Here is a 115,343-nt window from a genome sequence, read left to right on the forward strand (position 1 = left end):
CCACATAAAATTTCCATTGATTCAAATTGTCTTTCCGTAATCAACAAGGTCCGAATAGATCCTTCTTTAGGCAATGCATGTAATATTCTCATCCGATGTTTATTAGCTGCTTCTATACCGTTGCACAGGCGCACATAGACGGAAAATTGCATCATATAATATCCGTCTTTTAAAAGAAATTGCCGAAACTGCGTCGCTGCCCGTCGTTCTGCCTTTGTTCGAACAGGCAAATCAAACATGACGATTAAACGCATAAACCTACTCATACGCATGAATCTGCAAAGGCAGCAGTTCCGGCAGCAGCAAGCATTTTTCTTTTTCTGTATAGGTACGGATCAGGCTTTGCACCGTCCGTTCTATGGCGTAATGAACGGCATGAACTTCATTTCCGGAGAAGACATTACAACTTAATAATTGGACTAGCTCTCGACGTACTGCAGCACTCATCTCCTTTTCTTCCGTTCCAACATGCCGATACGCATATATGTCGACAATAGGCCGAAACGGTTCAATTAAGTCATCAGCTAAATTAAATGAATTTAACTCGCTATGATGAAATATTCCCAAGCTAGGTTCGAATCCGTATAAGGCCAGATACCGGGCAATGGAACCGCGAAGCACCGCATAGCCGTAATCCAGGATACTGTTTAATACATCACCGCTATGGCGAATAAATTCGTCTCCATATAAGGCTTTAAAATACACTGCCGCCGCAGTTCCCTCAGTGTTCGTGCTGTCGCCGGATTTAACCTTATCTATAAACTTTTTGACTACATTTTCTTTTCCGCACAGTTCCAGACACCGTCCCTGATTATAAATCTTTTGTTGTATAATCTGCTTCCAAAGCTGCTTTTTCCGCGGCCTTGTCTGCCCTATCTGCAGATTTATCATCTTCAATCGCCGGGAATTAGCCGCAAAAGGCAACATAACGACGCTGGGCAAGTGTTTCTCGTTGCACAATATGACGACAGCGCCGTTTTTTACTATCGTTTCCAAACAATACCCTGTAATTGCAATACGGCGATTATCTAACAGCAGCGTAGCGATATCTTCTATGGGAATATGATGAACCTGTTCAGCTTCTATAAAAAGCTGGCTGTTTTTCTGATATACCTTTACACCACTTTCTATGACGATATGTTGATACATTCTGCATCACGCCTTTATTTAAATCCTAATCTTTTTTCTTTCTGCACATAGTGTATATTGCCTAAAACATCTACTGTACATTTCTGTAATTTGGCAATCGTTTTGATGCCCATACTTTCTTTTACATAGGTATTATCGTGATTCAACACAGTAATACTGGCCGTGGAAATATTTGCTTTCCTATAATAAAGAAACATTTTCTTCCTCTCTATTTTCGGAGGCAAAGTACACCCTTTTACAGTATGAAAAGATACTGGGGTGGGGGATTCTACATAAATTAAATCATTGGGATACAGCGAAAACAAGAAATCTTCATCTCTCATAAATTTCCAATCATTGTATGATTTATTGGGAACTACAGCTTTATTCGGCAGCGTTTCTCTTACTGTATCTGCCACATATATAGGTACAAAATAATATGCATTTTTCCCTCTTTCTTCTACGCCAAACACGTCAATGCGGATCATACTTCCATTATCCGCTATACCTTTGCCTTGGTTCACCGTTACGTTCAAGCTCGATTTAGTCATAATTTTTACTTTTTTGACTTCTGGTCCAGGCGTCCCGTCAGATTTCGGTTTGTAAAAAGGATCTTTAAAAGCTTTGTTACCATCGCCGCCAAATTGCTCTAGTCGTCGTTTCAATGCATCATATAGTATTTTGTCGCTGCTAGGATTATAGTACCCTTCAATTTCACCATCTTTCAATTTCAAATTGGTCAAATCTGTCTTGACCATCGTATACCCATCCTGCTGCATTTTAGCGCTGCGTATCGTTTCCATATGAGCCGGCCCATGAACCTTGCGGTTAGGCATACGTGAGACAAAAAGCGCGGAAATAGTGACAATGCCTTCATATGTCGGCAGTTCCAGCGCTGCAATCGCTTCTTCCGGATTGTCGCTGACCCGAGCTTCCAATTCCTGACGGAATTTCGGCCATGGTTCAGGGAAGGGATCGGTTTTGCGCGGATTGGCAGTCTGCAGTACTTCTCCTGTTTCTTTGTCAACAATCGTACCGTCTGCCGTCATGAACTGCCGCAGCTCTTTTATTTTGCTGTAGCGGGAAATCTTATTGACTACGCCTTGAGTGACGCAGGCAATAATAACGGCATCAACGGCATGATGCAGGTCTCCGTTTTCGCGAATTTTAGAAATACCTAGCCGTTTGCGGACATATGCTGTCACAGCACCGTTTACGGGAATAATGCGTCGTTTTCTGTCTGTATATCCTTCTTTTAATGGGACATGCTGTCTCAAATAATTATACAAGTACCGGCTGATATACTGCGTATCCTGCAGATGTCTATCTTTCCATTCTTTTTCAGCGTCAGCAGAATAATTGACGCGCAGTAAATTATTTCGCTTTTTCCCATCAGAAATCGTACGCTTTACCCATCTGACAAACGCTTCTTTCCGTTCCGGCTTATCTTGAAAATACTCCATAGGCGTCCGATTGCCCTTGTCCCGGTTTTCTTTCGTCAACACTAATACCTTGTTGCGGTATGTATCATTAAAAGAACGGCTATACGGAATAATGTGATCTACTTCTGCATAGGTGGGATCATGAAGAAGACGGTTCACATCGAACTTTTTCTGAGAATAAGCGCAGTCGCCCTGTTGCTGTTCGTATAACTTATACTTGACAATATCCAACCCCGTCGGCTGCATGACGTCTAACTCATGGAGCTTAGCTTTGATTTTTTCATTGCGGGATTGATTGTCCTTCATAGCCTTTTCTAATTCGGTCCGCTCTTTTGCGCTTTTAGCCAGCTCGCGGGCTAATTCAATATGAATTTCCACAGGGGGGCATCCATATTGCCGGATAATCGCCTTAATAACTTTCAAAGCCTGACTCAACGCCCGTTTTACTACTGGATTCGGGATATCACTGATATTTCCCTGACTGCTTTTCTGCGGATCGTATCCAGCGATTTCACAGGCTTTTGTATATACATGGCCCTGCTTCAAGGGTTTCAGCAGCTTGTAGCAGGCCTTGACAGACAAGTGGCCGAATTTACTGAATCCCGATATATTTTCTAATAAAGCTTCGGCGTCGGCCAGCTCAATAGCATGTTCCAGTAAATAGTTTTTAATGGCTTCATCATTTTTGTAGACTGTAAACGCATAAGCAATGGCATCTATCTGCTCATGGCTTAATTCTGAAATACGATTTTTCTTCACCTTATCCAAAGCTTTGCGAATCGCATGATATTCTTTGACCCAGCTAAATTTTGCCTTCTTTTCTGCTTCTTCTGCCGTTTTATATTTATCTAAATTATAATTTACATCTAAAAAGCGAACTGTATCATCCAGTCCAAGCTTATTGCGAATATCTTTAAAAGTGATATTTTCTTTTTTCCAAGCGAATGCGGCCAACGTTTCTTTTTCCGCCTGTGACAAAAAACGATATGTCCCTTCACAGGTTACGCGAAGATGATTAATTTTCTGCCATATATTAAAAGCCATAAAGGCATAGCTGGCTTTAGGCGCTCGTTTTTCACCGTCTTCAAAGGTGCAACAGCCGATCATTTTTTCAATTTGGTTTCCGCTATATGGGCTGTTCATACCGGGACCTTCATCAAAATTGCGCTGCGCCGAAAACAGTTCCATATATTCTTCTTTTAATTTTTCCGATGCATATGCTTGCCCCAGATTCCGCTGTACGTCAAACAGAGTATGAATTTCATCAGTCAGCATAGCCCTGCTGACAGTAAACGTATAAGAGCCGCCTTTATTTCGTTTACAGGCTTTAAATTTTTCGTTTTTATACAGCATTTCACCAACTGTGCGATAATTTTTCAGGAGTTCTTGATTTTCCGTAATAGCATTCAGCATCTGGCCTTCATCGCCGCTGTCGCTGATATGTTTCCGATTGGATTTGAAACCACGGTGCTTAGCAAAGAAAATCAGCAGTCTGGCCCAATCTGAATTGGAAACAGGCTGGCTTAACGCCTGATACCGCAGTTCGTAAATATCTGTTTTTCCTGCCGCATCAGCATACAACACTGCGACTTGCTGTTCATCTAGTATATCATTCCGAATCAAATACCGCCTCACGCGATGAAGCCGAAACCGACGCCGTCTTGTTAGCCGACGAGCGCTGCGCGCCATCCGCCGCGGCGCAGCTAAGGCTTCCCCCGTCTTCGGCACTTCTGCTTTTTCAAAAATCCGGGAGTTTAAATCAACAATACGTATGGGCTCATCGTGTGTATCTAATTCCAATACAGCCCACCCCACAGATGCAATCCCAATATCTAAGCCTAGTACATAATTCATATTATCACTCCCTGTCTTTAAAATAAGTCTATATAAAAAGATAACGGTATGCCAAAAGGCATACCGTTAGAGCTTTGCGGTACCAACTACGTTGGACCTTATTGTAATAACCTAATATCTCTCGCTAAGATATAATTACTACATTTGTAGTATATAATAAATAAGCCCTAACGTCAATGCCATCAAAAGCCGCTTATATTTTATTCAATTTATTAGTTAATTAAATTTTAATATATGCAAAAAGAATAGTCAATACTATACGGGAAAATTCAAAGATTTCAATTTATTTGTTATAATAAGATAGCCATTATGCTGAAGCATAATTGTGGATTGAAATAATTTATTAGTGATGCATTCACTGCTCAAAAGCTCCGTTGGCAGATATATTCTGCTGCGGAGCTTTTGAGCTGCAATGCATTAAAAAAAATAGGACTGTCACACGAAGAGGCTAATGATTCTTCATGCGACAGTCCCTTTCCTTGACACCTATTCTACTGCAAGTTAACCCATTCAGGAATACGTACTATTCTCTGTAAAAATATTTATTTTTCCAAGGTCTTGACGAAGCCGTTTTCCTTCAGCCAGTCTGTATTCTTTTCTGTCAGGGCCTTCTGGAGATCTTTAAGGCTCAGGTTTTCTACTTCAATAATTTGCTGCGTCTGGGTGACGTATTTCGTTTCTTCATAAACGTAATCGCTTAATTCTTCTTCATCGACCAGATCCTTAATGGCAAAGCGGATATCTTCCGAATCCTGCAAGGTGACGAGAAGCTTGCGCCAGTATTCAAATTCTTCCTCAGTCATCGTAAATGCGCCGAAGTCGTCCGTATCCAGACGGTCCTGGGCACAGATGACGTTTTTGGCGTAATCTACGCCGGCAATTTTGTCGTACACATGCAAATTCCGTTCTTCTCCGTTTACATATATGCGCATACTGTTTCCTCCTAAATAATTCAGTTATTGCGTGTCATAACAGATTCAGAATACAAAAAAATCCCGCAGCCATGCTGCAGGATTTTTTATACTCATACTTAAGCTTCAGCTTCAACCGGGTATACGCTTACCTTACGGTTGTACTTGCCGGAGCGTTCGAAAGCGACTTTGCCGGCAGCCGTAGCAAATAACGTATCGTCTTTACCGATACCTACGTTAGTGCCCGGATGGAAATGCGTGCCGCGCTGACGAACGATAATGTTGCCGGCTTTTACGAGAACGCCGTCATGGCATTTTACGCCAAGGCGTTTGGATTCGCTGTCACGACCGTTACGCGTGGAGCCGGTACCTTTTTTGTGAGCGAACAGCTGCAAATTAAAATTGAACATCCCGTCCACCTCCTGACGTCTATGAATGGAGTATTACATACTCGCTGTATTGCTTGCTTATTTCTGTTAATCCTAATTCCATCGCGCGCAGGATGGCCTGCGGCGCGACGCCGTCTTTCATCACATGAACGGATAAAGAGCCTTCTCCTACGTCGTACTGCACATGCTGAGCATCGTAGTCAAGCAGACCCAATAATGCCGACTGTGCCAGTGCCGATACGGCTGCACATACGATATCGCTTCCGGCTTCACCGTACCCGGCATGACCGGATATATCGAACCCCGTAATGCGCTTCTCCTTATCACGCTGCAATGTAATCGTAATCATTAGCCTTCGATTTTTTCAATCGTAACCTTTGTGTAAGGCTGACGATGACCCATACGGCGACGGTAGTTGGATTTAGCTTTGTATTTGAAAATACGGATTTTCTTCTGTTTGCCCTGTTCCAATACTTTCGCAGTAACTTTAGCGCCTTCAACTACAGGAGCGCCTACTTTAACGTCTCCGTCGTTTACGACTGCCAAAACCTGGTCGAATACTACTTCGGAATCAACATCAGCAGCCAGTTTTTCGACAAAAATGCTGTCGCCTTCCTGAACGCGATACTGTTTTCCGCCCGTTTTAATAATAGCGTACATGAGTGACACCTCCTCATACATATACTCGCTGAATACGGCGCCCTTTGCAGGGACTTATGAGCCTCTCCATGCGGCTTATCCTAGCCACTTATGCTACGACTTTTCCAGTATACATGACAGCCGGTAAACTGTCAATAGAATTTTTCAAGATTTACAGCTATTTTTTCCAGACCTCTTTATCTGCCGTTATGGTTGAAATAATCGGCCAGCCCTTTGACGATGCTTTCGGCAAAATTCTGCTGCTGTTTTTCCGAATTGAGGGCCCGTTCTTCCGTCGGGTTGGAAATGAAGCCCAATTCCAAAAGGACGGCCGGCATATTCGTATGGAGCAGCACGTAGAAATTAGCCGTCCGCGTGCCTCTGTCGGGGAACTCCGTCGCCTGCATGTTCTGGTTGTGGATGTACTTGGCCAGGCTGTAATCATGAGGCGTCTTGCTGTTGTAATACGCCGTCACGCCGCGGGCGTCGGCCGAAGAGAAGGAGTCGATGTGAACCGATACGAAGGCGTCGGCCTTTGCCGCATTGGCGATATTGCAGCGGGCCTGCAGCTCTTCTGCTGCGGCATCGTACGGAGCATATACGTCGACGTCGGTCGTGCGGGTCATGATGACCTTCGCGCCGGCATCGTTCAGCAAATCGGCGATCTTCTTGGAAATCGCCAGGGTAATATTCTTTTCCTGAGAAATCTTGCCGATTGCGCCGACATCGGTACCGCCGTGGCCCGGATCGATGCAGATGACCTTATCCTTTAAGCCCTTGGTCAGCTTGTACGAACGGCTGCTGCTGTACGACGGCACCTTGACGGAATAGGTCGAGCTGAGGGACGTATTGTCAATGCCGATCTTAGCGTCGTTCCAGTGCATCCACTGCTTGACCTTGCCCGATTTGTCGTTGACGTCGATGACGACGCGGCATTCCTTTTTAGCCTTGTCCGTTCCCGGCAGGGTAAAGACGTTGACGTCGCTCTTGGTCACGGCCCGGGGGACCTTGATGTTGACATCTGTACCGGACGAACGCTGAGACAAGCTGATGCGGGACACGACGTTGCGGTCCGCATTGTACTTCTTTTCTACGTTTTTAGCAATCTTGGCGTTCGGCAGCGTCACGGTGACATATTTCCCGTCCTTATCGATAAAAAGGCGCGGCGTGACCTTGCTGTCCAATTCCAATACGGTTCGTACAAAAGGAACGTTGGCGTCGTTGCGGGTCGCCGTGCGGACGCTGGTGATTTCCGCCTTAGAAGCAGCCTGCGCCGGCAGCATGGGAATCAGGCACAGGAGCATCAGGAGCGGAAGTATAAAAAGTTTCTTCATCACGTATATCTCTCCTTTGAAAAAATTGACCTGTTTATTATATCACATGTCGCTGCCGGATAATATCTTTTTGTGGCAAAATTCCTATTCGTATTTTCGCTAATCCTTCAAGGCCTTCCGCAGCGCCGCGATTTCATCGCGCAGCCGCCGTTCTTCCGCGCCGTTGCGCTCGATGGTGATCGTATAGGCCATGCCCTCTGCTGCGCCGTCCGGCAGCAGCTCCGCCGGAATCTGCAGGACATGCTCATCGTCGTTCAGTATGATATAGGCCGTCGTCCCGGTAATGCGGTCGACGCTGCCGATAAGCGTCTTCATATTATCGCTCCTTTGTTATGGTATATCCCTGGCCGTCGCTGACGACGGATATCGTGCCGTCCCGGTCCGTCCGGTATACGTCTGCCCTTTGCTTTTTGAGCGCTGTCAGAACGGCGGCATGGGGAAATCCATAGGAATTGCCGGCGCCGCAGGAAATGACGGCGGCTTCCGGCCTCACAGCCTCGAGAAACGCCGGGCTGGAAGAGGTCTTACTGCCATGATGGCCGGCCTTGAGTATTGTCGCCTTCAAATCGTTTCGCCGGGCATGACGGAGAATCTGTTCCTCTGCTTCCCGCTGCGCGTCCCCCGTAAATAAGACGGAAAAGCTGCCGAAGGCTATCTTGCAGACAACGGACTGGTTATTAGTCCGGCCGCTTTCCGCCGCAGTCATCGCTGCCGCTCCTTCTGCCGACGGCCAAAGGACATGGCACACGACGTCGTCGGCAAAGGTAACCCTATCTCCCCTCTTTAAGGCTTTATAGGAAATCTTCTTACGCACGATGTTTTTTACGTAATTTTTATACATAGCCGTTCGGGACTCTTGCCCGTTATCGTATATTTGTTTTATGTGAAACTGATCGAACAAGGCGGCCATGCCGCCCAGGTGATCGCCGTGCGGATGGCTTATCAGCACGACGTCCAGCGTATGAACGCCCTTTTCCTTGAGCCTCTGTATCAAAGCCGGCCTGCCGTCTACGTCTCCCGTATCGACGAGCATATGCTGTCCCTTGTACTGCAGCAAGGCCGCGTCGGCCTGGCCGACGTCGAGGAAATGGACTTGCAGCTGCTCCGCCTCTGCGCCCGCTCCCCGCCCGCAGCCTGCCGCAAAGAGAAGGCACGCCGCCAACAGGATAATACAACAACCGGCAAGAGCCGTCCGCAGCGCTGCCGCGCGCCCTTTCATCTTAATCCAAGATCATCGGCGCCTGCAGCAGCGGCACTGCCATTTCTTCTTCCATGCGCCGGATCACGCCGGGCACGGCGTCGGCCACTTCCATCGGCGTAAAGCCGTACGAGCCGATCTGACGGCGGCAGGCGTCGCCGGCAGCGCCGTGGAGGTACACGCCGGCACAGGCGGCACTGCAAATATCGGGGCGGCTTTCCCTGGCCGATATAGCGGCAATCATGCCCGTCAGGATGTCGCCCATGCCGCCGCAGGCCATGCCGGCGTTGCCCGTCGGATTGACGTATACGTTGCCGGTCTTAGCCGATACGACAAGCGTCGGCGCGCCTTTCAAGACTAACGTGACGCGCCATTCCTTGACGAACTGCACGGCCGCCGCAAAGGGATCTTCCTGAATTTCGGCGACCGACAGGCCGCTGAGACGGCTGAATTCAGCCAAGTGTGGCGTCATAATGACCTGCCGGTCCAAGGAAGAGACGAAGTCTTTTTCTCCTGCCAGCAAATTCAAGGCGTCGGCATCCAATACGACAGGGCATTCGCCATGAGCTAATATCGCCTTGACAAAAGCCTTTGTTTCCTCATGTCTTCCCATACCGGGACCCATCGCGATGACCGACCAGGCGGCGCATTCATCCAGGACAGACACCGCGTCTGCCTCCGTAAAGTATTCGCCCTGGCCTACGCCGCGAACCATGATTTCCGGCTGCCGGCCGATGCAGTACGGCGCCGTCTGCGCCGGCACGCGCAGGAATACCTTGCCGGCGCCGCTGCGCACCGCGCCGTGCGCCGCCATCAGGGCCGCTCCGGCCATGTCGCTGCATCCCGTCACGATGCCGATTGTACCGTGGCTTCCCTTATGGCTGTCGGGGCTGCGCGGCACGAGGACTTCGGCAATATCCGACTCCTGCAGCAAATATGCCGGTTTCTCCTCAGGCTGTACCAGCAGCGGAGCCGGCATACCGATAGCGTCCAGCTCTACATGGCCGGCGCAGGTACGGCCGGGATACAAGACCAGCCCCCGCTTCAGAGCGCCGAAGGTAACGGTCATATCAGCAAACAAGGGGCCGTTCTCTTCTTCATCGCTGCCGCTGACAGCTCCCGTATCGGAATTGACGCCAGTCGGCACGTCGACGGCAATAACCGTCAGCGTGCCGGCCGCGGCGATTTCATTAATCAGGCCGACGATGGACGAAACAGGCTCTCTGAGATTGCCGTGAAATCCCGTTCCCAGCATAGCGTCGACGACGACCTGGCAGCTCTGCAGCCGCTGCCGCAGTACGCGCCACTCCCGTTCCGTGCCGCCGAAATAGGTCAGCAGGCACGATTCGTCGTCTTCCATAGCCTGCAGCGTGCTTAAATGCTGCTGCGATTCATCGCTGTATTCTTCGGCTTGTCCCAGGATGTACACGTAAGCCCGGGCTCCGGCCGCTGCGATATGGCGGGCAATGACGAAGCCGTCGCCGCCGTTATTGCCCTTCCCGCAGACGACGACTACGTCCTTGCCGGCCCAGCCGTGAATATATTCGTCGGCCCGTTCCGCAACGGCATGGCCGGCATTTTCCATGAGTACAGCCGGCTGAATGCCGTACTTGCCGTGCATGGCCGTATAATCCATCTGACGCATCTGCGCCGCCGTATTTAACTTCTGCATAGTGATTCCTCCTCGTATGTCTATCCTTCCATGACGACCTGCGCAATGGCATACGCTCCATCATGACTAATGGACAATGCCGGCAGTTCCCGGCTTATCGCCGCAGCCGCTTCCTTATACCAGCCGTGCAGGACAAATACAGGCGCTCCCAGCTCCGTATGGCTGACTTCCACGTCCGTCCATTTTCCCTGCCGGAACCCTGTGCCCAAGGCCTTAAAAAGAGCCTCCTTTGCCGCAAATATGCCGGCCAGCGAAGCATACTGCTGTTGCTGCCGCCGGCGGCAGTACGCCAGCTCGGCTTCCGTAAAAAATTTTCCCAGGGATCGTTCGTGGCGGCAGGCCATGTCCTCTATGCGGCTAATCTGCACGATATCGATTCCGCACCTCATCATACACCTCCAAAAAAATGCCGCAATCCCCCCAACAGGAACTGCGGCATAGTATGTTTACCATTTCTGCGTTCGGATACAAACGGCCAGGCCTTCCAGCAGCGCCCGGAACGTCGCGAAGGACATTTCCATGTCGTCATACACGGAGCTTGCAACCTTATAAGACAACGTAACCTGCTGCTTCTGATAATCGTAAATCAGGCCGTGCAGGTTCGACTCAAAGGTATACTTCGGCGCCGGCACTTTAAATTGAGGCGGCTTTTCTATCATCAGCCCCCGTATCATGCGGTCGATGAGCACCCGCTTCGGAACCTCTGGCTGCAGCATTTCATCTACAAAACTATCCAATACAGACATTATCCACCTCAGTGTTCGTCAAAGAAATGGGCGTGGATCGCCTTGACGGCCGTATCGACGCTTTCTTCGCCAATCAGGCAGGTAATGCTGATTTCAGACGTGGAAATGATTTCGATGTTGATATGGTTGTCCCCCAATACGCCGAACATGCCGGCAGCAATGCCCGGATGACCAGCCATGCCGGCGCCGACGATGGAAACCTTGGCCATCTTGTCGTCGACGAGGATATCTTCGACAGGCATTTCTTCGCGCAGGTGGTTCAGAATATCCTTCGCAGCCGGCAATTCCGTGCGGGCAATCGTAAAGGTAATATCCGTAACGCCTTCCTTAGCGACGCGGACGCTCTGCACGATCATATCGACGTCGACATGATGGTCGGCCAGCGTCGAGAAAATCTTGTAAGCGTATCCCGGCTGATTGGGAATGCCTAATACCGTAATCTTAGCTACATTTTTATCCGAAGCGACGCCGCGAATCAAATACTGTTTAATTTCCATTGAGCAAACCTCCTGAATCATAGTGCCTTCATCTTCCGAAAACGTAGAGCGTACGTGGATGGGAACGCTGAAGCGGCTTCCCATTTCAACGGCCCGGGGCTGCATGACGCCGGCGCCGAGCTTAGCCATTTCCAGCATTTCGCCATACGTGATTTCCTTCATCTTCTTCGCATCGGAAACGACGCGGGGGTCCGACGTATATACGCCGTCTACGTCCGTATAAATTTCGCACACGTCGGCGTTGATCGCGCCGGCAATGGCGACAGCCGTCGTATCCGAGCCGCCGCGGCCCAAGGTCGTAATATCGCCGTGGCCCGTAATGCCCTGGAACCCTGCGACGACGACGACGTTGCCTTCGTCCAGCGCTTCCATAATGCGGTTCGGTTCTAAATCCAAAATACGGCCCTTATTAAAGGCGTCGCTCGTCTTGATGCCTGCCTGGGCGCCCGTAAAGGAAATCGCCTTCTGGCCGGCTTCCTGGAACGCCATAGCCATCAAGGCAATCGATACCTGTTCGCCCGTCGAAAGGAGCATATCCATTTCACGTCCATATGCTTTTGACGTTATCTGTTTTGCCAACGAAACCAATTCGTCTGTCGTATCCCCCATAGCCGACACGACGATGACGATTTTGTCCCCCTCTTGTTTGCCCTTCAAGACACGCTGTACAATAGTGCGCATTTTGTCCGGCGTCGCAACAGAACTGCCGCCAAACTTCTTTACGATTAAAGCCAACTCAAATCCCTCGCTTTATTAAAATGTATGTGTCATGGAGTATAATTTTTTGACCATATAATTGAATAATATCATGTCGTCATAAAATTGTAAAGCAAAAAAAGGCTCTCTGCCGCAACAGAGAGCCTCCTATAGACCATGAGACGAGTAATCAGTAAGCCGAGTTTTGTTCTGCCGATGGCAGCGACAATCATCTATCTAGACATACCATTGCTGGCATGTTCAAGCGACACAACCCGGAAGATCAGCGGGCCGCTTCATCCCTCCCCTATTCGGTCTTGCTCCAGATGGGGTTTACCTAGCCAGTAAGTTACCTTACTGCTGGTGCGCTCTTACCGCACCGTTCCACCCTTACCGCTTGCGCGGCGGTACACATTTCTGTGGCACTATCCCTAAAGTCACCTTCGCCGGACGTTATCCGGCATCTTGCCCTGCGGAGCTCGGACTTTCCTCTAATGCAAGCACTAGCGATTGTCTTTCATACTCGTCATTTAAAAATCCTACACTAATTCGGCCCATAAGTCAATACATAACCTGAGACTCTTCTGCTTATTCTGCCGGCAGCTATATATACATCTATTTTAATGAATCCTGTTTCTTCGCCCGCCGGGCTGCTGCACAGCCGGCCACAGGCAGTCGGCTCGCACCTTGGCCTTGAGCTTATCTACGGCCTGCCCGACGATGTTGCAGGCCTGCGGCTTCGACAAGCCGTGAAGCGCGCCGATCGTCTCATAGGTATAATCCTTTACGTACCGCAAATACAAGAAATGACGTTCCTCCTCGGTCAGACACTGCTCTATACGCTGTACAGCCGTATCAAATGCGCAGACCGAATGACGGAAAAGGGCGAACTCTGCCCTCTCCTCCTGCGGGAACAGCATCCGTTCGACAGCCTGCCAATAGGCCTTGAAATGCCGGCTTTCCCGCCGAAACGCCGTCTGCACGGCTCGCCGCAACGCCGCCGGCCCTTCGTCCTTTCCGTCCAGATCAAACGAATAAATACATTCCAGTACGGCCAGATGGCCGTCGAAAGGGCCTCGTCCAGCGAATCGTAGCAATAGCGGTATTTCCGGGCATATTTGTACAGCAAGGGCCGGAAAACCTGCAGAATAGCCAACACAGCCTCTCCGTCGCCTGCCTGCGCCTGCCGTATCCACTGCCGAATGATGTTGTTCATGAGTGTCGCCTCCTTGATAAATATACTCTGCTATAAAACATAACGAGCCGAAGGACATCCCCCTCGACTCGTTATGTTTATCAAAAAATAATCATGCAATATTTTAGAATTAGAAATGATATGTTACGTTGACCTGACCGCCAAAACCGTCCCGCTGACCTGCAAAGCCAAACAGCGTGCTGTCTATCGTCCATTTTTCATTCGGATTGTAGACGTAACCGGCTTCTCCAATAACCGTTCCACCTTTCAGTGAGCTGGAGCGGATATCAAGCCCCTGCGCCTTGCCGGTGCTTTCGCCATCAAACTCATAGTCATAGGCTGCGCCGTAGTACCACGTGCTCTTGTCCGTCTTGTAGTCGTTGAACCGCACGCCAGCACGGATACGGCTGCTCGTTACTTCGTCTACTTCAAATTGATCCGCACCAATCTTAAACGAATCATCGCCAATGTGGCTGTAAAAATACTTGGCATATACATCAAACGTATCCTTGTCATTTTGCCTGAAGATACGGCCTATACCGACGTGAGCCGCCCAATAGCTGCTGTCTGTATCGTAATCATACAATTTTTCATTGCTGTCCATAAGGCCGTTTTTCAGCTCATTAGACAGCGTTCCGGCATGGAAGGATGCTTCGGCGTAGATTCCATTATTCCAGTCGTACCGGCCCATGAGGCCGCCGCCGTTATATTCAAGATCACCGTCGCCGCGCACATCCCCTCCCAACACATCAGTTTGCGTGGCATAGCTACCGTTCCCATGTTCGTAGAAGACAGCCCAAGCAAAATCGCCGTTGCTATGCTTACTCTTATTGCCGACACCGAGCACTTCCGTCCAGCCGTAAATCTTCAAATCGTTATTCGTGTCGTAGCGGCTCTTGCTCCCCGACGAAACAGCAAATACCTCCGTACCATATGTATTCCCCCAATGGAGATTACTTGCCAAATCCATTCCTTGATTTAATAACGCCATGCCGCCAGTACTACCGCTAGTAATAACTTTCGTCTGCTCTTGAGCTTTTACCTCCGTAATTTTCAAATTTACATTCTTATTATCTTCTGTCATATAATAGTTCATTGACAACTGCTGTGCTAATCCTGCAGTTGCAGTAACATCTCCAGCAACCTCTTCTCCACTATTTTTCAATAAACCTGTAATCTCATCACTACTAGAAATCAAATGCATTTCTTCTCCAGCTTTAAAGTTCTGTCCTCCGGCAAAACTATTTACTTTAACCGTCGTACCGCCACTTGATTCTGATAAAAATGAGATGTCATCAGAAGAAAGAATTGTTTTTCCATTATTCCAACTTAAAATTTCAAATTCAACTTCGTTAAAATTAGCAATCTGCTTAGCGGAACCTTCCCATCCATTTATGATTAGCTTATTTCCTGTATTTTCTTTACCTTCAGAAGGAACACCTTTAAGAATCACATTATCCAAATTAACATTATTTTGAACTTCAATACTATTATTTTTTGCATCACCTCTTATTCCTCCGTCACCAGCAACAACCTCTCCACTTATTATTCCTCCTTTGATAATAATCTGATTGTTTTCTACGCTACTAGAAACCATGCCCACTATTTGCCCGCCGTATATCTCGACATTATTCAAAATACCTTCAGTAATGATAACACTATTATTGTAAGAGTTTCCCATTTCCCCACCATATCCGCCAACAATAGCTGTCCTCTCTAAATTTCCGCCATTAATTTCGACCTGATTATTATAAACGTCTGTATCACCAAATCCTCCGGCCACATAGCTTTCTATCGTTCCTCCATTTATGGTTACCTTATTATTATGAATGGTACCACCACTCTGAATATACCCACCATATACATTGCGAGCACTACCTCCATTCATAATAAAGTGTCCACCAACTGCAACCGTCGCAAAATCAGATCCAACAGCCGTAGCCTTATTAGTAACTGTACCGCCATTCATAGTAACAGTTGTACCTTTCGAAATTTGATCTCTATTACCAGAAACAAACACATAAGAATTTTCTCTATCATCAATCTCCGTCATATATTCCCAATCAGAGGCAGCCTGCACAGATGAGCCACTAAATCCACCATTGGCCAAAGCTAATATACCTGCTGTTATCAGTAAATATTGAGTTCTTTTCATAAAACTTCTCCTCTCGTTATATCCTATTAATTATGTGCTATTGCGACGCTTTTCATTTACGGTCAAATCCTTCGCTGTAAAAAATTTCGTTTTCCTTACAACAACAAGACCAAAAGTTGGGCAAAACTCCTCCACAAGCAAAGGTCTTTAAAACAGTTTCAACACAGCATAAATCCCCCATCACGTCGATTCATTCATAACACTGCAGCACGTATCGCACGCCGCGCCATGGACGATAGGGCCTGAAAAAAGCGCGCAAAAAAGACAGCCTACATCGTTCGCCTGTATGCTGTCTTCCATATATGTCTATAACAGGATATACGAGTCCCTGTATTTGTATCTTTAAGGATATATTACGCTTTAATCCATACCCCCCCCCCGGTATGTAATTTGTTCGCGGCGCCGTTCCATGCCGATACTACGTCGTTTCGCTTCCACTTCGTGCTCATCCAATTCACCTCCTCTCATCGATTTTTGAATTTTAGTGTAACAAATATATGGACTATTTGCAACCTATATGCAGGATTGGAAACAATCAAAACCACTAGTAGAACTGGTGGTTTGATCGGGCCCTATAAGGGCCTACTTCCTGTAGTTGCACTCTAAAGAGGGCACTGAATACATCCAGCAATCACATCCCTGCCACGGGCTACCCCCTATTCGGGTCCTTCATTTCTTTAAAATCTAACGTGTCCATCATCATATCTTCCTGTAGTTAGGTGCGTATGTATTATTGACAGGAACCTCCCATTCTATATGGGGATGTGGTTGCCAGACCATTTTCATTGCATCATAGAAGGTTCTTTCTTTTTTTATGAGGAATATATATCTACCCCTAGTGCAACTAGGGGTTTTATCATGCCTATTCGGCGACAAAAATCAGCCTGTTCCTCTGCCTGCGCAATACACGGCATATATACAGAGGAACGGGCTGTATGGGAAGTCTTTATCTTAGTATTATCAGGTAGTTACGCCTTCAACGCATTGCGCAGCTCCTGCACGGCTGCCGTCATGTCTTCTTTTCCGACAATGGCCGATATCATGGCAAAGGAACGGAAGCCTTCCTTATATAATGAGCCGATATTCTCCAGGCTGATGCCGCCGATGGTTACGACAGGAAGGGAAAAATGCAGGGCAAAGCGCTTCGCTTCGTCCGACACGACTTCATGGGCGTCCTTTTTCGACGCCGTCGGGAACATGGGGCCAAAGCCGACGTAGTCGGCCCCGTCGGCCAGGGCCTGCTTCATTTCGTCAATTCGATTCGTCGACACGCCGATCACCACGTCGGGGCCGGCCAGCTGACGCACGACCGTCGCCGGCGCGTCGTCCTGGCCGACGTGAATGCCGTCGGCGCCGCAGGCAATCGCCAGATCGACGGAGTCGTTCATGATGAACGTCACCTTATGGTCATGGCACAATGCAGCAATGGCCGTCGCTTCGGCGTATTTTTCCCGCCACGTCTTATGCTTTTCCCGGTACTGGATAATCGTAACGCCGGCCTCTATGAGCTGCCGCGCCGCGTCGATATTGCTCCGTCCCAGGGATAACTCAGCGTTGCCCATAATCGCATAGATGGGGTCGCTCATCAGTTGTCGTATATGTTCTTCTTTTGTCATGTCCTATCGCCTCGTTTACTTTATATAGTGGAACATATCGCGGCTCGTCGGGTCGCTGATACATTCGACAGCCCATTTTCTTTCCCGTCCGGCTGCCCGCAGCCGTTCCTGCAAATCGCTGACGACGGGGTATTCCGTACCGAAATGGCCGCCGTCGGCAGCGACGATGCCCAGCTTCACCGCTTCCTGGGCGTCGTGGTAGCGGATATCGCCGGTCAGATAGAGCTGCGCGCCCGCTTCCTTGGCCAGTTTCATAAATCCGGCTCCGGCGCCGCCGAGGAGGGCCACCTTGGTAACCATCGTATCGGCGTCGCCGGCAAAGGGCAGGACGTCGCGCTTCAGCACCCGTTTTATCTTCTGCAGGACGATGCCTGCCGGTTCCGGCGTCGGCCAGAGCCCGACTCGTCCCATGGCATACTGATGGCCTTCATTAGCCAGGGGATATACGTCGTACGCCGGTTCCTCATAGGGATGGACTTGTAAGACCGCCGACAACAATGCCGGCAGCTTCGGCTGCGGTACGATCGTCTCGATCCGTTCTTCCCGTACCGTTTCCACCGTGCCGACGGAGCCGATAAAGGGGTTAGCGCCGGCGCGGGGCTTAAACCGCCCGTCGCCCTTCACCGTAAAGGAGCAGTCGCTGTAATTTCCCGTATATCCCGCGCCGGCTGCCGCCATAGCCTGCCGGACGGCTTCGCTGTGGCTTTCAGGTACATAGACGGCCACCTTGTACAACGGCTCCTTCACTCCCGGCACGAGGCCCGTGACCTCCCGCAGTCCCAGCCGCCGGGCCAGCACGTCGTTCACTCCGCCGTCGGCGCTGTCCAGGTTGGTATGGGCGCTGTACACGGAAATATGATGGGCCAGCAGCTTCTGATACATTTCTCCGTCGTACGTATCGCTGCGCAGGGCCTTAATGCCGCTGAAAATAATGGGATGGTGGCTGACTATGAGATTGACGCCGTGCGATACGGCATAGTCGACGCTGTCCCTCATGACGTCCAGCGTGACCATGATCTTCTGCACCGGTTCGTCGGGACTGCCTACGAGCAGCCCCGGATTATCCCAGGACTCCTTCAGCGAGACCGGAGCCCATTCCGTCAATACCTTTACTACCTCTCCGACTGTAACTGCCATATGATTTCCCTCCAATGCCTGATTTCCTCATCCAGCGCCTGAATCCGCGCCGACATATCGCTGCGGCTCTTTGTCAATCCGATGCGAATGTGTTCGTTTTTGTCGATGAGCGACGTTATCTTTCGTACCAGCAGGGGATGCTTCCGCTGCCAGTTGACCGGGCCTATCTCACAGAGCCAGGGTTCGGGTACTGCTTCCCTGCCCGGCACGGCCCGCATCAGCTCGTACAGCCGCCCGTCTTCGACGAGCATCTCTTCGTCTTCTATATGCCAGCCCGATTCGTACAGGTACTGCCGGACCGCGCCGCTGTCGCTCTGGGGCTGCAGGACAAGAAAATCCATTTCCTGCCACACGCTGGGCGACGCCTGCAGTATACGGACCATCAGCGGGCCGCCCATACCGCAGATGACCGCTCCGTCCGCCTCGCCGGGCCGGATGCACGTCAGGCCGTCGCCCAGGCGGCAGTCGATGCGGTCGGCCAGCCCCGACTGCCGGACATGGACAGCCGCAGCCTGCAGCGGCCCCGGCACGATATCGGCGGCAATGGCCTTGGGACAAAGCCCTTCCTGACACATGTAAACGGGAATATATCCATGGTCAGTGCCGATGTCGGCAATGACCGTATGCTTTGGAATCAAAGACGCCGCGGCGGCAAGCCGTCCGCTCAGTTTCATAGCAACACTTCCTTTAGTATCCATTTAAGTCTTTACAATATACTGTATTTATTATAGCATAAATTATAGCACAGAATAGCAATAGGTTCCTTCACGTACGCCCTATGATAAAAAAGATGAGCTGATCATGATCTGGAACATGGAACGGCATCCTGCGCCTGTGTATAGGAATACTTCTTTTTTATGTGCTGCTGACGCCTATCCCCTATCCGTATCCGGATACGCTCGTCGTGACCGATGCTTCCGTATCTGACGAAGACATCGTCCGCCGCATCATGGAGCAGCAACTGACGTATTATACACGCATGGGCCTGCTGTATCCCGACCGCATATTCGCTTACGAAATCGTCCGCATTATCCCCGCGACAGACGCGACAAAGCCCAAGGAGCCCTTATACAGCGTCGTCTACTCCGTTAAAAACTATTGGCAATCCCCTGCCTGGACTGCCGGGAACGGCCGTATCGGCGAAGACCATTGGATTCGCAACAAATCGATGATATATCGACTGGTCAAAGACAGCAGCACGTACCGCCTCGCCGCTGTCGGAACGGGGCTGTAATCTTACCTATCATAATTATAAAGGAGAAGCTCATGAAACTCCCCTTTACCATTACCTGCAAAAGCATTGTCATATTGGTTATCGTCTGTATCTGCGGCGTCGTGCATTATGAAACGACACCGCCCCGCCAGCTGTATCCTGATACGCTGAATCTGATCGAAGCCGGCGGCCTTAACGACTCTACTATCGTCTACCGCATCGTCGAGCAGGAATTGGCCTTTCACAAGAGCAAGCGGCTCCTCGTAGAAGGGAAGATTTTCGATTATAAAAACATCTTCGTCATTCCCGAAGAAAATCCCGAAGACCCGGAGGAAAAGCGGTTCCGCGTCACCTATTCCGTCCAAACGAAGGACGATTACTGGAAATCGGACAACGGCGAACCATGGGAAGACGACTGGATTTTAAATAAATACACCTACGTCCGCCTGGAAAAGGACATTACGAGATACCGCCTCGTCAATCTCGGCCCCAGGCCATAGAAAAAACCTGCCCTCATGCGAGAGCAGGTTCTTTTCATATACCCATGATGTTATCAGAAGCCGCCGAAGCGATAGGAAATACCTGTCACAAAGCCCTTATAGGTGACGCTGGGGTCATTGCCATGACGGCCTTCCGTATCGATATACCGATAGCCGGCATTGATGTCCAGATCCGGCGTGACGCCGTAAGAAAGGCCGGCTTCCCATGTCGTCGTGTTCTTTGTGCCTACACCGACCTTGCCGTAGACGTCGAGGTTATCTGCCAGCGGAGCCTTGCCGATGAGGCCGACCTGCATGACGTTGTTCGTCGTGCTGCTGCCGTGTTCCCATTCGTTTTCAATGCGGTTGTAGCCGGCATAGGCCGCTACGTTGTCGTTGAGGGAATACAAGAGGTTGACCTCCTGCTGATTGCCCGTCGTAATGTCATGTCCGTTGACATCGGTCTTTAATCCTGCGTACTGGTACTGGATAGCCACGTCGTCAGTCAAGCCGTACGTAACGCCGCCCTGGAAGTTCCAGTTCGAGTCGGAACTGCCGCCAGATTCAACTTTCGGATTCCATGCGCCTACATCTACCTGTACAGCTCCTTCCTGGAAGGTAGTCTGCGGAGCTGCGAACGCAGCGCCGGATACACAAACTGTCAACGCTGAGAGCACTGCAAATAATTTTTTCTTCATATAAATCATCCTTCCTGCTATTGTCTTTTTTATCTCTCCCCCTTGGGATTGACTACAGTATAGCAGTATTCGGCGCGCTTGTCACGTTTTCCAGAATGAATAACTATGCATTATTTCAATCTTGTTACAGCGTGATGCTGCCATAAAATATCCCTTTATTTTTGCGCAAACACTGTTGCTTTTCATTGCATTCTATATTTCTTCCATGTATTAATATACTATAATTTCATCTATATAATGCAGGTGCAACACATGCGGCACCATCTGGAAACAAAACTGTAACAAAACCGTACCGGTTCCGTCACAACTGCCGGAATAAGAAAAAGTAAAATCTTTCCTCGCCCTCTTGATTTTCATATGAGGCCCGATGTGGTAATATATACTATAGCGTTATAAAGAATGATTGGAATAGGAGCTTGATACTATGTCGACAACACCCGAATATATGCCCTGGGAAGAGCAATCCTTAAAAACGAAGTTGTTTACCTTTCACGGCCGCCTCAGCCGGCGCCATTATATTTACCTGACAATCCTCACCTGGGTACTGGCCGGCGCCATTTCCTATTTGCTGCACACGGCCAGCGCTACCCTTGGGACGATGACCGGCGGCATCTGCCTTATCGTCGCCGTAATCCTGGCCATTCCGACGACGATCATTTCCCTTTCCATCGCCGTCCGCCGCTGGCATGACCTGAACAAATCCTGGCAGTACGTACTCATCAACGTCTGCTGCGCCTTTGCCGGCGTCTTTTCCTTGTTCCTGTACGCTTATTTATTCATTGCCAAGGGAACGCCGGGGAAAAATCTCTATGGCCCCAACCCGGCAGAGCCCTGGGAAGGCCAAGCAGAGTACGTTCCTCCTGCCGTACAACGACGGCTGGAAGAAGAACGACTGAAGAACGAAACGGAAGAAGAAAAAGCCCTGCGAAAGGCAAAATCGCAGGAGCCGGCCTATACGATGGACCCTTCGCAAAAGGATCAGCCCGACGATACCTCGACGGAACAGCCCAAAGAAAAACTGTAATACACGACAGAAAACAAGCGCAAGCTGAGCATCTATCAGCCTGCGCTTTTGTATTTCTCGTATATTTTTTTACACGCCGTTGATATACTGCACCTTGCCGCCGCGCACGACGCACTGATACCACTCCGGCAAATCGTCGTAAAACCAGTCTAACGTAAATTCATATTGCGGAAACTGGGCCGATACCTCTTTCAGCCAAGCCAGCGGCGGCGTATCGGCAGTCCGAAAGGTCAGGATATTTCCCATCAGCTCGGCATGAACGGCATTTTCCTCCGTCCCCCAAAAAGCCGAGCACCAATCCCGCGCCTCCTGGCCCGTCAAATCCCGGGGCATAGGCTGAACCGTATTGAAATCAAGCGGCTCCGTCCCGCCGACATACGCCAGCACCCGTTCCACGCCGTCCTGAGGCAAATACATTCGGTTTGTAATGTAAACAGGCATCGTCATCCCTCCCGTTCGTATTTCCTTTATCTATGTCGTCTGGTTTCAAACTGCCTTCAAAGGATAGGGCAACGGATGCCCTGTCCCGTTATGCGGCGAAGGCCTTGAAAAGAATCTGCCCCGACATGGGCCATACATTCCGCTACGACGCGGGTTTCCATCGGCGCAAGGCCTCGAAGCAGCCCGAAGGCATTTGCCGCTTGCAGCACCTTGACCGATAAGGTTTCGCCCAATCTCTTTGCCTTTTTGCGTATCAAGGACGGCGGCTGAATAATGGTAAGTCCGTCAAATCCCAGCGCTTCTGCATCTCTTTCTATTTCTCCCTTTAACCGCAGATAAAAGAACTTGGAATTGCAGTCGGCGCCGACGGACGACACGAGTACCAGCTGACGCACGCCCTGTTCTTTAGCGGTCCGGGCCGCTGTCAGCTGATATTCATAGTCGACGCGGTACTGCCCTTCCTTAGAGCCGGCTTGCTTCCGCGACGTTCCCAATGCGGAAAACAGAACATCGCCGTGCATGAATTCCCGCCACTGCTCCGGATGGGCAAAGTCGACGACATAAGACGTCAATTTCTCATGCTGAATACCGATGTCTCTCCGTGTAAAAGTCACTACAGAGCTATACCGCTCATCTTTCAGCAGCACATCGACCAGATCCCGGCCAACTGCCCCCGTCGCCCCGACGACGATGGCTTTTTTCAGATGATTTTCCATATATACCATGTTAATTTACCCTCTATGTAACTCCCTAAACGCAGCCTACTTCGTAAGATGGCAATACCCTAACGCTTCTAAACTCATATGAATCCGCTGACTCCCGTCAACGCCATGATAGCCGCAATACGTTTTACTAAAGCTATATCCTTATGCCGAGCAAGATGCGTCAAATACTCAAGCCGGTTCATTAAAACAGCTGTGCAGCACCTCATTTTATACAGATTATAAGTCAAAAACTGCCAGGTCATCAATCATTTTATGGGTATCATTCAAAAATTATATATATCAAAGCCGGATTACATGCAGATGCCGGATTTTCTGCCTCCCATTTCATCGGGATGCACAGAAAGCTCACGTGTTCGGGAACGATTTCGAACAGGTTTCACGACACGTTGACCTTCTCATACAATCGAAAAATGCTCCATAATTGATTGAAAATGATGCTGCGCCTCCAGGCATATATCCCGCAGCACGGACCGTTCCTGATGCCAAATACTAAGCCCGTGATGATAGCTCGGTTTCATATCTTTGAAAAGAATAAAGGGAACAATGCCATTCCTCAGGCATTCACTTAACATCAGCAGGCGCCCTACCCTCCCATTCCCGCTCTGGAATGGTTTAATTGCTTCAAAGCGCATGTAAAATTCGAGTATATCCTCTAACCGCTTAGGTGAAGCCGTCCTGTATGTATCCAGCAGCTCCTTCATCTTCTGACTCACATATTCCGGAGAGGAGGATGGAAGGGGGCTGCCCGTATTGGAAAAGGACTTATAGTTTCCTACGAAAAACCAGTCTTTATACGCATCTGTCGTTCCTATTTTAAGCGCGCGATGCAATTCCTTGATAAACTGTTCAGACACTCCGGACGACGCTTGTTCGATAACCAGGTCAATGCAATTAAAATGGTTCACAGCTTCAACAATATCATCGACCCGTACAGCGCGGTCTGCAATATATATCTGCTTAGTTTCAAACAGGTATTGGGTTTGCTCATGTGTTAAACGGTTCTCTGCTATACGGTTTGAGTGATAGGTCATGTCAATTTGCAGCCTGTGATAAATACCGCCCATAAACTGGCTTTCCTTCTCCCGACGGAGTATTCCCAGCAAAGGAGAAGACGCCGTTTCTTTACTGTTCCTGACGGGTTTCTGTGACGCAGCAGGAATATTCCAAGTATTTCCGTGCAAAACAGCGCCGCCAATACGCCCTTGCATGCAATACTCCTGGATAGAGCGTTCAGAAAGATTCCATACAGCAGCTGCCTCTTTAGCGGACATATATTTCATCGTTCATTTTCCCCCTTCCCTATATAACACATATGCTATCAGCCAGTACCTAAAAATGCATTGCAGATTGCATCGTCAAAGATTCATCATCATGCATTTTACTTGCCGTTCCTTTGGCCAAAAGATAAGTGGGACTATTTTTATCTGCATTAAGCTCCCAATACTCCAAGGGATCTCATATCTATCATGGCATCGGGCAAATTCATTATATTCTATACTGTATACTAATAGATATTTTTTGTCAAATAATAAAAGCCTTTGCGATCTCTTAGAACCTCCCTTCAAGGGCAGCTCTTGCTGACAGTCCTGCTATGGCGCGTTTATTCAGTAGTACTGCTCTTTTCCTGATGTTTCTTTATTATATGTCCAAACTCAGCGTATGATTAGCTAAAATAATATTTCAATAAATAATCGTTATTATTCATTGACAGGTTGACCGTTTTAGTATATACTTAAATCGTAATCAAAAATTATTATTTACTAGTAAATAAATTCTATTATCTTGATGCATATATAATCGTTTAAGGCAGGCATCCCGCCAAAGGAGGATACGCATATGAAACACGTTGAATTTTATCGCAATGACACAGATGGCAACGTATTAGTTCTAAGCGGAGGGCAGGCTCCGGAAAAAGTCATATATAATGGGCAGGAGCTGACTCATCTCGTGGCTGGCTCTGTCGATGCAGCTCATGAAAAACACGTACCGGCTTTCCAGAAAATCGATGGACACCTGGATGTAACGGTCGGTTCGGTCACCCATCCCATGGAAGAAAAGCACTATATCGAATGGATCGCTCTCGTCGATGAAAAGGGAGTCCATTTCCATTACCTGAAACCCGGAGAAGCACCGCAGGCTTATTTTGAAACCGGCGACAGCGGCGAAATCTACGCGTACTGCAACCTGCACGGCCTCTGGAAAGAAAGCTTCTGCAACGGCGACGCCGGCTCCATCGATGGCGCGGCCTGCTCTCCTGAATTTGGCGGCTGCCGTATCCATGAACTCTGATAAGACAACCAAACATTCACACCATCTCCTCTCTTATAACGCTACGTGAATAAGAAATGGGGCTATGCATAACGGATTTTATTCCGTATGTATAGCCCCATTTTCGGCTGTACCCTGATTAACGTTTCAATCAAAATGGCCTTCATATTGCCGCGGCTTCCCTGCCGCGGCTATCGTAATAGTCTCTTCAACGGAAAAAGCAGACAAAGGAACCGTTGGATACAGTCTTTACTATCAGTACTTTTTAGAAAACCATTCCTTCATCGTCTGTAAAACCTTGATCAATTCACCTTCTTCGATCACATAAGGAACCATCGCATAGAGGTATTTTAAAAACGGACGGCTGAACACACCCCGTTTATAGGCAAATTGCTGGTACCCCTTGATGGTATCTGAATCATATACTTCGATGCATACACAGCCGCCCATTATCCGGACTTCCTTGATGCGCCGGTCGGAGAAACCCTCCATCTCACGGCGGGTTATCGCTTCAATCCTATGGATTTTCGACATGTAATCCTGCTCCTCAAACAGTTCGATAGACTTCAATGCCGCACTGCAGGCCAGGGCGTTGCCCATAAAAGTGGGGCCATGCATCAGGGCATGAAAAGGGGCATCATCATAAAAGCCTTCATATACCTTTCGGTTTGCCACTGTAACGGCATGGCCGATATATCCGCCGGTCAAAGCCTTGCCAAGGACAAGGATATCCGGCAGGACCAAATCTGCAGCAAAGCGGTTTCCCGTCCGTCCGAATCCTGTGGCAACTTCGTCGAAAACAAGGAGCACGTCATATTGATCACAAAGCTCGCGCGCGCGTTTCAGGAAGGAGATATCGTACATTTTCATTCCGCCTGCGCCCTGCAGCAAAGGCTCAACGATAAAGCAATTCAGGCGATCATGGTATTTTGCAAAAGCATGTTCGAGGGCGTCGATCTCAGTAGGAATATGTACGACATCCTTGCTTTTCCCGTATGCTTTCAACACAAAGTGATAGTCCTCATCATCGCCTGCTTCCATGGCTTTGAACGTATCGCCATGGTAAGCGTGTTCCAGCGCTAATACCATGGTACGGTGAGTTTCTTTATGATTCACATAATATTGCAGCGCCATTTTAAGGGCCACCTCTACTGCGACACTGCCGGAATCAGAGAAAAAGCAGTAATCTAAATCGCCGGGCAGCCAACTCTGGAGTTTTTGGGAAAGTTTTTCCGCAGGCTCGTGGGTCAAACCACCCAGCATTACGTGGGCAAATTTCTTCAGCTGCATTTCAATCGCCTGATTAATTTCCGGGTGTTTATAGCCATGGATTACACTCCACCAGGAAGACACTGAATCAATCAGCTTCTGATCCTCGGTATACAGATAGACTCCTTCTGCATTGACAATTTTATAGGGAGCCCTCATTGTTTTCATCTGCTCATATGGATACCAGATCATTTCCTGCCGCCTCCGTTCTCTTCATAAAATCCTTCCAGCAGCTCAAAGGGCATATCCAAATCCGTATCGCCGTCTTTAACACAGGCAATTATATGTAAGCCCGTCATGGCTTCGCACATCAGCCGGTTATCCTCGTGCAATGGATTGCCCGGATCGTAACGATTGAATATAATACCCCTCACGGGTATTTTATGAGCCTTCATATATTCAGCCGTCAATCCGACTGCGTTAATGGTGCCAAGCCCTGCGTCAGCAATCATCAGGCAAGACAGGCTGCGGGCCTTGATGAAATCCTCCTGCTGGATCTGTTGCTCGTCAAAGCGGAGCGGGCAGAGGATTCCTCCCGAACCTTCTGCCGTAATATGCTCATACTTGCCGCACACATAATCAAAATGCTTCAGCACGCATTCCATTTCCAGGGGCTTTCCCTCAAGCTTTGCCGCCAGATGAGGAGAGACCGCTGTCTCATAAATGTATGGGCACATCTCTTCAAGGGGCTGTTCGATTCCGGACATCCGTTTCACCTGCAAGGCGTCGCCGGGGATCAACGTGCCGTCTGCACGCCGATCGTTGCCGCTCATAGCAGCTTTGTAGTAGGCAGCAGAGGCTCCGCCCTCCCGAAGCTTTTTGACAATCAGCCCCGTCACATAGGTCTTGCCGACGTCCGTTCCGGTTCCAGTAATAAACAGGCTTTTACTCATTGCAGCGCTTCACCTCATATCCCAGTTCCTTTAATAGCAGCATATCCGTTTTCGTTGTGATTCCTGCAGTCGTCAGCATCTCTCCCGAAATCGCCGCGTTCGCCCCTGAAATGAAGCAGCTTTTTCCCTTATCCGGCAGCAGGCCCCGCCCGCCTGCAAGGCGGATAGCAGCCCTCGGGAGGATAAAGCGGTAGACAGCGACGATCCTGCGCATGTCGTCTTCCGTCAATCTCTCATTGCATTCAAACGGCGTGCCGGGAATCGGGTTCAGCAGGTTCACCGGCACACTGAGAACGCCCAGCTCCTGCAGGCTAAAGGCCATATCAATCCGATCTTCGACCGTTTCGCCAAGTCCCATGATGCCGCCGCTGCAAACAGAGAGCCCTGCAGCCTGCGCGGCCCGGATCGCCTGTATCTTGTCATCGAACCCATGGGTGGTACAGATGTTGGGAAAATTCCTGCGGGAAGTTTCCAGATTATTATGTACTCTTGTGGCACCGGCCTCTTTCAGCTTGCGGAACTGCTGTTCATTTAGCAGGCCGAAGGAAACGCAAACAGAAATCCCGACCTTTTCTCTGATTTCCCGAATCGCTTCGCACATTGCATCTACCTCCGGATCAGACAAGCCTTTTCCTGATGTTACGATGGAGTAACGAAGAACGCCTTGTTCATGATTACTCCTTGCCTGCGCTACAATTTCTTCTTTGGAAAGCAGCGGATAGGCAACCACACCGGTGCGGTGATGAGCCGACTGGGCGCAAAACCTGCAGTTTTCAGAACAGTTTCCGTTTTTGGCATTGATAATCGTGCAAATATCAAATTGATTGGCACAAAAGTGTCGGCGGATCTTATCAGCACTCCCGCATAGTTTCAAAAGAGGCTGCTCGTATAAAAACAAGGCTTCTTCCTTTGTGATTTGTTTCCCCTGTAAGACGTTGTTTGCTAATTCATTTACATTCATTTTCATATCCTCATATTCTATTGCTTTCTATTGTTCCTCATGATCGGAATCATTCTTTTTCCAAGAAATGCCCCAAGAACGCATAACAAAATATCTCCCGGTACAGCCAAAATAAAGCCATACAGGAACAACGGCCATAAACCAATAGGATTTCCAAGGTAAAAATTGCTCAACAAATAATAATACATCATTCCAAACACATAAACGATTGCAAGACCAACAAAGTTTGCCGCAAGCAAGCGTTTATAGTTCGGATTCGGAACCTGATTGGCAATAACGCCAGTCACATAGGACGCAGCGGCAAAACCGACAATATATCCGAAGGTCGGCTTCAGTACATACACCAAACCGCCGCCTTCCGCAAATATAGGAAGTCCGAGAAGTCCCATCAGAATATACACTCCTACAGAGACAGCGCCAAGTTTTCCTCCAAGCAACAGGCCTGCCGTCATTGTAAATAAAAGCTGCAATGTAAAGGGCACAACAGGAACAGGAATTTTGATACATGCGCCTATAACAATGAGCGTAACAAAGAGACCGCACATTATTATATTTTGTGTTTTGCTCTTTTTCATATAGCCTCCTATCCACAAACAAAGGTTAATTTCACCGAATAAACAGCAATCTTCCGTACCGCCAAGAGTATCTCTCTAACAAGCGGCACGTATCGTCTATATTAAGGGCAAAGGCATTTTTGAATTTTGGAGAAAACATCAGCTTGACTCGTTTGCCGATGACAAGACAGCGGTTTCAGTATGATTCCACATAGACTGTTTATAGTGTTCAAGCCGCTAAAAAAGCCATATCTATTCCAGTGTCTTTATAGTTAACCTTCCCCAGTCATGACGCGATATAGCTATCGGACTTACCTATATTTGCTTGATCCCGCACAAGAACATGGCTGGATTCCACGACATCCAAGCGCACAAATTTCCATCTTCTGAATCACAGTGCGCAAATATTTAGAACGTCCCGGCACTGCTTCAGTAATTTTCCAAACAGTGAGGCGAGATACAGAAAATTTTAGAGCAATATCTTCACAAAAAACGTCCCTATTCGCCTCAAAAAGCTCAAATATTTTTTGTTGTCCCGTCACCACCTCCTCAATCGATATAACTATAGCATTTTCTCCTTTATATTGTCAACTATATATTAAATATATAGTTGACAATATACTTGCTATTTTGCTGCCACCATCTCACTTTCATATGTACCGTAAGTACATCAAAAATGTCTTTAGGATGTCTTGCTATATGCCAATTTCCCTTGTCGTTCCTGCCTATTATATTCAAAATACTCCAGCCTTTTTTAGACTATCCGTAGGCCGACCTGCCCCTCATTTTTGTTAACATATACTTGCGCTGAGCAAAAAGAAAATACCAAAAAGAGCGCCCACATCATGAGCGCTCCTTTTGTGCTATGGTTACAATAAATCGGAATACGATCCTGTCTGAAAGGCCGTTGCAATCGGCTGTTCATTATTTATCACATATACTAGCAGCCAATCCGGCTTGCAGCATTGTAATCCAACGTTTCGGCCTATTACAACTACATCATGCTATTCTCTGATGGCTTCCAGCAATTCCTTAGCTGCCAGGATGCCTAATGCATTCGCTGCCAACGGACTGTCGCCAGTAAGTACATTTCGGTCTTTATGAATCCGGCCGGTAATGTCTTCATTGACGATCTTCACGCCCAGCTTTGCCAATCTTTCAGCCAACAGCCATTTCAATCGCCCAGGCATATAGCCAATGTCCTGATTTGCCCCTTCATCCAGGCAATCGGGAAATACGGCCATTTCATAGCCGGAAAACAAAAATTTGTCTTCGTCGACCGCTGCTGCCAGCAGAGCCGCCGGTCCGTGGCATAAAGTAATTATGTTTTTCTCTGCTTTCATAGCCCATTGCAGCACGGCCTTTACATCACGGCTCTCCGGCAAATTCACCAGCGCCCCGTGGCCTCCGGGAATAAAAACGCCGACATAGGGCGAGCCCTCCGCCGTAACCTCCTGCAGTATATCGCTCAGCCTCAGGGGATGCTCAAATTTAGACAAATATTCCTGATATAGACTCATGACAGGCTCATCCTTTTCCGGCATAGCCCACATTTCCAGTTTTACAGGATTGCCCGACAAGGTCGCCACGTCTATTTCAAATCCGGCGTGATGCATGTGCAGCATAGGAAGCAGCGTTTCTACAGGATGATTCCCTGTAGAGAAATAGGCTCCGTTTTTCATCTGTACATATCGTTCATCAGATGCAATCATCAGCACTTTATACTGGCCGCCTGTATAGGGGGAATCAATGGCAAACCCCTGGAAATCCGTAACAGGACTTGTATATACACTTAAAGAATATGGTGAAGGAAAAAATGCGTTATGCTCCGCCCGGTCCCGAACCGGTTCTTTACTTAAAGTAGTCATTGTCAATCCTCCTTTGATGTATAACATCCATTCAATAGATGTCTCCTAAATCACAAATGCTGCAAAACTCCATAAAGGCATTGCTATTCTTGAATCATTATATCCACTATATTAACAAACACTAATTCCCTCGTCAATATGCATTCTGCTTTCACAACAGCCTATTCAGGTCTGCCTTCCAATAGTATACATTCAGATCATAAGGGCCTCTGCTGCATCAACTATTCAGTTGGCAGGCTTCCCGGACATATACTCAAACCACTTAATTCACGTATTTGACAAATATTCTTCCGCCAATATCCTACGACAACAGATGTATAAAAAATCGCGTTTACTGAACATTTTATATTTTATCGGTACATGTCGCTTTAACAAAGGTCGTTCAGCGTCTTGCCGCCTTCATAGTCTTCCAAATCCTGCAAAGTCTTATTATCCTTATTTGAGGCATGTAGATAGCGCATCGGCAACTTCAACCATACATTTATCATAGTTACGCAAAACACGGCGGCAGCAAGTTGTCTGCACTTGCTGCCACCGTGTTTTATCTTCAGATGAAGACTCTTCTGTCTAGCATCTACTATTCAGTTGGTGGGCCCACCTGGATTTGAACCAGGGACCAACCGGTTATGAGCCGGGGGCTCTACCGCTGAGCTATAGGCCCTAAAGGTAAGGTAAAAACCTTACCAAGTAATTATACGATAAGAAAATAGACTCGTCAAGTTAAGGATTAAAGAAAATCCTTAATCTTTTCCCGCTTGCCCCAATTGCGCAGCTTGCTGAGAGCCTTGCCTTCAATCTGGCGAATTCGTTCGCGCGTGACGTTGAAATGCTGGCCTACTTCTTCCAGCGTTCTGGGGCGGCCGTCCTTCAAGCCGAAGCGCAGGTACAGGACCTTGCGTTCTCTGTCCGTCAGGCAGGAGAACACGTCTTCAATCTGTTCTTTCAGCAGGATGAAAGACGCGGCATCGTCCGGAGCAATCGCTTCAGAATCTTCGATAAAGTCTCCCAAATGAGAATCTTCTTCTTCACCGATAGGCGTTTCCAGCGATACCGGTTCCTGGGCAATCTTCATGATTTCCCGGACGCGTTCTACAGGAATATCCATCTTTTCGGCAATTTCTTCCGGCAGCGGCTCTCTGCCTTTATCCTGCAGGAGCTGACGGGAAATGCGGATGAGCTTATTAATCGTTTCGACCATGTGGACGGGAATGCGTATCGTCCGGGCTTGGTCGGCAATGGCCCGGGTAATGGCCTGGCGAATCCACCATGTCGCATAGGTACTGAATTTATAGCCCTTGCTGTAATCGAATTTGTCGACAGCTTTCAAGAGACCCAGATTGCCCTCCTGAATGAGGTCGAGGAACAGCATGCCTCGTCCTACGTACCGCTTGGCGATGCTGACGACGAGGCGCAGGTTGGCGTCGGTCAGTTTTTTCTTGGCCATGGCTCCGGCTTTTAATTCTTCTTCCGTCGCGTCAGGCGAATTGCCTCGCTCGATAGCCTGAGCCAAAGCGATTTCTTCCGTTGCCGACAGGAGCGGCACCCGGCCGATTTCCTTCAGATACATGCGGACAGGATCGTCGATATTGATGCCTTCAGGAACGCTTAAATCGACATTGTGCAGATCGGGAACGGGCTCGCCGTCGTCGTCGACGTTGAGGTCGTCGTTGTCGTTCAGGGAATCGTCTTCGCCGATAATATCAATGCCCTTATCGGCAAACAGCTCGTACATCTTGTCGATTTGTTCCGGCGACAGGTCGTCTTCTTCCATGACGTTCATGATTTCCGTATACGTAAGACAGCCTTTTTTCTGGCCTGTTTGGAGAAGCTGCTTAATATGCTGCAGGACGATTTCACGGCGTTCTTGCTCGCTCATCTGCTTTGCCGGTTCTTTTTTCTTGCTCGTTTTGCGTTTCGGCGCCTTTTTCGCTGTACTTTTCTTTGCGCCGGCTTTCTTTTCTATTGTATTTTCAACTGCATCTGTCGTTTTTACCATGACGTACAAGCTCCTTTCTCCTAAGACCATTTCTTTATTTCTTCGTTTATTCGCTTGCATGCTGCTAATTCTTCTATAACCCGCTGGTCGTTATTGCGGCTGTACGCAGTCGCTTTTTGGCTGTGCTCGATATACTGCTTCTGCAGCTCGGCTAAGCGGAACCGCCTGACGTAATCCATCAGCACGGCTTCGTCCATAGGGACGTCCTGCAAGATCATAATCCGCGCGACTTCTTCCGCCTCTTCCGGCGTCAGGCGCTGCTGAATATCCGCTTTGGCATAGGCCCCCTGCGAGGCGTAGACGTCTAAAATGGTTTGATATATGCGGCGCCGGCGTTCATCCATAAAAAAGGCGATATCAATTTTTTGCCGGATGCGTTCGCATGCCGACGGTTTTTCCAACAAGAAGCGCAGAATATTTTCTTCCGCCACAGCCATGGAGCCTTGTCCACGGGCCGCCGCGTTTTCATGAAACACTGTCGGCGATATGACGACTTGCTGCTGGCCTAATTCCGGATGCTTAGCCACGTATTTATTAAATTCGCTGCGGACAGCTGTTTCATCAATTTGTATTTGTCTGGCCATTTTCTTTAAAAAGCCGTCTAACACGACCCGGTTGTCTACGGTCGCCACGACGGGAAGAACCATGGCCGTAATGGAAGATTTTCCTTCCAGCGTCGTGCCGTCGTATTGGCGCAGCGCCGTCTGGAGCATGTAGTCCAAGGCGTTGGGAGCGTTGGATACGGCTTCTTTAAATTTTTCCGGCCCGGCTGAATTAATATATTCGTCGGGATCCTTTCCCTGGGGCAGCGACACGACGCGTATCCGCATGCCCATGCCGCGGACGATTTCCATCGCCCGCAGCGTCGCCTGCCGGCCGGCGCCGTCCATGTCGTAGGACAGTACCAGCTCGTCGGCCTGCCGCTGCAGCAAACGGGCCTGCTCCGGCGTAAACGACGTGCCCAGAGAGGCTACGACGTTGCGTATGCCCTTGTCGTGAGCTGCTACGACATCCATGTAGCCTTCGACGAGGACCGCCCTTCCTTCTTCATAAATGGCTTTGTGAGCCAGATCCATGGCAAATAATAAGCGGCGTTTATTAAATATAGGCGTTTCGGGAGAATTCAGGTATTTCGGCCGGCTGTCGTCCAGCACGCGGCCGCCGAATCCGACAATACGGCTGCGGCCGTCCCGTATGGGAAAGATAACCCGGTTGCGGAAGGCGTCGTAAAAACGGCCGTTCTTTTCTTTCGCCAGCCCCAATAGAACCAATTCCTTTCCCGACACGCCCTTTTTCATAAAGGCGTCGGTCAGCTTATTCCAGTTGTCCGGAGCGAAACCGAGCTTAAATTCTCGAATCGTCCCGTCGGATACGCGGCGCTTGTGAAAGTAAGCCAGGCCCGGCTCTCCGTAATGAGTTTTCGTCAGACAATTATGAAAAAAATTCCCGGCCATTTCATTGATTTGATACAGGCGGCCTGCCAGCCGTTCCCGTTCGATTTCCTCAGCCGACTTCTGGATTTCCGGCAGGGGGATATGGGCCCGCTCGGCCAGCATCGTCACGGCGTCGGAAAAGGAAACGTGCTCCTGCATCATGATAAATTTAAATACGTCGCCTGAGGCATGACAGCCGAAACAATAAAAAAAACCTTTATCAGCGGCGACGCTGAAAGACGCTGTTTTTTCGCTGTGAAAGGGGCAGCAGGCCCAGAAATTCCGTCCCTGGCGCTTCAGGGACACGTACCCCGATATGACGCCGACGATGTCATTGGCTTGCCGCACCTGTTCAATGAATTCACTGGAAAATCTCCTCACGCCAATCACCTGTACCTTTAATTATTCCGACGATAATATATTCTCTATAACCCGGCCAAAATCCTTCTTTTATTTCCAAACCGCGAAAAAAACAGCAGACCTGCAAAAAATCCGCAACGCTCCTATCATAATACATTCCCTGCCCATCGGTCAACGTTCTTTTCCATTTAATTTTATTCGCAAATTGACAGAGGAGCCTAGAAATGTATAGATTTATTTTTTACCATTTTGTATAATATAGATGAATAATCTTAGATTTGCAATAAAGGATGGTATAATGATTCATTTTACAGTAGGCCCGCTCTCCAGGCCCACGAGCCTTCTCGGAGCGCTCCGCCATTTCGGCGTATCGTCGACGCTGCGCCGCCGCATCAAACGCAACGGCGTCTGCACGGTCAATGGCAGTCCCGCTTCGACAACGCAGTTTGTCTATGAGGGCGATGTCGTCTGCGTCGACCTGCCTCAGGTCAATTCGTTTTCGCCTGAGCCCATCCCTTTGTCTATCGCCTACGAGGACGACTACCTCCTCGTCGTCGACAAGCCCGCAGGCCTGCTCATGCACCCGACGGCAGCCGTGCGGCAGGGCACGCTGGCCAACGCCGTAGCGTACTACTACGAAAAAAGCCGTCAGCGCTGCTCATACCACCCGATGCACCGCCTGGACAAGAATACGTCGGGCTTGTGCATGATTGCCAAAGAACCGCAGGTGCAGTCCCAATTCGATAAAAAAGAAACATCCTACAAACGGCTGTACATGGCGTTGACCGAAGGCCGTTTTCCCAGCCCCTTCGTCACCGTCCGCAGCCCTATCGGCCGCTGCCCGGACAGCATCATTACCCGTCAGGTCATGGCCGGCGGAAAACCGGCCCATACGGATTTCACCTGTCTGGCCGCCGGCGACGCCTACAGCCTGGTCAGCGTCTGCCTGCACACGGGCCGGACTCATCAGATCCGCGTACACAGCGCCTATCTCGGGTACCCTCTTGTCGGAGACGACCTGTACGGCGGCTCGCGAACTTTCATGACACGGCAGGCACTGCACGCTTACGCCATGCAGTTTGTCCATCCCATGACGGGACAGCTTATTTCTGTCAATTCCCCCCTCCCTGCTGATATGGCGCGCCTTGTCAGCCAGGCCGGCTGGAATTATATATACGCAAGGCTTCATTAATTTTATTTTTTTAGGAGGTATGCCAAATGCCATTAGTCGGAACCACAGAAATGTTTAAGAAAGCCTATGAAGGACACTACGCCATCGGAGCGTTCAACATCAACAACATGGAAATCGTCCAGGGCGTTACGGAAGCAGCTGCCGAACTGAAATCCCCTATTATTCTTCAGGCTTCGGCCGGCGCCAGAAAATATGCTAAACCGGCATATTTGAAACATCTCGTCGAAGCGGCTCTGGAAACGAACGACCTGCCCATCGCCCTTCACCTCGACCACGGCGCAGACTTCGAAACGTGCAAAGACTGCATCGACGGCGGCTTCACATCGGTTATGATCGACGGCTCCAAGCACTCGTTTGAAGACAACATCGCCCTGACGAAAAAAGTCGTTGAATACGCCCATGCACACGGCGTCGTCGTAGAAGGCGAATTAGGCCAGCTCGCTGGTATTGAAGACGACGTAAAAGTCGCCGCTCATGAAGCTTCGTATACTCGTCCGGAAGAAGTAGAAGAATTCGTAACCCGCACCGGCGTCGATTCCCTGGCTATCGCTATCGGCACAAGCCATGGCGCGTATAAATTCAAACCGGAACAATGCACGCGCAACGAACAGGGCGTCCTCGTTCCGCCGACACTGCGCTTCGACATCCTCGAAGAAGTTTCCAAACGCCTGCCCGGCTTCCCCATCGTACTGCACGGTGCTTCGTCCGTCGTTCCCGAATACGTTAAGATCATCAACTCCAACGGCGGCAATCTGGCCGACGCTATCGGCATTCCGGAAGATCAGCTCCGCAAAGCCGCTTCCATGGCAGTCTGCAAGATCAACATCGACTCCGACCTCCGCCTGGGCCTGACCGCCGGCATCCGTCAGCACATGGCACAGCATCCGGATCATTTCGACCCGCGCCAGTACCTCACAGACGGCCGCCAGTTCGTCCATGACATCGTAGCGCACAAGATCAAATGCGTTCTCGGTTCGGAAGGCAAAATCTAACTAAATTACAAAAATATATTGATTTTTAACGCTCTATATGATAGAATACTTTCTAGTGTTCTTGTAATTTAGGGAGGTGAATCAATTGCCGCAAATTAAATCCAACATCAAATCCATGGAAAAGGACGCAGCTCGTCACGCAGCTAACTCCAGAGTAAAATCTTCCGTTCATACGGCTATCCGCCGCACGACTGAAGCAATTGCCGCTGGTGATGCCGACGCTGTAAAGAAAGCCTTTGATAAAGCAAGCAGTGTAATCGATAGCGCCGCTCAGAAAGGCGTTCTCCATAAAAACAACGCAGCTCGCAAAAAGTCCCGCCTGGCTGCTAAAGTCAACGCAATGGGAAAATAATGTAAATGCTGACAAGGCCCGCCGAATACGACGGGCCTTGTTTTTCTATTCTCAAGGAGGCCTTATGCAGTTCCCCCAGATTTCACAGTTTAGACATTTTCTTATTTTATTTTTCCCTCTCCTGTTCACACAGGTAGCGCAAATCGGCACCAGCGTATTCAGCAGCATATTCAGCGGCCAGGCCGGTACGGTTGACCTGGCCGGCGTCGCCGTCGCCGTCAATATCTGGGTGCCTATTTTCGCCGGCGTCTGCGGCTTATTTTTCGGCGTGTCGCCTATCATTTCGCAGCTTCGCGGAGCCCGCAAGGACAGCCGCATTCCCATGTATATTGCTCAAAGCTTGTACATTGCTGTCTTTTTTACCGTCGTCGCTATCGCGCTCGGCAGCCTCGTCCTGCCGCCCTTTCTCGACTTTATGGGACTGGAACCGGCCGTCCGTTATATTGCCGGCGAGTACCTGTTTGCCTTGGCTCTGGGCATTCTGCCCATGTTTCTCATGGCGACGATGCGCTATGTCGTCGATGCCCACGGCATGACTCATATTTCTATGGCAATTATCGTATTTCATATGGTCATTACAGTGCTCTTATTCCGCCTGCTCATCTTCGGCGGCCTGGGCCTTGCCCCTATGGGCGGCATCGGCACGGGGTATGCCCTGACAATCGCTTCGTGGATAGCGTTTTTCATCTTCGCTGCCGTGCTGCAATGGAAAGAGCCCTTTCGCACGTATCGCATCTGGACCAGGCCCCGTCCCATCAGCTGGGCCCACTGCTATCACCAGCTGCAGCTGGGCGTCCCCATCTTTATCGCCGTCTTCTGCGAAACGAGCCTGTTCAGCATCGTCGGCCTTCTCATGGCCGAGTTTGGAACGTTGTATCTGGCGGCCAATCAGGCGGCTATCAGCTACGCCACGCTGACCTATACGATCCCCTGGAGCGTCAGCCTGACGGCGACTATCGTCATCGGCTACGAAGTAGGCGCTAAGAATTTCGTCGGCGCCCGCCAATACGCCCTCCTCTGCCAGATGACGGCCTTTGCCGTGGCAACGGTGACCATTACGGCGACGTACCTCTTCCTGGACCCGATCAGCAGCCTGTTTACCCACGATGCGGAGACCTTCGCAGCCATCCGCAATTTTCTCGTATACGCCATGGCCTTCGTCTTTCTCGACGCGGCCGGCACGCCTGTCCAGGGAATTTTGCGCGGCTACAAGGATGTCAAGGTCATTACGTACATCGCCTTCGTCACCTACTGGCTCATCAGTATTCCCCTGGGCTATGCCTGCGCTCATCTGACGCCGTACGGGCCGTACGGCTACTGGCTGTGCTTCGTCATCAGCCTTATCATCAATTCCAGCGCCTTAAATTACCGCTTATGGCGTCATACAGCATTTCAACAGTAAGGAGTGATTCTCTTGCCAACAAATGAACAACTGGCCGTCTATGCCAATATCTTGCTGACAAAAGGCCTGAACCTGCAGAAAGGCCAGATTCTTGTCATCAACGCCCCTGTCGAATCGAGCGCCTTCGTGACGATTTTAACCAAGGAAGCCTATACCTGCGGCGCGTCGCAGGTCGTATGCAACTGGCGCTGCGACGACACGACCCGTCTGCGCTATGAATACGAATCGCAGGAACAATTTGAAACGTTCCCCGACTGGCGGCGCGAATTCAGCTTATCCTATTACCGCCAAAACGCCGCTTTTTTGAGCCTCATTTCAGCCAATCCCTACCTCATGAGCGGCATCGACACGAAGAAGATCTTTGCCTGGCAGAAAGCGCAGAATGAAGCCTTAAAAGAATATATCGACGGCATGATGGCCTCCAAGACGACGTGGCTCGTCGCCGCCGTTCCCAGCAAGGTTTGGGCGTCCATACTATATCCCGGCTTAGAAGACGACGCAGCCTGCGACGCATTGTGGAACCAGATTCTCCAGTCGTCCCGCGCCGACGGGGCTGATCCCCTGGCAGATTGGGACGCTCATCTCGCCAACTTAGCAGCCCGTCGTCAGTGGATGACGGAGCAGCATTTCACCGCCCTGCACTACACGAACTCCCTCGGCACGGACCTGACGATCCGCCTTCCGGAAAACCATATCTGGCAGGGAGGCGCGGAAACATCTGCCAGCGGCATTTCCTTCAACGCCAATATCCCGACGGAAGAAATCTACACCGCTCCCCGCGCTGACGGCGTAGACGGCGTCGTATACAGCACGAAGCCTCTCGTCTACAACGGCAACGTCATCGACACGTTCCACCTCGTATTCAAAGACGGAAAGGTCGTCGAAGCCCATGCCGAAACAGGCGACGACGTCCTGCAGAAGCTCGTCGCCATTGATGAAGGAGCAAGCCGTCTCGGAGAAGTTGCCCTCATTCCCTACCATTCGCCCATTTCCCTGTCGAATATCCTCTTCTACGAAACCCTATTCGACGAAAATGCATCGTGCCACCTAGCTCTCGGCGCGTCCTATCCGACCTGCCTTGCCGGCGGAGCGGAAATGACGAAGGAAGAAACGGAACAGGCCGGACTGAATGATTCCATGATTCACGTCGATTTCATGGTCGGCTCGCCGGATCTGTCCATTACGGGCATCAAAGCCGACGGCAGCAAAGTACCTGTCTTTCTGCACGGCGACTGGGCAGAATAAGGGCCCACGCCGCCTGCCTGCATCAGCGTAAATCCCCTCGTTACCTGTCCCTATCGGTAACGAGGGGATTTGTATATTCCAATGCAAAAACGCTCCCTTACGGCAGACGACCGTGCCGTCCTCGCAAGGGAGCTATGGGAAATTCCCGGTATGTTCTTACCCTCTGTAGGAAAGATTATTCGATTCCACTTCATCGGGAGCCGTCCTGACATGGCCTTCTACAACCGTTCCGTCACCTTTAATATACGGCCGGACCGTCACCGTAGGCTCGTCGGCATAGGGATTTATATAAGAGGAATGGTTGACGTGAGCCCCATGAACGGCGTCATAGGACACTCCGGCGCTGGGATATACGCCGGGATGCACGGTAATGCCGCTGTGAACGGTATCAGGATATATAGGAGGCCGTACGATGATGCCATCGTGAACGACGTCAGGAGAGGCCGCAGTTCCCGGATATACAGCAGGACGGACTGCGACGCCGCTGTGGACGACGTCGGGGGACGGCGCAGCGTCAGGATATACGTCGGGACTTACGACTACGTCGCCGTGAACAACGGGAATTTTTAAGAAGGGCAAGACAAAGGCGACGACCAGCAGCGGCACCAAGCCCATAATGCCGAAGGCCTGCTTCGTCGTATAGCCCATTCGATACAGCCATTTTAATATGACATGCAGCACGAGGACTGCCGCCGCAGCCAAGGCATACGCCGCATAGCCGAGAAGACCTATATGGGACGCGCCAAAGGCGGCGAGAAGGCCGTACACGTAAGCCCCGGCCAAAATGGCGTATATATTTCGGATGATAAACCGTATGCGCATCACAAAAAATACGACGGCCAGTATAAAGGCCACGGGAGCCAAAAAAGGAAAGAGGACGCACAGCCCGCCGATAATCACGGCCAGGACGACGATCATTTTCAGCACCTGAAAGGACGTGACTAAAAAGAACACCAGAGCGGCACCTGCCGCAAACAGCGGCGACGTGCCGGACAGGACGAGGGCAATAAAATACAGCACTAAAAAGCCTGCGTGCATCGTCTTGTTCATAGTCGTTCCTCCTGACGGAATTACGCGTCTTCGTACAAATCAATCGTCCGCTCTACAAATCCCTTATACTGCTCGTACTTCTGCCGGATGTCCGTATACGCATAGTGATGGTACATGGGCATTTGCTTCACTTGCCTGAAAAAGGTATGGAAGCATTCGACCAATTTTTTATTTGCCACGACGTAAAAGGGGCATACCGATTCGCGAATATACTGAGGATTTTTCTTAAAAAAAGCAGCCGTATAATTGGAATAAAAGGATAAATTCGTCACCTGATATTCCGACATTTCCATGGAGGCCTGAATGACGCCTACGGTAATTTTCGGATTTTTTTCCATAATATCCAGCGCATGCTGCAGGTGCATCTTGCGATACGGAGCCTTCATCTTGAATTCCTTATCGGTAAAAAACATATATCCCGTTTCGATGTAACGGATAATCGACGTCATCGGCAGCATAAATTCCACTTCGCCCGAGGCCATCATTTCATCCCACATGATCTGCAGCTGTCCGATCTGCCTCGTCACCTGCTTCGACGCCTTGATTTCCGTCAAAAATTCAGAAACGGCCTGCGGCGGCAGCAGGAAATCAACGCCGTTTGTCAGGAAAAAGAAATATTTGTCAGACGAATAAAAGGCCGTCCGAAACCCGATATCCTCGATTCCCAAGGTTTTCACCGGGGCCAGCGCCGCCTGCTGGTTGGCAAAGCCGACGTAAAATCGGTTATAAATATCCTGCACCAGGGCCGCGTCGGAAATATAGGTACAAATTCCGATACTGCGCTCTCCCTGCAGGGAATATTGAATAACGAACTCATTTTCCATGATGATCGTATTGCCCTGCTTTAAGACGTCGGAATGATACAGCTTAAACTCGTAATTCAGGTATTTTCCCAGAATAATATACAGCTGCTCCGTATATTTCGTATCGCGGGACAATTTTTCCAAATCGATGCCGACGTGAATCGTAATGTGCGGCGCCGTCTCATTGGGAAATTCCAAAAATTTCCAGAACTCAATGTCCAGCAGCGTGCAGAAATCGCCTAAAATCAGCAGATTGCTCCCCTCTTTGGCATGCCGCATCTTTTCCTTAAACACCGTGTTCATAAACAGAAAGGCGTCGTGATTCCCCGTAATGACCTTCGCCGGCACGGCAGCTTCCTGACGGTGGCGGCCGTGATGCTTCATGGAAAACCGATAGGAGGCGCTTAACTGCTGCAATATTTCAAACTCCGCCGTTTCTCGCGTCACAGGGACAGCAAACAATGTACTCAGTTCGTCAATCTGCCCGTTGGTTATGACTGATTCGGCAAAGCACTTAGCCAGTTTTTCATTGATCTGCTCGATATATTTCGTCGCCGGCAATTTTACGCCGTTCACCCACTTGCTGATATAGGACACGTCGTATCCCGTTATATTCGCCAAGACTAAATTCTTCGTTTCCGTTATCGTAATCAGTTTTTTCAATATCACTGCATATTCTTCAGATACCAAGCAAATACCCCCTCGTTATGGCATATTGCTATGCTACCATGTTTTTCATAGCATGACAAGAATGAAGGGTATGCCATGAGGAATAGTTATGCATTATTTCTGAAAGCCAAAAATCGCCGGACACATGCAGTAATTTACTGCGTATATCCGGCGATTTTATAGTTCCATATTTATTTATTATTAAGAAACTTTATGAGAAAATGAATTTCTTTCATAATCTCTTTTACTGGCAGTTAGCCATCAAGTGCTTCGCCTTGATGTACTGGTCGATGCCGACGGCAACCTTCTTCCCTTCGCGCATGGCCAATACGACTGTTGCCGGTTTATGGACGATGTCGCCGGCAGCGAATACGCCGGTCTGGCTGGTCATGCCGTACGGTTCGTCCTTCGTGAAGATGTAGCCGTCACCGTTCATGTCGACGCTGAACTGGCGCATGCAGTCCAATTCCGGCCGGTTGCCGATAGCGGCGATGATTTTATTAGCCGGCACGACGCCGAATTCTCCTGTCGGCACCATCGTGGCGTCTTCCAAAATCTGCTGTTTTTCGTACTGCAGGCCTTCTACATGGTCCTGACCTACGACGGCCTTCGGAGCCGAGTAGAATTTAAAGGCGACGCCGTCAGCCTTCGCAGCTTCATATTCCGAGGGCAGGCACTTCATGTTCTTTTCTGCGCGGCGGTATACAATAGTGACGTTGGCTTTCAGGCGCAGGGCCGTGCGAGCCGCGTCGATAGCCACGTTGCCGGCGCCTACGACGATGACGTCGTCTCCGGGCTGAATCGGCAGGTCTTCCTGCTTCGCCTGGCCAAGCTGTACCTGCTGAACCTGGGTCAGGAAATGCTGCGCGTCGACGACGCCGTCGACCGTATCGTTTTCAACGCCCAAATTCCAGCCTACAGGCGCGCCGGTAGCGATGAAGACGGCTTCATATCCTTCGGCAAACAAGTCGCTGATTTGCTTGTCCGCGCCGATTTTCGTATTGAATTGGAAGACGGCGCCCAGCTGCTGCAGGTATTCCATTTCCCGGTATACGTGCTTTTTATGCAAACGGAACGAAGGAATGCCGAACATGAGCATGCCGCCCGGCTCGGAAGCGCTTTCAAAAATCGTTACGTCGTACTGCCGGCTGAGCAGCCCGTGGGCGGCAGCCAATCCGGCAGGGCCGCTGCCGATTACGGCGACCTTAGCAACGGCGTCGCCCTTTTTAGGAACGGGCAGCAATCCGCCTTCGAAGCATTTATCGGCTACAAAGCGTTCCAGCTTGCCGATTTCAACGTGTTTTCCCTTTTTGCCCAATACGCAGGCCCCTTCACACTGCTTTTCCCACGGGCAGACGCGGCCGCATATGCCGGGCAGACAGCTGTTGTGCGCGATGTGTTCGGCAGCTTCGCCGATGTTGCCCTGAGCCAGCGCATGAATAAACTGGGGAATTTCATTGTTGATAGGACAACCCTTACGGCACTGCGGAACGGCACAGTTCAGGCAGCGGCGCGCTTCTTCGACGGCTTCCTTCAAGCTGGCGAAATCGGCGCTTTCCAACGGTTCCTGTTCAAATCCCAAGACGTCTTTATACTCTACCATAGTTTCTCATCCTTTGCTTTTTAATAGTATACACCACGTATAGTATACAACATTTTGACAAAAAAAGTCATCCCGAAACAGCAGGACCTAGTTCCCCTGTTTCGGGATGACAGCTGCATCATCGCGTCAGCACATCCAACAGCTCAGATTGAACCTTAGAATTTCTGACCAGATGCGTCTTTTTTCAGCCATTCGATGAGGACTTCTTCTCTCGTCCGTTTGATTCTGTCAATATCTTCCGGAGTCCAGTTGTACAAGCCCGTGCCGGTCTTAGCGCCCAAGTTTCCTTCGTCGACGCATTTCTTCATGACATCGGAAGCTTCCTTGTCGTCAGCCAGGTCGGCATTCAAGTAAGCGGAGATGTTGTAGAAGATATCGAGACCGCCGAAGTCGGCCGTTTCGATCGGGCCCGTTACGCCTAAGCGGCGGCCGATGCTGTATTTGCAGATGGCGTCGACAGCTTCTGCCGTAGCGATGCCTTCTTTTACGCAGTGCAGGGCTTCACGAAGCAGAGCAAACTGGAGGCGGTTGCCGACGAAGCCCGGAGCTTCTTTCAGCAGCGCAACCGGTTTTTTGCCGATTTTTTCCATGAGCTTCCATGTAATGTCGACAGTTTCCTGGTTCGTCTTAGCGCCCGGAACGATTTCAACCAACGGAATCAGATGAGGAGGATTCCAGAAGTGAGCGACGACGAAGCGTTCGGGATGATCCAAAGCGGAGGCAACTTCTGTCGGGGACAAGCCGGAGGAATCCGTAGCAAAGATAACGTCGGGACCTAAGTAGGATTCCATTTCTTTGTAAACGGCTTTTTTGATATCCAGGTCTTCTGCAACCGATTCGATAACGAAATCAGCGTTGGCAGCAGCGTCTTTCAGCGTCGTGACGCCGTGAATGCGGCTGAGGAGGCCTTTTTCTTCTTCTTCCGTCAAGAGGTCGTTCGCTTTCATAACGTCCAATGTGAAGTGGATATTTTTCATAGCCCGTTCGATACTGGCATCTTTACGACCGAACATGTTGACTTCGTAACCGCTCTTTGCAAAAGCAATCGCCGTGCCGAAACCCATCGTTCCGCAACCGAGGTTGCAAATCGTCTTAATGTCTTCGAATTTTTTCATGTGTTTTTACCTTCCTTCTTTTATGTATTTTTAATTTTTACTAACTCTTACTAAACTACACTCTGCTCTCTACTATAATCTTAGACTGCAAACGGAATGAATGTCAAGCCGAAGATCATGATAAGAGCCAAAACGATGAAGGCTACGAAGCTATAACCAACGAAATCCTTGAATTCCAGTCCGCAAACTGCCATGAACGGTACGGCAAAGAACGGCTGAACCAGAGCAGTCAAGTCGCCGCCGAACATGTAGGCGATAACGGTCTGCGCGTCGGGAACGCCCAAGGCCTTGCCGGCAGGAATAAGGAACGGAGCTTCGATAACCCACTTGCTGCCGCCGGACGGAATGAAGTAGCTGATGATACTGCTCAGGATAGCAGCGATAGCCGGGAACGTCGTCGTCGTGCTGAAGGAAATAACCCAAGCGGCGATCGTATCGACGAGGCCCGTAAATTTCATGATACCGAAGATACCGGCATAGAACGGGAACTGGAGGATAACGCCCCAGGCTGCCGGCGTGGAAGCCTTAACAGCTTTCAGCATAGCTGCCGGAGAACCGTACAGCCAGATGATCAAGGTCAGGAACAGGAAGTTCAAGACGTTGATGTCCAAGGATTGACCGAGGATGAAGAAATGATAGAACAGGTACGCCAGGAACATGAGGCCGATGATGTAGGAGCACCACGGTTTGTACGTAACCCATTCGCTCGGCGTCTTGATTTCCACTTTCGTATCTGCAGCAGGCGGATCGATTTGAGCCAGAGCCGGATTCCACTGAGAAATGGATACCATTTTTTCCTTGTTCTTAGGCTGAAGTACGAAGCCGAAGAGGACGAGGATAGCGATGATGGAAGCTGCTGTCAGAATCAGGTTGTACGGATGGAAGATAGTCATGGAAATAGGAATAACGCCCATTTCTTTGACCATGAAGTGGTCAGCCGTAGCGACGAGCAGCGGAGCCGAGCCGGAAAGACCCATGTGCCAGATGAAGAACGGCGTCCAGCCGGCACCGCACAGATAGCGGTAGTCGATGGCAATGCCTTTGCGTTCAGCCTGGACAGCCAGGTTCTTACAAATCAGGGCGGCGAATACTAAGCCGAAGCCCCAGTTCAAATAGTAGCCAATCGTGGAAAGGATGACGCAGTATACATATACGCCAGTAGGAGAATTAGGTTTGCTGCAGGCCGAGGAAATGAGGCGCGTGCAGATAGGCGTCGTTGCCAATGCATAGCCCGTAATAACGATTAAGGACATCTGCATGGAGAATGCCAGCAAGGTCCAGAAACCTTTGCCCCAGGCGATAACCGTTTCGAAGGGGCTGGCCGGCGTGAAGATAAGTGCTAAAATAAATGCGACAATAGTAAGAATTAAAGCGATGACATACGAATCAGGTACCCATTTTTGGGCAAAGTCGGTAAAATAATCAGTAAATTGCTTCTTTTGAGTAGACATACTCATTTCTCCTTTCTTTGTTTTATTGTGACACCTTTCACCTAATACGGCGGTCTTCCGCCTTTCCTTCAGAAGACTGCCTTTTCTCCTAATATGCTACACTGTTATTATACCCTGTTTTATATTGAATAACAGTTAGAATTAATAGACTATATTGACCAAATAAACGAAAAATTGAATTCACTTGATTCATATTTAAATTTTAACGAATCACATTGAATACTCTTAAATATTCGTCAACTATTTTCTCGTTATATCATAAAACTGATATATTTTCCCTCCTATCTGCCGAAACAGCGCTGTGTACTGCGCCTTACTGCAAAAAAAAATATCTCTATATATGGTGCCCTGCATGCTCCTTGACTACGGAGATGGCATGCTGTGGAAAGGCAAGAAATTTTTTTGACTATATAGGAATATTTCGTTTTATAAATTATTTTTGTGCTGCATATTATTTTATACGACAAATATGCAATGCGACAGGCATACGCTTTGTTCCTAACGTAACAAACCGCCCCCTGCTGACAGACAGGGAGCGGTTCACTGGGAATGGACTATTTTTTCTCCATATTCCTCTTCAATTGTTCTAATACTTTCTTGGCCTTTTGACGGCGGTTCCAATACCACAGGCCGCCGTATACGATGACGACGATGACGATCAGGACCGTCAGGCGGCCGGCGTTGTCTTCCAGCATCACGACGTCGTGCCCGACGACGACTTCCACGGCAACGGAAGGCAGCTTGCCGATCAGCGTGCCCAGTATATAATCGCGGTAGCTGATGCTGCTCAGCGCCCCCAGGGCCGTAATCAGCCCGTTCGGCGAGTACGGCAGAGCTCTGGCGACGGCCATGGATTTCAGCGTGCTGTATTCGTCCAGCTTGCTGAGCATACGGCTCTTTTCAATGAGCTCCTTAGCTTTATGGCGAAACAGCGTCCGCATGAAAAAGAAGCTGATGACGACGCCGATCGTCTCGGCCAGCCAGGAAATGACCGTCCCGGCGGCGATGCCAAATAAGACGCCGTTAGCTGCCGAAATAAAGATAGACGGCAGAAATCCGACGATATTGATGACGATGTCGATGATCATGCTGACGACGACGGCCCACACGCCGAAGGAGCGCAGGTATTCAATCGTCCCGTCTAAATTGCCGCTGACGGACAATTCCCATACAGTGCGGTAAAAATCAGGTATCAGCAGATGAATGCCGCCTAATACGCCAATCAACAAGGCGAAGAATATAATTTTTATATGTGTTTCCGACAAAGTAGCAGCGTGTTTCATGGCTTATCCTTTACGTTCCCGTACGGTCACAATCGTACGGCTTCTAATCCGGTCGTGCTTTAATTTCGTCAAATACATGGAACCTCCGACAATACAAATACCGCCCATAATCGTCATGACTGTCAGCACTTCATCAAAGAACACAAATCCCCACAACGCATTGAAAACAACGGCGATATATGCTACGAAGCTGACGACGACAGGGTTTCCGTAAGCGTAGGCGTCGGTCATCCAAATCTGGGCGACGACGGTAATAATGCCTAATGCAATATACAAAAGCCATTCTCTGCCGTTCGGCATCTGAAAATCAAAGCCCATGAGAACCGCACCGGCTACGGCCGCGCAAAAGAGAAAATAAAAGACGATTTCGTACTGATGATGCCGGCCGGAACCGGTCAGCTTGCTGATCGTCGTATAAGCCATGGCGGCAAACAAAGCCTGAGCCAGCACGAATAGGGAATATACGTTGAACGACGAAAAATTCCACGGCCGTACGACCAGGCAGGCGCCGACGACGATGACGACTAAGGGCAGTCCCGCCCCCTTCGGCATGACTTCCTTTAAAAATATGGCTGCAAAAATCATGACGAAAAACGCCGAAAGCTGGGATAAAATCGACACGTCAGCCAGAGGCATGCCCCGCAGGGCATAGAAAATGCAGATCATGCCGGCGCCTCCAACGATACCGCGGAACCACAGCGTCGGACGGTCGTACTTGGAAAAATGGATGTGCTGTGCCTTCATGAGCGCCAGAATCAGCAGGGCGCTCAGAAAGCCGCGGAAAAACGATATTTCTCCCGTACTCATCGTATACGACAATTCCTTGACGATGACGTTTTGAAGGCTGAACGCCAAGGAAGACAATATCATGTAAATGACGCCTTTACTCATACGACTTCCCTTACCTCTTCCCTATCAAGGCTCACGCCCGGCCGTGAATCGCGTCGACGAAGGCGAGGACGGCCTGTTTCATATCTTCTTTCTCAATGGAGCTGCCGAAGCGGACGGGCTTATTCCGCAGTTCTGCCAGCGGCTTAGGCAGGGCCATGCCCGTTACGTCGGCGATTTCAAGAAGCTCGTCGAAGGCATCGTCGTGCTTAGGCAAGGCCAGCGCCTGGCAGATGACCGGCGGGAACTTATAGGGATGTGCCGTCGCCATGACGACGGTATGGCGGCCTTCGCACAGCCCCTGTCTGCGGCGGTTCATGTATACGCCGTAAGCTACGGCCGTATGGGGGTCCAAAAGATATCCGTAATCGTTGTACACGTGGTTGATGACGGCTTCCGTTTCGCCGTCGTCGATCCAGCCGCCTTCAAATTCCCGGCGGAGCTGGGCCAATTCTTCTGCCGATACGGCCATTTTTCCCGTTTCAGATAAGTCCTTTTCCCACTGCGCAACCTTTTCCGCATCCTGCCCGGCGACATAAAACAGGAACCGTTCGAAGTTGCTGGACAGGAGAATATCCATGGACGGGCTGTCTGTCGTAAAGAACTGGCGGTTCATATCGTACACGCCCGTTTCAAAGAAATCGGCCAGGACCTTATTCTTATTGGAAGCGCAAATCAGCTTGCCGATGGGAACGCCCATCTTTTTGGCAAAATATCCGGCCAGGATATTGCCGAAGTTGCCTGTCGGCACGACGACGTCAAAGATTTCCCCTTCGGAAATAGCGCCGCTGTCGACGAGGGATACGTACGTCGAGACGTAATAGGCGACCTGCGGGAAGAGGCGGCCGATGTTGATGGAATTGGCGCTGGAAAACAGCACGCCCTTTTCGTCGGCATAGGCGTTGACGCCGGGGTCGACGAAAACCCGCTTCAAAAAGCTCTGGGCGTCGTCGAAGTTGCCGTAAATCGCCGACACGTTGACGTTATTCCCTTCCTGCTTCTGCATCTGCTGCTTCTGCATAGGGCTGACGCCTTCGCTGGGATAGAAGACCATGATATTCGTGCCTGCCACGTCCTTGAAGCCTTCCAGAGCCGCTTTCCCCGTATCGCCGCTCGTCGCCGTCAGAATCAGTATATCCCGGTCTTCCTTTTCCTGGGCCTTCGCAGCCGTCAGCAAGTACGGGAACAAGGACAGTGCCAGGTCTTTGAAGGCCAGCGTGCGGCCGTGGAACAGCTCGGAAATGCTGACGTCCGTATCGATGGAATGAAGGGGCACAATGCGTTCGTCCCGGAAGGTAGTTTCGTTATAGGCCGAGGCAATCATGGCATTGCGTTCTTCGTCCGTAAAATTCGTAAAGAAATATGACAAGACGACGGAGGCGATTTCCTGATACGATTTTCCCGCTAAGTCCTTGTACTGCAGCACCTGTTCCGGAAAGGTTTCCGGCACGTACAGGCCGCCGTCCGGCGCAAGGCCGTGAAGCAGGGCGTAGGACGGAGCTACGCAGGTATTGGAGCGTGTACTTCTGAATTTCATGTATGTCTTCCCCCTTTTATCTAAGCAAAGCTGGTATCAGGCCAGTATATCATGAAGCAGGCTTATACGACCTGGAACAAATAAAATTTGAGATAATCCGTCTCCGGCACGTTCCACAAAATCGGATGGTCCGGCGACTGCTGGCGGCCTTCAATCTGCCGCAGATGGACGCCGGCATCCTTCGCCGCATCGCGGAGCATGCGGCGGAACAGGTCGTCGCGCATGAAGTGGGAGCACGAGCACGTGGCGAGGTATCCGCCCCGCGGCAGGAGCTTCATGGCTTTCAGATTGATTTCCTTATATCCCCGTATGGCGTTGTGCACCGTATGGCCCGACTTCGTAAAAGCCGGCGGGTCGAGGATGATGAAATCGTAATCGCGGCATTTCTGCTCGGCCATTTCCGTAAGCAAGTCGAATACGTTAGCCTGTTTAGCTGTCACAATCTGTTCCAGCCCGTTGCGGCGGATGTTTTCATTGGTCATGGCGACGGCTTCTTCCGATACGTCGACAGCTGTAACGGAGGCAGCGCCGCCCTTCGCCGCATTGAGGGCGAAGGCCCCCGTATGGGTAAAGCAGTCTAATACATGGCGGCCGGCGGCGATTTTAGCCACGGCCAGGCGATTATACTTCTGGTCGAGGAAAAATCCCGTCTTCTGGCCGTTTTCCACGTCTACGTCATACAAAACGCCGTTCTCATTGATCGTCGTCACGGGACTGCCCGGCTGCGGCAGAAAATCGGCTTTATACCAGCCCTTATACTGGGCCATGCCGTCGAGCTCCCGCACCTTGACGTCGTTGCGCTCGTAAATGCCGCGGACGGAAACGCCCATAGCAGCCAGCTCGTCGACGAGGGCCTTGAAGATCACCGGCTTGACCTGATCCATGCCGTAGCATAAGGTCTGCGCCACCAACACGTCGTTATACCGATCGACGGTCAGGCCCGGCATTTGGTCGGCGTCGCCGAAAATCAGGCGGCAGCAGGAAAAGTCAGTCGGCCCCATGACGGTATAGCGGTACTGGAGAGCATACTTGACGCGGCGCTGCCAAAAGGCGTCGTCGAAGCGGTCGTTGGCGTTGTCCGATACGATGCGGACGCGGATTTTCGATATGTCGTTGGCAAAGCCCGTCCCCAAATACCGGCCCTTCTGGTTGTAGACGTCGACGATATCGCCCGTCGCATACGTGCCGTCTACGCGGGTGACTTCCTCGCCGTAAACCCAGGGATGGCCGCTGCGGGCAGCCATTTCCCCCTTTCGGGTTATATATAGTTTAGCGTACGGTCTCACTAGAATCTCCTTTATAATCCTTTATAAAATGTAATGACTCAGGTCGACGTTCTGGACGACGTCGTTCAGCTTGCCGGCAACGAAATCGCTGTTGACGACAATATGGTGTTCGTCCACATCCGGTGCTTCAAAGGCGACGTCCTCCAGGATTTTTTCCAGCATAGTATGCAAACGGCGGGCACCGATGTTTTCCGTTTCCAAATTGACGCGATGGGCGTATTCGGCAATAGCGTCGATGCCGTCGTCAGTGAATTCCAGTTCTACGCCGTCTGTCGACAGCAAGGACGTGTACTGTTTGACGAGGGATTGATTCGGCTCGGTCAAGATTTTGCGGAAATCGTCGACCGTCAGGGACTGGAGCTCTACGCGGATAGGAAAGCGGCCCTGCAGTTCCGGGATGAGGTCGCTGGGCTTCGATACGTGAAAAGCGCCAGCCGCGATAAATAAGATGTGGTCCGTCTTTACCGGGCCGTATTTCGTATTGACCGTCGCTCCTTCGACGATAGGCAGGATATCGCGCTGCACCCCTTCGCGGGATACGTCCGGTCCGCCGCCGCGATTCTTTTCGGCAATCTTATCGAATTCGTCGATAAAGACGATGCCGGCCTGTTCCGTCGCTTCGATGGCCTTGTCGACAATGACGTCCATGTCGAGGCATTTTTCCAGCTCTTCATCCTTGAAGATTTCCCGGGCTTTCGCTACGGTCATCTTCTTTTTCTTCTTCTTTTTCGGCATGATGCTGCCCAGCATTTCCTGGAAGTTGCTGGTCAGCTCTTCCGTCGAATTGCCCGTCAAGATGCCCTGTATCGCCCGTTCCTGTTCGCGGACCTCTACTTCGATTTCCCGGTCGTCCATCTTATGGGCGCAAATGTCTTCGTACATCTTCTGCCGGCGGTCCGACTTCGGTTCTTCGAGCTGCTTCGGCTGGTCTGCTTCTTCCGTTTCCTCTTCGCTGGAGAAGAAGATATCCATCGGATTGGCTACCTTTTCCTTAATAGCCGTCTTCTTCGGCCAGAAAACCTGCAGGATGCGCTTATTGGCTTCTTCTTCGGCCTTGGCTTCATAGCGCAGGCTTTCCTGCTCCTGGACCATGCGGATGGCATTGGCTACGAGGTCGCGGATGATCTGTTCGACGTCGCGGCCTACGTATCCGACTTCCGTATATTTCGTCGCTTCGACCTTGATGAAAGGAGCGCCGACAAGCCGGGCCAGGCGGCGGGCAATTTCCGTCTTGCCGACGCCTGTCGGGCCGATGAGCAGGATATTTTTCGGAATAATTTCATCCTGCATTTCTTCGTTCAGCCGCTTGCGGCGCCAGCGGTTGCGCAGGGCGATGGCGACGGACTTTTTCGCTTCCTTCTGGCCTACGATGTATTTATCCAGCTCTGCGACAATTTGCTTTGGTGTCAATTCAATTTCGTTCATGTCATTCCCTCTTCTGTATAGTTTATTATATTTCTTCTACGATGACGTTGTGATTGGTATACACGCAGATATCGGCGGCGATGTGCAGCGATTTTTCCGCAATATCGCGGGCCGACAGGTCTGTGTTCTGCATCAGGGCCCGGGCCGACGCCAAGGCGTAGTTGCCGCCGGAGCCGATGGCCGAAATGCCGTCGTCGGGCTCGATGACTTCGCCGTTTCCGGAAATCAGGAGGATGCGCTGGCTGTCGGCAACGAGGAGCAGCGCTTCCAGCTTGTGCAGTATTTTATCGGAACGCCAGTCCTTGGCCAGTTCTACGGCGCTGCGGACGAGATTTCCGTTGTATTCGTTCAGCTTTTCTTCAAAATGGTCAAACAAGGTAAAGGCGTCGGCGACAGATCCGGCGAAGCCGCTGATGATCTTGCCGTGGTACAGGCGGCGTACCTTCTGAGCCGTGCCCTTCATAATGACGGCGTTGCCCATTGTCACCTGGCCGTCGCCGGCAATGGCCGTCTTGCCGTCGCGCTGCACGGCGACGATAGTCGTCGCGTGAAATTCTGTAGACATCATATCAGACATTCTCTATCTTCTCCTTCATCACTTCAATTTCTTCCAAAGCCCGCTGCGCCAGCATAGCGTTCTTTTCCTTCTTTTTCATGCGCTTCTTGATGCCCAGCGGTTCCATAATGCCGAAGTTGATATTCATGGGCTGGAAATTATCGTTCGGGCCGCTGGAAATATACTGGCTCAGGCCGCCGATAGCCGTGCGGCGCGAAAAGGTCAGGCAGTCCTTCCCTTCCAGCAGGCGGGCGGCGTTGATGCCGGCCAGCAGGCCCATGGCCGCCGATTCCAAATACCCTTCGACGCCTGTCAGCTGACCGGCGAAAAAGATGTTCTGATTGCGGCGGTACTGCAGCGTCGGTTCCAGAAGTTCCGGCGAATTGATATACGAGTTGCGGTGCATGACGCCGTAGCGGACGAATTCTGCCTGCTCCAATCCGGGAATCATGGAAAAGACCCGCTTCTGCTCGCCGAATTTGAGGTGCGTCTGGAAGCCGACGATGTTGTACAGCGTCGCGCTGCCGTTGTCCTGCCGCAGCTGAACGACGGCGTAGGGCATTTCGCCCGTGTCGGGCAGCTCCAGGCCGACGGGCTTCATGGGGCCGTAGCGCATCGTATCGACGCCGCGGGAGGCCATGATTTCAATGGGCATGCAGCCTTCGAAGACGTTGTCATTCTTTTCGAAATCGTGCAGCTCGGCGCATTCGGCCGTCGTCAGGGCCTGCCAGAAGGCTTCGTATTCTTCCTTCGTAAAGGGGCAGTTCAAATAATCTGCCCCGCCCTTGCCGTACCGCGCCGCCCGATATACCTTGCTCATATCCAGCGAATCGACGGTGACGATGGGCGCCGCGGCGTCGTGGAAATGGAAGTAATCGGCGCCGGTCATGGCCCGTATCGTTTCGGCCATGGCGTCGCTGGTCAGCGGCCCCGTGGCGACGATGCAGATCTGGTCGTCCGGCAGCTCCGTAATTTCTTCGTTTCGTATCGTAACAAGAGGATGGTTCCGCAGCCGGTCTGTCACAAACTGGCTGAACGGCACGCGGTCTACAGCCAGGGCGCCGCCGGCAGGCACGCGGTGCGTATCGGCCGATTCCATGATGAGGGAGCCGAGACGGCGCATTTCCTCCTTCAGCAGCCCGACGGCGTTTTCTATGTTGGCGGCGCGCAGCGAATTGCTGCACACCAATTCTGCAAATAATTCCGTATGATGAGCCGGCGACGATTTGACGGGCCGCATCTCTGCGAGCTCGACGGGAATACCCCGCTTCACCAGCTGCCATGCCGCTTCGGAGCCGGCAAGTCCCGCCCCGATGACAAGTACGCTATTCTTCATTGATGGCTTCACCCTTCTTATGATTTTCACACTCTGCGTTGCTGCAGAAGATTTTATCCGGTCCTTTTTTATAATGCTTGACGACCATGATGCTGCCGCAGACGGGACATTTTTTATCGATAGGCTGGTTCCACAGGACAAAATCGCAGTTAGGGTATTCGCTGCAGCCGTAGAACACGCGGCCCCGCTTCGATTTGCGCTTAATCAGGCTCCCCTGGCCGCATTTGGGACAGGTAATGCCCAAATCCTCGACGATAGCCTTCGTGTTGCGGCATTCGGGGAAGTTGGAACAGGCCAGGAACTTGCCGAAGCGGCCGAATTTATATACCATCGGCGCGCCACAGAGCTCACAGACCTGACCGGAATCCTGACCGGCGACGGCTACCTTTTCCATCTGCTGCTCCGCTACGTCCATTTCCGGCTTAAATACGTCGTAAAATTCCTGCAGGACGTGCGTATACGTGTCTTTCCCCTGTTCGATATCGTCCAGTTCTTCTTCCATATGAGCCGTAAATCCGACGTTGATGATGCGCTCGAAATACTTTTTCAGCAAGTCGACGATAATGACACCCAGTTCCGTCGGGATAAACTGCTTGTCCTTCTTTTCCACATAGTTGCGGTTTTGAATCGTATCCATAATCGGCGCGTACGTACTCGGCCGGCCGATGCCCTTTTCTTCCAGCGTCTTGATGAGGCTGGCTTCGGTATAGCGGGCCGGCGGCTGCGTGAAGTGCTGCGCCGGTTCTACAGTCTGATTATGAACGACGGAACCTTCTTCGATGTGAGGCAGCTCCGATAACGTCTTATCTTTTTTCGCGTCTTCGTACAGCTCCGTAAAGCCTTTAAACAATACTTTATACCCGGCAGCCCGCAGCTCGTATATGCCGCTGGCGATGCTGATAGCCATGTGCTCCGTTTCCACGGCTTCCATCTGGCTGGCCAGGAAACGATTCCAAATGAGCGTGTACAACCGCAGCTGGTCCCGCGTCAGAAACGGCGAGACGACGTGCGGCGTCAGCTCCAGCGACGTCGGGCGGATTGCTTCATGGGCGTCCTGACTGGACTGCTTCGTCTTGTATACGCGGGCCTTTTCCGGCACGTATTCCTTCCCGTACGTCGACATGATGAAATCGCGGGCCGCCTGGACCATGTCGTCGTTGATGCGCGTCGAGTCCGTACGCATGTACGTAATCAGGCCTACGTGGCCCTGTTCGCCAATATCCAGGCCTTCGTACAGCTGCTGGGCCAGCATCATCGTCTTTTTAGCGCCGAAGTTCAGCTTGCTGACGCATTCCTGCTGCATCGTCGACGTCGTGAAAGGCGGCTGGGGCTGACGCTTGCGCTTTCTCTTCTCTACCTTGACGATTCGGTCCGGGTCATGACCTTCTTCGCCGCGCTGTTCCCACTGCAAATCGGCGGCAATCTTCTGAGCCATGTCTCCGTCGCTGATCTTGGCCTTTTCACCGTCGATTTTCACCAGCTCCGTCGTAAGGACCAGGCCCTGTTCGGTCTTGTACGTCCCGCCGACAGTCCAGTATTCTTCCGGCACAAAGGCCTTGATTTCTTCTTCGCGCTCACAGATAAGCCGCACGGCTACGGACTGCACGCGGCCGGCGCTCAGCCCCTTGCAGACCTTTTTCCACAGCAGGGGGCTCAACTTGTACCCTACGATGCGGTCCAGGACGCGGCGGGCCTGCTGGGCGTCGACCTTCTTCAAATCGATGGGCTTAGGGTCTTCCATGCCGGCCAGTACGGCCTTTTTCGTAATTTCGTGGAACATGACGCGGCAGGCGTCCTTCGGGTCGATTTCCAGCAAATGAGCTAAGTGCCAGGAAATCGCTTCGCCTTCGCGGTCCGGGTCAGTCGCCAGATATACTTTTTTAGAACGGATGAACTCGTCCTGCAGCTCTTCAATGAGCTTGCGCTTATCCCACATGTTCGTATACGACGGCGTAAACCCGTCTTCGATATTGACGCCGAACTGATTGCGCGGTAAATCGCGGAGATGGCCGCGGCTGGCCATTACCTTATACGAGCTGCCTAAAAAGCGTTCAATCGTCTTGGCCTTGGCCGGCGATTCCACGATAACCAGATTTTTGGCGTTTTTCGGCAGGGGGTCCATTTTTTTCAGCGGCTTCTTTTCCGGCAGATTCACGGTCCCGTTAATAACCATCTTTTCGCCGTCGTCTTTCTTCTTGCGGCCCCGCTTCTTTTTCTTCGTATCGTCAATAATAATCGTTCGTTTAATCGGAAATTCCAGCATATATCTCCATCCTAACTTCCCTGCCGGCATTTAAGCCGGATTTTCTGTACAAGCTAACACTTAGCAACAAATCTATTTTAAAATAATACACTATTCCGACGGGCCTTTCAAGGTTTGACCTTAGGATATACCTATTCTGCAGGACAATACGTATTCCCATAAAGGGCTGGCAGCGACAAAATTTAAAGGGCGGATCCCTTGCGGACTTTTTAAAATTACCGTATACTAAAAGCATACAAAATTCGTATACAAAAGGAGACGATACGTATGAACCACTATGATGTCATCGTCATTGGCACCGGCGCTGCCAATATTATTACCGACGCGGCCCAGCGGCAGGGCCTGCGCATCGCCGTCATCGAACGGGACCGCTTCGGCGGCACCTGTCTGAACCGCGGCTGCATCCCCACGAAAATCATGGTCACGGCGGCCAACGTCGTCCGGGAAATGGAGGAAGCGCGCCGCATCGGCGTCTATGCCGACAACGTGCGCATGGACTGGGACGTCATCACCCGCCGCCTGTGGCATAAAATCAACGAAAACAGCGCGATCAAGGACTATTACGCCGCCTTCCCGAACGTCGACGTCTACGAAGGCACGGCGTCCTTTACGGGCAAAAAGAGCCTGCATATCGCCATGAACGACGGTACGGCCCAGGACATCAGCGGCGACAAGATTTTCATCGGCGTCGGCGCCCGTACCAATATCCCCGACCTGCCCGGCCTGGAAGAAACGGGCTACCTGACATCGGAAACGCTGTTCGGCAGCAAATATCCGAAACGGCCCTACGACAGCCTGCTCATCATCGGCGGCGGCCCTATCGGCTGCGAATTCGCCCACGTGTTCAACGCCGCCGGCACCAAGGTCACCATCGTCCAGCGCAACGTCCGCCTGCTGCCTAAGGAAGACGAAGATATTTCCGCCTTTATTTTGAAGCAGCTCACCAACCACGGTATTTCCGTCCGCCTCAATCAGACGACCCTTTCCGCCTCGGTCAAGGACGGCAAAAAATGCCTGACCGTACAGGATAAAGCGACGGGAGAGACGACGGAATTGTACGCCGACGAAATCCTCGTCGCGCCGGGCATCCGCCCCATGACGGACCTCCTTCATTTGGAACATACAGACGTCCGCACCGACAGCCGCGGCTTCATCATGACCAATGAATTCCTCGAAACCAGCGCCGAAGGCATCTGGGCCATCGGCGACGTAAACGGCCAGGCGCCGTTCCGCCACAAGGCCAATCACGAAGCGGAAATCTTATCGCACAATCTCTTCTCCGACGTACTGCCCGAACAGTGGCGCTGGGTTCATTACGACATCGTCCCTGCCGTCACCTTCACCTATCCCGAAGCAGCCCACGTCGGCCTCAGCGAAGCCGACGCCCGCAAGAAAGGCTATGACGTCGAAATCGCTGTAAATCATTATTCCGCTTCGGCCAAAGGATACGCCATGGGGCTGGAACCGGGCGACGATGACGACGGATTCGTCAAGCTGGTGATCGACAAGAAAACGAAGTATATCCTGGGAGCTCATATTATCGGCCATGAAGCGTCTATCCTGATTCAGCCCTTCGTCAATCAGCTGACCTGCGGCTTCCATACCATCGCGCCGCTTCACGAGGACATTGCCTCGCCGACGGCCCAAGCGCTGCGAGCCCTGCCGTTGACCAGAAATCTGGCCCCGAATCCCGTCTACACCCTCAGCGAAACGATGACGCCTCATCCAGCCTTGTCGGAAGTCACCATGTGGACGCGATACTATTACGAAAAGAAATGACGATACTTGTATCGCTTCCCATTCAGCATATAGAAAAAGCAGAGGCATGGCGCTTCTGCTTTTTCTATATATACAATATTTATGCTTTTACGCCTGCTAACTTCGCCGGATCCATAGCGGCGTCGAACTGCTCGCCTGTAACCCAGCCGCTGGCAACGGCCGATTCGCGCAGCGTCAATCCTTCCTTAGCCGCCGTCTTGGCGATCGTGCAGGCCTTGTCATAGCCGACAAGGGGCACGAGGCCCGTAACGAGGATGAGGGACTGATGCAGGTTGTAATCGATTTTTTTGAGATTCGGCTGAATGCCGACAACGCAATGCCTGCAGAACGAATCCATGACGTCGCTCAGAATGCGGATAGACTGCACCATGTTGTAGGCAATTACCGGCATGAATACGTTGAGCTCAAAGTTGCCCTGGCTGGCGGCGATGCCGACGGTCGCGTCGTTGCCCATGACTTGTACGGCTACCATAGTCATAGCTTCACACTGCGTCGGGTTTACCTTCGACGGCATGATGGAGCTGCCCGGTTCATTTTCCGGAATGGTGATTTCGCCGATGCCGCAGCGGGGGCCAGACGCCAGCCAGCGCACATCGTTGGCGATTTTCATCAAATCGCAGGCCAGGGCCTTCAGCATGCCGTGAACGACGACGAGCTCGTCCTTACTGGTCAGGGCGTGGAATTTATTCGGCGCCGTATGGAACGTTTCACCCGTCAGCTTGCTGAGTGTTTCGGCAAACCTTACGTCGTATCCTTCCGGGCAGTTGATGCCCGTGCCGACAGCCGTGCCGCCCATGGCCAGATCGCGAAGGAAATCAATGCCCCGTTCCAGCATTTCCTTATTGCGTTCGATCATGCGGGCCCAGCCGCTGAACTCCTGTCCCAAGGTAAGGGGCGTAGCGTCCTGCAGGTGGGTGCGGCCAATCTTAACGATGCCGGCATATTCTTCCGCCTTGGCGTGGAGCGCATGGTACAGCGTGTCCATGGCCGGGAACAGCTGACGCTTGATGAGCAGGAGCGACGCTACGTGGAGCGACGTAGGGAATATATCGTTGGAGCTCTGCGAATGGTTGACGTGGTCGTTCGGATGAACGTTGACGTCTTTTCCCTGTTCCTGCAACAGCTGCATGGCCCGGTGCGCGATGACTTCGTTCATGTTCATGTTGAACTGCGTGCCGCTGCCGGTCATCCATACGGCCAAGGGGAAATTGCCGTCCAATTTGCCGGCCAAGACGTCGTCGCAGGCAGAGGCAATGGCGTCGGCCCTGTCGCCGTCTACGGCACCCAGCTCTTTATTGACTAAGGCGGCCGTTTTCTTTAAATAGGCAAATACCGTCACCAATTCAGCTGGAATCTTTTCCGTGCCGATTTGGAAATTTTCAAAGCTCCGCTGCGTCTGGGCCCCCCACAATTTATCGGCAGGCACCTTCACTTCTCCCATCGAGTCTCTCTCTATGCGATATTCCATGTTCGTATCCTCCTGTCTATCCCGTAAAAACGGGCATGATACATATCATATGTTTTTATGAAAAAGGCTCCCCGCAGGGAGCCTTGCTTCGTCTTTCGCTCTGTTGCAACAGGCCGCAGACGTTTCTTACTGTAAATGCTTCAAGCCCTTCGCGCCGATGTCGCTGCGGACCTGCTGGCCGTCGAAATGGATAGCCGCAACATGACGGTACGCTTCGTCGATAGATTCCTTCAGCGTCGGGGCTACAGCCGTCACGCCGAGGACGCGGCCGCCGTTCGTCACGTACTGGCCGTCCTTCTTGGCCGTGCCGGAATGGAATACCATGGCCGCATCGTCGAGGGAATCCAGTCCGGAAATGACGTCGCCTTTATGGGAAGACGCCGGATAGCCAGCCGAGGCCATGATGACGCAGCACGCCGAAGCGTCTTTCCAAGCCACCAGGTCCTTCGTCAGCGTCCCCTGCGTGCAGGCGTACATGATTTCCGCCAAATCGCCATCGAGGAGAGGCAGTACAGCCTGTGTTTCAGGATCGCCGAAACGGCAGTTGAATTCGACGACCTTCGGGCCGTCGGCCGTAATCATGAGGCCGGCGTATAAGCAGCCCTGATATACGATGCCTTCCTGAGCCAATCCGTCTACGACGGGGCGGAGGATTTTTTCTTCTACTTCCTTCACCAGTTCAGGCGTCATGACCGGAGCCGGAGCGTATGCGCCCATGCCGCCCGTGTTTGGGCCTTCGTCGTTGTCGAAGATGCGCTTGTGGTCCTGAGCCGAAATCATGGGAACGATAGTCTTGCCGTCGACAAAAGCCAGCAGGCTCGCTTCTTCGCCGACCATGCATTCTTCGACGACGATGCGGCCGCCTGACGCACCGAAGATGTGGTCTTCCATCATGGCGTTAACCGCTTCTACGGCTTCTTCTTCCGTCTGGGCGACGACGACGCCCTTGCCGGCAGCTAAGCCGTCGGCCTTGACGACGATGGGAGCGCCCTGTTCATGAATATATTTCTTTGCCGCTTCCCCATCGGTAAAGGTTGCGTACGCCGCCGTCGGAACATGGTATTTTTTCATGATGTCCTTAGCAAAGGCCTTAGAGCCTTCCATCTGCGCGGCAGCCTTGTTCGGGCCGAATACAGCCAGCCCCTTAGCCTGACAAATATCTGCCAAGCCTTCCGTCAAAGGAACTTCCGGGCCGACGACGAGCATGTCGATTCCTTCGCCGCAGCAGTATACGGCGATTTTTTCCAAATCAGATACGGGGATGTCGATGCATTCGGCAATTTCCGCCATAGCGGCGCTGCCGGGGATAGCGTATAATTTTTCAACGGTTTTGCTCTGCGCCAGCTTCCAGGCCAAGGCGTGTTCGCGGCCGCCGCTGCCGATCACTGCTACTTTCATTATTTCGCAGCTCCTTTCGCAACCTGGCCGGCCAGGTATTCGGCAATGGCCGTATCGTATACGGCCGTATGATGGAACGCTTCCTGCGCCAGTTCCAAACGGTATTCGTCGCTGAATTCGCCGTCTTTGCGGAGGATGTCGATGATTTCGCCGTATTTAGCCGGATTCGTAACGATAGCTACGTATTTATTGTTTTTAGCCGACGCCCGGACCATGCAGGGGCCACCGATATCGATGTTTTCAATCGCTTCGGCCAGCGTGACGTCCGGTTTGGCAATGGTCTGCTGGAAGGGGTACAAGTTGACGACAACCAAATCGATCGGCGTAATGTCGTGGTCTTTCATGGCCTGGACATGTTCCGGGTTGTCGCGGACGGCCAAGATAGCGCCGTGGATTTTCGGATTCAGCGTCTTGACGCGGCCGTCCATCATTTCCGGGAAGCCCGTAACGTCCTGTACAGCCATGACCGGTACGCCGGCTTCTTTCAGAGCCCGCATCGTGCCGCCTGTAGAAATGATTTCAACGCCCATATCGGCCAGGGCCTTGCCTAATTCGACGACGCCCGTTTTATCGGATACGCTGATGAGCGCGCGTTTAACCTTCATGATAATTCCTCCTTATGCTTGCGTGCCTTTGACGACGCCGCCTTCAATGCGGAGCTTGTCGTCGCAGAACAGGGAAACGGCTTTGATAAATGTAGGATGTTCCTTCGTCAAGATACGGGCCGCCAGCGTATCTTCCGTGTCGTCTTCCATGACGGGAACAGACGACTGCAGAATAATCGGGCCGGCGTCCATATCAGGAACGACGAAGTGAACGGTGCAGCCGGCAATTTTTACGCCCGCTTCCAAGGCCTGTCGCTGGGCGTGCAGGCCGCGGAAGGACGGCAGCAATGCCGGATGGATATTGATGATTTTATGTTCGTAGCGGGAAATGAAATCGCCGCTGAGAAGCCGCATAAACCCAGCTAGGCAGATGACGTCGGCCTGATACGGCGCAATCTGGTCGAGGATGAATTGTTCAAATTCCGCCTTGGAGCCAAACTGCTTGCGGTCCGCCAGGATAACCGGCACGCCCCATTCCCTGGCCCGGTCCATGACGGGCGCGCCGGGAATATCGCAGACCAGCGCCTTGACTTCGGCGTTAATGGCGCCGGCTTCCACGGCGTCGTGCAGGGCGACGGCGTTGGAGCCGCGGCCCGAAGCAAAGATGACCATGCGCTTTTTAGTCATTGAACGCGCCTCCCTGCAGCGTGACCGGCACGTCCGAATCGACGACCTTGCCGATGACATAGGCCTTTTCGTCCCGTTCAGCCAGGTTGGCCAGGACGGCGTCGGCATCCTTCGCGTCGACGATCATGATCATGCCGATGCCCATGTTGAAGGTACGGTACATTTCGCGCTTGTCCACGTTGCCCCATTTCTGGAGAAGGCCGAAAATCGGCAGCTGCGGCCACGACGTCACGTCGATTTCCACGCCTACGCCCTTCGGCAGCACGCGGGGAATATTTTCATAGAAGCCGCCGCCTGTAATGTGCACCATGCCCTTGACGTCGAAATTGCGGATAATGGGCAGGCACGGTCTCGGATAGAGGCGCGTCGGCGTGAGCAGGCATTCGCCGATAGTCATGCCCAATTCGTCGACGTACTGGTCGAGCTTCATGTTCATTCGTTCAAAGACGATCTTGCGGACCAGCGAAAAGCCGTTGGAATGAACGCCTGTCGACGGAAGGCCGATGAGGACGTCGCCGGCTTTGATCGTTTCGCCTGTAATGACTTTTTCGCGGTCGACGATGCCGACGCCGAAGCCGGCCAAATCGTAGTCGTCCTTTGCGTAGAAGCCGGCCATTTCAGCCGTTTCGCCGCCGAGGAGGGCGCAGCCCGATTCCTTGCAGGCATTGGCGACGCCTTTTACGATCGTCGCTACCTGTACGGGGTCCAGCTTGCCTACGGCGATGTAGTCCAGGAAGAACAGCGGTTCCGCCCCTTGGACGAGAATATCGTTGATGGACATGGCTACGCAGTCCTGACCGACCGTATCATGCTTATCCATCATAATGGCCAGGCGCAGCTTCGTGCCTACGCCGTCAGTGCCGCTTACTAGAATCGGATTTTTTATCTCGCTGTTCATGAGAGAAAAGAGGCCGCCGAAGCCGCCGAGGTCGCCGAGGACTTCCGGGCGGTACGTCGCTTTGACCGAATCCTTCATGAGTTCTACTGCTTTGTTGCCGGCATCGATATCTACGCCGGCGTCTGCATAGGTTAATCCTTTATTTGTGTTCGAGAGCATATTTTTCTCCTTCCTCATTCGCCGTGGGAATGGCCGTCGGGTAGTCGTTGTTGAAGCAGGCCAAGCACATGTCTTCCCGCGGAATATTCGAGATCGCCCGGCTCAGGCCTTCGATGGAAATGAAATGCAGCTTGTCTACGCCGATGTATTTCTGTATCTGTTCTACGTTGAGAGTCGACGCGATGAGTTCCTTGCGGACCGACGTGTCGATGCCGTAGAAGCAGGGATATTTAATCGGCGGTGCCGATACGCACATGTAGACTTCCTTCGCTCCGGCCTCGCGCAGGAGCTTGCAGATAATGCCGCTCGTCGTGCCGCGGACGATGGAGTCGTCGACCATGACGATGCGCTTGCCCTTTACGACGGATTTGACGACGTTCAGCTTCATGCGCACGGCCAGTTCGCGCTGCTTCTGATTCGGTTTGATGAAGGTACGGCCCATGTAGCGATTTTTGATAAGGCCGTGGCGGAACGGAATGCCCGAAGCCTGGGAATAGCCAATAGCCGCCGTGTTGCCGCTGTCCGGTACGGAAATGACCAAATCGGCATCGTACTGCGTTTCATTCCACATTTCCTTGCCCATGTTCAGGCGGGCCTGGTATACGTCCTGTCCGTCAATAGTACTGTCCGGACGGGCAAAATAAATATATTCAAAGGAACAGATTTGTTTGCGGTCTACTGTTGCAAAGATTCTCGATTTTACGCCTTGTTCCGTAATTTCTACGAATTCGCCGGGCTGTACGTCGCGGACAAAGGTCGCGCCGATAGCGTCGAGAGCGCATGTTTCCGACGCCAATACCCAGCCGCCGCCGTCGGTCCGGCCGATGCACAGCGGACGGAAGCCGTAAGGATCGCGGGCGCCGTACAATTTATCCTTGGTCATCAGCACGAGGGAATAGGCTCCGCCGAGACGGTTCATGCTTTCCATGATGCGTTCTTCCATCGTTTCCTTCTGGCTGCGGCTGATCAGGTTGACGATGATTTCGCTGTCCATGGTCGTCTGGAAAATGGCGCCGTTTTTATCCAGCTCTTCCCGCAGGGCGCGCGTATTGGTCAGGTTGCCGTTGTGAGCCAGCGCCAGCTGTCCCATAGGCGTATACACGGCCAACGGCTGGATATTGCGAGGATTATTGGAGCCCGTCGTCGAATAGCGGACGTGGCCGATGCCGATAGGGCCGCCTTCTTCGTCGGGAACACCTTTTTCAAATACCGAGCTGATAAGGCCCATACCGCGGTAGGTGTGAATATCTACGCCGTCAGTCAGGGCCATGCCGCCGCTTTCCTGTCCGCGGTGCTGCAGGGCGAACAGCCCCCAGTAGATGTAGCGGGGAATATCCAGAGTCTTGTCGAAAATACCTAATACGCCGCATTCTTCATGCTGCTTATCCCAAATCGGATCGTAAAACATGAAAACCTCCTGTTTGCTAAATGCTGAAATTTTGGATTACAACGCCTGTACGGCTTCTTGAATCTTTTTGTTCTTTTCCATGACCTGGTTCGCCATGTCTTCACGGTAGGCTTTGTATTTCGCAGCCAGCGCCGGGTCGCTGACCGCGCCGATCTGCAGAGCCAGCAGGGCCGCGTTTTTCGCGCCGTTTACGGCCATCGTCGCAACGGGCATGCCCGAAGGCATCTGCACGATAGCCAGCAGGGCGTCCATGCCCTTCAGGCTGCCGCTTTCCAAAGGAACGCCGATAACCGGCAGCGTCGTAAAGCTGGCGACGACGCCGGGCAGATGAGCCGCCATGCCGGCGCCGGCGATGATGACGCTGATGCCCCGTTCTTCCGCGCCGGAGGCGAAGTCCCGCACGGCAGCCGGCGTCCGGTGCGCCGAAGCCAATAATACTTCGTACTCTACGCCAAATTCTTTCAACACATCAACCGCTTTTTTCATGATCGGAAAATCTGAATCGCTTCCCATAATAATGCCGACCTTCAAAAAAATCCCTCCTTAGAATAAGTAAAACCCAAAAGTGAGGCAATCACCTTTGGGTTTATTCACTTAGACGCACTGCTGCATTGCCCGTTTACAAACCGCTTCACTATCAGTCCATAAAGCAATGTCCATAGCGCATCTCCTTATTGAATCATAACTTATCAAAATACACCTAGATTTTACCAAAAACGCCTATACGTGTCAATCGTTTATCTTGCCGATAATCTCGCTGATATGGGAAATTCCCATCTTTTCGCAGTAGGCGTCCATACCTTCGGCAATTTCTTCTACGGCGCAGGGATTGACGAAGTTATATGCCCCTACGGCGACGGCGCTGGCGCCGGCCAGCATAAACTCGACGGCGTCCTGCCACGACGCGATGCCGCCTAAGCCCAGAACGGGAATCTTCACGGCGTTGGCAACCTGCCATACCATGCGCAGGGCCACGGGCTTTACGGCCGGACCGGATAAGCCGCCCGTAATATTTCCTAACAGAGGCTTCTGCGTATAGATGTCGATAGCCATACCTGTCAGCGTATTAATGAGCGATACGGCGTCGGCTCCGGCGTCTTCCACGGCTTTAGCCATGACGGTAATATCCGTCACGTTCGGCGACAGCTTCATGATGACCGGCTTGCTCGTGTGGTCCTTGACGCTGCGGGCTACCGACGCGGCGGCCTTCGGGTCGGTGCCGAAGACGATGCCCCCCTCTTTGACGTTCGGGCAGGAAATGTTGACTTCTAGGGCGGCGACGCCGTCTACGTCGAGCTTTGCAGCCAATTCGCCGTATTCTTCCGCCGTACCGGCCGAGATATTGACGATGAGCGGCGTACTGTGACGGCTTACTTCCGGCAGGATATCCCGCTTAAAAGCGTCTACGCCGGGATTTTCCAGGCCGATGCAGTTCAGCATGCCTGCCGGCGTTTCGGCGACGCGCACGCCCGGATTGCCCGGCCGCGGCAAAGGCGTAATGCCCTTGGATATAATAGCGCCGATGTTGTCAATGTCGAGGAAGTCGGCGTATTCCAGGCCGAAGCCGAAGGTTCCCGACGCCCCCATGACCGGCGTTTTCATGGAAATGCCGGCAAAGTTCACAGCTATGCGTTCCTTGTTCATCAGAAGACCTCCTTCGCCGGGAATACAGGACCGTCGGCGCAGACCTTATAGCGTTTGCCGCTTATCTTGCTTTCAAAGGTACAGCCGAGACATACGCCGATGCCGCAGGCCATCCGTTTTTCCATGGAAACCTCGCAGGCAACGCCGGCCGCGTCGGACGCTTCGGCAATGGTCTGCATCATGACCGTCGGGCCGCACACCGACACGCGGTCGATTGGATTTTCAGCAAAAATCGTCGGCAAGGCATGGACGGCAAAGCCCTTGATGCCCAGCGAGCCGTCGTCGGTCGTCACGTAAATCTTTTCCGCATAGGGCTCAAAAAACTTCGTCCAGAACGTTTCTGCCGCAGTCTTACCGGCTACGAGCACGACGGGCTTATCCAGCTTCTTGGCCAGGAAAATAAGCGGAGCCAGGCCGACGCCGCCGCCGACGAGGAGCGCTTTGCCCGGCGTCGTCGTGAACACGCCTTCACCCAGAGGGCCTTCAGCGCTGATGACTTCGCCTGCTTTCATAGCCGCCATCTCCTGCGTCCCCGTGCCTACGAGGCGGTAAATGATCGTAACGGCTCCCGTCTCCGTATCGGCGTCGACGATGCCGAAGGGACGGCGCAGGAACGTCTTCCCTCCCTGCTTCTGCATATTGACGAACTGGCCGGGCTTTGCTTCGGCAGCAATCTTCGGCGCATGAAATACCATTTTCCAAACGTCGGGAATAATCGCTTCATTTTGCAAAATTTCCGCGTTTTCCAAAAACTTTTTCACTTGTCCCCATCCTTCCACTATCATAGTTATTAGTATTGTATCATAGAACGGCATCCAGATAAATACACGAAAGACCGCCTTTTCCGCCTCCGCGGCAATATATACGACAACCCGGCCGCAGGGACGCAGCCGGGCTCGTTGCAATCATTATCCTTTTTGAATGGTAAACCAGAAGGTCACGCCGTCCGCTTCGTTGCGCACGCCGTACTGCTGTCCGTGAAGCTTGACCAGGGCGGCGACGATGCCCAGTCCCAGGCCGTGACCGCCGAAGGTCCGCCGGACGTTGCGGCTTCGCGCCGTGTCGACTTTGTAAAAGGGCTCCCAAATACGGGGCTGGTACTCTTCGGGAATTTGAATTCCCTGGTTATATACGCTGACGACGTAATTCGTTTCCTGCTCTTTACAGCTGACGGCAATCCTGCCGCCGTCAGGCGTGTAATCGATGGCGTTGCTCAGGAAATTGCTGAGAACGATGTCGATTTGCTCCGGATCGCCATACACCGTCATTTCATCGGGCACGTGCCATTCCATATGGATGCCCTTCTTGTGAATGGCGTTGGCGAAGCGCTCCTTCGCCTCATCCGTCAGGGCGGCGAAATCAAAGGCCGTCTTTTCTAATTTAAAAGACCCCGTTTCCAGCCGCGACAGGTTCAGAAGGCTCTTGACGAGGTTGTCCATCTTGACCGTCTCGCTTTGGATAACATGACAGTACTTCTGCCGCGTCGCCTCGTCAATGTGCAGGCTGTCCAATCCTTCGGCGTAGCCCTGAATGATCGCCAGAGGCGTCTTCAATTCATGAGACACGGCGAAGATAAAGGACTGGCGCATGTGTTCGACTTCTTTGGCCTTGTCGAGCTGCTTCTGCAGCTCTTCGTTCGACTGCTTCAGCGCCGTCAGGGCTTCGTTCAGCTGATCTGACAAGATATTGAGGCTCGTGCCCAGCTCGCCGATTTCATCGGTCCGCTTCCCCTGCCACTTCTTGGTGAAATCTAAATGGGTCATGGCCGCCGACAGGCTCTTGAGCTCCAGTAGGGGCCGGGTCATCTTGTTGGTCAGGAGCACCGTACCGACGGCGGCGATGATAAGCCAGATGATGCCGCAGGTGACGATGAATTTCTGGACGAGGTAAATGCTTTCCTGCATAGGCGCAATCGGACAAATCATAAGCAGATATACGTTGTCATCTATGCGGGTCACCAGGTTAAAATAGCGGAAATTGTTATCCAACTCATAATAACGCACCTGACCAAGCTCCGTTTCAGCGGGATCCTTTCCCTGCAGCAGGCTCATCAATTCCTGTATGTGCTGAGGCATTCGGGCATTAGCATCATGTTCCTGTGCTTCCGTTTCCTTGCCGACGACAACGACGACGTCGTTGTCATCCATTTTCGGCGGGCTGACCCAGACACGACGGCTCGGCCGCGACGAGTAGACCAGCTGCTGGTTATCGACAATAAGCACGTCAATGCCCACATTTTGGCTCACCATGTCAATCTCTTCTTCGCCGCTGCGGCCCTTTTCCTGATAAATACGGCTGATCTGGCGGCTTGCCTCGGCCATGGAATCCTGCTTAGCATCGAAAAAGTAACGGTTAAACCCAAACCCAATGGCTCCAATGAGAGTCAGAATGAAAAAGAGAGTAAAGCCGAGAACATACATGCCCGACTGTACCCGCAGGGACAGGCGCGTCATTTGGCATCGTAGCGGTATCCGTAGCCGCGGACGGTTTGAATGTATTTTCCCTTATCGCCCAGCTTGATGCGCAGGCGGTTGATATGCGTGTCGACAGTGCGCAAATCGCCGTAATAATCGTAGTTCCACACCTTATTGAGAATCTGACGGCGGCTCAATGCCTTGCCGGCGTTGCTGACCAGATAGGTCAGCAGCTTGTATTCCGTCGGGCTCAAATCGATGTTCTTGCCGTCTAGGACGACCTGACGCGCCTCTTGGTCGATAGACACGCCGTCCTCGATCTTCTGCACTTCCTGCTCCTTCTGGACGCGGCGCAGGAGGGCCTTAATCTTTGCCACCAGGATTTTCGGGCTGAAGGGCTTGGTAATATATTCGTCGACGCCCAAATCGTAAGCGAAGAGCTGGTCAATTTCCTCGCCCTTGGCCGTAAGCATCATAATAGGCACGGCCGATTCGCGGCGGATTTCGCGGCATACAGTCCAGCCGTCGTAGCCCGGCATCATGACGTCGAGAAGGACCAAGTCGGGATGTTCCTTCTTATACAGCTCCAGTGCTTCCTTGCCGTCGGCCGCTTCGATGAGCTCATAGCCTTCGGGCTGGAGAAAATCTACGACGAGCTGGCGCATGAGCTGCTCGTCGTCGGCAATCAATATTTTTTCCACTACGCTCTCCCCCTTTTACACGTATGGCTTGACCTGCCCGGCATCAGGCAGGTCGTCTATCCACTGGTCAATAGTCTTTCCTTCCAGGATCAAATCCGGCGCAATATCCCGCAGCGGCACGAGGACAAAGGCCCGTTCCAGCATATAGGGATGGGGCAGCTTCAGCGTCTCCGTACAGCTCCTCTCATCCGGGCTGTACACGAGATCCATGTCGATGACCCGGGCTCCCCATTTTTCATGGCGCACCCGGCCCAGCTCTTTCTCAATGGATAAGCAAATATCCAGCAGTTCTTGTCCGCTCATGTCCGCGTCGACGGCCGCTGCGCCGTTAAGAAAGGCCGGCTGGTCCGTCTTGCCCCACGGCGGCGTTTCATACCACGGCGACACCGCCGCAACATCTATACCCTCCGTCCGGCGCAAGCAGTCGATGGCCTTGCGCAGGCTCTGCTCCCTGTCGCCCAGATTGGCGCCGACACTGATATAAAATCTAGCCATGGCGTCTCCTTTCCACCGTCACCGCCACGTCGTCAAAGGGGCCGCCAATAGGGGCCTGCGGCTTGTGTACGGCGACGCGCACGGCGTCGACGGGAAAGCCGGCCAGCACCTCGTCGGCAATGACCGCAGCCAGCCGCTCGATGAGTCGGTACGTCCGGCCTTCTACGATAGACTGTACGAGCTGATACACCCTGCTGTAATCAATCGTATCGTTCAACTCATCGCTGGCCCCGGCCTTTGACAAATCGGCGTACAACACGGCGTCGACGTGAAAGGGCTGTCCCGTCCGCTGTTCTTCCGGCAGACAGCCGTGATAGCCGTAAAAATGCATTCCCTTTATGGTTATGGTGTCCATGATTCTTCCTCTTTCATCAGTATAGTACCGGCTCCGGCATCGCCCATGAGAAGCTTCCAGGCCTGATCGTATTCCTTCGTGCCGGCCTGAAGGCAGCCGCTGGTCGCCGCCGTGACGATGTCGGCGTCGGCAGCCATGCCCTCGCGCATCGTCAGGCACAGATGAGTCGCCTTGACGACGACGAGCACGCCTTTCGGCTGGAGCCCCCGGCACAGCGATTGGCATAAATCCTCGGTCAGCCGTTCCTGCAGCTGCGGGCGGCGGGCCAGGACGCTGACGGCCCGGGCAAAATGGCCGAAGCCGGCAATGCGCCCGTCCTGGGGATAATACGCAATATGGGCCGTCCCGAAGAACGGCAGGAGATGGTGCTCGCACATGGACTGGAAGCGGATGTTGCGGACGGCTACCAAGCCGTTCGTCTGCGATATAATCGGAGCGGCCCACTCGTCGTCCGGATTTTCCTTCAGGCCGGAAAAAAACTGGCCGAAGGCCTCGGCGACGCGGTACGGCGTCTTTTCCATGCCCAAGGCCGTCAAATCCAGTCCCAAGGCTTCCAAAAATTGTTTCATAGCCTGCACGGCTTCAGGATTGACCGGATAGGATGATGTCGTTGTCGTCATAATCTCCTCCTTTTCCGTCCTCATCTATTACAAAAGATAGTAGTAGGCGAAAATAAAAATCAGCCCCCCGACAATCACGAAAAACGGGCTGGCATACTGCTGCCGCAGGCTCTGCTTGTGATACAAATAAATTTCTTCCGGATTATCCGGGTTGTAGCGCAAATCCACTTCGTCGCCGGCGACGATATCCCATTCGGGCGAGCCGAAGCCATACCGGGCCCGATAGGTCTGTTCGCCGTCGCTGAACTCGACGACGGGGAAATACCGGTCGCCGCTCTTCGATTTCTGCTGCTCAAAGCCTAGCAGCGTCCCCGTAGCGGCGGCCTTGCAGCGGCCGACAAGGCGGCGGAGCTTCCAGCCGTGATAGGTCCCGACGATGATAAACACTACGCCGATGAGAGCCGGCAGGTAATAAAATATGCTCATGAATGCGTTCCTCCTAAAACGACAGGTATCAGCGCGGCCCCTCCAGACGGGGCAGGCGCTTGGCAATGACATAGGCTAACACGCCGCCGGCTGCGGCCGTCACGATTTGAGGCCAGCTCATGACCAGCAGTATCATGTGCCGTACGGCAGCGGGAAATTCCACATAGCTGAACAAGACATAAAAAGAGCCGTACACGACGGCGGCCTTGCACAGCGCCGCGCCAGCTAAACCGGCCGCGCGAAACCGCCGCAGCCCATCGACGGCGAAGACAAAGGCGCAGTTTCCGGCCGCGACGGGAAATATGAAGGGCAAAAAGGGCAGCATCCCTTCCAGCCAGGCAAAGACAGGCGTCACACAGGCCACGACCAGGCCGGATTTCCGCCCGACGCTCCACACTGCCAGCACCAGGCAAGCGTTGACCAGAGAGCCGATGACAAACATGCTGACCTGCGGAGGGATAGGAATAAACAGGCGCAGCCCCTGCAAGATCAGCGTCGCCGCCAGCAGCAGGCCCGTCCGGGTGATGCGTTTCGTCATAGATTGATTCATACTGATACCTGCTTAATGCGTCAAAATTTGATATAATAAATACGTCTTTTTATTATACCATACTACACACATCTTATTGTATCTTTCGAGGTGCCTAATGTCAAAGCGATTTATTCATTCCATCAATTATATGCGCGGCCTGTGCATGCTCGGCGTCATCGGCATTCACGTCGGCTCCGTAGCCATTGCCAATCCGACGCCTAATCTGTGGCTCGTCGCCGTATTGGAAATCCTGTCGCGGTTTTCCGTACCGGCCTTCTTCTTCCTGTCGGCCTTCGGCATGTTCTGCAGCCAGCCCCTGAACCAGCCCTTTTCCTACAAAGACTACCTGCGCCGCCGCCTGCGGACAGTCTTTGTCCCTTATATCGCCTGGTCCCTGTTTTATATGGTGTACGTATCCGTTCTCAGTCACAATTTCAACCTGTTTCAGCCGTTGGCCTTCGTGAAAACCCTGTGGTATGGCCTAGCCATGTATCATATCTACTTTCTCGTCATCCTGCTGTGGTTTTACCTTCTCATGCCGCTTTGGCGCGGCCTGCTCCGCCAGATGGATAAGGCGCCTCTCGCCTCGTTTACGCTGTTGTTCGCGGCCAACGTCGTCTTCAATTTTTATTCCAGTTATATCTGGACGGCGCCGACGGACTCGCCGTTCCTGCACGACGCCTTCGTATACCGGCTGAACTACGTCGTCTTCCATTACCTGTTCATCTTCATGTTCGGCGCCTTTATGGCCGAACATTTCCAACAGGCCGTCGACTGGATCAGCCGCCGCGGCGTCTTCATCAACGTCCTTCAGCTGGCCGCTACGGCAGGCATGCTGGCCGCCTACTACGGCGTCATGGATTACCTCCATTACGACGTCCTGTCCGCCGTCTTTACGGTCCATCAGCTCAGCCCTGTCGGCATGGTCTATACGGTCACGACGATCGTCTTCTTCCTGTACTGGCTCGAATGCCATTCCGTTCCGCCAGTCATGCACCGCCTCTTATCCATGCTGGGAAACTACTCCTATCCCATTTACCTGGTCCATCCCGTCTTCCTCAGCGCCTGCACCGGCCTGGCAGCCCATTTCCACCTGTACCTGCGGGCCGTCCACATCCTCGCCATCTATCTCATCGTAGCCGGCCTGGCCGCGGCCTACTCCGCCGTCGTCATGAACCTTCCCCTGCCCCGCTGGCTGTCGGTGTGCCTGAAAGGCAAATAAACCTGTCCTAAACACAGCAAAAAACAAAACTCCCCGCCGCGAATGCGCCTGCATTCCGTGACGGGGAGTTTTTATGCGTATGTAAGAAGGAGAGCCGAATTATTTCCGGCGTTCCTGACGTACCTTTTCCAATACGTCGTTGGCCATGCGGGCCCGCGCTTTGATGACGCTGTTGCCGTCTTTGATATCTTCGGGATAGAAGCTGCTCTTGTATTTGCTCTTCTTCGTCTTGGTAACCATTTCCTTGAGCTGGATCGTCTGGTCGTCTACGTTGTAGACGTACGTGCAGTAGTCCGTCGTATCGCCGGCCACTTCGATAGTTTCAAAGGTCAATACTTCACGGCCCATATCGTAGGAAATCTTTGCCGAATCCATATCGATCGTCGTGTATTTATTGTATTGCCACATATTATCTTTCGCTGCGAATGCCGTCGCTGAAATTGCCAAGGTCATAGCCAGAGCCAGTACGATTTTTTTTGTTTTCACCTGTATGCACCATCCTTTATTACAGTATACTAATAAGATGATTATACCATGAACGCCGAAAAAAAAGAAGACGCGGCCCGGCAGCTTTACCGATTATCTACCTTTTCCGGATACAAATCATGCTGGGACAGGCGCTGCCAGGCTACCTGCTCCCACGGCGTACCCTGGCGGCCGTAATTACAGTACGGATCGATGCTGATGCCGCCGCGGGGCAGAAATTTGCCCCACACCTCGATATATTTCGGGTTCATGAGGGCGATCAGGTCGTCCATGATGATATTGACGCAGTCTTCATGGAAATCGCCGTGATTGCGGAAGCTGAACAGGTACAGCTTCAGCGACTTGCTTTCGACCATCTTTTGGTCCGGCACATAGGAAATATAAATCGTCGCGTAGTCAGGCTGGCCTGTCTTGGGGCACAGGCTGGTAAATTCCGGGCAGTTGAATTTGACAAAATAATCCCGGCCAGGATGCTTGTTGTCAAAGGTTTCCAGCAGTCCCGGGTCGTAATCCTGATGATACGTCGTATGCTGACTCCCCAATGAAGCCAGCTGGCTTAATTCTTCATTTGTTCTGTTCATACATGCTCCTTATTAACACGATATGCCTTGGTCAAGGCGTGGATGAGAAATACGCCGCAAAGAGCCGGCAGAAACTGCCCTGCCGACAACGACGCGACGAGCATGCCGTAGGGAAGGCCAAATAAATAGGAGAGCCACAGGCTGACGCCTAAGGACGGAACCCACCAGATAGGCAGGGCCGCAAGCCAGACGTTCCAGCCCCGCAGGCGAACCTGCACGATGAGCCACGTCGTCACCAGGCCGACCAGACAGCCGCCGGCCATATCCAGCAATCCCAGGCCGCCAAACAAAAAATTAGCGGCAAAGTTTGCAATCCCCATAGGCACGACCAGGAAGGGGTACACGAAAGCCAATGCATACAAGGCCGTAGCGATTCGGATTTGATAGGGGCCAAAGGAAACGCCCTGCGTCACATACAGCAGGACGATATACAAGGCAATGACCATACTGGAAATAGTCATGCGTTTCGTATTTGCCAGGAAATTATACATCAGCGCCGCCTCCCTTCATTTCATTACAATAAAAAACGGGCTTGTCCAAAGGCAAACCCGTCGGCATACATACATAAAAATTCATGTCATGTACAGCTTCCTAGTTTTGTTTACCGACAGGATGGATTGCGAACTGTCTTGTGAAATTATGGTACTACCAAATTACCTTGCCCAATACGTGATCCACAGGCACGGGACCGATAAAGCGGCTGTCGCTGCTGTGGTTGCGGTTGTCCCCCATGCAGAATACATAGCCTTCGGGAATCTTGATTTCATCCTTACGGCTGTAATTCATGGGCTCGTTGATATACGGCTCGTCCAAGGGCTCGCCGTTGCGCCATACCTTGCCGTCGCGGAAGGCCAGCGTATCGCCGGGCCGGCCGATGACCCGCTTGACCCAGACGCTTTTCGTCTGTAAGTCATGATTGAAAAAGGCCAGGTAATTGTTCATAGGCTCCGTCACATCGTCTTTCCAGGTCCGCTCGTACAGCACGCGGCTGTCGATGATGACGATATCGCCGTAATCCGGCACATCGCCCATGACGTGCCCCAGCTTGGACACAATGAGGTATTCGCCGTTATGAAGCGTCGGCACCATCGATTCGCCGGACACGCGTGTCGGCTGGAAAAAGAAAATGTGAATGACCATCGCGATGGCCAACGCTATGATAATGGAATATACCCACTCATATACTTCATGCAAAATTGTATTCACAGCAAACCCTCCTTATGCACTGCATTTATTGTAACAAAGGGAGGCGGCAAAAGCAAGATGAGCCAAGTTATCTAGCGCAAAAAACTCCATGCTTCTTATGGATATCTGCATGCATTTCCCATTTATTCACGGAGAGTGAACCGTATTCTATGCCGCCTGTTGCTTATATCCTGTGAGTTTCTCCTGCTATGTTTCTGGTAGTCCGAACAGTGTCCCCTCTCCCTCATGGCAGCAGCTAAAGAGTTTCAAATGATTCAAATTGCATGAATTATTAATACACGCTATCATTATCTCATTTTTTAATTAAAATTTAATGTATATTCTTCGTCTTTTTAATTTTAGTTTTATTTTCATCCTATATAATGACATATAATATCTGTTGGAGGTGACCGACTTATGAATACTAACAAAACAAACGCTCCCTGGCCGGCCCATCGCGTCCAATTCATCACGCTCTGCACGCATGAAAAGCAGACTACTCTCGGAAGGATTTATAAGGATAAAAACGGATTCGTCTGGCAGCCGACGGTATGGGGAATGGCCGCAGAGGAAGGGCTGCGGAAGCTGAAGCTCTCATCTCAGCTCGTCATGATTCAGGATTACGTCATCATGCCCAATCACGTGCATCTGCTCGTCTTGTACAGGCGATGCAACGACCGCGTCGTCAAATGGTTCATATCGCACTGCAAGCATACCATGGCCCAGCACATGCTGAAAGCGCAGCATACGAACGAACCTATATGGGAAACATCCTATTCAAGCCACTACGTGCAGCGGGAGCATACCCAGCTCGCGCTGAGCCAAAACATCCGGGAACATAAAACACGCTGGCATTACGACAGCCTGAACACGTTCCTGCCGCGCCCCTATTCTCCAAAGGGTTAACGCAAACCACATGATTTTAGCATAAAGTCTTTCACGCTGCAAAAAAGAGAAGCAAGAAATGAGAAATCTCATGTTCTGCTTCTCTTTTATATGCAGCATTTTTTAATGTCCGCCGTATTTTTTTGCCGTGTCCAAGCGGCACAACGCGCGCTTGAGCGCCATTTCCGCCCGATGCACGTCTATGTCCTTCCGCTGGCTGTGAAGCAATGCTTCCGCCCGCTGCTGGGCTGCTTCTGCCCGCTGGACGTCGATGTCTTCAGGCTTTTCCGCCGCCGGCGTAATGACGGTAATCGCGTTATTGCTCACTTCCAAAAATCCGGAAGCTACGCTCAGGCAATGGCGCTGCCCGCCTATATCGTACATAAGCGGCCAGATATCCAAAGATGCGATGAGCGGCGCATGATTGGGCATAATGCCCAAATCGCCGTCTAAGGCCCGCACGAGGACGAATTCCACATCTTCGTTTAATACGGCAGCATCGGGAGTAATTACTTCCAAACGGATAGTCTTTCCTTTTTCTGCCATAGCCTATTCTCCTTTCAGAGTCTTGGCCTTTTCATATGCTTCTTCGATATCGCCTACCATATAGAACGCCTGTTCCGGCATGTCGTCGCATTTGCCTGACAGAATTTCCTTAAAGCCGGCAATCGTATCTTTCAGCGGCACATAACGGCCCGGCTGACCGGTAAACTGTTCAGCAACGGAGAAAGGCTGGCTCAGGAAACGCTGAATCTTACGGGCCCGGGCAACGGTGAGCTTGTCTTCTTCCGACAATTCATCGATACCGAGGATAGCGATGATATCCTGCAGGTCGTTGTATTTCTGCAAAATAGCCTGAACGGCGCGGGCCGTCTGATAATGGTCTTCGCCGAGGATATGTGGGTCGAGAATACGAGATGTCGAATCCAGGGGATCGACAGCCGGATAAATGCCCAATTCGGCAATCTGACGGGACAGTACGGTCGTCGCATCCAAATGGGCGAAGGTCGCAGCCGGAGCCGGGTCGGTCAAATCGTCGGCAGGGACATATACGGCCTGTACGGACGTAATAGAACCGTTCTTCGTCGACGTGATGCGTTCCTGCAGCGCGCCTACGTCCGTCCCCAACGTCGGCTGATACCCAACAGCCGAAGGAATGCGGCCCAGCAGGGCCGATACTTCCGAGCCGGCCTGAATGAAACGGAAAATATTATCGATGAACAGGAGCACGTCCTGATGTTCTTTATCACGGAAATATTCAGCCATCGTAAGGCCCGTCAAGCCGACGCGCATACGGGCTCCGGGCGGTTCGTTCATCTGGCCGTATACGAGAGCGGTCTTGCTGATAACGCCCGATTCCTTCATTTCGTTCCACAAGTCATTGCCTTCGCGGGTCCGTTCGCCTACGCCGGTAAATACGGAATAGCCGCCGTGTTCCGTCGCAACGTTGTGAATCAATTCCATGATGAGAACGGTCTTGCCTACGCCGGCGCCGCCGAACAAGCCGATCTTGCCGCCTTTGGCATACGGAGCGATGAGGTCGACGACCTTAATGCCTGTTTCGAGAATTTCCGTACCCGTAGACTGGTCTTCAAATTTCGGAGCCGGCCGATGGATAGGCCAATAATCTTCAGCTTCTACTACTTCGTCTACCTTGTCGACGGTCTGACCGAGAACGTTGAAAATACGTCCCAGCACGCCCTTGCCGACGGGAACCTTAATGGGGCCGCCCGTATTTTCCGCAGCCATGCCGCGGACGAGACCATCTGTAGAACTCATAGCAACGCAGCGGACGACGTCGTCGCCTAAGTGCTGCATAACTTCTGCTACCAAGTCGACGGCCTGTTCGCCTTCCCCGCCGGTGACGTGAAGGGCAGTGTAAATGGCGGGCAAATCTGCTTCGGAAGCAAACCGCACGTCAATAACCGGGCCGATGACCTGGATTACTTTCCCAATGTTATTGCTCATGAAGAGGCTCTCCTCTCTTTCTTAGTTTTACTCACGCCCTACTGCAGGGCATTAGCACCGCTGACAATTTCTGTCAGTTCGTTCGTAATGCCGGCCTGACGGACTTTGTTGTAATGGACAGTCAATCTGTCGATCAGCTCGCCTGCATTATCCGTTGCCGACGTCATAGCCGTCATACGGGCCCCGAGCTCACTGGCCGCTGACTGGAGCAGGCTGTTGTACACGAGCATGTCCAGATACTGAGGCAAAAGCGATTCCAAGACCTGATGGGCATCCGGCGCAAAGAGATACTCTTCTTTCGGACCGGTTTTTTCAGAGCCGTCCTGCTGCGAAATAGGCAGCATTTTGACGGTTTGTACTTCTTGCGATAAGGCTGACTTAAACTTCGTATAAATGATATATACTTCGTCTACTTCGCCAGCCAAAAATTGTTCTGTAGCAACATGGGCAATCTGCTGGGCATCAGTGAACTGAGGCTTATCGGAAAAGCCCGTCCACTTCTGGTCCGGCACGATATGCAGATGCTTTAAATATTCAGCAGGCTTACGGCCTGTCACGAGCAGCATCGAAGCGCTGCGGGGCTTGTCTTTCAGCACGGCGACCATGGCCTTGTTGATATTGGAATTAAACGCGCCGGCCAGGCCTTTGTCAGCCCCGACGATAATATAGCACGTCTTCTTCACCTCGTCATGAGGCGTAAACAAGGCGACTTTTTCGCCTGTAGACGCCGCAGCCAAGCGCTGCAGCATGCCTTCGATTTTTTCCGTATACGGCGCTGTGGCCAACGCCCTTTCCTGTGCACGGCGCAGTCGTACAGACGATACCATTTTCATGGCTTTCGTAATCTGCTGAGTATTCGTAACGGATTTGATCCGCCGGTTTATTTCGCGTGCACTCGGCATAGATTATTCCTCCTCTTTAATCAGCTCATGGGTGGCGCTATACTGCTTCGTATATTCGCCGATAGCCTTCTGGAGGGTTGCTTCTGCGTCCTGGCCGAGTTCCTTCGTCGTTTTGATGCTTTCGCCGACTTCCGGATAATTGGTATGCATGAACGTGATGAAACCGTCGGCAAACTGCTGTACTTCCGATACCTGAATCGGCATGAGGTAGTTTTTAACGGCCAAATAAATCTGCATGACCTGGTCTTCGACCGGCATCGGATGGTACTGCGGCTGAATTAAGAGCTGCATCGTCCGTTCGCCTTTATCGATCTGGGCCTTCGTGCTCTTATCGAGGTCAGAGCCAAACTGGGCAAAGGCCGCCAATTCGCGGTACTGCGCCAAATCCAGACGAAGGGTACCGGCAATTTTCTTCATAGCCTTAATCTGGGCGGAGCCGCCTACGCGGGATACGGACAAGCCGACGTTGATAGCCGGACGGATACCGGAGTTAAAGGCTTCCGTTTCGAGGAATATCTGGCCGTCCGTAATGGAAATAACGTTTGTCGGAATGTACGCCGACAAATCACCGGCCAGCGTTTCAATGATCGGCAGAGCCGTAATGGAACCGCCGCCCAAATCATCCGAAAGCTTTGCCGCCCGTTCCAGCAGACGGGAATGCAAGTAGAATACGTCGCCGGGATACGCTTCGCGTCCAGGCGGACGACGAAGCAGCAAGCTCATAGCGCGGTATGCCTGGGCATGTTTGGACAAATCGTCATATACGCAGAGGACATCCTTGCCCTGGTACATGAAGTATTCGCCGATAGATACGCCCGAATACGGAGCCAGGTACTGGAGCGGCGCACCGTCAGACGCCGTAGCGGCGACGACGATAGTATACGCCATCGCACCGTTTTCTTCCAAAGTCCGGACGACGCGGGCAACCGTCGAGGCTTTTTGTCCAATAGCGACGTAAACGCAAATAACGCCGCTGTCTTTTTGATTTAAAATCGTGTCGATAGCGATAGCCGTCTTGCCCGTACCGCGGTCGCCGATGATCAATTCACGCTGGCCCCGTCCGATAGGAACCATAGAGTCGATGGATTTAAGCCCCGTCTGAAGAGGTACCTTTACAGGCTGACGGTCGGCAATACCTGACGCCTGCACTTCGACGAGACGGGATTCTATCGTCTTGATTTCCCCTTTGCCGTCGATAGGCGCACCCAAGGGGTTTACGACGCGACCAATCATAGCTTCGCCTACGGGAACGCGCATGACGCGGCCTGTGCGGCGTACCGTGTCGCCTTCTTTAATCAGGGAGTCGTCGCCGAGCAGTACGGCGCCGACGTTGTCTTCTTCCAAGTTCAGGGCCATGCCGTATACGCCGCGAGGCAGTTCCAGCAATTCCCCGGACATGGCTTTATCCAAACCGTAAACGTGGGCGATGCCGTCCCCGACTTCCAGAACGGTGCCGATATCATCGACGTTCATCTCCACATTATAATTTTCGATTTGCTGTTTAATTATAGCCGTAATTTCTTCTGGCTTCATCTTCATTATTCGTCCGTCACCCCATTCGTTACGCCAGCCTGCAGAAGAGACTGCTGCATATCACGCAGCTGCCGCGCAAGGCTGCCGTCTATTAATCTGTCGCCAATCTGGATGACCATGCCGCCGATGATAGACGGATCGATGTAATACAGCGGCTCGATCTTCTTGCCTGTCATCTTTTCCAATCCGGCAACCAGTTTTTCTTCTTCCGCCGCCGTCAGCGCCTTGACGACGCGCACCTTCGCGACTTCGATGTTCTGCGCCGCCCGCGCCAGGTCGATAAACCCGTCGATAGCGGGAACAATAGCCGCTTCGCGCCGCCTGTCGATCATGACGTAGAGAAACTGCAGTACCAGCGGCTCTACGTCGCCGGCAAATATTTTCTGCAGCGTATCCTTCTTTACGCCGGGCTGTATGAGCGGATGGCAGATAAACTTCTGCAAATCAGGATTTTCCTGCATGGCATCGCGGACAGCTTTCAACTCTGTTCCAAATATATCAAGTTTGCCCTGTTCTTTTGCAATATCGAACATAGCCTGGCTGTATTTGCTGTATACGACTTCCGGTATCATAGCGTCAGTTCCCCTTTACGCGGTTTTCCTGAAGCTGATCGATGCAGTTTGCAACCAGTTTTGCATTCATATCCGGGTCCAGATTCTTTTTAAGCAGCTTTTCTGCCACAGCCATAGACAGCGTTACTACTTCGTTGCGCATTTCCCGGATAGCAACTTCCCGTTCGTTTGCAATTTCCGCCTGGGCGATCTGTTTTTCCCGGGCAATCTGTTCGCGTATTGCGCTGAGCTGGGCCTGCGCCTCTTTATCAGCCTGCTTTACGGCTTTATCGATAATAGCCTGGGCTTCGGCGCGGGCGCTGCGGAGCTGCGCTTCGTATTCGGCCTGCAGCTGCGCTGCCGCTTCTCTGGCCTGGGCCGCGGCGTCGAGATCCGATTCGATCTTGTTGCGGCGTTCTTCCAAAACCTTCAGCAGCGGTTTATACGCAAATTTTGCCAAAATAGCCACTAAGATAAAGAAGTTGATAATTTGGAACAACAACGTTCCTTCGGTTAAACTAACCAACGTAACACCCTCCTTTCATGATGGAATCCAGTTCCTCCACCATTAAATAAAGGGATTGGCAAATACGAGCACGATGGCGATAACGGCTGCGATAATAGGCATGGATTCGATCAAGCCGACGGAAATGAGGAAGTTTGTCAGCAGCTTGCCGCCCATTTCAGGCTGACGCGCTACGCCTTCCAGCATTTTAGAAGCGGCGTGGCCGTCGCCGACTGCAGCGCCGAGAGCTGCCAAACCGATACCAATTGCCGCGCCAAGAGCAGATAACCCTAATATCAATGCGTTTTCCATAATCAATAACCTCCTAAATACGATATACAATGTAGTTTAATGCCCGCCCTGGAAGGAAGGAGCTAAGTACGATGTTGTCAATATAGTAAAAATAAACGCTTGAATTAAACCGATGAACAAACTGAAAATCAGCCAGACAATCGGCACGCCGGCCGGAACGAGGAAGTACAGCACTTCCAGCAGGATTTCCCCGGCCAGAATATTGCCGAAAAGACGGAAAGCCAAGGTCAGCGGCTTCGTAAATTCTTCCAGCACATTGATGAGAACAAAGGGAGCAAACGGTTGGAAGAAGTGCTTAAAATGCTTCTTCACGCCCTGGTTTTTCAAGGCGATGACATGAACCATGGCGGAGGATACCAAAGCCAAGGCTACAGTCGTATTCAAATCGTTTGTCGGTGACGCCAGAAGATGATTCGTCGGCAAGAGCCCCAATTCGTTGGAAAACAAGATAAACAGAAACATTGTCAGTAAAATAGATACAACCTGACTGTACTTGGGGCCAAGGGTTTCCTTAAACTGGGCGAGAAGTGCCGTAACGACTATTTCCATGGCATTCTGCATCCCTGACGGGACGAGAGACCGCTTTCGCGTTGCCGCCAAAGAAACGATAATGACCAGAATACCGACAATCCAGGTCATGATAATCGTATCCATGTTGACGTTCATCCCTAAAATCTGGACGACCCAATGATGCCCCGTATGTAATTCCATACGCTTTACCTCCTTTCTTTACCGCTGGCGAACATGCCGGATCAGCATGTCGGCAAAAATCGTCACCCGATAGGTAAACAATCCGGCTACAGCAGCCCCAAAATGAATAGACGGGAACTGTGCTACGACGATTAATACCAGCACGATCATGACAAGACGCAGGACGGCGCCGCCCCGTATTAAGGCGACAGCCCGTGCCGGCGGTAATTGTACAGCTCGCGCAGAGCGGCTGGTCAGCATCAAAAAATACACGATGTTGATCCCGTTGCCGATGCACCAGCCTGTAATGTACTGCATTTCCCCGCATGCGGCAAGGACAGCAGCGACAAAACATGTAAATCCGATGAGCTTGCATACCGTCGCTTTTACATACCTTACGAATTCTTCCACCAGCACCACCCTTATTTGTCTTTCTCCATACGAGACGGCTTGTCTTCATTCAAGCGTACGGCTTTCTTATACAAGGACAAAAAACCAGACGCGGCGCCTATGAGGGAACACGCAATCATGCCCCATGGCGCCGTTCCGGCATGTGAGTCAATAAAACGTCCTAACGCTACGCCCGCGCAGATACAGACAAATAAAGTCAGCCCCAATGAACCGGCAATCATGACGATATCCCAGAGCTTCATCTGATTTGCATTGTCATCATGAGATTCAGTACGCCTCCGCTTCATGCTGCAGACACCTCTGTTTCCATTGATGGCATGATAGCAGCTGCGAATAGTGGTGTTTCCTTATCCGCAATTGCTATTGAATTATTTTAGCACGGAAAAAATTTAAAATCAATATTTTAATTTTGTCAATATATTCTATTAACAAAAGAAATATATGCATATCTTTTTAGTCATGGCTTGGCGTTAGTTTATACATTATTGTTATAAGGAAAATTCTTTCATCAGCGTTTCTTCTCCGCCGAAATCATGCAGGATTGCCTGAACAATACGCTGCGCAGCTTTCCCATCGCCATAAGGATTGACAGCGTTGCTCATAGTGTCATACGCATGCTGATCTGTCAGCAGCCGTTTTGTTTCATTGTATACGACGTCCTTTTCCGTTCCAATGAGACGAACCGTACCAGCCGCTACAGCTTCAGGCCGTTCTGTCGTATTGCGCAGCACCAGCACAGGCTTGCCTAAAGACGGCGCTTCTTCCTGAATGCCGCCCGAATCGGTCAAAACGAGGCTGCATTTGTTCATGAGATTGGCAAAAGGCTCGTATTCCATCGGATCGATCAGGTGAATGCGGTCCGCTCCGGATAATTCCTCTTCTACAACCTTGCGAACCAGCGGATTACGGTGCACCGGGAACACGACTTCCGTATCGGGAATTTCCTCTACGATGCTCCGCAAGGCCTTATAGATGTGGCGCATCGGCTCGCCCAGGTTTTCCCGGCGGTGCGTCGTCATCAGGATGACCCGGTGGCGGAGAAAATCAATGTGATTGAGCATTTCGTCTTCAAAGGTATAGGCCGGGTCGACCGTCTTCATCAAGGCGTCGATGACCGTGTTGCCCGTGATATAGATATTTTCTTCCGTTACGTTTTCTTTCAGCAGGTTAGCTTTCGCTGTCGCCGTCGGCGCAAAGTGAATAGCTGCGATGGAGCCGGTCAGCTTGCGGTTCATTTCTTCCGGGAAGGGCGAATATATATTGCCCGTGCGCAGGCCCGCTTCCACGTGGCCTACGGGAATCTGCTGATAATACGCCGCCAGTGCTCCGGCAAAGGTCGTCGTCGTATCACCGTGCACGAGGACGATGTCCGGCTTTTCCTTTTCCAACACAGACTTCAGCCCCATGAGGGATTTCGTCGTAATGTCGTATAATGTCTGTCCCTGCGACATAATGTCTAAATCATAATCAGGTTCGATGCGGAATAACTCCAGCACCTGATCCAGCATCTGACGGTGCTGGGCTGTAACGGCTACGACTGTCTGGATTTTATCGGCATGCTTTTTCAATTCCAGTACGACCGGAGCCATCTTGATCGCTTCCGGACGCGTGCCGAATACAGTCATTACCTTAATCATAGAAATACCTCCTTAGGCGAAACAATTCTACCCGCCTATTCTTTGCGGGTAGAATTGGCCGTTGTTTTTTGCAATATGCCAAGGCGTTTCGCCGTATAAATAATCACAGCAAGGACGACCAATACCGTCGCGATGCCTGTCTGATAGTTTACGTTAGCGACAAACAGGGCTACGATCCCCAGAACGATGCTGACGAAATACATGATCAATACAGCTTGCTTCTGCGACATGCCTAAAGCCAGCAGGCGATGGTGCAGATGTCCCTTATCAGGCTGAAAAATGGGCACGCCGCTCATCTTGCGGCGGATAATGGCGAATAACGTATCCAAAATGGGCAGGCCCAGAGCGATGAGCGGCACTACCAACGCGATCGTCGCCGCCGTCTTAACCAGCCCCAGCACAGCTGCGACGGCCATCGTATAGCCCAGCAGCATACTTCCCGTATCGCCCATGAAAATCTTGGCGGGGTTAAAATTGTACTGCAAAAAGCCGAGAGCTGCTCCGGCCATTGCGACGATGATCATAGCCGGCAGGTACTGGTTCATGGTATAAGCCAGCAAAAACATCGATACCGACGCGATAAACGACACGCCGGCCGCCAATCCATCCAGGCCGTCAATCAGATTTACTGTATTCGTAAACCCGATAATCCAGAAAATCGTCACTGGAATAGCGACGAGCTCCGGCAGTACGATGAGCGTGCCGAAGGGATTTGTCAGCCATTCGATCTGAATTCCAAAGGCGATGGGAATACATGCCGCAACGATCTGTCCGACTAATTTTACTTTAGCCGGAATATTGCAGATATCGTCCCAAATGCCCAAGGCGACGATAGCCGTGCATCCCAGGAGAAGGCCCAGCAGCTCGTGGCGCACAGGCACGCAGAAGAGTACGGCCGCCATGAAGCCGACGTAGATAGCCAGCCCGCCCAGCCGCGGTATGGCGTGAGTATGGACCTTTCTCGCATTAGGTTTGTCAACGGCGCCGACTTTAATTGCCAACTTTTTAACGCCTGGCGTCAATACATATGCAACGATGAGGGCAATCAAAAACGGCACAAAATATTCAAGCACAACACACGCCTACTTTCCGTAACATCATTAGTTTGTCAGACTGCGCATCGGTGCAGGGATGCGTCCGCCGCGGGCGATAAATGCGTCCGACTTGTATTTATTTACGTTGATAATCGGGCAGTAGCCAAGAAGGCCGCCGAATTCAACCGTATCGCCGACGTCTTTGCCCGGAACGGGAATGACGCGGACGGCTGTCGTCTTGTTGTTAATCATGCCGATAGCCGCTTCATCGGCAATAATAGCGGAAATCGTCGCCGCCGACGTATCGCCTGGAATGGCGATCATGTCGAGGCCGACGGAGCACACGCAGGTCATAGCTTCCAGTTTTTCCAAGGTCAGGCTGCCTCTGCCGACGGCTTCCAGCATCCCCTTGTCTTCGCTGACGGGAATAAACGCGCCCGACAAGCCGCCGACGCGGGACGAAGCCATGAGGCCGCCCTTTTTCACTGCGTCGTTCAACAAAGCCAGAGCCGCCGTCGTACCGCAGGCACCGCAGCTTTCAAGACCCATTTCTTCCAAAATGTCGGCTACGCTGTCGCCGACAGCCGGCGTAGGAGCTAAGGACAGGTCGATGATGCCGAAGGGAACGTTGAGCCGCTTCGACGCTTCCATGGCGACGAGCTGCCCTACGCGGGTAATCTTGAAGGCCGTCTTCTTGATTGTTTCGGCAACGACGTCGAAAGGTTCGCCCTTGACATTTTCCAATGCCCGTTTGACGACGCCCGGTCCGCTGACGCCGACGCTGACGCAGCAGTCGCCGTTCGTCACGCCGTGGAAGGCGCCGGCCATGAAGGGGTTGTCTTCAACGGCGTTGGAAAATACTACCAATTTCGCGCAGCCTAAGGCATCCTTATCTTTCGTCCGTTCGGCCAAATCCTTGAATACCCGGCCCATTTCGGCGATGGCATCCATGTTGAGGCCGGCTTTCGTCGAGCCGACGGCAACGGAGCTGCATACCAAATCGGTGCAGGCCAGGCTTTCGGCGATGGAATCGATGAGACGGCGGTCGCCGTCCGTAAAGCCCCGTTCCACCAGCGCGGAAAAACCGCCGATGAAGTCGATACCGATTTCCTTCGCCGCCTTGTCAAGCGTTCTGGCGATTTCAACGTAATTCGTCAGATCGCTGGCTCCGGCTACCAGGCTGATAGGCGTAACGGCTACGCGCTTGTTGATGATCGGCACGCCGTATTCGCGGGCAATATCTTCGCCCGTCTTGACAAGGTTCTCGCCGTACGACGTGATTTTATCGTAAATATTGCGGCATAATACCTTGCCGTCGCTGGAACAGCAGTCAAGAAGACTAATCCCCATCGTAATCGTACGGACGTCCAGATTATTCTTCTGTATCATTTGATTCGTTTCTAATACGTCATGGATTGTCAGCATACCTGGTTCTCCTTATCCTACTTGATGCATCGCATCGAAAATGGCCTGGTTCTGCGCCCGGATTTCTACGCCCAGGGCATCGCCCTTTTCCCGCAGGATAGCCTGAAGGCCTTCCAAATCGACGGTCGACTGCTCCATGTCTACGATCATAGCCATATTGAAAATGCCGTCCAAAATGACCTGATTTATCGTCATGATATTGATCTGGTGTTCTGCCATGACCTGGCTTACTGTAGCGATAATGCCAGTCCGGTCTACTCCGACTACGGTGATAACAACTTTCATGGGGATTCCACTCCTTTTATGCATATCTTTAATTTCTTTCTAATCTACCATGCCCTTTATTATACCATAAGTCAAACGCAAAATTCTACTGCTGCGCTACATAATAGCGCTGTCCCGCCGCGCCGCTTACGGAAATTTTCCGGAAAAGAAAGGACACGCTTTCGCCCGTCCTTTCTTCTTTCCGTCATAGTATAGTATTGTTTATTCAGCCAAGGCTTTGGAAATCAGCGCCTTGCCTTCTTCCAGCAGTGCTGCCGCCTGTTCCTGGGACACGAAGCTTTCCGCATACAGCTTATACAGATCTTCCGTGCCGGACGGGCGCGCCGCTACCCAGCCATCATCGGTCGAAATCTTGACACCGCCGATGGCGAAGTCGCCATACGGAGACTTGGACAGCACCGCCTTGATTTCGCTGCCGCACAGGGTCTTTTCCGTAACGTCGCTTTCCGTCAGAGAGCTGATCTGATCCTTTTCTTCCAGCGTCGCCGGCGCATCGCTACGCATCGTGTACGGACGGCCCAGCGTTTCACACAAATCATTGTAATAGTCAATAGGTGATTTACCCGTAACGGCCTTGATTTCCGCAGCTAAGAGGCACATGATCATGCCGTCTTTATCCGTCGTCCAGACGCTGCCGTCTTTCGCAACGAAGGAGCCTCCGGCGCTTTCTTCACCGGAAAAGGCGATTTTACCTTCCGTGTACAAGGAGCCGAAGTATTTAAAGCCGACGGGCACTTCGTAGCAAGGAATGCCGAGCATAGCCGCCGAGCGGGCCAGCATATCTGTCGTAACGACGGTCTTAGCAATGCCCCGGCCGGCAAAGTTGCGGTGAGTCATCAGATAGTGGGACGCTACAGTCAAGTAAGCGTTTGCCGAAATCATGCCCTGTGCGCCGGATACGATGCCGAAACGGTCGTAGTCCGGGTCGTTAGCCAAAATCAAGTCGTATTTGTCCTTGCTCTGCGTAACGGCTGACATGACGTATGCCGACGAGCAGTCCATGCGGACCTTGCCGTCATGGTCGTAATTCATGAAGGTAAACTGCGGGTCATATGTATCATTGACGAAATCGATGGGAATATGATACTGTTCCGAAATCTTATGCCAGTAATTCATGCCCGAGCCGCCCAGGGCATTGACCATAATACGGAGGTTCGCGCCGCGGATAGCGTCCATGTCGATGATGGATTCGAGTTCTGCCACATACAGTCCCTTGTAGTCGTACGGCACGACCCACTGGCTTTGCTTCGCGTCTTCATAGGACATGCTCTTGACTTCGGCGTTATGACCTGCCAGCAGGCGGTTGGCTTCCGCTTCAATCGCCTTGGTAATATCCGATTCTGCCGGGCCGCCGGTAATCGGATTGTACTTGATGCCGCCGTGTTCGGGAGGATTGTGGGACGGCGTAATGATCAAGCCGTCGGCCAGCTTTCCGCTGCGGCAGTCGTTGTAGCGGAGAATGGCCCGCGATACGGACGGCGTCGGCACAAAGTCGTTTTCGCTGTCTACGTAAGCCGTAACGCCGTTGGCCGCCAACACGCCCAAAACGGTTTCATAGGCCAGCTTGGACAAATAATGGGTGTCTTCACCGACGAACAAGGGGCCTTCCGCGCCGAACTGCTTGCGGAAATTGCAGACAGCCTGGGCAATGGCCGCAACGTGATCAGCCGTAAAGCTGCCGTTTCCAGCCTGTCCGCGGTGGCCCGACGTGCCGAAGCGCACCTGCTGATGCGGATCGCTTACGTCGGGATGGGTACCGGCATAGGCCGCCGCAATAGCCTGCAAATCAATATAATCCTCTTTTCTTACTTTCGTTCCTGCTAATTCATGTACTGCCATTTCTTATCACCTGATTCGATTTTGACAAGCATACTGCTTTTCTATACAATAAGAATGCAATATAAAGGCAAACTTACATTTACTGCTTGCAGCATGCTGCAAAAGTAATATTTTATGTTTATTATACCAAATTTTCTTGAATTACGACAGTAAGTTATCCAAAGAAAGGATGAAGACTCATGAAATGCATTTCCTGGAATGTAAACGGCCTGCGCGCCGTGATGAAAAAAGGATTTATGGACGTTTTTTCCGACTTGAACGCCGATATTTTCTGCCTGCAGGAAACAAAGCTCCAGGAAGGTCAGATTGACCTGGATGTGCCCGGCTACGAGCAGTACTGGAACTACGCCGACCGAAAGGGCTACAGCGGCACGGCCATCTTTACGAAGCGCAAGCCCCTGTCCTGCTCGTACGGCATGGGCATCGACGAACACGACCATGAAGGCCGCCTGATTACGCTGGAATTCGAAGATATGTATTTCGTCACCTGCTACACTCCCAACAGCCAGTCAGAACTAGCCCGTCTCGACTACCGCATGACCTGGGAAGACGATTTTCGCCGCTATCTCGTCGATCTCAACAAAACCAAGCCAGTCGTGCTGTGCGGCGACCTGAACGTAGCCCACGAAGAAATCGATTTAAAGAATCCCAAGACCAACCGCAAAAATGCCGGCTTCTCCGACGAAGAACGGCAGAAGATGACCGAACTGCTGGCCGCCGGATTTACGGACACGTGGCGCTACTTCTATCCCGACAAAGAAGGCGTGTATTCCTGGTGGAGCTACCGCTTCAAGGCCCGTCAGAACAACGCCGGATGGCGCATTGACTATTTCATCACGTCCAAAGATTTGGACAGCCGTCTGGAACAAGCTGAGATCTACACCGATATCACAGGCAGCGACCACTGCCCAGTCGGATTGGTGCTGAAGTAAATCGCATACCTGCCTTTATAGAAATACCCCTGCCGCGCCGGCAGGGGTATTTGCATGCATATTTATACTATCTATTAAAATGCATTGTGAGAATATTCATAATACAAATCGGTCAGTTCATCCATCTTGTCGTTCATGACGACCATGAGGTCCGAAGCAGCGTCGTAGTCGTTAGCGGCCAAGGCCTTTTTAATTTTGGAGAAAATGGACAAGCTCTTATCCGTATCGCGGCCCAATTCCGTACGGAGGGCATTGATTTTCGTCCACCGTTCGGCTTCCAGCGGATTAGTATCGGCTTCCATGTGCAGCGGTTTTGCCGAAATGACCTTGGACAGGTTATCCGGAATGATACGGAACTGCAGTTCCAGGGCCCAGCGATTCAGCGCGCCCAATTTAAACGATTCCATGATGCGCTTTTCAAAGGCCGGGCAAGCCAGGGTATCCAATTTTTCCGGATGGAGTTCGAGGGCTTTGAAGTTTTCCCATACGGTGCGAGGTGCTTTGCCGAACATGGCGTCTCGTTCCGCCGCCGTGAATTCTTCAAATACGTCGACTTCAGAGCGATATGCCCGGTCTGTTTCCAGATAATCGGCGGCTTCGCCCGGTTTCTTGGACAATTCAGCCAGCAATTCAGCCGGCGTCTTGCCGCTGGAAAGAGCGTACTTGATGCCGTCGAGAGCGCTGAGATAGCCCATAGCGATGGCAATATACGTATTGGTAAAGGGATTGGGAGCGCGCAGCTCGAAGCGCGTAGCCTTCGGGCTTTCGCTGTTGCGGATCAGGCCAATCAGGACAGAACGGTTACGTGTCGGAACATCCGGTGTTTCGCCGCCCAAGGACGTTACGATGCAGACCGGCGCTTCAAAGCCCGGTTTCAAGCGGTTCAGCGAGTCCGTCGTAGCCGAAACGAAGGGATTCATGACTTCGTAATGCTTCAGCATGCCCATGATAGCGCCGTAGCCGAGGGACGACATAAATTCCGTGTTCATGTCATCGGGATTGAACAGATTGACGAATTTGCCATCCTTCAAGATAGCGCCCAATCCAAAGTGGGTGTGTTCACCGGAACCGGCAACGCCCTGAATCGGTTTGGCCTGGAAGGTAACTTCAAGACCGTTTTCGCGGAATACTTCACGGACGATGATGCGAGCCTGGATTTCGTTGTCTGCCGTCTGTACGGGATCGCTGGTAAATGCCCAGTCGACTTCGATCTGTTCCAATACGAAAATCAATTTGCCCGAATCGTCGATCTGAGCCTTGATGCCGCCGACTTCCTTATGGCCCATTTCAGGATTGAGGCCGTATTTTTCAAGACGTTCAACAGTCTGTTCCAAGGCCGTGCGGACGACGCCGTGCGTGCGCTGCCAGTACTGTTCCTGCAATTTCTGAGAGGCCGAAAGGAGGCGCGTTTCTACGTCCTGGCTCGGCGTCTTGACCCAGAATTCCAATTCCGTCGCCGTCGTGAATACGATTTTTTCGATGTCGTCAGGGTTGACGGATAAGCCTTTAACGCCGTATTTCTTAATCAAAGCCAGCAGCTGTTCGCCGACGTAATCTACCGTATTGCGGAGAATAGAACGGGAATCGATGTAGCCCGTCGCATGGCGCAGGAAGCTGGGAATACGCAGCGTACCTACGGGACGGCCCGTCGCCGGGTCAATATTGGCGTCGTTGTAGTCGACAAACCAGTTGACGTTCGGGTCGGCTTTGATGTCGACGCGGGCATTGGATAAGGTAGCGATGCCCGGCAGTACGACGGACGAGCCGTCAGTCTGGAACGCCGTGCCATTGAAGAAGCTTTCGTATTCATCAAAAAATACGGAAATAGGAATCTTTTCATCCGTATCGTTGCCGGCCAGATCGATGCCGACGAGAGATACGAACTTAATTTCCGGGTGCTGTTCCAATAAGGCCAACACGCCTTCCTTACCATACTGCCCTGCCGGAATTACGTATACCAAATCATCTTTTACCATAGGTACATCCTCCTTTTAATACAAAAAGACTCCGCCCCTGCTATCTTTTCAGATATAGGTTCGAAGTCTTCTTTGACTTTGCATACATGATTTTGTTGTCGTAAATCATGTTAAAATAATACAATCAATTAGTTTATTTGTCAATATATTTTTATGATAAAAACTAATTATGTTGTAAAATTTCTTTGACAATAGCCGAAACAACTTTTCCGTCGGCCTTGCCCTTTACATGCGGCATAACCGCCTTCATGACGTCGCCCATCTTCATGCCGTCGTTTCCGGCAACGATGTCCGTCACGATCTTCCGGATTTCATCTTCCGAAAGCTGCTTGGGCATATACTTTTCCAGGACAGCCATTTCTGCCTTTACCTGTTCTACCAGATCGGCACGGCCGGCCTTTTCAAAATCTGCCAACGATTCTTTACGCTGTTTCATTTCTTTCGCAATGACTGCTCCGACGCCGGCGTCGTCTAATTCACACTTACCGTCGATTTCCGTATTGCGGATAGCCGAGCGGACCATGCGGATCACCGATAATGCCGTCTTTCCTGCTTCCTTTGCTTTCATTGCGTCTTTCATGTCCTGAAGCAGTTGTTCCTTTAGAGACATGGTATCACCCTTCTTACTGCTGACGATTATGCTCTGTATTTCCGTTTACGTGCTGCTTCGGATTTTTTCTTTCTCCGTACACTCGGTTTTTCATAGTGTTCACGTTTCCGTACTTCGGAGAGAACACCTGCCTTTTGGCAAGAACGCTTGAAGCGGCGAAGTGCGCTGTCCAACGTTTCGTTTTTACCTACTTTGATTTCTGCCATCTATTATCCCTCCCTCCAAATTATGTTAGGGAGTGCTTTTATTGCACACAATGAAATTATACTCAAAAAGAGAGCTTTTGTCAAATGGGACTGCCTGAAGGCTATCGTGCCGTCCTATAGACGGCCAAGCAAGCGTCCATCAGACATTGCGCCCTATTGTTATCCCCTGTCGTCAGGAACATCCTACGCAGGAAATAACATAAATCTGTCAAATATGCTCTATATTGCAGTAAAAATATCGTAATATTCAGCCTACTCGCGAATAAACTGGCTGAACACGTAATTCCCATAATCCCGTCCCAAGGCAGTCATGCAGCAGCCAACCGGCGTTTTTTCCAACAATTTCTGCGCCAGAAGGCGATGCAGCGCGTCGGCAAACTCGTCTTCTACAGAACACCCGAAACGCCGCTGAAAATCGGCGTAGTCAATGCCTTTGCGCATGCGCAGGGCTAAAAAACAATAGTCCTCGACGGCCCGGCTTTGGTCAATAGCAATACGTTCCGCAGCCGCGTCTTCCCTGCCGGCCCTGCAGATGTACAGGGGAATATTCGCAATATTAGCCCAGCGTTCATCGTGATAAAAGGAGTGAGCCGACGGCCCGAAGCCGACATACGGCTCGTACTGCCAATACTTGCAGTTATGCCGGGACAGACGGCCGTCCTTGGCATAGCTGGAAATTTCGTAGTGAGAAAAGCCTAACCGGTGCATAGCGCGATGAACAGCCTGCCCCATTTGCGCTGTCTCCTCGTCGTTCGGAAGAAGGCAGCGGCCTTTGCGCAAGTCATCCCACAAGGGCGTATGCTCTTCTACGATAAGGCTGTATATGGATGCGTGGCACACGGGCAAGGACGCCAGCTCTTCCATATCGGCGCAGACCATCTCTTCCGTCTGCCCCGGCAGGCCGTACATGAGGTCGATGGAAATATTGCTGACGCCGCCGTCCCAGACGGCCTGCACAGCTCGTTTCCCCTCGTCTGCCGTGTGGACCCGTCCGAGAAAACGCAGCATGCCGTCGTCGAAGGACTGTATGCCGAGGCTCACGCGGTTGACGCCAAGAGCCGCCAGCTCGCGAATGTACTGACGGCTCACGCTGTCCGGATTCGCCTCCAGCGTAATTTCCGCATCATCAGCAATGTCAAAACGCGCCTCGAGACATTTCATGATAGAGCCGATCTGACCGGCCCGCAGCAGCGACGGCGTGCCGCCGCCGAAATAAACAGTATCAGCCTGCTCCCTGCGGGGAAACAGGCTGATTTCGCGGCATACGGCGTCGACGTAGGCGTCGATATATGATTCGACGCCGCTGTACGACGGAAAGTCGCAGTACCGGCATTTTTTGACGCAAAACGGGACATGTACGTACAGGCCGATCATTTGTCGTCTACCTGCAAGACGGCCATGAAGGCTTCCTGAGGAATTTCGACGGTACCGAACTGCTTCATGCGCTTTTTCCCTTCTTTCTGCTTTTCCAGCAGCTTGCGCTTGCGCGTAATATCGCCGCCGTAGCACTTGGCCAATACGTCCTTGCGCAGGGCCGCGACGTTTTCCCGGGCAATAATCTTGTTGCCCAGCGCGGCCTGGATGGGAATCTGGAACAGCTGGCGCGGAATGAGGCTGCGCAGCTTTTCGACAAGAGCCCGGCCGCGGCGGGCGGCAAATTCGCGATGTACGATGACGCTCAGGGCGTCGACGACTTCGCCGTTGATGAGGATATCCATCTTCACCATAGGCGAGGACTGATACCCGTTGAGCTCGTAATCAAGAGACGCATACCCTCGCGTCGCCGATTTCAAAACATCGAAATAGTCGTATAATATTTCACACAACGGAAGATTATATACAAGGGAAACTCTCGTTTCATCGAGATAGTCCATCGTCTCATACTGGCCGCGGCGGTTTTGGGAAATTTCCATGACCGTGCCGACCATTTCTTTCGGAATGATAATCGTCGTCTTGACAAAGGGTTCTTCGATATGATCGATTTTCGTCATATCCGGCATGAGGGCCGGGTTGTCTACCTCAACCATCGTGCCGTCCGTGCAGTACACGTGGTAAATAACAGACGGAGCCGTCGTAATCAGCGTCAAGCCGTATTCCCGCTCCAATCGTTCGCGGACGACGTCCATGTGCAGCAGGCCCAGAAAGCCGCAGCGGAAACCAAAGCCCAAGGCCGTCGACGTTTCCGGTTCAAATAACAGGGCCGCATCGTTGAGGTGAAGCTTTTCCAGGGCATCGCGCAGGTTATCGTAATCGTTCGTTTCAACGGGATATAAGCCGCAGTACACCATCGGCACGGCTTTGCGGTAGCCCGGCAGGGCTTCCGACGCCGGATTATCGGCCAGCGTCACCGTATCGCCGACGCGGCAGTCGCGGACGTTCTTCATGCTGGCAGCTAAATAGCCTACGCTGCCGCATTCCAGCGACGGCACGGGATACATCTGCGGCAGGAAAACGCCCGTTTCGATGACTTCGAATTCCTTGCCTGAAGCCATCATGCGGATGCGGTCGCCAGGCTTGACGCTGCCTTCCATGATGCGGATGTTGGCGATAGCCCCTTTGTACGGGTCGAAATGGGAGTCGAAAATAAGAGCCCGCAACGGTTTGTCGGGAGCGTCAGCCGGCTCGGGAACGTGCTTTACGATCGCTTCGAGCACGTCGTCTATGCCGACGCCGGTCTTCGCGCTGACCAGTATGGCTTCCGACGCGTCCAGCCCGATAAGGTCTTCAATTTCCTTACGCACCCGGTCGGGATCGGCGCTGGGCAAGTCAATTTTATTGATGATAGGAATGATTTCCAAATCATGTTCCAAGGCCAAGTACACGTTTGCCAATGTCTGCGCTTCTACGCCCTGCGTTGCGTCGACGATGAGCAGCGCCCCCTCGCAGGCCGCCAGGCTGCGGGATACTTCGTAGTTGAAGTCGACATGGCCCGGCGTGTCGATCAAGTTCAGCGTGTACTGATGACCGTCTTTCGCATCGTACATGAGACGCGCCGACTGGGCTTTGATGGTAATGCCTCGTTCACGTTCCAAATCCATCGTATCGAGCAGCTGATCTTCCATTTCACGCTGCGAAACGGTTCCTGTCCGTTCCAGCAGCCGGTCGGCCAGCGTCGATTTCCCATGGTCTATATGGGCAATAATTGAAAAATTGCGAATATATTTTGTCGCCACGTTATCTCTCCTCTTTCAGTATTTCAATTTACATAATGATGCCGCCGCCTAAAACACGGTCGCCCGTCTCGGCGTCGTACAGGACCAGTGCCTGTCCCGCCGTGACCGCCCGCTGGGGCTGGTCGAAGGTAACGCAGATACGGCCATGTTCTTCCAGTTGGACCGTGCAGGACGATTCCTTGGCGGCATAGCGTATTTTTCCCAAAGCGCGGAAGCGTCCTTCAGGCTCTCCTTCTACCCACGATACGCCTTCGGCCCGTACCTCTGCAGAAAATAAATCGTCGTTCGAACCGACGACGACCTGGTTACGAGCCACATCCAGTGCCGTAACGTAATACGGCCCGCCGGGACCGCCCAAATTCAAGCCGCGGCGCTGGCCAATTGTATACGCCGGAATGCCTTCGTGCCGGCCGACGACTCGGCCGTCTGCATCGACAAAATTTCCGGCCTTAAACATGCCGGCCCGTTCCCGGCGCAGAAATCCCTTGTAGTCATTATCGGGAATAAAGCAAATATCCTGGCTCTCCGGTTTATTAAACACGGGCAACCCCCATTCCTGCGCCATCGCCCGCGTATCGCTTTTTTCAAAATCAGCCATAGGGAACAAGACGTGGGGAAGCAGATCCTGCGTCAGCTGATACAGCACGTACGATTGATCCTTGCGCCGGTCTGAACCGCGAAGCAGCGTATACACGCCCCGTTCCGCATCGTAGGCCGTGCGGGCATAATGCCCCGTCGCCAGCAGGTCGGCGCCTCGACGGCGCGCTTCGTCCCACAGCCGGCCAAATTTAACGCACCGATTGCAGGCAACGCAGGGATTGGGCGTCTTTCCCCGACCGTAAGCGTCGATAAAATATTCTACGACATCGCGCCGGAAGGTGTCGCTAAAGTCCAGCGTGTCATGGGGAATTCCCAATATATCGGCTACAGCCTTGGCATCGGCGGCGCTTTTTTCCGCCGCTTCGCCGTCCCACAAGCGCATCGTAATGCCGATGACATCATATCCCTTTCGTTTCAGCAGCGCCGCTGTAACGGAACTGTCCACGCCGCCGCTCATGGCAACGGCAACTCGTTTCTGCATGGTATATTCCCCCCTTTTTGCACGACGCGGCTCTGCCGCATCTGCCGTCTCTGCAAGACAATACAGCGGCCGGCGCCCGTTTGCTCCAGGAGCCGCCGCTAGTGTACCACATAGTAGTCAAAGCTTCCTGTATTGAAGCCTATTATTAATAATATCATAATATATTGGCAGTGGCTAGTAACAGCCGCATAAAAAAGGGCCGCATCAGCGCAGCCCTTTGAAAATCACATCTTATCTGTTTTTTATAACCTTTTTCAGCACGATGACCACCGGCACGGTAATAATGGCTGACACCACGGCTTCGGGAATCCCGTTGAACAGGCAGACGCCTACGATGATGTTGACGACGTTATCCAGGGGAATATTGCGGAGCTCGGCAAAGTCCTTTGCATAAATCAAGTAAATACCGCCCATAACGCCGACCGTATTGATGACCGATCCGATAAAGCCGGCAACAGCCAGACTGAACGATTCCTTGTGAATCGCCTTCCATACGGCTTTATACACATAATAGGTCCCCAAGCCGATCAGTACGCGGGGAACGACGGAAATCAGCGGATTTAAAAAGGCGAAGGACAATACGACAGGCGTCGTAATCGCCTGGAAAATACTGAAACAGCCGAAGATAAAGCCAACCATAACGCCGACGCGCGGCCCGGCTACTAGAGCGCCGATAATAACAGGCACGTGCAGGATCGTCGCTTTCATCAGCGGCAGGGGAATGAATCCATACCCCGTCAGGCCTAACAACATCGTAATTCCCGACAGCATACCGACGATAGTCAGCTCCCGCGTCGTCAGCAAGGCCCGTTTACGGACGCCGCCCGGCGCTTTGACACCCATTTCTTTTTGCATACATAATTCCTCCGTTCTCGCTCTTCAAAACAAAGATACAAGTCGCATATCGTATCACAGCACTGCTTTCAGGCCCTCTTCCAGTCCCGCTCTTCCGATGCCAACCGGATCATAACGCATACAGACCTGTAACAGCCATGCGTAGTATATCATACTTGCTGTCCCTTGCCAATAGATTTTGCAAAATTTGTGAAAATTGCCACAAGCTTGAAAAGAAGTCTGAAATATGGTAAACTATTCCCTGTCATATAAGCGAGTGTGGCGGAATGGCAGACGCACCAGACTTAGGATCTGGCGTCGTACGACGTAAGGGTTCAAGTCCCTTCACTCGCACCAACTCAGACAGAATCAGCAGTTGCTGGTTCTGCCTTTTTTTGTTGACCTCATAAAATCTGGTGTCTTTGACCCCATTTTGACCCCATCACCAGAGCAGCAGTCCTCATATTCTCGGTGCTGCCGTCGTTGCAATCCTGAAAATACCCGTTTGACCTCTGTTTGATACCCTTTTCTCCATATACGAATACACTCACATCTTATTTCTTTATTCTCAAAATATATGTCAATTTTATTCTCAATTACTATAGACATTTTGAGAAAAGAGGTATATACTATAGGAACATTCAATACTGCGCAGCGATATAGTACTGAAATGGTTTTTCTTAGGAGGAATGCCTTATGAAATTCGCTAAATTTATATTGCCTTACGTATTAATTTCTCCGGTGTCCGTAGCCGTATTCTTCATCACCCTCTTTGTGTCCTGCCTCTCCATTGAATTCGTCATGGACGGCATGCTGCATGCATTAGGGGCCTTCTCCCTCGTATCGCAGACCTTCCGCAACATTTTCGTATCCACAGCCGGCTCCGGCATTTCCCTGATTGCTGCCGCATTGTTTATGAATAAGGCAGTTCATGAAATGAGGCAGCTTCAATTTACACATTAGAATAGCATTTAATACTCTGCATACATTGCAGAGTATTTTTTTGCCGATTTACAATCAATTCCTGCCAAAAGCCTCGTTCATTCGTTCTAAAAACAACTCCGCTGCCGGCGAGAACACCTGATACTTTTTCCAGATGACGTTCATACCCGACTCTAATAACGGCATCAGCGGGCGAAAACAAAGGGGACTATCTTCCGACGTATGGGCCAGCTTATCGAGGGTCACGGCATAGCCTATGCCGGCTTCTACCATAATGGCCGCGTTGTACACAAGATTAAACGTCGTCACGACGTGCAGCCTGTCAAAATCGTCGCCGAACCAGTCGGCAAACTCATTTTCCGTCCGGCGCTGTGTCATGACCTGCCGCGAGCAGATGAGGGGCACGTCGAGAAGGTCCTCTTTCCGAATGCTCTCTTTGTCTGCCATAGGACTGTCCTTGCGCATGATAACGCCCCAGCGGTCCTTGCTGGGCAAATTGATGTAATCATACTTGGAAATATCGGCGGGCTGGATCAGGATGCCGAAGTCGAGAAGCCCCTTGTCCAGCCGTTCGGTTACGTCTTCGGCGTTGCCGCTGTACAAATGGTAATGAATATCCGGATATTCCTCCTGCAGCTCCCGGATGATTTCGGCAATCTGCCGGATAGCCTGCGTCTCGCCGCCGCCGATGTAAATATCGCCGCTTACGGCATTTTCTCCGGCCAAAAACTCCGCTTCCGTCTTGTCGACCATGGAAATGATTTCTTCAGCCCGTTTGCGCAGCCGCATCCCTTCCGGCGTAAGGACGACGCGATGGCTCTTTCGTACCAAAAGCTGGCAGCCTAATTCTTCTTCTAAATCCTTAATCTGCCGCGACAATGTCGGCTGCGTCAGGTGAAGAAAATTCGCCGCCCCCGTAATATTCCCCTCTCGGGCTACAGCTAAAAAATACCGAAGCACTCTCAGTTCCATCCAATCCCCCTCCTCTATCACTGCTGCCGTCCTGTTCTTCATATATCTTTTCCTCTTGCTATTTTCATTATGGCTTCTCATGAAATGCCTGTCAAGTATATCATGAGATAAAATCAAAGCATTAGCTATATATCCGCGTCTGCGTTACAATAGAGACAGCAAGGAGGTGACCTCGAATGACCGCAGCCGCAGAAACCGATATATTCAAGATGCAACGGAATCTGTCCGACGCCGGATTCGCCCCTTCCCTGATTCAGAAATTTCTCAAGCTATCTCAGCAAAAAAAGCGAAAGGAGCAATATCTGCTGCTGGCCCGCCATCGGGCGGAGCTGCTCGAGGAATTACATCATACGCAGTATAAAATCGACTGCCTCGACTACATGGTCTACGCCATGAAAAAAGAAGACAAGACGATTGATGAACATGTATGAGGAGGTATATATGAAACGAACGACTTTAACTAAGAAACTTCGGATAGCCCTGGCCGTCATGGCTTTTGCCGGCTGCGCGACGGGTTCCGCCGCCGATACCTCGGCAGATGCGGCTGCGCCGCTGTCCGCAAAGGCACAAAATGAAATGAAAAGACAACTCACAAAGGAGGACGCCTATATGGAAGAACAATTAACATTAACACAAGAATGGGATAAAACATTCCCCAAAAGCGATAAGGTAAATCACCGCAAGGTCACATTCTACAACCGCTACGGCATTACCCTTGCCGCCGACCTGTACGAACCGAAGCACTATGAAGGCAAGTTAGCGGCCATTGCCGTCTGCGGTCCCTTCGGCGCCGTCAAGGAGCAGGCTGCCGGCTTGTACGCTCAGACCATGGCCGAACGGGGATTTCTGACCATCGCCTTCGACCCGTCCTATACCGGCGAAAGCGGCGGCCAGCCGAGATACGTCGCCTCGCCGGACATCAACACAGAAGACTTCCAGGCAGCCGTCGATTTCCTCTCCGTTCAGGATAACGTCGACCCGGAAAAAATCGGCATCATCGGCATTTGCGGCTGGGGCGGCATGGCCCTGAACGCTGCGGCTATCGATACGCGTGTCAAAGCGACCGTCACTTCGACGATGTACGATATGACCCGCGTAACGGCCAACGGCTATTTCGACGCCGAAAACAGCGAAGAAGCTCGCTATGCAAAACGCAAAGCCATGAACGCCCAGCGCACGGAAGATTACAAAAAAGGCTCCTACGCCTTAGCCGGCGGACTGCCCGACGAGCTTCCGGCCGAAGCGCCCTTTTTCGTAAAGGATTACTACGACTACTACAAGACGAGCCGCGGCTATCATCCCCGCTCCCTCAACTCCAACGGCGGCTGGAACGTCACGTCATCCCTGTCGTTCCTGAATATGCCCATCCTGCAGTACGCCGATGAAATCCGCAGCGCCGTCCTGATTATCCACGGTGAAAAAGCCCATTCGTGCTACTTCAGCCGCGACGCCTATGCCAAATTAACGGGCGATAATAAAGAGCTCCTGATCATTCCCGGCGCAGTTCACACCGATTTATACGACAAGACCGACGTCATCCCCTTCGATAAGATAACGGAATTTTTCCGCGCCAATTTATCCTAACCGTCTCATTTCACCACAGTATCTGCACAGATGCCAAGGGAGGTATGACCAATGCATACGACTGCCATTCCCTCTATAACTCTGAATAACGGCGTATCCATGCCCATATTAGGCTTGGGTATCTACGCCCTTCACGGCACAGACTGCGAGCGTGCCGTCTGCGAAGCCATTGCCCTGGGCTACCGCCTGTTCGACACGGCCCAGATGTACGGCAACGAACGGGAACTGGGCAATGCACTAAAAGCCTGCGGCGTGCCGCGGGAAGAGCTGTTTATCACGACGAAGCTCTATTCACCGACAACGACGTATAAAAAGGCCAAAGCGGCTATTATAGAATCTCTTAAAGCGCTGCAAACCGATTATATCGACCTGCTGCTTATCCACGAGCCCTACAGCTCGTCCCTCGAGATGTATAAAGCCATGACAGAAGCCTATGAAGACGGAAAAATCAGGGCCTTGGGCATTTCCAATTTCAGCGCCGCCCGCTATTTAAACTTTATTCAATCCTGCGGCGTCATTCCGGCAGTCAATCAATTAGAAGCTCATGCCTTTTACCAGCAAAAGCATCTGCAGGCCGTCCTTGAGCAGCATGGCACGCAGATGGAAGCATGGAGCCCCTTCGCGGCCGGAAAAAATCAGTTCTTTTCTAATCCGATACTGCAGGCCATCGGAAAGCAGTACGGCAAGACGGCAGCTCAGGTCGGTCTGCGCCTCCTCGTCCAGCGCGGCGTCGTCGCCATTCCCAAGTCGGGCCATGCCGACCGGCTGAAACAAAACCTCGACATTTTCGATTTTTCCCTGTCTGACGATGACCTGCAAAAGCTCAAAGCTCTCGAAAGCGGACGCAGCTTATTCGGCTGGTACGACTAGCAGTCACTCATTCTCCCCTTGACAGGCAGGGCTGCTGCAGGCCATACTAGATGCATATCTATCATATGACATAGGAGGCTGCCATGACATTTGCATACTTAGTAATGGGCCCGTTCGACAGCCGGACGGACCGCGCCGCCATACACGACGGCATGATACAGGTAATCGGCGTCGCCGACGTGCAGGACGCGATTGCCGTCGCCAAAGAATTGCAGGAACAAGGAATCAGCTGCATTGAGCTGTGCGGAGCCTTCGGGCCGGAGAATGCCAAGAAAATCATCGACGCGACGGGAAATACCATTCCCATCGGCTTTGCAACGCACCTTCCCGAGCAGGAAGCTCTGTATCAAGCTACCTTCTCCGCATAATAGGAACGATAAAAAATGGACTGCCAGCGCATGACGGGCAGTCCATTTTATCGACTCATATGAAGTTCTGTATCATCGGCCTCTGCCGACGAATCGTCAGGCAGCTATCAGGCCTTCATCTTTTTGATTTCTTCTTCCAGTACGGGCATGACTTCAAAGAGGTCGCCGACGATGCCGTAATGAGCAAACTGGAAAATAGGAGCGTCGGGATCGGTGTTGACGGCAATGATGATGTCCGAATCCTGAACGCCTAATTTATGCTGAATGGCGCCGGATACACCGAGAGCGATGTAAATCTTCGGTGCAATTTTCTTGCCTGTAATACCGATCTGAATATCATGAGAAGCCCAGCCATTGTCGACGAGGGGCTTCGATACGCCGAATCCGGCTCCGATCGCTTCAGCGAAGGCTTTTACCTTGTTCATGCCTTCTTCATCGCCTACGCCGCGGCCTGCGCCGACGACGATTTCCGCTTCTTCCAGGCTCAGTTCCGCAACGTCGGCCGGCAGCGCTTCGAAAGCCGTGACCTTCTGTACAGCCTTCAAGCCGCCCAAATCGACGGTTTCCGTAATAATTTCACCGCTGCGGCTGTCGTCGAATCCATTGCCGCGGAAAATCTTGTCGCTAATCGTAGCCAGCTGAGGACGAGTCGTCGTCAAAATCTTGACAAACAGCTTGCCCGTATAGGCCGGACGAATCCAGGTCAGCGTATCGTCGTCGCCTTCATAGCGGACGTCGATGCAATCGGCGACGAGGCCCAAATTCATAGCGGCAGATAAGCGGCCGCCCAAATCGCGGCCGTTGTTGGACGCGCCGATGAGGATAACGCTCGGTTCGTATTTTTTAGCGACTTCTTCTACGGCCTTCGTATATAATACCGAATCAAAGGCCGCTAATTCGGGATTGCTGACGACTACGACGGCATCGGCTCCATAGGAAATCACGTCCTGCGCGGCGCTTCCGCCGCCTACGACGAGGCCCACTAACGTATTGTTACGGGCATCGGCCAATTCACGGCCTTTGCCTAATAATTCAGCGCTGAGGGGGCTTACCTTTCCATCTGCGACTTCAACGTAAACCCAGACATTTTGTTTCAATTCCATGATACGGCCCTCCTTATAACAATTTCTTTTCCGCTAACGTGCCGACGAGATGTTTGGCAGCTTCAGCAGCCGTAGCGCCGCTGATCATCGTACCGACGGGATGGGGCTCGGGAGCAAACAGTTCCGTAACCTGCGTAGCCGAGCCGGCTTTTCCTGCTTCCTGAGCGTCCAGGCCCAAATCTTCCAGGCGAAGGACGTCGAATACGGCTTTCTTAGCCATCATCGTGCCTCTGACCTTAGGCTGACGCGGCGTATTCATCGTTTCCATGACCGAGCACACTGCAGGCAAGGTAACTTCTACCGATTCGATGCCGCCGTTGACCTTGCGCGTGCCTTTGACGACATCGCCGTCGACAGCGATCGATTCGGCATAAGACAAGAGGGACATGCCCAGATGCTGGGCTACGGCCGGGGGAATCTGGCCCGTATCGCCGTCGGTCGAACGCTTGCCCGTAATGACCAAGTCTGCGCCGCCGATTTTTTCTATCGCTTTCGCCAAAATTTTTCCGGTTGCCAATGTATCTGAGCCTGCCATCCGTTCATCCGAAACGAGGACGCCTTTATCTGCGCCGATAGCGATGCCCTGACGCATGACTTCGCCGGCCAGAGCCGTCCCCATCGTCACGAGGGTAACGGTGCCGCCGACAGCCTCTTTAACGGCTACAGCCGCTTCGATAGCGTTCATATCCACGGGGTTGAGCATGGACGGAGCGCCGACGCGGACGAGATTATGGTCCTTTGCGTCGATTTGGATATCTGAAACGGCAGGTACTTGTTTTACCAAAACTACGATATTCATATTCGAACCTCCTTCGTGTTGCTGAATACTGGTTTGTTTCTTTTCTATATTATGACATAGTTTTAAAAAATAATCAACTAATAATAGATATTATTTATTTACTTTTACAAAAAATATCCCCAGCGAGCATTTTCAAAGCCCCCTGCATAAAAACGGCACGGATAGGAGAAAAAGGCCTCAGAGATTTTCTCCAAAGCCTTTTTGCTTATTTTTTCGTCGTCGCCTGTCCGCCGGGCAATTTCTTCTCCGTCGTTCGGCACGATGCGCAGCTTCCAGAACATCCGCCGCTGCAGCATCCTTTCGTTCCTTTAAACAAACCGATAACATGGCGAAGGATGTATGCCGCGGCAGCCAGTACGACGACACCGATGATAATATTGGAAAGGGTCATGACAACCGCTCCCTTCTGCAAATGATAGAGGCGCAGAATAGGAACCGACGTCGGGCGTCAGCTCCTATCTGCTTATTATAGAATATATTATGCGCCTAAGCCAAGGAGCAGCGCTCCGTGATACGTAACAAAGGCCAGCACATAGGCGAGAACGACGCACATCCCGTTCAAGAGGAAAAGCATCTTCCACGAATTGGTTTCGCGCTTGATGACCGCCATGGCCGCAACGCAAGGCATGTACAGCAGTGTAAATACCATCAGAGCCAAGCCGACAGCCGGGTTGAAGCTCGGGTCTTCCTGCAGATACGTTACGAGGTTGCCCTGATCTTCTTCGTCAGCCTGTACGCTGTAAATCGTAGCCAGCGTAGAAACCATGACTTCTTTCGCAGCCGAGCAGGCCACGATGCCTACGCCGATCTTCCAGTCAAATCCGAGAGGTGCGATGACCGGCTCAATGAAGTGACCGATGCTGGCCGCGTAACTCTGGGAAATTTTTTCCGACGCTTCTTGTTCGTCGAGAAGTGCGATCTGGTCATCTGCCGCGACTTTCAAATCGTATAAGGGCAGTGCCTGGGCATAGACCTCCGGATTTTGTGCTTCAAGGGCAGCAAATCCGGCGGGATATGCCGATTCCTCCGCATCCTCCTCAGCCGGTGCTTCGGCCGCGGCAAGCATCGACGCATACATGCCGTTCAGGGCGGCGTTATCTTCTAAGGAAGACATGCCGTAGCCTTGAAGAACAGTTGTCTGCTGCGCCGTCACCTGTTCTTCTACGTTGGTACGTGCCGCTTCAAAATCCCGAGAATATTCGACATCCATAGGATATGCCGTCAAGAACCATACGATGATGGACGCGCCGAGAATAAAGGTGCCGGCTTTTTTCAAATACAGCACGCTGCGTTCCCACATATGCATGAGCACGTCTTTTACCGTCGGAATATGATACGGCGGCAGTTCCATGACAAAGGGTTCCTTTTCCCCTTTAAAAATAGTATGACGAAGTACGACGGCAACCAAAATCGCGACGATAATCCCTAACAGGTAAATGCCGAACAGGACGGTACCGCCATTGCCGGAGGCGCCGAAGAAGGCTGCAATCAGCAGCGTGTACACGGGCAGGCGAGCGCCGCAGCTCATAAACGGCGCAGCAAAAATCGTAACAAGACGGTCTTTTTCATTGTCCAGCGTACGAGCAGCCATAATGCCCGGAACAGTGCAGCCAAAGCCGAGGATCATAGGGATAAAGGATTTGCCGTGAAGCCCCATGGCGCGCATGACGCGGTCGATGAGGAAGGCAGCGCGGGCCATATATCCCGTATCTTCCAGCAAGCTGATAAAGAAATAGAGGATAACGATGAGAGGCACGAAGCTCATGACCGAGCCGACGCCGCCGACGACGCCGTCCACGACGAGAGATCGAATTTGTTCATCGGCAATAGCATTGCTGAGCCAATCGCCGAGCATGCCGAACAGCATGTCCAGCCATTCCTGCGGATAAGCGCCGATATCGATAACAGCCGTAAACATCGCCCACATCAAAGCCAGGAAAATAGGAATGCCTAATACGCGATGCGTCAGGACGCGGTCAATTTTATCAGATAACGTATCGCCTGATCCGACAGCGATGACGGAATGATTGAAGGCCTGTACGGCAAACTGATGGCGGCACTGGGCAAAATAGAAATCTAAATCAATTTTATCTTTCAAATCATTACGCATCTTCGATGCCAAATTAATGATGTTCTGCATGCCGTCCATAGCCTTAACTTTGGCCACGACGTCCGAATCATTTTCCAGCAGCTTGACGGCCAGCCAGCGAATAGGATAATCGATGATGCCGGTTTTATTAATAGCGTCCGTCAATTCCTGAACATACGGTTCTACGTCTGTACCGTAATCCACCTTAGCATTGACAAGATTTTGCGTCTTATCCTCATCGGCAATAACTACTAAGAGGTCTTTCGTACCTATGTTTTTACTGCCGATAAGGGGAACGACGACGGCGCCGAGCTGCTGTCCTAACTTTTCCAAGTCGATTTTAACGCCCATGCGTTCGGCAATATCCATCATGTTCAGAGCCACGACGACAGGACGTCCTAATTCGACGAGCTGGGCAGCCAGGTACAGGTTGCGTTCCAAATTGGACGCGTCCAATACGTTTACGATAATATCAGGCTTTTCATTAATAATGACGTTTCTGGCTACGACTTCGTCGAGAGAGCGAGCCGTCAGGCTGTACGTGCCCGGCAAATCGACAAACAATAATTCTTTGCCGCCGAAGGAACAATGACCTTCCTTCTTTTCGACGGTAACGCCGGGATAGTTCCCAACGTGCTGCTTTGCGCCTGTGATGTTGTTAAAAATTGTCGTCTTCCCGCAGTTAGGATTACCGGCAAGGGCGATTTTTATCTTTCCTGCTTGTTCCATACCTACTAATTTCCCCCTTCCACAGCTACGCTGATCATAGCTGCTTCGTTCATGCGCAGCGCCAGGGCGCATCCTTTTACTTTGACTTCAATAGGATCGCCCAGCGGAGCCTTTTTCACTACGGTAATGCGGGTGCCTTTGACGACGCCCATGTCAACCAGCCGATGCTGGATATTGCCTCGGCCCTGCAGGGCTTCGACAATACCCGAATCACCGACCTGCATGTCTGATAATGCAATAACATTCATATTGCTGCCTCCCCTTCTCTTGGCGGAGCGCCTAACCGCAGCTGCAGCGTTCTGCCCGAGATTCTAATATACTTTTAAGCGAGTTAGCACTGCTCGTATGGGACCGAACGACCTCTACGTTCTTACGCTGCGCTTCTTTGAGGGCGCAGCGCACCATGCTGTGGCTAACCGTGCTTGTAAACAATACAACCAGGTCCGGCGAGCCGATTTTCGATTTAAAATCACTCGGAACCTGCGTAAAAACCTTAGCCTTATAAGAATATTTTTTACAAATAGTCTTATACTGACACACCATGCAATCATTTCCACCAACTATGACAACACTCATTTACCTCGCTCCTTTCATGCTCCGTAAATAATACTCACACATCCCTTCTGATTTTGATAACAAACTTCATTACCATGGCATTAGTATACAAAAATACATATCATCTGTCAACACTTTATACTAATTTTCACTATCATATTTCGCAAAATAGAATTATATAAAAAAGGCAATTCCTCTTATTATTTTCTGTACAATGCCGCTGCGGCTCTTTATCAGACAAATACAGTTTCCCTTTTGTTCGTTATGTTTCACACAAATAAAAAAGCCGGCTGCAATGGAACAAATTCCCTTGCAGTCAGCTTCTCATTGAATTCTAATCCAGCTTTTGTTAACTCCATGACAATCAATTCAATATGGGCGAGGCACTACACCACACGGCAGGCGGTTAAATCAAGCTCCTAGATTGGAGTGTTGCATATGACTCTGGACTCCATCAATGCTGCGATTGTACTGTTGATCCTCTTTATGCTCGTATTGCAGCACATAAAGAAATAACCGCCATTCTCCGTCGCAAAGTGAAGGCAGTTATTTCTACTGAACTTTAATTTGGGCGTAACCGTTTGTCGGTGTAGCGCCTTTTTTTCATGTTTATCTTATCAAAGGACCCCTTTCCTGTCAAGATTAGCGCTTTTTTATTTGTCAAACTGTGACATATACAAATCGTAATACAGTCCTTTGCATTCCATGAGCTCGTCGTGGGTTCCCTCTTCGCAAATACCGTCCTTTGTCAAGACGACGATGCGGTCGGCGTGGCGAATCGTCGCCAGACGATGAGCAATGACCAACGTCGTCCGGTTATGGGACAAATCCTGCAGAGCCTGCTGTATTTTCCGCTCTGTCTCGTTGTCCAGGGCCGACGTCGCTTCGTCCAAAATAAGGACGGGCGGATTTTTAAGGAAAACGCGGGCAATAGCCAGGCGCTGCTTTTGCCCTCCTGACAGCTTGACGCCCCGTTCGCCGATGGCGCTGTCGTATCCGTCGGGCAACTTCATGATGAATTCATGGGCGTCAGCCAGCTTTGCCGCTTCGATGATCTCATGCTCCGTCGCATCGGGCCGGCCATAGGCAATATTTTCACGAATCGAATCAGAAAAGAGAAATACGTCCTGCTGCACAATGCCGATGCTCCGCCGCAGTGACGACAGTGTATACTGCCGGATGTCTCTTCCGTCCAGAGTAATGCATCCCGCTTGAATGTCGTAAAACCGCAGGAGCAGGCTGGCCACACTGGACTTCCCTGCGCCGGTAGGCCCGACGATGGCGACAGTCTTGCCGCGGGGAATATCCAGGGAAAAACGCCGCAGCACCGGGTCCTTCCCATTATAGGAAAAGCTGACGTCTTCAAAGGCTACCCGGCCTTCTATCGTCTCGGCTGCGACGGCATCTGCACCATCGGCAACGGCCGGCGCAACGGCCATGAGCTCTTCATACCGCCGATACCCGGCCAATCCCCTCTGGTATCGCTCTGTCAGCATAGTCAGCTGCATGATGGGCCGGATAAACACCATGAGGTACATGAGAAAGGCCACGAGATCGCCCAGACTCATGACGCCGAGCATGATAAAAAAGCTTCCGGCGGCGATGATAACCAAATTCGTCAGATTAGAAAAAAAGATAATGCTGCTTGTCAAATAAGCTTCAAACATAAAGGTCCGCTGCTGGGCCCGCCGCAGCTTGTCGCTGGCGGCGATAAACTTTTTCAGTTCTACGGCTTCATTACAGAACGATTGGACGAGGCGGATGGCGTTCAGGCTTTCCATAGCCTGAGAGCTGACGAGTCCCATTTTTTCTCTGGCAGTGCGAAAGGTTTCCTTCATGTGGCGATTGAGAATCATTGTTCCCGCCGTTTTCAGCAAAATGAGAAACAAAACGAAAATAGCCAGCTGCCAATTGATATAAAACAGAAAAAAAGCGCTGCCGCACATCGTAATCAGGCAGACCATAATGAGATTCGGCATCTGAAACACCAAGTCGCCTATTTCTGAAATGTCGCTGATAATGCGGGACAAGAGCTGCCCTGTCTTGGCATTATCAAAAAACGAAAAGCTCATAGACTCGATATGGGAAAACAGGCGGCACCGCAGGTCGTTTTCGATGTGCGTGCCCATACTGCGGCCAAAGTACGACACGCAGAAGGACGAGCACAGACAGACGACGTAAAGAATAAACAAAACGGCTGCCGTATGCACTAATCGCAGCATGTCGCCGGCAGGCAGGATATCCTCCAGGATATAACGGACAATCATGGGAAAGGAAATTTCCAGCCCTGCCGTCAGAACCGAGCCGGCAATGACGAAGAATAAGATGGTATGATACGGCGCATAACACGCCCACAATCGCTTCATGCATTCTCCTCCACAAAAAACAAGGCTTGCCCAAGGAGCCGCTCCATGGCGGACAGCCCCTTTCGGCGAGCCCTTGTTAAAATCTATAACGGTAAAACTTGTAATTTATGCCCCGTGAGCCGTTTCCAATGCTAAGTATTCGCCGTCGTCGGCATGAGCACTGGCAGCGTCTGCTGCCGACTCAGCTTCCGGGTCGTAATGTACGGCGTTGATGACGGCAATTTTTAAGTCAGGCCGCAGGCCGTGCAGCTTTTCTACGGCTCCCAAATGGCCTTCGCTGTGGAAATTACCGACGACATGATACACGACGGCATCGCCATGGACATCCAGATACTCGGCTATGCTTTCTGCCATGGCATCGTCCTTGAGGCACTGGGCCATAAACATAGGCTGTACCATCGCTTCGGGCACCTTCATGCCGCCGGGCATATCGTTCATGCCGGCCATCGTCGCGGCGAACTTAGCCCGATAGGCTTCCGAGCCAGCCTTATGCACCTTAGGAAGATACAGCCGATCGGCTTCGGCAATGCCGTTTAAACTGCCAGCCTTAGCATAAGCCGCAGCCATGCGCCGGGGAATATTGCCCGTCAGCACGGGAATCCCCTTCTCCTTGGCGAATTCTACCATGGGCTTATAGGCCGTCATATACTGAGGCCAAGGGCGCGATTGAGACAAAAACAGCTCCTCGCTCAGCGTTCCGGCTAAATAATCGTCCATCGTGGTCTGTACGTCCCGTTCAAACATTTCCATGGATAAAACCAGCTTATCGCCGTGCAGGTCATGCAAGCCTTTCAGCACGTCCAGCTCGGCGTCATGTATAGGCTGGCTGTCGTGAAATTCACCGAAAAAGATAACTTGATACGCTTTTAAGCCGTCCAGCATCTCTGCTGTCGATACGGCTTTCTGTGTCGCTCCGTCTATCCACAGGACGGCCGGCGCCTTCTCCGCCGCAGGAGCCGGAGCAGTCGCCCCGGCCATTCCTGCCGCAGAGAAAACGGTCATAGCTGTCAAGAGGGAGAGGAGTCGTAGTGTACGTGATATGTTCATGAGAAATTCCTGCTTTGCTGGAAATTAGAACGTCCATTCTGCGCCGGCTACCCAGATTCGGCCATCAAGGAATACATCATAATTCTTTTTATCAAAAATATTATCTACACCGGCAAAAATGCGGTTTCCTTTACCAAATTTTTTGTTGACGACAAAATTAATCGTATTATAAGTAGCATCATGAGGAATAGTAACTTGGTTTACCGTTTCTGCCCAGCGATATTTGTTAACCCATTGACTCCATAATGTAGCCGTATATCCATAAGGATCTAAATCATCATACATGAGCTGGAGAGTCGTAATGTTCTTCGCACGGTTTTGTAACCGTTCATTTGTTGTTTCATCCATAGCGTCAATCCAGTTGCTCGTCGCTTTAATCGTCCAATATTTACCTAAACGTCTGCCTAATTCTAACTCTACACCATTAATTTGAGCTTTATCCACATTTTCATGCTGGCTAACCATTGTACCGTCTGGGTTAATAGTATATGGAGAAGTAATTAAGTTTTTAACATCGTTTTCAAAATATGTAATCTTTCCCCAATTTTTATCATCGTCGTATTCATAACTGATATCCCACGATTCCGATTCTTCCGGCTGCAAATCCGGGTTTCCCAAAACAGTAACCGTCATCAGCCCCATAGCTCGATTCATACTCATATACAATTCGCTGATTGTCGGAGCTTTAAAGCTCTTACCCCAGTTCGCTTTGAAACGGTTGTGATCGTTAATGAAATAGGTAGCGCCAATTTTAGGAGTCGTTTCTCCGCCAAAGGAGCTGTCGTGGTCATAACGGACAGATGGAATAATCAGCAGCTTATCATTGACCATCCATTCGTCCTGAATATATGCGGCATAGGTTTCCAAATCTTTTTCTGAATAATCTTTTGTTCTTTGTACACCATTACCCCAGCGATCTTCACTATGAATATTATCGCCGCCATTACCCATGCGAGTACCTTCTACCTTATTGCTGCGATATTCCGCCCCAAAAGTCAGCAAATGGTCTTCGCCAATAGCCATGGTATCCTTACCTTCAATACCAAAAAGTTTATATTTTGATTTATCCCAGTCATATCGAGGGTACATTGTACCTAAAATATTTTCCATCATACCAGGAAAAACAGCTCGATTATTGTATAAATTATTATCCTTATCTAAATAGCTGTAGTATGTCCGGATCATCCAATCATTTTTAGGGGTTTTTCCCGTCCACGCCAAGCTAAAATCTTTGCGAGTATAATCGTACCATTCTTTCTTATCCTTATTGGAATACATGGTCCCGCTAAGGAACTCATCTTTATAATCAGCTGCCGTCTGTTCGTGGTAATATCCTAAATTCAAATTTAAGTTTTGATTATTTCCTAAATCAAAATTACCGTCAAAATTAATATCTTGCGTCGGACCGTAATAATTGCTTCCATCGGCATCAGGCATTACATTTTTCCGCAGTTTTGAAAAACGCATATTCAAGCTGCCGCTGAAATTACCTTGTTTGCCAAAATTAATATGGTAATAATTGTTAATACTTTCTGTCCCTGTTGAAGCTCCTACCATGACAGACGGTTCTGCACCGGATTTCTTCGTAATGATATTGATAACGCCGCCGAGAGCATCAGAGCCGTACTGTGCTGACGCCGGGCCGCGGACGATTTCAATGCGTTCGATATCGGACAAGCTGAGACGGTCGAGGGCGTATACGTTCTGCGTTACGCTCGTATCTTCGCCGGCTCGACGCATGCCGTTGACTAAAATCAGCGTGTGATTGGTGCTCATGCCGCGGATCATGACGTTGTGGCCTGCCATGCCGGCACGGGTCACATCGACGTTGCTGGCCAGCTTCAATGCCTGATATACGTCGGTCGCTCCGAGTTTTTCAATATCTTCGGAAGTAATGACTTCGACGGACTGCGGCACGACTTTTACTTCTTCGGCAGTACGAGTCGCCGTAACGATGACGTCTTTCGTCCGCACGACGTCGCCGTCAGCAGGCGCGGCCATGACCGGCAGGCTGCCGCCTACGGCGCACAATACAGCTAAGGTCAGCATACGTTTTTTAGATGATGAAAATGAATCCATGAAATAAAACCTCCCCTTCATCTTTGAACATGGTGTCTGTCTGGAATGTTTTCCTGATGACAGAGTACGTTATTATGAAATGAATAAAAGATATGTATAATAAACGCCAAAGCGTTATTAACCGAATTTATACGGCAGCATACGGGAAGCAGGCCAGATACGCGCCGTTTTCCTCCTGTACCGTCGTGACGACGGCGCGGATACCGTAAAGAGGCTCCAGTATATCCTGTCGGAACACATCGGCTACAGGGCCGTCAGCCACGATATTTCCTTTCTTTACGGCGACGAGGCGATGGCTGTAACGAGCTGCGTGGTTTAAATCATGCATGACCATGATGACGATAATGTGCATGGTCTGATACAAATGCACGACGAGCTCCATCAGAGCCAGCTGATGGCGGATATCCAGATATGTCGTCGGTTCGTCGAGAAGCAGGATCTGCGGCTCCTTGGCCAAGGCCATGGACAGCCAAGCCCGCTGCCGTTCACCGCCGGACAGAGCCGACAAGCGGCTATGCTGGAGCGGCTCCATTTCCGTCGCCTTCAAGGCGTTGTTAATAGCCGCAATATCTAAATCGTTTAGTTTTGAAAATAATCCCTGATAGGGCAGGCGGCCGTAGGTCACCAGATCCCGCACAGTCATATCGCCCGGTGCGCTGGCCGACTGGGGCAGCATGGAAATGGTACGGGCGATTTTGTCCATCGACACGTCTTTTAAATCCTGTCCGTCCAGATATACGGCGCCGCCCGTCGGCACGAGAAGCCGTGCCAGTGATTTCAGGAGCGTCGATTTACCTGAGCCGTTCGGG

At 51.6% G+C, this 115,343-nt stretch carries 114 protein-coding genes, 2 tRNA genes and 1 other RNA gene (1 of these 117 running past the window's edge); 19 read left to right on the forward strand and 98 right to left on the reverse strand.

All coding sequences use genetic code 11. The features are described from left to right. The 20 genes from cas2 to E0L13_RS01680 all read right to left on the reverse strand — a co-directional run. Window positions 1-254 (reverse strand): CRISPR-associated endonuclease Cas2 (cas2, locus tag E0L13_RS01580; protein ID WP_206081459.1); only part of this gene is annotated, 254 nt, incomplete at its 3' end. Between the two features lie 4 nt (window positions 255-258). Then, window positions 259-1,149 (reverse strand): type II CRISPR-associated endonuclease Cas1, encoded by an 891-nt coding sequence (cas1, locus tag E0L13_RS01585; RefSeq protein WP_168059809.1) that lies wholly within the window; start codon window positions 1,147-1,149, stop codon window positions 259-261. A gap of 14 nt (window positions 1,150-1,163) precedes the next feature. Further along, window positions 1,164-4,424: a type II CRISPR RNA-guided endonuclease Cas9 gene (gene cas9 / locus E0L13_RS01590; protein WP_168059811.1), complete on the reverse strand. Its 3,261-nt coding sequence runs from the start codon at window positions 4,422-4,424 to the stop codon at window positions 1,164-1,166. A 542-nt stretch (window positions 4,425-4,966) separates the two neighbouring features. Further along, window positions 4,967-5,356, reverse strand: coding sequence for a hypothetical protein (locus E0L13_RS01595; protein ID WP_168059813.1), 390 nt, complete (start codon window positions 5,354-5,356; stop codon window positions 4,967-4,969). A gap of 98 nt (window positions 5,357-5,454) precedes the next feature. Further along, window positions 5,455-5,745, reverse strand: a complete 291-nt coding sequence (rpmA, locus tag E0L13_RS01600) for a 50S ribosomal protein L27 (RefSeq protein ID WP_087478492.1) — start codon at window positions 5,743-5,745, stop codon at window positions 5,455-5,457. A gap of 19 nt (window positions 5,746-5,764) precedes the next feature. After that, window positions 5,765-6,073 (reverse strand): ribosomal-processing cysteine protease Prp, encoded by a 309-nt coding sequence (locus E0L13_RS01605; protein WP_095628686.1) that lies wholly within the window; start codon window positions 6,071-6,073, stop codon window positions 5,765-5,767. After that, window positions 6,073-6,384, reverse strand: a complete 312-nt coding sequence (gene rplU, locus E0L13_RS01610; RefSeq protein WP_087478490.1) for a 50S ribosomal protein L21 — start codon at window positions 6,382-6,384, stop codon at window positions 6,073-6,075. Before rplU ends, E0L13_RS01605 begins: the two co-directional genes overlap by 1 nt. Window positions 6,385-6,560: 176 nt before the next feature. Then, window positions 6,561-7,697 (reverse strand): N-acetylmuramoyl-L-alanine amidase, encoded by a 1,137-nt coding sequence (locus tag E0L13_RS01615; protein WP_154877627.1) that lies wholly within the window; start codon window positions 7,695-7,697, stop codon window positions 6,561-6,563. A gap of 99 nt (window positions 7,698-7,796) precedes the next feature. Then, complete coding sequence (locus tag E0L13_RS01620; protein WP_168059815.1) at window positions 7,797-8,012, reverse strand: DUF3006 domain-containing protein; 216 nt, start codon at window positions 8,010-8,012, stop codon at window positions 7,797-7,799. A gap of 1 nt (window position 8,013) precedes the next feature. Beyond that, entirely contained in the window at window positions 8,014-8,916 is a 903-nt protein-coding gene (locus E0L13_RS01625) for a ComEC/Rec2 family competence protein (protein ID WP_168059817.1), read from the reverse strand. 1 nt (window position 8,917) lies between these two features. Next, window positions 8,918-10,567, reverse strand: a complete 1,650-nt coding sequence (locus tag E0L13_RS01630; RefSeq protein WP_168059819.1) for an NAD(P)H-hydrate dehydratase — start codon at window positions 10,565-10,567, stop codon at window positions 8,918-8,920. A 20-nt stretch (window positions 10,568-10,587) separates the two neighbouring features. Beyond that, window positions 10,588-10,959 carry a holo-ACP synthase gene (acpS, locus tag E0L13_RS01635; protein ID WP_317239267.1) on the reverse strand — a complete coding sequence of 124 codons (372 nt, stop codon included), beginning with the start codon at window positions 10,957-10,959 and terminating at the stop codon, window positions 10,588-10,590. A 54-nt stretch (window positions 10,960-11,013) separates the two neighbouring features. Next, a complete protein-coding gene (locus E0L13_RS01640; protein WP_168059821.1) occupies window positions 11,014-11,313 on the reverse strand; it encodes a hypothetical protein in 300 nt (99 codons plus the stop codon). Window positions 11,314-11,321: 8 nt separating this feature from the next. Next, a complete protein-coding gene (locus E0L13_RS01645; protein WP_168059823.1) occupies window positions 11,322-12,545 on the reverse strand; it encodes an aspartate kinase in 1,224 nt (407 codons plus the stop codon). 140 nt (window positions 12,546-12,685) lie between these two features. Then, an RNA gene (rnpB, locus tag E0L13_RS01650) (RNase P RNA component class A) lies at window positions 12,686-13,032 on the reverse strand. Window positions 13,033-13,126: 94 nt separating this feature from the next. Beyond that, window positions 13,127-13,603, reverse strand: coding sequence for a sigma factor-like helix-turn-helix DNA-binding protein (locus E0L13_RS11825; protein ID WP_240924628.1), 477 nt, complete (start codon window positions 13,601-13,603; stop codon window positions 13,127-13,129). A gap of 228 nt (window positions 13,604-13,831) precedes the next feature. Beyond that, the gene (locus E0L13_RS01665; protein ID WP_168059830.1) at window positions 13,832-15,856 is read right to left on the reverse strand and encodes an autotransporter outer membrane beta-barrel domain-containing protein; all 2,025 of its coding nucleotides are present in this window, start codon (window positions 15,854-15,856) and stop codon (window positions 13,832-13,834) included. Window positions 15,857-16,824: 968 nt separating this feature from the next. After that, window positions 16,825-17,472: a thiamine phosphate synthase gene (gene thiE, locus E0L13_RS01670; RefSeq protein WP_168059832.1), complete on the reverse strand. Its 648-nt coding sequence runs from the start codon at window positions 17,470-17,472 to the stop codon at window positions 16,825-16,827. A gap of 15 nt (window positions 17,473-17,487) precedes the next feature. Further along, complete coding sequence (locus tag E0L13_RS01675) at window positions 17,488-18,609, reverse strand: Nif3-like dinuclear metal center hexameric protein (RefSeq protein WP_168059841.1); 1,122 nt, start codon at window positions 18,607-18,609, stop codon at window positions 17,488-17,490. Further along, a complete protein-coding gene (locus E0L13_RS01680; RefSeq protein ID WP_168059843.1) occupies window positions 18,585-19,283 on the reverse strand; it encodes a class I SAM-dependent methyltransferase in 699 nt (232 codons plus the stop codon). The genes E0L13_RS01675 and E0L13_RS01680 overlap by 25 nt, the downstream gene beginning before the upstream one ends. Before the next feature lie 185 nt (window positions 19,284-19,468). Between E0L13_RS01680 and E0L13_RS01685 the strand changes: the two genes are divergently transcribed. Then, window positions 19,469-19,843 (forward strand): hypothetical protein, encoded by a 375-nt coding sequence (locus E0L13_RS01685; protein ID WP_168059845.1) that lies wholly within the window; start codon window positions 19,469-19,471, stop codon window positions 19,841-19,843. Between the two features lie 32 nt (window positions 19,844-19,875). After that, window positions 19,876-20,322, forward strand: a complete 447-nt coding sequence (locus tag E0L13_RS01690; RefSeq protein ID WP_168059847.1) for a hypothetical protein — start codon at window positions 19,876-19,878, stop codon at window positions 20,320-20,322. A 53-nt stretch (window positions 20,323-20,375) separates the two neighbouring features. On the opposite strand, the gene E0L13_RS01695 is transcribed toward E0L13_RS01690, so the two are convergent. Next, window positions 20,376-20,999: an outer membrane beta-barrel protein gene (locus E0L13_RS01695; RefSeq protein ID WP_168059849.1), complete on the reverse strand. Its 624-nt coding sequence runs from the start codon at window positions 20,997-20,999 to the stop codon at window positions 20,376-20,378. Window positions 21,000-21,423: 424 nt separating this feature from the next. Between E0L13_RS01695 and E0L13_RS01700 the strand changes: the two genes are divergently transcribed. Continuing rightward, entirely contained in the window at window positions 21,424-22,023 is a 600-nt protein-coding gene (locus E0L13_RS01700) for a DUF805 domain-containing protein (protein WP_095628674.1), read from the forward strand. 69 nt (window positions 22,024-22,092) lie between these two features. On the opposite strand, the gene E0L13_RS01705 is transcribed toward E0L13_RS01700, so the two are convergent. From E0L13_RS01705 to E0L13_RS01715, 3 genes are all read right to left on the reverse strand, one after another. After that, window positions 22,093-22,464, reverse strand: a complete 372-nt coding sequence (locus E0L13_RS01705; RefSeq protein WP_168059851.1) for a hypothetical protein — start codon at window positions 22,462-22,464, stop codon at window positions 22,093-22,095. A 56-nt stretch (window positions 22,465-22,520) separates the two neighbouring features. Continuing rightward, a complete protein-coding gene (locus E0L13_RS01710) occupies window positions 22,521-23,189 on the reverse strand; it encodes an NAD(P)H-binding protein (RefSeq protein ID WP_240924629.1) in 669 nt (222 codons plus the stop codon). 395 nt (window positions 23,190-23,584) lie between these two features. Beyond that, window positions 23,585-24,469, reverse strand: a complete 885-nt coding sequence (locus E0L13_RS01715) for a Fic family protein (protein ID WP_168059853.1) — start codon at window positions 24,467-24,469, stop codon at window positions 23,585-23,587. Between the two features lie 556 nt (window positions 24,470-25,025). On the opposite strand from E0L13_RS01715, the gene E0L13_RS01720 reads away from it, so the two are divergent. Further along, on the forward strand, window positions 25,026-25,478 hold the full coding sequence (locus tag E0L13_RS01720) for a desulfoferrodoxin family protein (RefSeq protein ID WP_168059855.1): 453 nt from the start codon (window positions 25,026-25,028) through the stop codon (window positions 25,476-25,478). 234 nt (window positions 25,479-25,712) lie between these two features. On the opposite strand, the gene bioA is transcribed toward E0L13_RS01720, so the two are convergent. The 8 genes from bioA to dnaG form a co-directional block, all read right to left on the reverse strand. After that, window positions 25,713-26,918: an adenosylmethionine--8-amino-7-oxononanoate transaminase gene (gene bioA / locus E0L13_RS01725; protein ID WP_168059857.1), complete on the reverse strand. Its 1,206-nt coding sequence runs from the start codon at window positions 26,916-26,918 to the stop codon at window positions 25,713-25,715. Continuing rightward, window positions 26,915-27,619: a dethiobiotin synthase gene (gene bioD / locus E0L13_RS01730; protein WP_168059859.1), complete on the reverse strand. Its 705-nt coding sequence runs from the start codon at window positions 27,617-27,619 to the stop codon at window positions 26,915-26,917. Before bioD ends, bioA begins: the two co-directional genes overlap by 4 nt. Further along, complete coding sequence (gene bioB / locus E0L13_RS01735; protein WP_206081460.1) at window positions 27,612-28,580, reverse strand: biotin synthase BioB; 969 nt, start codon at window positions 28,578-28,580, stop codon at window positions 27,612-27,614. The genes bioD and bioB overlap by 8 nt, the downstream gene beginning before the upstream one ends. Window positions 28,581-28,597: 17 nt before the next feature. Continuing rightward, entirely contained in the window at window positions 28,598-29,155 is a 558-nt protein-coding gene (locus E0L13_RS01740) for a biotin transporter BioY (protein WP_168059863.1), read from the reverse strand. 983 nt (window positions 29,156-30,138) lie between these two features. Next, window positions 30,139-31,002 carry a glyoxalase III HchA gene (gene hchA / locus E0L13_RS01745; RefSeq protein WP_168059865.1) on the reverse strand — a complete coding sequence of 288 codons (864 nt, stop codon included), beginning with the start codon at window positions 31,000-31,002 and terminating at the stop codon, window positions 30,139-30,141. A gap of 586 nt (window positions 31,003-31,588) precedes the next feature. Then, window positions 31,589-31,663: transfer RNA gene (locus E0L13_RS01750), tRNA-Ile, on the reverse strand. Between the two features lie 66 nt (window positions 31,664-31,729). Further along, window positions 31,730-32,878, reverse strand: coding sequence for an RNA polymerase sigma factor RpoD (gene rpoD, locus E0L13_RS01755; RefSeq protein ID WP_198643488.1), 1,149 nt, complete (start codon window positions 32,876-32,878; stop codon window positions 31,730-31,732). Between the two features lie 140 nt (window positions 32,879-33,018). Beyond that, window positions 33,019-34,812 carry a DNA primase gene (gene dnaG / locus E0L13_RS01760; protein WP_168059867.1) on the reverse strand — a complete coding sequence of 598 codons (1,794 nt, stop codon included), beginning with the start codon at window positions 34,810-34,812 and terminating at the stop codon, window positions 33,019-33,021. A 277-nt stretch (window positions 34,813-35,089) separates the two neighbouring features. Here dnaG and E0L13_RS01765 point away from each other — a divergent pair, with 277 nt between their 5' ends. From E0L13_RS01765 to E0L13_RS01785, 5 genes are all read left to right on the forward strand, one after another. Next, entirely contained in the window at window positions 35,090-35,983 is an 894-nt protein-coding gene (locus E0L13_RS01765; protein ID WP_168059869.1) for an RluA family pseudouridine synthase, read from the forward strand. A gap of 26 nt (window positions 35,984-36,009) precedes the next feature. Next, the gene (fba, locus tag E0L13_RS01770) at window positions 36,010-36,975 is read left to right on the forward strand and encodes a class II fructose-1,6-bisphosphate aldolase (RefSeq protein WP_087477027.1); all 966 of its coding nucleotides are present in this window, start codon (window positions 36,010-36,012) and stop codon (window positions 36,973-36,975) included. Window positions 36,976-37,060: 85 nt separating this feature from the next. Beyond that, window positions 37,061-37,327: a 30S ribosomal protein S20 gene (rpsT, locus tag E0L13_RS01775; RefSeq protein ID WP_087477028.1), complete on the forward strand. Its 267-nt coding sequence runs from the start codon at window positions 37,061-37,063 to the stop codon at window positions 37,325-37,327. Window positions 37,328-37,391: 64 nt separating this feature from the next. Beyond that, window positions 37,392-38,729: an MATE family efflux transporter gene (locus E0L13_RS01780; protein ID WP_168059871.1), complete on the forward strand. Its 1,338-nt coding sequence runs from the start codon at window positions 37,392-37,394 to the stop codon at window positions 38,727-38,729. A gap of 3 nt (window positions 38,730-38,732) precedes the next feature. Continuing rightward, a complete protein-coding gene (locus E0L13_RS01785) occupies window positions 38,733-39,974 on the forward strand; it encodes an aminopeptidase (protein ID WP_346766154.1) in 1,242 nt (413 codons plus the stop codon). 156 nt (window positions 39,975-40,130) lie between these two features. Here E0L13_RS01785 and E0L13_RS01790 read toward each other — a convergent pair whose 3' ends face one another. From E0L13_RS01790 to topA, 13 genes are all read right to left on the reverse strand, one after another. Further along, entirely contained in the window at window positions 40,131-41,024 is an 894-nt protein-coding gene (locus E0L13_RS01790) for a hypothetical protein (protein ID WP_168059875.1), read from the reverse strand. A gap of 20 nt (window positions 41,025-41,044) precedes the next feature. After that, entirely contained in the window at window positions 41,045-42,517 is a 1,473-nt protein-coding gene (locus tag E0L13_RS01795; RefSeq protein WP_168059877.1) for a hypothetical protein, read from the reverse strand. A gap of 223 nt (window positions 42,518-42,740) precedes the next feature. Next, the gene (locus E0L13_RS01800) at window positions 42,741-44,099 is read right to left on the reverse strand and encodes an FAD-dependent oxidoreductase (RefSeq protein ID WP_168059879.1); all 1,359 of its coding nucleotides are present in this window, start codon (window positions 44,097-44,099) and stop codon (window positions 42,741-42,743) included. A gap of 155 nt (window positions 44,100-44,254) precedes the next feature. Next, window positions 44,255-45,214 (reverse strand): 3-hydroxyacyl-CoA dehydrogenase family protein, encoded by a 960-nt coding sequence (locus E0L13_RS01805; protein ID WP_087477034.1) that lies wholly within the window; start codon window positions 45,212-45,214, stop codon window positions 44,255-44,257. Between the two features lie 80 nt (window positions 45,215-45,294). Beyond that, window positions 45,295-46,665 carry a TIGR00366 family protein gene (locus E0L13_RS01810; protein WP_232818785.1) on the reverse strand — a complete coding sequence of 457 codons (1,371 nt, stop codon included), beginning with the start codon at window positions 46,663-46,665 and terminating at the stop codon, window positions 45,295-45,297. Between the two features lie 554 nt (window positions 46,666-47,219). Continuing rightward, complete coding sequence (locus tag E0L13_RS01815) at window positions 47,220-47,948, reverse strand: VTT domain-containing protein (RefSeq protein WP_095630076.1); 729 nt, start codon at window positions 47,946-47,948, stop codon at window positions 47,220-47,222. Window positions 47,949-47,951: 3 nt separating this feature from the next. Further along, complete coding sequence (locus E0L13_RS01820; protein WP_168059881.1) at window positions 47,952-48,839, reverse strand: DMT family transporter; 888 nt, start codon at window positions 48,837-48,839, stop codon at window positions 47,952-47,954. 31 nt (window positions 48,840-48,870) lie between these two features. Then, window positions 48,871-50,373, reverse strand: a complete 1,503-nt coding sequence (gene thrC, locus E0L13_RS01825) for a threonine synthase (protein WP_168059883.1) — start codon at window positions 50,371-50,373, stop codon at window positions 48,871-48,873. A gap of 62 nt (window positions 50,374-50,435) precedes the next feature. Next, a complete protein-coding gene (locus E0L13_RS01830; protein ID WP_168059885.1) occupies window positions 50,436-51,659 on the reverse strand; it encodes a class I SAM-dependent rRNA methyltransferase in 1,224 nt (407 codons plus the stop codon). 21 nt (window positions 51,660-51,680) lie between these two features. Further along, the gene (hslU, locus tag E0L13_RS01835) at window positions 51,681-53,084 is read right to left on the reverse strand and encodes an ATP-dependent protease ATPase subunit HslU (protein ID WP_107195936.1); all 1,404 of its coding nucleotides are present in this window, start codon (window positions 53,082-53,084) and stop codon (window positions 51,681-51,683) included. Window positions 53,085-53,109: 25 nt separating this feature from the next. Beyond that, window positions 53,110-53,649 carry an ATP-dependent protease subunit HslV gene (gene hslV / locus E0L13_RS01840; RefSeq protein ID WP_240924633.1) on the reverse strand — a complete coding sequence of 180 codons (540 nt, stop codon included), beginning with the start codon at window positions 53,647-53,649 and terminating at the stop codon, window positions 53,110-53,112. 4 nt (window positions 53,650-53,653) lie between these two features. Continuing rightward, the gene (gene trmFO, locus E0L13_RS01845) at window positions 53,654-54,976 is read right to left on the reverse strand and encodes a methylenetetrahydrofolate--tRNA-(uracil(54)-C(5))-methyltransferase (FADH(2)-oxidizing) TrmFO (protein ID WP_168059889.1); all 1,323 of its coding nucleotides are present in this window, start codon (window positions 54,974-54,976) and stop codon (window positions 53,654-53,656) included. Beyond that, on the reverse strand, window positions 54,966-57,239 hold the full coding sequence (gene topA, locus E0L13_RS01850; RefSeq protein ID WP_154877265.1) for a type I DNA topoisomerase: 2,274 nt from the start codon (window positions 57,237-57,239) through the stop codon (window positions 54,966-54,968). The genes trmFO and topA overlap by 11 nt, the downstream gene beginning before the upstream one ends. A gap of 267 nt (window positions 57,240-57,506) precedes the next feature. On the opposite strand from topA, the gene E0L13_RS01855 reads away from it, so the two are divergent. Then, window positions 57,507-59,018 carry an FAD-dependent oxidoreductase gene (locus E0L13_RS01855; RefSeq protein WP_168059891.1) on the forward strand — a complete coding sequence of 504 codons (1,512 nt, stop codon included), beginning with the start codon at window positions 57,507-57,509 and terminating at the stop codon, window positions 59,016-59,018. A 79-nt stretch (window positions 59,019-59,097) separates the two neighbouring features. On the opposite strand, the gene fumC is transcribed toward E0L13_RS01855, so the two are convergent. The 16 genes from fumC to E0L13_RS01935 form a co-directional block, all read right to left on the reverse strand. Next, window positions 59,098-60,486: a class II fumarate hydratase gene (fumC, locus tag E0L13_RS01860; protein WP_168059893.1), complete on the reverse strand. Its 1,389-nt coding sequence runs from the start codon at window positions 60,484-60,486 to the stop codon at window positions 59,098-59,100. Window positions 60,487-60,612: 126 nt separating this feature from the next. Next, a complete protein-coding gene (gene purD / locus E0L13_RS01865) occupies window positions 60,613-61,884 on the reverse strand; it encodes a phosphoribosylamine--glycine ligase (protein WP_168059895.1) in 1,272 nt (423 codons plus the stop codon). Further along, window positions 61,884-62,489: an IMP cyclohydrolase gene (locus E0L13_RS01870; protein ID WP_087477047.1), complete on the reverse strand. Its 606-nt coding sequence runs from the start codon at window positions 62,487-62,489 to the stop codon at window positions 61,884-61,886. The genes purD and E0L13_RS01870 overlap by 1 nt, the downstream gene beginning before the upstream one ends. Before the next feature lie 12 nt (window positions 62,490-62,501). Further along, window positions 62,502-63,116, reverse strand: coding sequence for a phosphoribosylglycinamide formyltransferase (gene purN, locus E0L13_RS01875; RefSeq protein WP_095630065.1), 615 nt, complete (start codon window positions 63,114-63,116; stop codon window positions 62,502-62,504). Next, window positions 63,109-64,173 (reverse strand): phosphoribosylformylglycinamidine cyclo-ligase, encoded by a 1,065-nt coding sequence (purM, locus tag E0L13_RS01880; protein WP_168059897.1) that lies wholly within the window; start codon window positions 64,171-64,173, stop codon window positions 63,109-63,111. Before purM ends, purN begins: the two co-directional genes overlap by 8 nt. Beyond that, the gene (gene purF / locus E0L13_RS01885; protein WP_087477050.1) at window positions 64,154-65,581 is read right to left on the reverse strand and encodes an amidophosphoribosyltransferase; all 1,428 of its coding nucleotides are present in this window, start codon (window positions 65,579-65,581) and stop codon (window positions 64,154-64,156) included. Before purF ends, purM begins: the two co-directional genes overlap by 20 nt. A gap of 36 nt (window positions 65,582-65,617) precedes the next feature. Next, on the reverse strand, window positions 65,618-66,112 hold the full coding sequence (gene purE, locus E0L13_RS01890) for a 5-(carboxyamino)imidazole ribonucleotide mutase (RefSeq protein WP_198643478.1): 495 nt from the start codon (window positions 66,110-66,112) through the stop codon (window positions 65,618-65,620). A 198-nt stretch (window positions 66,113-66,310) separates the two neighbouring features. Continuing rightward, window positions 66,311-67,225, reverse strand: coding sequence for a dihydroorotate dehydrogenase (locus E0L13_RS01895; RefSeq protein WP_095630063.1), 915 nt, complete (start codon window positions 67,223-67,225; stop codon window positions 66,311-66,313). Beyond that, entirely contained in the window at window positions 67,225-67,986 is a 762-nt protein-coding gene (locus E0L13_RS01900) for a dihydroorotate dehydrogenase electron transfer subunit (protein WP_095630062.1), read from the reverse strand. Before E0L13_RS01900 ends, E0L13_RS01895 begins: the two co-directional genes overlap by 1 nt. A 147-nt stretch (window positions 67,987-68,133) precedes the next feature. Continuing rightward, window positions 68,134-69,678 carry a HAMP domain-containing sensor histidine kinase gene (locus E0L13_RS01905; protein ID WP_168059899.1) on the reverse strand — a complete coding sequence of 515 codons (1,545 nt, stop codon included), beginning with the start codon at window positions 69,676-69,678 and terminating at the stop codon, window positions 68,134-68,136. Further along, the gene (locus E0L13_RS01910) at window positions 69,675-70,340 is read right to left on the reverse strand and encodes a response regulator transcription factor (RefSeq protein ID WP_107195929.1); all 666 of its coding nucleotides are present in this window, start codon (window positions 70,338-70,340) and stop codon (window positions 69,675-69,677) included. Before E0L13_RS01910 ends, E0L13_RS01905 begins: the two co-directional genes overlap by 4 nt. A gap of 15 nt (window positions 70,341-70,355) precedes the next feature. Beyond that, window positions 70,356-70,835, reverse strand: a complete 480-nt coding sequence (gene folK, locus E0L13_RS01915) for a 2-amino-4-hydroxy-6-hydroxymethyldihydropteridine diphosphokinase (RefSeq protein WP_168059901.1) — start codon at window positions 70,833-70,835, stop codon at window positions 70,356-70,358. Then, window positions 70,828-71,190, reverse strand: coding sequence for a dihydroneopterin aldolase (gene folB / locus E0L13_RS01920; protein WP_095630058.1), 363 nt, complete (start codon window positions 71,188-71,190; stop codon window positions 70,828-70,830). Before folB ends, folK begins: the two co-directional genes overlap by 8 nt. After that, entirely contained in the window at window positions 71,178-71,810 is a 633-nt protein-coding gene (gene folE / locus E0L13_RS01925; RefSeq protein WP_095630057.1) for a GTP cyclohydrolase I, read from the reverse strand. Before folE ends, folB begins: the two co-directional genes overlap by 13 nt. 27 nt (window positions 71,811-71,837) lie before the next feature. Further along, window positions 71,838-72,236, reverse strand: a complete 399-nt coding sequence (locus E0L13_RS01930) for a DUF3592 domain-containing protein (protein WP_168059903.1) — start codon at window positions 72,234-72,236, stop codon at window positions 71,838-71,840. A gap of 28 nt (window positions 72,237-72,264) precedes the next feature. Continuing rightward, window positions 72,265-72,786 carry an ECF transporter S component gene (locus E0L13_RS01935; protein WP_087477060.1) on the reverse strand — a complete coding sequence of 174 codons (522 nt, stop codon included), beginning with the start codon at window positions 72,784-72,786 and terminating at the stop codon, window positions 72,265-72,267. Between the two features lie 97 nt (window positions 72,787-72,883). Between E0L13_RS01935 and E0L13_RS01940 the strand changes: the two genes are divergently transcribed. Next, on the forward strand, window positions 72,884-73,990 hold the full coding sequence (locus E0L13_RS01940; RefSeq protein WP_168059905.1) for an acyltransferase: 1,107 nt from the start codon (window positions 72,884-72,886) through the stop codon (window positions 73,988-73,990). Between the two features lie 99 nt (window positions 73,991-74,089). Here the strand turns inward: E0L13_RS01940 and E0L13_RS01945 are convergent, their stop codons facing one another. The 4 genes from E0L13_RS01945 to lepB all read right to left on the reverse strand — a co-directional run bounded on the left by E0L13_RS01945 (window position 74,090) and on the right by lepB (window position 76,263). Further along, window positions 74,090-74,476 carry a hypothetical protein gene (locus E0L13_RS01945; protein WP_087477062.1) on the reverse strand — a complete coding sequence of 129 codons (387 nt, stop codon included), beginning with the start codon at window positions 74,474-74,476 and terminating at the stop codon, window positions 74,090-74,092. Window positions 74,477-74,562: 86 nt separating this feature from the next. Continuing rightward, window positions 74,563-75,057 carry a preQ(1) synthase gene (gene queF / locus E0L13_RS01950; RefSeq protein ID WP_168059907.1) on the reverse strand — a complete coding sequence of 165 codons (495 nt, stop codon included), beginning with the start codon at window positions 75,055-75,057 and terminating at the stop codon, window positions 74,563-74,565. Next, the gene (locus E0L13_RS01955; protein ID WP_168059909.1) at window positions 75,054-75,548 is read right to left on the reverse strand and encodes a QueT transporter family protein; all 495 of its coding nucleotides are present in this window, start codon (window positions 75,546-75,548) and stop codon (window positions 75,054-75,056) included. The genes queF and E0L13_RS01955 overlap by 4 nt, the downstream gene beginning before the upstream one ends. Window positions 75,549-75,702: 154 nt before the next feature. Continuing rightward, a complete protein-coding gene (lepB, locus tag E0L13_RS01960; RefSeq protein WP_168059911.1) occupies window positions 75,703-76,263 on the reverse strand; it encodes a signal peptidase I in 561 nt (186 codons plus the stop codon). Window positions 76,264-76,659: 396 nt separating this feature from the next. On the opposite strand from lepB, the gene E0L13_RS01965 reads away from it, so the two are divergent. Next, entirely contained in the window at window positions 76,660-77,148 is a 489-nt protein-coding gene (locus tag E0L13_RS01965) for a transposase (RefSeq protein ID WP_168059913.1), read from the forward strand. A 102-nt stretch (window positions 77,149-77,250) separates the two neighbouring features. On the opposite strand, the gene E0L13_RS01970 is transcribed toward E0L13_RS01965, so the two are convergent. The 15 genes from E0L13_RS01970 to E0L13_RS02040 form a co-directional block, all read right to left on the reverse strand. Next, window positions 77,251-77,673, reverse strand: a complete 423-nt coding sequence (locus E0L13_RS01970; protein WP_168059915.1) for a F0F1 ATP synthase subunit epsilon — start codon at window positions 77,671-77,673, stop codon at window positions 77,251-77,253. A gap of 3 nt (window positions 77,674-77,676) precedes the next feature. Continuing rightward, window positions 77,677-79,095, reverse strand: a complete 1,419-nt coding sequence (atpD, locus tag E0L13_RS01975; RefSeq protein ID WP_168059917.1) for a F0F1 ATP synthase subunit beta — start codon at window positions 79,093-79,095, stop codon at window positions 77,677-77,679. Between the two features lie 38 nt (window positions 79,096-79,133). Beyond that, window positions 79,134-79,997 (reverse strand): ATP synthase F1 subunit gamma, encoded by an 864-nt coding sequence (gene atpG / locus E0L13_RS01980; RefSeq protein ID WP_087477075.1) that lies wholly within the window; start codon window positions 79,995-79,997, stop codon window positions 79,134-79,136. A gap of 3 nt (window positions 79,998-80,000) precedes the next feature. Continuing rightward, on the reverse strand, window positions 80,001-81,536 hold the full coding sequence (gene atpA / locus E0L13_RS01985; RefSeq protein WP_168059919.1) for a F0F1 ATP synthase subunit alpha: 1,536 nt from the start codon (window positions 81,534-81,536) through the stop codon (window positions 80,001-80,003). Next, a complete protein-coding gene (atpH, locus tag E0L13_RS01990) occupies window positions 81,536-82,102 on the reverse strand; it encodes an ATP synthase F1 subunit delta (protein ID WP_087477077.1) in 567 nt (188 codons plus the stop codon). Before atpH ends, atpA begins: the two co-directional genes overlap by 1 nt. 4 nt (window positions 82,103-82,106) lie before the next feature. Next, complete coding sequence (gene atpF / locus E0L13_RS01995) at window positions 82,107-82,607, reverse strand: F0F1 ATP synthase subunit B (protein WP_087477078.1); 501 nt, start codon at window positions 82,605-82,607, stop codon at window positions 82,107-82,109. A 42-nt stretch (window positions 82,608-82,649) separates the two neighbouring features. Further along, on the reverse strand, window positions 82,650-82,898 hold the full coding sequence (atpE, locus tag E0L13_RS02000) for a F0F1 ATP synthase subunit C (protein WP_087477079.1): 249 nt from the start codon (window positions 82,896-82,898) through the stop codon (window positions 82,650-82,652). A 36-nt stretch (window positions 82,899-82,934) separates the two neighbouring features. After that, window positions 82,935-83,609 carry a F0F1 ATP synthase subunit A gene (atpB, locus tag E0L13_RS02005; protein ID WP_168059921.1) on the reverse strand — a complete coding sequence of 225 codons (675 nt, stop codon included), beginning with the start codon at window positions 83,607-83,609 and terminating at the stop codon, window positions 82,935-82,937. An 18-nt stretch (window positions 83,610-83,627) separates the two neighbouring features. Further along, window positions 83,628-83,999 (reverse strand): ATP synthase subunit I, encoded by a 372-nt coding sequence (locus tag E0L13_RS02010; protein ID WP_168059923.1) that lies wholly within the window; start codon window positions 83,997-83,999, stop codon window positions 83,628-83,630. 11 nt (window positions 84,000-84,010) lie between these two features. Further along, window positions 84,011-84,286 carry an AtpZ/AtpI family protein gene (locus E0L13_RS02015; RefSeq protein WP_168059925.1) on the reverse strand — a complete coding sequence of 92 codons (276 nt, stop codon included), beginning with the start codon at window positions 84,284-84,286 and terminating at the stop codon, window positions 84,011-84,013. Window positions 84,287-84,487: 201 nt separating this feature from the next. After that, entirely contained in the window at window positions 84,488-85,636 is a 1,149-nt protein-coding gene (gene wecB, locus E0L13_RS02020) for a UDP-N-acetylglucosamine 2-epimerase (non-hydrolyzing) (RefSeq protein WP_168059927.1), read from the reverse strand. A gap of 35 nt (window positions 85,637-85,671) precedes the next feature. After that, a complete protein-coding gene (locus tag E0L13_RS02025) occupies window positions 85,672-86,709 on the reverse strand; it encodes an MraY family glycosyltransferase (protein WP_168059929.1) in 1,038 nt (345 codons plus the stop codon). Window positions 86,710-86,736: 27 nt separating this feature from the next. Then, window positions 86,737-88,095 (reverse strand): PFL family protein, encoded by a 1,359-nt coding sequence (locus E0L13_RS02030; RefSeq protein ID WP_087477084.1) that lies wholly within the window; start codon window positions 88,093-88,095, stop codon window positions 86,737-86,739. Between the two features lie 12 nt (window positions 88,096-88,107). Continuing rightward, window positions 88,108-88,380, reverse strand: coding sequence for an ACT domain-containing protein (locus tag E0L13_RS02035; protein WP_087477085.1), 273 nt, complete (start codon window positions 88,378-88,380; stop codon window positions 88,108-88,110). A gap of 201 nt (window positions 88,381-88,581) precedes the next feature. Further along, window positions 88,582-90,219, reverse strand: a complete 1,638-nt coding sequence (locus E0L13_RS02040) for a phosphoglucomutase (RefSeq protein WP_168059931.1) — start codon at window positions 90,217-90,219, stop codon at window positions 88,582-88,584. 179 nt (window positions 90,220-90,398) lie between these two features. On the opposite strand from E0L13_RS02040, the gene E0L13_RS02045 reads away from it, so the two are divergent. Further along, a complete protein-coding gene (locus E0L13_RS02045; protein WP_168059933.1) occupies window positions 90,399-91,151 on the forward strand; it encodes an exodeoxyribonuclease III in 753 nt (250 codons plus the stop codon). Window positions 91,152-91,225: 74 nt separating this feature from the next. Here E0L13_RS02045 and E0L13_RS02050 read toward each other — a convergent pair whose 3' ends face one another. From E0L13_RS02050 to E0L13_RS02080, 7 genes are all read right to left on the reverse strand, one after another. Beyond that, on the reverse strand, window positions 91,226-93,127 hold the full coding sequence (locus E0L13_RS02050) for a glutamine synthetase (protein ID WP_168059935.1): 1,902 nt from the start codon (window positions 93,125-93,127) through the stop codon (window positions 91,226-91,228). A 163-nt stretch (window positions 93,128-93,290) separates the two neighbouring features. Then, window positions 93,291-93,737 carry a GatB/YqeY domain-containing protein gene (locus E0L13_RS02055; RefSeq protein ID WP_087477089.1) on the reverse strand — a complete coding sequence of 149 codons (447 nt, stop codon included), beginning with the start codon at window positions 93,735-93,737 and terminating at the stop codon, window positions 93,291-93,293. 26 nt (window positions 93,738-93,763) lie between these two features. After that, on the reverse strand, window positions 93,764-93,943 hold the full coding sequence (gene rpsU, locus E0L13_RS02060; RefSeq protein ID WP_087477090.1) for a 30S ribosomal protein S21: 180 nt from the start codon (window positions 93,941-93,943) through the stop codon (window positions 93,764-93,766). A gap of 252 nt (window positions 93,944-94,195) precedes the next feature. Continuing rightward, window positions 94,196-95,317, reverse strand: coding sequence for a radical SAM family heme chaperone HemW (gene hemW / locus E0L13_RS02065; protein WP_168059937.1), 1,122 nt, complete (start codon window positions 95,315-95,317; stop codon window positions 94,196-94,198). After that, window positions 95,314-97,116 (reverse strand): translation elongation factor 4, encoded by a 1,803-nt coding sequence (gene lepA, locus E0L13_RS02070; RefSeq protein WP_087477092.1) that lies wholly within the window; start codon window positions 97,114-97,116, stop codon window positions 95,314-95,316. Before lepA ends, hemW begins: the two co-directional genes overlap by 4 nt. A gap of 28 nt (window positions 97,117-97,144) precedes the next feature. Continuing rightward, window positions 97,145-98,197 carry a tRNA 2-thiouridine(34) synthase MnmA gene (gene mnmA / locus E0L13_RS02075; RefSeq protein ID WP_107195910.1) on the reverse strand — a complete coding sequence of 351 codons (1,053 nt, stop codon included), beginning with the start codon at window positions 98,195-98,197 and terminating at the stop codon, window positions 97,145-97,147. Window positions 98,198-98,428: 231 nt separating this feature from the next. Continuing rightward, entirely contained in the window at window positions 98,429-99,052 is a 624-nt protein-coding gene (locus E0L13_RS02080) for an ECF transporter S component (RefSeq protein ID WP_240924630.1), read from the reverse strand. 252 nt (window positions 99,053-99,304) lie between these two features. Between E0L13_RS02080 and E0L13_RS02085 the strand changes: the two genes are divergently transcribed. Next, a tRNA-Leu gene (locus E0L13_RS02085) sits at window positions 99,305-99,388 on the forward strand. A gap of 339 nt (window positions 99,389-99,727) precedes the next feature. Further along, a complete protein-coding gene (locus E0L13_RS02090) occupies window positions 99,728-99,994 on the forward strand; it encodes a hypothetical protein (RefSeq protein ID WP_168059939.1) in 267 nt (88 codons plus the stop codon). Window positions 99,995-100,048: 54 nt separating this feature from the next. Here E0L13_RS02090 and E0L13_RS02095 read toward each other — a convergent pair whose 3' ends face one another. Next, complete coding sequence (locus E0L13_RS02095) at window positions 100,049-100,945, reverse strand: LysR family transcriptional regulator (RefSeq protein WP_168059941.1); 897 nt, start codon at window positions 100,943-100,945, stop codon at window positions 100,049-100,051. A gap of 176 nt (window positions 100,946-101,121) precedes the next feature. On the opposite strand from E0L13_RS02095, the gene E0L13_RS02100 reads away from it, so the two are divergent. The 4 genes from E0L13_RS02100 (at window position 101,122) to E0L13_RS02115 (ending at window position 103,767) form a co-directional block, all read left to right on the forward strand. Then, entirely contained in the window at window positions 101,122-101,376 is a 255-nt protein-coding gene (locus tag E0L13_RS02100) for a hypothetical protein (protein WP_168059943.1), read from the forward strand. A 10-nt stretch (window positions 101,377-101,386) separates the two neighbouring features. Next, on the forward strand, window positions 101,387-102,529 hold the full coding sequence (locus tag E0L13_RS02105) for an alpha/beta hydrolase (protein WP_240924631.1): 1,143 nt from the start codon (window positions 101,387-101,389) through the stop codon (window positions 102,527-102,529). Between the two features lie 51 nt (window positions 102,530-102,580). Further along, window positions 102,581-103,399 (forward strand): aldo/keto reductase, encoded by an 819-nt coding sequence (locus tag E0L13_RS02110; RefSeq protein ID WP_206081462.1) that lies wholly within the window; start codon window positions 102,581-102,583, stop codon window positions 103,397-103,399. Window positions 103,400-103,482: 83 nt separating this feature from the next. Next, window positions 103,483-103,767, forward strand: coding sequence for a DUF6506 family protein (locus E0L13_RS02115; RefSeq protein ID WP_087477097.1), 285 nt, complete (start codon window positions 103,483-103,485; stop codon window positions 103,765-103,767). 107 nt (window positions 103,768-103,874) lie between these two features. Here the strand turns inward: E0L13_RS02115 and E0L13_RS02120 are convergent, their stop codons facing one another. The 10 genes from E0L13_RS02120 to E0L13_RS02165 all read right to left on the reverse strand — a co-directional run. Beyond that, entirely contained in the window at window positions 103,875-104,870 is a 996-nt protein-coding gene (locus tag E0L13_RS02120; protein ID WP_168059945.1) for an electron transfer flavoprotein subunit alpha/FixB family protein, read from the reverse strand. Between the two features lie 13 nt (window positions 104,871-104,883). Continuing rightward, window positions 104,884-105,669 (reverse strand): electron transfer flavoprotein subunit beta/FixA family protein, encoded by a 786-nt coding sequence (locus E0L13_RS02125; protein ID WP_168059947.1) that lies wholly within the window; start codon window positions 105,667-105,669, stop codon window positions 104,884-104,886. A gap of 205 nt (window positions 105,670-105,874) precedes the next feature. Beyond that, a complete protein-coding gene (locus E0L13_RS02130) occupies window positions 105,875-106,060 on the reverse strand; it encodes a FeoB-associated Cys-rich membrane protein (RefSeq protein WP_168059949.1) in 186 nt (61 codons plus the stop codon). A gap of 87 nt (window positions 106,061-106,147) precedes the next feature. Next, window positions 106,148-108,487 (reverse strand): ferrous iron transport protein B, encoded by a 2,340-nt coding sequence (feoB, locus tag E0L13_RS02135; RefSeq protein WP_168059951.1) that lies wholly within the window; start codon window positions 108,485-108,487, stop codon window positions 106,148-106,150. Between the two features lie 5 nt (window positions 108,488-108,492). Beyond that, window positions 108,493-108,735 (reverse strand): FeoA family protein, encoded by a 243-nt coding sequence (locus E0L13_RS02140; protein ID WP_107195904.1) that lies wholly within the window; start codon window positions 108,733-108,735, stop codon window positions 108,493-108,495. A gap of 31 nt (window positions 108,736-108,766) precedes the next feature. Beyond that, window positions 108,767-109,063 carry a DUF2325 domain-containing protein gene (locus E0L13_RS02145; RefSeq protein WP_107195903.1) on the reverse strand — a complete coding sequence of 99 codons (297 nt, stop codon included), beginning with the start codon at window positions 109,061-109,063 and terminating at the stop codon, window positions 108,767-108,769. Window positions 109,064-109,695: 632 nt separating this feature from the next. Continuing rightward, window positions 109,696-111,408: an ABC transporter ATP-binding protein gene (locus E0L13_RS02150; protein ID WP_168059953.1), complete on the reverse strand. Its 1,713-nt coding sequence runs from the start codon at window positions 111,406-111,408 to the stop codon at window positions 109,696-109,698. A 105-nt stretch (window positions 111,409-111,513) separates the two neighbouring features. Then, window positions 111,514-112,455, reverse strand: a complete 942-nt coding sequence (locus E0L13_RS02155; protein ID WP_168059955.1) for a ChaN family lipoprotein — start codon at window positions 112,453-112,455, stop codon at window positions 111,514-111,516. A 24-nt stretch (window positions 112,456-112,479) separates the two neighbouring features. Beyond that, window positions 112,480-114,534 carry a TonB-dependent receptor gene (locus E0L13_RS02160; protein ID WP_168059957.1) on the reverse strand — a complete coding sequence of 685 codons (2,055 nt, stop codon included), beginning with the start codon at window positions 114,532-114,534 and terminating at the stop codon, window positions 112,480-112,482. 127 nt (window positions 114,535-114,661) lie between these two features. Beyond that, window positions 114,662-115,343, reverse strand: the 3' portion of a protein-coding gene (locus E0L13_RS02165) for an ABC transporter ATP-binding protein (protein WP_168059959.1). It continues 107 nt past the right edge of the window; only the last 682 of its 789 coding nucleotides appear in the window; its start codon lies beyond the right edge, outside the window; its stop codon occupies window positions 114,662-114,664.

Origin of the sequence: Megasphaera sp. SW808, assembly GCF_012027795.1 — a bacterium.
Taxonomy (GTDB): Bacteria; Bacillota; Negativicutes; order Veillonellales; family Megasphaeraceae; genus Megasphaera; species Megasphaera stantonii.

Coding starts and splice junctions, on each gene's coding strand:
- E0L13_RS02110 (WP_206081462.1), top strand. CDS start 102,581: ATGCATACGACTGCCATTCCCTCTATAACTCTGAATAACGGCGTATCC.
- atpG (WP_087477075.1), bottom strand. CDS start 79,997: ATGCCGAGTGCACGCGAAATAAACCGGCGGATCAAATCCGTTACGAAT.
- atpB (WP_168059921.1), bottom strand. CDS start 83,609: ATGGAATTACATACGGGGCATCATTGGGTCGTCCAGATTTTAGGGATG.
- rpoD (WP_198643488.1), bottom strand. CDS start 32,878: ATGAGCGAGCAAGAACGCCGTGAAATCGTCCTGCAGCATATTAAGCAG.
- E0L13_RS01780 (WP_168059871.1), top strand. CDS start 37,392: ATGCAGTTCCCCCAGATTTCACAGTTTAGACATTTTCTTATTTTATTT.
- E0L13_RS01720 (WP_168059855.1), top strand. CDS start 25,026: ATGAAACACGTTGAATTTTATCGCAATGACACAGATGGCAACGTATTA.
- E0L13_RS01935 (WP_087477060.1), bottom strand. CDS start 72,786: ATGAATCAATCTATGACGAAACGCATCACCCGGACGGGCCTGCTGCTG.
- E0L13_RS01895 (WP_095630063.1), bottom strand. CDS start 67,225: ATGAACAAGGAACGCATAGCTGTGAACTTTGCCGGCATTTCCATGAAA.
- E0L13_RS02120 (WP_168059945.1), bottom strand. CDS start 104,870: ATGGAATTGAAACAAAATGTCTGGGTTTACGTTGAAGTCGCAGATGGA.
- rpsU (WP_087477090.1), bottom strand. CDS start 93,943: ATGGCAGAAATCAAAGTAGGTAAAAACGAAACGTTGGACAGCGCACTT.
- bioD (WP_168059859.1), bottom strand. CDS start 27,619: ATGAGTAAAAGCCTGTTTATTACTGGAACCGGAACGGACGTCGGCAAG.
- E0L13_RS01820 (WP_168059881.1), bottom strand. CDS start 48,839: ATGAGTAAAGGCGTCATTTACATGATATTGTCTTCCTTGGCGTTCAGC.
- atpA (WP_168059919.1), bottom strand. CDS start 81,536: ATGAAGATGAAGCCAGAAGAAATTACGGCTATAATTAAACAGCAAATC.
- E0L13_RS02055 (WP_087477089.1), bottom strand. CDS start 93,737: ATGTCTCTAAAGGAACAACTGCTTCAGGACATGAAAGACGCAATGAAA.
- E0L13_RS01805 (WP_087477034.1), bottom strand. CDS start 45,214: ATGAAAAAATTCGAAGACATTAAGACGATTTGCAACCTCGGTTGCGGA.
- folE (WP_095630057.1), bottom strand. CDS start 71,810: ATGACGACAACGACATCATCCTATCCGGTCAATCCTGAAGCCGTGCAG.
- E0L13_RS01680 (WP_168059843.1), bottom strand. CDS start 19,283: ATGAAACTGAGCGGACGGCTTGCCGCCGCGGCGTCTTTGATTCCAAAG.
- queF (WP_168059907.1), bottom strand. CDS start 75,057: ATGAACAGAACAAATGAAGAATTAAGCCAGCTGGCTTCATTGGGGAGT.
- E0L13_RS02115 (WP_087477097.1), top strand. CDS start 103,483: ATGACATTTGCATACTTAGTAATGGGCCCGTTCGACAGCCGGACGGAC.
- E0L13_RS02035 (WP_087477085.1), bottom strand. CDS start 88,380: ATGAAAGTTGTTATCACCGTAGTCGGAGTAGACCGGACTGGCATTATC.
- cas1 (WP_168059809.1), bottom strand. CDS start 1,149: ATGTATCAACATATCGTCATAGAAAGTGGTGTAAAGGTATATCAGAAA.
- acpS (WP_317239267.1), bottom strand. CDS start 10,959: ATGATGAGGTGCGGAATCGATATCGTGCAGATTAGCCGCATAGAGGAC.
- wecB (WP_168059927.1), bottom strand. CDS start 85,636: ATGATTAAGGTAATGACTGTATTCGGCACGCGTCCGGAAGCGATCAAG.
- E0L13_RS02090 (WP_168059939.1), top strand. CDS start 99,728: ATGAAATTCGCTAAATTTATATTGCCTTACGTATTAATTTCTCCGGTG.
- E0L13_RS01970 (WP_168059915.1), bottom strand. CDS start 77,673: ATGGCAGAAAAAGGAAAGACTATCCGTTTGGAAGTAATTACTCCCGAT.
- hslU (WP_107195936.1), bottom strand. CDS start 53,084: ATGAACGAAATTGAATTGACACCAAAGCAAATTGTCGCAGAGCTGGAT.
- E0L13_RS01965 (WP_168059913.1), top strand. CDS start 76,660: ATGAATACTAACAAAACAAACGCTCCCTGGCCGGCCCATCGCGTCCAA.
- E0L13_RS01615 (WP_154877627.1), bottom strand. CDS start 7,697: ATGAAGAAACTTTTTATACTTCCGCTCCTGATGCTCCTGTGCCTGATT.
- E0L13_RS01740 (WP_168059863.1), bottom strand. CDS start 29,155: ATGAAAAAGAGCAAAACACAAAATATAATAATGTGCGGTCTCTTTGTT.
- E0L13_RS01705 (WP_168059851.1), bottom strand. CDS start 22,464: ATGCCTGTTTACATTACAAACCGAATGTATTTGCCTCAGGACGGCGTG.
- E0L13_RS02050 (WP_168059935.1), bottom strand. CDS start 93,127: ATGGTAAAAGATGATTTGGTATACGTAATTCCGGCAGGGCAGTATGGT.
- bioA (WP_168059857.1), bottom strand. CDS start 26,918: ATGATCTGGTATCCATATGAGCAGATGAAAACAATGAGGGCTCCCTAT.
- E0L13_RS01930 (WP_168059903.1), bottom strand. CDS start 72,236: ATGAGCATATTTTATTACCTGCCGGCTCTCATCGGCGTAGTGTTTATC.
- trmFO (WP_168059889.1), bottom strand. CDS start 54,976: ATGAAGAATAGCGTACTTGTCATCGGGGCGGGACTTGCCGGCTCCGAA.
- E0L13_RS01605 (WP_095628686.1), bottom strand. CDS start 6,073: ATGATTACGATTACATTGCAGCGTGATAAGGAGAAGCGCATTACGGGG.
- hslV (WP_240924633.1), bottom strand. CDS start 53,649: ATGTCTACAGAATTTCACGCGACGACTATCGTCGCCGTGCAGCGCGAC.
- mnmA (WP_107195910.1), bottom strand. CDS start 98,197: ATGCAGAAACGAGTTGCCGTTGCCATGAGCGGCGGCGTGGACAGTTCC.
- E0L13_RS01800 (WP_168059879.1), bottom strand. CDS start 44,099: ATGGTAGAGTATAAAGACGTCTTGGGATTTGAACAGGAACCGTTGGAA.
- bioB (WP_206081460.1), bottom strand. CDS start 28,580: ATGAATGTAAATGAATTAGCAAACAACGTCTTACAGGGGAAACAAATC.
- rplU (WP_087478490.1), bottom strand. CDS start 6,384: ATGTACGCTATTATTAAAACGGGCGGAAAACAGTATCGCGTTCAGGAA.
- E0L13_RS02095 (WP_168059941.1), bottom strand. CDS start 100,945: ATGGAACTGAGAGTGCTTCGGTATTTTTTAGCTGTAGCCCGAGAGGGG.
- fba (WP_087477027.1), top strand. CDS start 36,010: ATGCCATTAGTCGGAACCACAGAAATGTTTAAGAAAGCCTATGAAGGA.
- topA (WP_154877265.1), bottom strand. CDS start 57,239: ATGCTGGAATTTCCGATTAAACGAACGATTATTATTGACGATACGAAG.
- E0L13_RS01625 (WP_168059817.1), bottom strand. CDS start 8,916: ATGAAAGGGCGCGCGGCAGCGCTGCGGACGGCTCTTGCCGGTTGTTGT.
- E0L13_RS01695 (WP_168059849.1), bottom strand. CDS start 20,999: ATGAAGAAAAAATTATTTGCAGTGCTCTCAGCGTTGACAGTTTGTGTA.
- E0L13_RS01855 (WP_168059891.1), top strand. CDS start 57,507: ATGAACCACTATGATGTCATCGTCATTGGCACCGGCGCTGCCAATATT.
- E0L13_RS02155 (WP_168059955.1), bottom strand. CDS start 112,455: ATGAACATATCACGTACACTACGACTCCTCTCCCTCTTGACAGCTATG.
- purN (WP_095630065.1), bottom strand. CDS start 63,116: ATGACTAAAAAGCGCATGGTCATCTTTGCTTCGGGCCGCGGCTCCAAC.
- E0L13_RS02040 (WP_168059931.1), bottom strand. CDS start 90,219: ATGGCAGTACATGAATTAGCAGGAACGAAAGTAAGAAAAGAGGATTAT.
- E0L13_RS01715 (WP_168059853.1), bottom strand. CDS start 24,469: ATGAAATATATGTCCGCTAAAGAGGCAGCTGCTGTATGGAATCTTTCT.
- E0L13_RS02100 (WP_168059943.1), top strand. CDS start 101,122: ATGACCGCAGCCGCAGAAACCGATATATTCAAGATGCAACGGAATCTG.
- E0L13_RS01815 (WP_095630076.1), bottom strand. CDS start 47,948: ATGAAACACGCTGCTACTTTGTCGGAAACACATATAAAAATTATATTC.
- E0L13_RS01765 (WP_168059869.1), top strand. CDS start 35,090: ATGATTCATTTTACAGTAGGCCCGCTCTCCAGGCCCACGAGCCTTCTC.
- atpH (WP_087477077.1), bottom strand. CDS start 82,102: ATGATACCGGAAGTCGTATACAGCAAATACAGCCAGGCTATGTTCGAT.
- purD (WP_168059895.1), bottom strand. CDS start 61,884: ATGAAAGTAGCAGTGATCGGCAGCGGCGGCCGCGAACACGCCTTGGCC.
- atpE (WP_087477079.1), bottom strand. CDS start 82,898: ATGGAAAACGCATTGATATTAGGGTTATCTGCTCTTGGCGCGGCAATT.
- E0L13_RS01675 (WP_168059841.1), bottom strand. CDS start 18,609: ATGGCAGTTACAGTCGGAGAGGTAGTAAAGGTATTGACGGAATGGGCT.
- E0L13_RS02145 (WP_107195903.1), bottom strand. CDS start 109,063: ATGAGTGTTGTCATAGTTGGTGGAAATGATTGCATGGTGTGTCAGTAT.
- E0L13_RS02130 (WP_168059949.1), bottom strand. CDS start 106,060: ATGACCCTTTCCAATATTATCATCGGTGTCGTCGTACTGGCTGCCGCG.
- E0L13_RS01630 (WP_168059819.1), bottom strand. CDS start 10,567: ATGCAGAAGTTAAATACGGCGGCGCAGATGCGTCAGATGGATTATACG.
- E0L13_RS02150 (WP_168059953.1), bottom strand. CDS start 111,408: ATGAAGCGATTGTGGGCGTGTTATGCGCCGTATCATACCATCTTATTC.
- E0L13_RS01700 (WP_095628674.1), top strand. CDS start 21,424: ATGTCGACAACACCCGAATATATGCCCTGGGAAGAGCAATCCTTAAAA.
- E0L13_RS02160 (WP_168059957.1), bottom strand. CDS start 114,534: ATGGATTCATTTTCATCATCTAAAAAACGTATGCTGACCTTAGCTGTA.
- E0L13_RS01790 (WP_168059875.1), bottom strand. CDS start 41,024: ATGAACAAGACGATGCACGCAGGCTTTTTAGTGCTGTATTTTATTGCC.
- folB (WP_095630058.1), bottom strand. CDS start 71,190: ATGGACACCATAACCATAAAGGGAATGCATTTTTACGGCTATCACGGC.
- E0L13_RS02125 (WP_168059947.1), bottom strand. CDS start 105,669: ATGAATATCGTAGTTTTGGTAAAACAAGTACCTGCCGTTTCAGATATC.
- E0L13_RS01690 (WP_168059847.1), top strand. CDS start 19,876: ATGAAACTCCCCTTTACCATTACCTGCAAAAGCATTGTCATATTGGTT.
- purM (WP_168059897.1), bottom strand. CDS start 64,173: ATGCTCTCGAACACAAATAAAGGATTAACCTATGCAGACGCCGGCGTA.
- E0L13_RS01810 (WP_232818785.1), bottom strand. CDS start 46,665: ATGTCTACTCAAAAGAAGCAATTTACTGATTATTTTACCGACTTTGCC.
- E0L13_RS01620 (WP_168059815.1), bottom strand. CDS start 8,012: ATGAAGACGCTTATCGGCAGCGTCGACCGCATTACCGGGACGACGGCC.
- thrC (WP_168059883.1), bottom strand. CDS start 50,373: ATGAAATTCAGAAGTACACGCTCCAATACCTGCGTAGCTCCGTCCTAC.
- E0L13_RS01665 (WP_168059830.1), bottom strand. CDS start 15,856: ATGAAAAGAACTCAATATTTACTGATAACAGCAGGTATATTAGCTTTG.
- feoB (WP_168059951.1), bottom strand. CDS start 108,487: ATGGAACAAGCAGGAAAGATAAAAATCGCCCTTGCCGGTAATCCTAAC.
- atpD (WP_168059917.1), bottom strand. CDS start 79,095: ATGAGCAATAACATTGGGAAAGTAATCCAGGTCATCGGCCCGGTTATT.
- E0L13_RS01905 (WP_168059899.1), bottom strand. CDS start 69,678: ATGACGCGCCTGTCCCTGCGGGTACAGTCGGGCATGTATGTTCTCGGC.
- E0L13_RS01710 (WP_240924629.1), bottom strand. CDS start 23,189: ATGGTATATATGGAAAATCATCTGAAAAAAGCCATCGTCGTCGGGGCG.
- E0L13_RS02015 (WP_168059925.1), bottom strand. CDS start 84,286: ATGAAGCGGAGGCGTACTGAATCTCATGATGACAATGCAAATCAGATG.
- E0L13_RS01955 (WP_168059909.1), bottom strand. CDS start 75,548: ATGTATAATTTCCTGGCAAATACGAAACGCATGACTATTTCCAGTATG.
- folK (WP_168059901.1), bottom strand. CDS start 70,835: ATGGCTAGATTTTATATCAGTGTCGGCGCCAATCTGGGCGACAGGGAG.
- E0L13_RS01595 (WP_168059813.1), bottom strand. CDS start 5,356: ATGCGCATATATGTAAACGGAGAAGAACGGAATTTGCATGTGTACGAC.
- hemW (WP_168059937.1), bottom strand. CDS start 95,317: ATGATCGGCCTGTACGTACATGTCCCGTTTTGCGTCAAAAAATGCCGG.
- rpmA (WP_087478492.1), bottom strand. CDS start 5,745: ATGTTCAATTTTAATTTGCAGCTGTTCGCTCACAAAAAAGGTACCGGC.
- E0L13_RS01640 (WP_168059821.1), bottom strand. CDS start 11,313: ATGTCTGTATTGGATAGTTTTGTAGATGAAATGCTGCAGCCAGAGGTT.
- thiE (WP_168059832.1), bottom strand. CDS start 17,472: ATGACAAAAGAAGAACATATACGACAACTGATGAGCGACCCCATCTAT.
- E0L13_RS01940 (WP_168059905.1), top strand. CDS start 72,884: ATGTCAAAGCGATTTATTCATTCCATCAATTATATGCGCGGCCTGTGC.
- E0L13_RS01870 (WP_087477047.1), bottom strand. CDS start 62,489: ATGAAGGTTAAACGCGCGCTCATCAGCGTATCCGATAAAACGGGCGTC.
- E0L13_RS02045 (WP_168059933.1), top strand. CDS start 90,399: ATGAAATGCATTTCCTGGAATGTAAACGGCCTGCGCGCCGTGATGAAA.
- hchA (WP_168059865.1), bottom strand. CDS start 31,002: ATGACTACTTTAAGTAAAGAACCGGTTCGGGACCGGGCGGAGCATAAC.
- E0L13_RS02105 (WP_240924631.1), top strand. CDS start 101,387: ATGAAACGAACGACTTTAACTAAGAAACTTCGGATAGCCCTGGCCGTC.
- E0L13_RS02030 (WP_087477084.1), bottom strand. CDS start 88,095: ATGCTGACAATCCATGACGTATTAGAAACGAATCAAATGATACAGAAG.
- cas9 (WP_168059811.1), bottom strand. CDS start 4,424: ATGAATTATGTACTAGGCTTAGATATTGGGATTGCATCTGTGGGGTGG.
- E0L13_RS02140 (WP_107195904.1), bottom strand. CDS start 108,735: ATGAATGTTATTGCATTATCAGACATGCAGGTCGGTGATTCGGGTATT.
- fumC (WP_168059893.1), bottom strand. CDS start 60,486: ATGGAATATCGCATAGAGAGAGACTCGATGGGAGAAGTGAAGGTGCCT.
- E0L13_RS02080 (WP_240924630.1), bottom strand. CDS start 99,052: ATGCAAAAAGAAATGGGTGTCAAAGCGCCGGGCGGCGTCCGTAAACGG.
- purF (WP_087477050.1), bottom strand. CDS start 65,581: ATGTTTTACGATCCGATTTGGGATAAGCAGCATGAAGAATGCGGCGTA.